Origin of the sequence: Pseudomonas sp. IT-P44 (assembly GCF_949768225.1) — a bacterium.
In the GTDB taxonomy this organism is placed as follows: Bacteria; Pseudomonadota; Gammaproteobacteria; order Pseudomonadales; family Pseudomonadaceae; genus Aquipseudomonas; species Aquipseudomonas migulae.
In genome coordinates this window covers 54,614-164,037 of sequence record NZ_CATKQM010000004.1, presented here as the reverse complement: position 1 = coordinate 164,037, position 109,424 = coordinate 54,614, and the positions used below count along the sequence as shown (strand labels likewise).

Annotated in this window: 101 protein-coding genes and 5 tRNA genes (1 of these 106 cut by a window edge); 52 read left to right on the top strand and 54 right to left on the bottom strand. The window is 60.8% G+C overall.

Annotation, left to right across the window (positions count from 1 at the left end; translation table 11 throughout):
• Positions 1-703: 703 nt before the first annotated feature.
• Positions 704-1,069 carry a hypothetical protein gene (locus tag ACM6IO_RS01675; RefSeq protein ID WP_008042817.1) on the bottom strand — a complete coding sequence of 122 codons (366 nt, stop codon included), beginning with the start codon at positions 1,067-1,069 and terminating at the stop codon, positions 704-706.
• Between the two features lie 245 nt (positions 1,070-1,314).
• Between ACM6IO_RS01675 and ACM6IO_RS01670 the strand changes: the two genes are divergently transcribed.
• Both ACM6IO_RS01670 and ACM6IO_RS01665 read left to right on the top strand, forming a co-directional pair.
• A complete protein-coding gene (locus ACM6IO_RS01670; RefSeq protein ID WP_192229171.1) occupies positions 1,315-2,133 on the top strand; it encodes a shikimate 5-dehydrogenase in 819 nt (272 codons plus the stop codon).
• 206 nt (positions 2,134-2,339) lie between these two features.
• Positions 2,340-2,858 carry a cupin domain-containing protein gene (locus ACM6IO_RS01665; RefSeq protein ID WP_008042813.1) on the top strand — a complete coding sequence of 173 codons (519 nt, stop codon included), beginning with the start codon at positions 2,340-2,342 and terminating at the stop codon, positions 2,856-2,858.
• A 130-nt stretch (positions 2,859-2,988) separates the two neighbouring features.
• Here ACM6IO_RS01665 and ACM6IO_RS01660 read toward each other — a convergent pair whose 3' ends face one another.
• Positions 2,989-3,636, bottom strand: a complete 648-nt coding sequence (locus ACM6IO_RS01660; protein WP_226299972.1) for a YceH family protein — start codon at positions 3,634-3,636, stop codon at positions 2,989-2,991.
• 309 nt (positions 3,637-3,945) lie between these two features.
• On the opposite strand from ACM6IO_RS01660, the gene ACM6IO_RS01655 reads away from it, so the two are divergent.
• Genes ACM6IO_RS01655 through ACM6IO_RS01635 form a run of 5 tightly spaced genes read left to right on the top strand, consistent with a single transcriptional unit; the run spans position 3,946 to position 8,058 of the window.
• Positions 3,946-4,923: an NAD-dependent epimerase gene (locus tag ACM6IO_RS01655; protein ID WP_192229172.1), complete on the top strand. Its 978-nt coding sequence runs from the start codon at positions 3,946-3,948 to the stop codon at positions 4,921-4,923.
• Between the two features lie 45 nt (positions 4,924-4,968).
• Positions 4,969-5,709, top strand: a complete 741-nt coding sequence (locus tag ACM6IO_RS01650) for a glycosyltransferase family 2 protein (RefSeq protein ID WP_223437868.1) — start codon at positions 4,969-4,971, stop codon at positions 5,707-5,709.
• The gene (locus ACM6IO_RS01645; RefSeq protein WP_008030764.1) at positions 5,706-5,984 is read left to right on the top strand and encodes a lipid-A-disaccharide synthase N-terminal domain-containing protein; all 279 of its coding nucleotides are present in this window, start codon (positions 5,706-5,708) and stop codon (positions 5,982-5,984) included. The genes ACM6IO_RS01650 and ACM6IO_RS01645 overlap by 4 nt, the downstream gene beginning before the upstream one ends.
• A 3-nt stretch (positions 5,985-5,987) precedes the next feature.
• Entirely contained in the window at positions 5,988-7,508 is a 1,521-nt protein-coding gene (locus ACM6IO_RS01640) for an ArnT family glycosyltransferase (protein WP_414910775.1), read from the top strand.
• 40 nt (positions 7,509-7,548) lie between these two features.
• On the top strand, positions 7,549-8,058 hold the full coding sequence (locus ACM6IO_RS01635) for a DUF1993 family protein (RefSeq protein ID WP_008030762.1): 510 nt from the start codon (positions 7,549-7,551) through the stop codon (positions 8,056-8,058).
• Positions 8,059-9,080: 1,022 nt separating this feature from the next.
• On the opposite strand, the gene sstT is transcribed toward ACM6IO_RS01635, so the two are convergent.
• Positions 9,081-10,313 (bottom strand): serine/threonine transporter SstT, encoded by a 1,233-nt coding sequence (gene sstT / locus ACM6IO_RS01630; RefSeq protein ID WP_414910774.1) that lies wholly within the window; start codon positions 10,311-10,313, stop codon positions 9,081-9,083.
• Positions 10,314-10,592: 279 nt separating this feature from the next.
• Here sstT and ACM6IO_RS01625 point away from each other — a divergent pair, with 279 nt between their 5' ends.
• Positions 10,593-11,747 (top strand): MFS transporter, encoded by a 1,155-nt coding sequence (locus ACM6IO_RS01625; RefSeq protein WP_008033699.1) that lies wholly within the window; start codon positions 10,593-10,595, stop codon positions 11,745-11,747.
• 3 nt (positions 11,748-11,750) lie between these two features.
• Here ACM6IO_RS01625 and nhaR read toward each other — a convergent pair whose 3' ends face one another.
• On the bottom strand, positions 11,751-12,650 hold the full coding sequence (gene nhaR, locus ACM6IO_RS01620) for a transcriptional activator NhaR (protein ID WP_192229174.1): 900 nt from the start codon (positions 12,648-12,650) through the stop codon (positions 11,751-11,753).
• A 135-nt stretch (positions 12,651-12,785) separates the two neighbouring features.
• On the opposite strand from nhaR, the gene ACM6IO_RS01615 reads away from it, so the two are divergent.
• The gene (locus tag ACM6IO_RS01615; RefSeq protein ID WP_192419893.1) at positions 12,786-13,028 is read left to right on the top strand and encodes a hypothetical protein; all 243 of its coding nucleotides are present in this window, start codon (positions 12,786-12,788) and stop codon (positions 13,026-13,028) included.
• A gap of 29 nt (positions 13,029-13,057) precedes the next feature.
• Positions 13,058-13,807 (top strand): TerC family protein, encoded by a 750-nt coding sequence (locus ACM6IO_RS01610; RefSeq protein WP_008044163.1) that lies wholly within the window; start codon positions 13,058-13,060, stop codon positions 13,805-13,807.
• A gap of 81 nt (positions 13,808-13,888) precedes the next feature.
• Here the strand turns inward: ACM6IO_RS01610 and ACM6IO_RS01605 are convergent, their stop codons facing one another.
• On the bottom strand, positions 13,889-14,059 hold the full coding sequence (locus tag ACM6IO_RS01605; RefSeq protein WP_223452702.1) for a hypothetical protein: 171 nt from the start codon (positions 14,057-14,059) through the stop codon (positions 13,889-13,891).
• A 167-nt stretch (positions 14,060-14,226) separates the two neighbouring features.
• On the opposite strand from ACM6IO_RS01605, the gene ACM6IO_RS01600 reads away from it, so the two are divergent.
• The 3 genes from ACM6IO_RS01600 to ACM6IO_RS01590 all read left to right on the top strand — a co-directional run bounded on the left by ACM6IO_RS01600 (position 14,227) and on the right by ACM6IO_RS01590 (position 15,472).
• A complete protein-coding gene (locus ACM6IO_RS01600; protein ID WP_223437873.1) occupies positions 14,227-14,955 on the top strand; it encodes a peptidase C39 family protein in 729 nt (242 codons plus the stop codon).
• 96 nt (positions 14,956-15,051) lie between these two features.
• Positions 15,052-15,258 (top strand): DUF6021 family protein, encoded by a 207-nt coding sequence (locus ACM6IO_RS01595; RefSeq protein WP_008033692.1) that lies wholly within the window; start codon positions 15,052-15,054, stop codon positions 15,256-15,258.
• Between the two features lie 19 nt (positions 15,259-15,277).
• Positions 15,278-15,472 (top strand): hypothetical protein, encoded by a 195-nt coding sequence (locus ACM6IO_RS01590; protein WP_008044165.1) that lies wholly within the window; start codon positions 15,278-15,280, stop codon positions 15,470-15,472.
• Between the two features lie 956 nt (positions 15,473-16,428).
• Here ACM6IO_RS01590 and pbpG read toward each other — a convergent pair.
• Together pbpG and folD are read right to left on the bottom strand one after the other, a co-directional pair.
• Positions 16,429-17,367 (bottom strand): D-alanyl-D-alanine endopeptidase, encoded by a 939-nt coding sequence (gene pbpG / locus ACM6IO_RS01585; protein ID WP_192229177.1) that lies wholly within the window; start codon positions 17,365-17,367, stop codon positions 16,429-16,431.
• Between the two features lie 240 nt (positions 17,368-17,607).
• The gene (gene folD / locus ACM6IO_RS01580) at positions 17,608-18,462 is read right to left on the bottom strand and encodes a bifunctional methylenetetrahydrofolate dehydrogenase/methenyltetrahydrofolate cyclohydrolase FolD (protein ID WP_008034109.1); all 855 of its coding nucleotides are present in this window, start codon (positions 18,460-18,462) and stop codon (positions 17,608-17,610) included.
• Between the two features lie 275 nt (positions 18,463-18,737).
• On the opposite strand from folD, the gene ACM6IO_RS01575 reads away from it, so the two are divergent.
• The 12 genes from ACM6IO_RS01575 (at position 18,738) to ACM6IO_RS01520 (ending at position 29,200) form a co-directional block, all read left to right on the top strand.
• A tRNA-Arg gene (locus ACM6IO_RS01575) sits at positions 18,738-18,814 on the top strand.
• Between the two features lie 32 nt (positions 18,815-18,846).
• A tRNA-His gene (locus ACM6IO_RS01570) sits at positions 18,847-18,922 on the top strand.
• 54 nt (positions 18,923-18,976) lie between these two features.
• Positions 18,977-19,061, top strand: a tRNA-Leu gene (locus ACM6IO_RS01565).
• 77 nt (positions 19,062-19,138) lie between these two features.
• A tRNA-His gene (locus tag ACM6IO_RS01560) sits at positions 19,139-19,214 on the top strand.
• A 402-nt stretch (positions 19,215-19,616) separates the two neighbouring features.
• The gene (gene tig, locus ACM6IO_RS01555; protein ID WP_032832734.1) at positions 19,617-20,927 is read left to right on the top strand and encodes a trigger factor; all 1,311 of its coding nucleotides are present in this window, start codon (positions 19,617-19,619) and stop codon (positions 20,925-20,927) included.
• 93 nt (positions 20,928-21,020) lie between these two features.
• A complete protein-coding gene (clpP, locus tag ACM6IO_RS01550; protein WP_008034105.1) occupies positions 21,021-21,656 on the top strand; it encodes an ATP-dependent Clp endopeptidase proteolytic subunit ClpP in 636 nt (211 codons plus the stop codon).
• A 112-nt stretch (positions 21,657-21,768) separates the two neighbouring features.
• Entirely contained in the window at positions 21,769-23,052 is a 1,284-nt protein-coding gene (clpX, locus tag ACM6IO_RS01545) for an ATP-dependent Clp protease ATP-binding subunit ClpX (protein ID WP_007946893.1), read from the top strand.
• Between the two features lie 162 nt (positions 23,053-23,214).
• Positions 23,215-25,611 (top strand): endopeptidase La, encoded by a 2,397-nt coding sequence (gene lon, locus ACM6IO_RS01540; RefSeq protein WP_008034103.1) that lies wholly within the window; start codon positions 23,215-23,217, stop codon positions 25,609-25,611.
• A 147-nt stretch (positions 25,612-25,758) separates the two neighbouring features.
• A complete protein-coding gene (locus tag ACM6IO_RS01535) occupies positions 25,759-26,031 on the top strand; it encodes an HU family DNA-binding protein (protein ID WP_002552737.1) in 273 nt (90 codons plus the stop codon).
• A gap of 53 nt (positions 26,032-26,084) precedes the next feature.
• Positions 26,085-26,162, top strand: a tRNA-Leu gene (locus ACM6IO_RS01530).
• A gap of 102 nt (positions 26,163-26,264) precedes the next feature.
• Positions 26,265-28,136: a SurA N-terminal domain-containing protein gene (locus tag ACM6IO_RS01525; RefSeq protein ID WP_192229178.1), complete on the top strand. Its 1,872-nt coding sequence runs from the start codon at positions 26,265-26,267 to the stop codon at positions 28,134-28,136.
• Between the two features lie 230 nt (positions 28,137-28,366).
• The gene (locus ACM6IO_RS01520) at positions 28,367-29,200 is read left to right on the top strand and encodes a DUF2242 domain-containing protein (RefSeq protein ID WP_207285965.1); all 834 of its coding nucleotides are present in this window, start codon (positions 28,367-28,369) and stop codon (positions 29,198-29,200) included.
• Positions 29,201-29,549: 349 nt separating this feature from the next.
• Here the strand turns inward: ACM6IO_RS01520 and ACM6IO_RS01515 are convergent, their stop codons facing one another.
• Both ACM6IO_RS01515 and ACM6IO_RS01510 read right to left on the bottom strand, forming a co-directional pair.
• A complete protein-coding gene (locus tag ACM6IO_RS01515) occupies positions 29,550-30,590 on the bottom strand; it encodes an AraC family transcriptional regulator (RefSeq protein ID WP_207285966.1) in 1,041 nt (346 codons plus the stop codon).
• Positions 30,591-30,593: 3 nt separating this feature from the next.
• Positions 30,594-31,724 carry a nitrilase-related carbon-nitrogen hydrolase gene (locus ACM6IO_RS01510; RefSeq protein WP_414910773.1) on the bottom strand — a complete coding sequence of 377 codons (1,131 nt, stop codon included), beginning with the start codon at positions 31,722-31,724 and terminating at the stop codon, positions 30,594-30,596.
• A 264-nt stretch (positions 31,725-31,988) separates the two neighbouring features.
• On the opposite strand from ACM6IO_RS01510, the gene ACM6IO_RS01505 reads away from it, so the two are divergent.
• The gene (locus tag ACM6IO_RS01505; RefSeq protein ID WP_192229182.1) at positions 31,989-32,996 is read left to right on the top strand and encodes an Ldh family oxidoreductase; all 1,008 of its coding nucleotides are present in this window, start codon (positions 31,989-31,991) and stop codon (positions 32,994-32,996) included.
• Between the two features lie 38 nt (positions 32,997-33,034).
• On the opposite strand, the gene ACM6IO_RS01500 is transcribed toward ACM6IO_RS01505, so the two are convergent.
• The 15 genes from ACM6IO_RS01500 to ACM6IO_RS01430 form a co-directional block, all read right to left on the bottom strand.
• On the bottom strand, positions 33,035-34,615 hold the full coding sequence (locus ACM6IO_RS01500) for an aldehyde dehydrogenase (NADP(+)) (protein WP_414910772.1): 1,581 nt from the start codon (positions 34,613-34,615) through the stop codon (positions 33,035-33,037).
• Positions 34,616-34,741: 126 nt separating this feature from the next.
• Positions 34,742-36,139 (bottom strand): fosfomycin efflux MFS transporter AbaF, encoded by a 1,398-nt coding sequence (gene abaF, locus ACM6IO_RS01495; RefSeq protein WP_223556986.1) that lies wholly within the window; start codon positions 36,137-36,139, stop codon positions 34,742-34,744.
• A gap of 70 nt (positions 36,140-36,209) precedes the next feature.
• Entirely contained in the window at positions 36,210-37,127 is a 918-nt protein-coding gene (locus ACM6IO_RS01490) for a dihydrodipicolinate synthase family protein (protein ID WP_008042630.1), read from the bottom strand.
• A 128-nt stretch (positions 37,128-37,255) separates the two neighbouring features.
• Positions 37,256-38,284 (bottom strand): trans-3-hydroxy-L-proline dehydratase, encoded by a 1,029-nt coding sequence (locus tag ACM6IO_RS01485; RefSeq protein ID WP_223436334.1) that lies wholly within the window; start codon positions 38,282-38,284, stop codon positions 37,256-37,258.
• Between the two features lie 107 nt (positions 38,285-38,391).
• Positions 38,392-39,114 carry an amino acid ABC transporter ATP-binding protein gene (locus ACM6IO_RS01480; RefSeq protein WP_008042626.1) on the bottom strand — a complete coding sequence of 241 codons (723 nt, stop codon included), beginning with the start codon at positions 39,112-39,114 and terminating at the stop codon, positions 38,392-38,394.
• Positions 39,107-39,757, bottom strand: coding sequence for an amino acid ABC transporter permease (locus ACM6IO_RS01475; protein ID WP_008024645.1), 651 nt, complete (start codon positions 39,755-39,757; stop codon positions 39,107-39,109). The genes ACM6IO_RS01480 and ACM6IO_RS01475 overlap by 8 nt, the downstream gene beginning before the upstream one ends.
• A gap of 10 nt (positions 39,758-39,767) precedes the next feature.
• Complete coding sequence (locus ACM6IO_RS01470; RefSeq protein WP_008024646.1) at positions 39,768-40,433, bottom strand: amino acid ABC transporter permease; 666 nt, start codon at positions 40,431-40,433, stop codon at positions 39,768-39,770.
• Positions 40,426-42,204, bottom strand: coding sequence for an aconitase X (locus ACM6IO_RS01465; RefSeq protein ID WP_414910771.1), 1,779 nt, complete (start codon positions 42,202-42,204; stop codon positions 40,426-40,428). Before ACM6IO_RS01465 ends, ACM6IO_RS01470 begins: the two co-directional genes overlap by 8 nt.
• Positions 42,205-42,214: 10 nt before the next feature.
• Positions 42,215-43,033, bottom strand: coding sequence for a transporter substrate-binding domain-containing protein (locus tag ACM6IO_RS01460; RefSeq protein ID WP_008024648.1), 819 nt, complete (start codon positions 43,031-43,033; stop codon positions 42,215-42,217).
• 229 nt (positions 43,034-43,262) lie between these two features.
• The gene (locus ACM6IO_RS01455; protein WP_192229187.1) at positions 43,263-44,012 is read right to left on the bottom strand and encodes an AraC family transcriptional regulator; all 750 of its coding nucleotides are present in this window, start codon (positions 44,010-44,012) and stop codon (positions 43,263-43,265) included.
• A gap of 74 nt (positions 44,013-44,086) precedes the next feature.
• Entirely contained in the window at positions 44,087-45,343 is a 1,257-nt protein-coding gene (locus ACM6IO_RS01450) for an FAD-dependent oxidoreductase (protein ID WP_414910770.1), read from the bottom strand.
• Positions 45,340-45,576: a 2Fe-2S iron-sulfur cluster-binding protein gene (locus ACM6IO_RS01445; protein ID WP_008042619.1), complete on the bottom strand. Its 237-nt coding sequence runs from the start codon at positions 45,574-45,576 to the stop codon at positions 45,340-45,342. Before ACM6IO_RS01445 ends, ACM6IO_RS01450 begins: the two co-directional genes overlap by 4 nt.
• Positions 45,569-46,684 (bottom strand): NAD(P)/FAD-dependent oxidoreductase, encoded by a 1,116-nt coding sequence (locus ACM6IO_RS01440; RefSeq protein WP_414910769.1) that lies wholly within the window; start codon positions 46,682-46,684, stop codon positions 45,569-45,571. Before ACM6IO_RS01440 ends, ACM6IO_RS01445 begins: the two co-directional genes overlap by 8 nt.
• Complete coding sequence (locus tag ACM6IO_RS01435; protein ID WP_008042617.1) at positions 46,681-47,613, bottom strand: 4-hydroxyproline epimerase; 933 nt, start codon at positions 47,611-47,613, stop codon at positions 46,681-46,683. The genes ACM6IO_RS01440 and ACM6IO_RS01435 overlap by 4 nt, the downstream gene beginning before the upstream one ends.
• 114 nt (positions 47,614-47,727) lie before the next feature.
• The gene (locus tag ACM6IO_RS01430; RefSeq protein ID WP_008029632.1) at positions 47,728-48,399 is read right to left on the bottom strand and encodes a GntR family transcriptional regulator; all 672 of its coding nucleotides are present in this window, start codon (positions 48,397-48,399) and stop codon (positions 47,728-47,730) included.
• Positions 48,400-48,681: 282 nt separating this feature from the next.
• On the opposite strand from ACM6IO_RS01430, the gene ACM6IO_RS01425 reads away from it, so the two are divergent.
• Both ACM6IO_RS01425 and ACM6IO_RS01420 read left to right on the top strand, forming a co-directional pair.
• The gene (locus ACM6IO_RS01425; RefSeq protein WP_192229190.1) at positions 48,682-50,721 is read left to right on the top strand and encodes an FAD-dependent oxidoreductase; all 2,040 of its coding nucleotides are present in this window, start codon (positions 48,682-48,684) and stop codon (positions 50,719-50,721) included.
• Positions 50,722-50,888: 167 nt separating this feature from the next.
• Complete coding sequence (locus tag ACM6IO_RS01420) at positions 50,889-51,824, top strand: 1-aminocyclopropane-1-carboxylate deaminase/D-cysteine desulfhydrase (protein WP_414910768.1); 936 nt, start codon at positions 50,889-50,891, stop codon at positions 51,822-51,824.
• Positions 51,825-51,928: 104 nt separating this feature from the next.
• Here the strand turns inward: ACM6IO_RS01420 and ACM6IO_RS01415 are convergent, their stop codons facing one another.
• From ACM6IO_RS01415 to ACM6IO_RS01405, 3 genes are all read right to left on the bottom strand, one after another.
• On the bottom strand, positions 51,929-52,489 hold the full coding sequence (locus ACM6IO_RS01415; protein WP_008040489.1) for a cytochrome b: 561 nt from the start codon (positions 52,487-52,489) through the stop codon (positions 51,929-51,931).
• Between the two features lie 262 nt (positions 52,490-52,751).
• Positions 52,752-53,579, bottom strand: a complete 828-nt coding sequence (gene phnX, locus ACM6IO_RS01410) for a phosphonoacetaldehyde hydrolase (RefSeq protein WP_008040487.1) — start codon at positions 53,577-53,579, stop codon at positions 52,752-52,754.
• Between the two features lie 122 nt (positions 53,580-53,701).
• Complete coding sequence (locus ACM6IO_RS01405; RefSeq protein ID WP_414910767.1) at positions 53,702-54,811, bottom strand: 2-aminoethylphosphonate--pyruvate transaminase; 1,110 nt, start codon at positions 54,809-54,811, stop codon at positions 53,702-53,704.
• Positions 54,812-54,920: 109 nt separating this feature from the next.
• Between ACM6IO_RS01405 and ACM6IO_RS01400 the strand changes: the two genes are divergently transcribed.
• Positions 54,921-55,784: a LysR substrate-binding domain-containing protein gene (locus ACM6IO_RS01400; RefSeq protein WP_008029619.1), complete on the top strand. Its 864-nt coding sequence runs from the start codon at positions 54,921-54,923 to the stop codon at positions 55,782-55,784.
• A gap of 93 nt (positions 55,785-55,877) precedes the next feature.
• Here the strand turns inward: ACM6IO_RS01400 and ACM6IO_RS01395 are convergent, their stop codons facing one another.
• The gene (locus ACM6IO_RS01395; RefSeq protein ID WP_192229194.1) at positions 55,878-56,750 is read right to left on the bottom strand and encodes a LysR family transcriptional regulator; all 873 of its coding nucleotides are present in this window, start codon (positions 56,748-56,750) and stop codon (positions 55,878-55,880) included.
• Between the two features lie 274 nt (positions 56,751-57,024).
• Here ACM6IO_RS01395 and ACM6IO_RS01390 point away from each other — a divergent pair, with 274 nt between their 5' ends.
• Together ACM6IO_RS01390 and ACM6IO_RS01385 are read left to right on the top strand one after the other, a co-directional pair.
• Positions 57,025-58,350 carry an MFS transporter gene (locus tag ACM6IO_RS01390; protein ID WP_008040481.1) on the top strand — a complete coding sequence of 442 codons (1,326 nt, stop codon included), beginning with the start codon at positions 57,025-57,027 and terminating at the stop codon, positions 58,348-58,350.
• Between the two features lie 4 nt (positions 58,351-58,354).
• On the top strand, positions 58,355-59,752 hold the full coding sequence (locus tag ACM6IO_RS01385) for an FAD-dependent oxidoreductase (protein ID WP_414910777.1): 1,398 nt from the start codon (positions 58,355-58,357) through the stop codon (positions 59,750-59,752).
• Here ACM6IO_RS01385 and ACM6IO_RS01380 read toward each other — a convergent pair whose 3' ends face one another.
• On the bottom strand, positions 59,753-61,081 hold the full coding sequence (locus tag ACM6IO_RS01380; RefSeq protein ID WP_414910766.1) for a type VI secretion system Vgr family protein: 1,329 nt from the start codon (positions 61,079-61,081) through the stop codon (positions 59,753-59,755).
• A gap of 219 nt (positions 61,082-61,300) precedes the next feature.
• Here ACM6IO_RS01380 and ACM6IO_RS01375 point away from each other — a divergent pair, with 219 nt between their 5' ends.
• Positions 61,301-62,005 (top strand): YebC/PmpR family DNA-binding transcriptional regulator, encoded by a 705-nt coding sequence (locus ACM6IO_RS01375; RefSeq protein ID WP_008029612.1) that lies wholly within the window; start codon positions 61,301-61,303, stop codon positions 62,003-62,005.
• A 108-nt stretch (positions 62,006-62,113) separates the two neighbouring features.
• Here ACM6IO_RS01375 and ACM6IO_RS01370 read toward each other — a convergent pair whose 3' ends face one another.
• Together ACM6IO_RS01370 and zapE are read right to left on the bottom strand one after the other, a co-directional pair.
• On the bottom strand, positions 62,114-63,415 hold the full coding sequence (locus ACM6IO_RS01370; protein ID WP_414910765.1) for a protein kinase: 1,302 nt from the start codon (positions 63,413-63,415) through the stop codon (positions 62,114-62,116).
• Positions 63,416-63,615: 200 nt separating this feature from the next.
• Positions 63,616-64,746, bottom strand: coding sequence for a cell division protein ZapE (gene zapE / locus ACM6IO_RS01365; protein ID WP_414910764.1), 1,131 nt, complete (start codon positions 64,744-64,746; stop codon positions 63,616-63,618).
• Between the two features lie 317 nt (positions 64,747-65,063).
• Here zapE and ACM6IO_RS01360 point away from each other — a divergent pair, with 317 nt between their 5' ends.
• The 7 genes from ACM6IO_RS01360 to ACM6IO_RS01330 all read left to right on the top strand — a co-directional run bounded on the left by ACM6IO_RS01360 (position 65,064) and on the right by ACM6IO_RS01330 (position 71,469).
• On the top strand, positions 65,064-65,552 hold the full coding sequence (locus ACM6IO_RS01360) for a spore coat U domain-containing protein (protein WP_414910776.1): 489 nt from the start codon (positions 65,064-65,066) through the stop codon (positions 65,550-65,552).
• A gap of 106 nt (positions 65,553-65,658) precedes the next feature.
• Positions 65,659-66,192 carry a spore coat U domain-containing protein gene (locus ACM6IO_RS01355; RefSeq protein WP_414910763.1) on the top strand — a complete coding sequence of 178 codons (534 nt, stop codon included), beginning with the start codon at positions 65,659-65,661 and terminating at the stop codon, positions 66,190-66,192.
• A 20-nt stretch (positions 66,193-66,212) separates the two neighbouring features.
• A complete protein-coding gene (locus tag ACM6IO_RS01350) occupies positions 66,213-66,746 on the top strand; it encodes a spore coat U domain-containing protein (RefSeq protein WP_008040468.1) in 534 nt (177 codons plus the stop codon).
• 4 nt (positions 66,747-66,750) lie between these two features.
• Positions 66,751-67,251 carry a spore coat U domain-containing protein gene (locus tag ACM6IO_RS01345; RefSeq protein WP_414910762.1) on the top strand — a complete coding sequence of 167 codons (501 nt, stop codon included), beginning with the start codon at positions 66,751-66,753 and terminating at the stop codon, positions 67,249-67,251.
• 44 nt (positions 67,252-67,295) lie between these two features.
• Positions 67,296-68,084, top strand: coding sequence for a molecular chaperone (locus ACM6IO_RS01340; RefSeq protein ID WP_414910761.1), 789 nt, complete (start codon positions 67,296-67,298; stop codon positions 68,082-68,084).
• 53 nt (positions 68,085-68,137) lie between these two features.
• Positions 68,138-70,498, top strand: a complete 2,361-nt coding sequence (locus ACM6IO_RS01335; protein ID WP_414910760.1) for a fimbria/pilus outer membrane usher protein — start codon at positions 68,138-68,140, stop codon at positions 70,496-70,498.
• Positions 70,495-71,469, top strand: a complete 975-nt coding sequence (locus tag ACM6IO_RS01330) for a spore coat protein U domain-containing protein (protein WP_192229201.1) — start codon at positions 70,495-70,497, stop codon at positions 71,467-71,469. The genes ACM6IO_RS01335 and ACM6IO_RS01330 overlap by 4 nt, the downstream gene beginning before the upstream one ends.
• A gap of 135 nt (positions 71,470-71,604) precedes the next feature.
• Here ACM6IO_RS01330 and ACM6IO_RS01325 read toward each other — a convergent pair whose 3' ends face one another.
• The 7 genes from ACM6IO_RS01325 to ACM6IO_RS01295 form a co-directional block, all read right to left on the bottom strand.
• Positions 71,605-72,651: an ABC transporter substrate-binding protein gene (locus ACM6IO_RS01325; protein WP_008029601.1), complete on the bottom strand. Its 1,047-nt coding sequence runs from the start codon at positions 72,649-72,651 to the stop codon at positions 71,605-71,607.
• A gap of 18 nt (positions 72,652-72,669) precedes the next feature.
• Positions 72,670-73,785, bottom strand: a complete 1,116-nt coding sequence (locus tag ACM6IO_RS01320) for an NAD(P)/FAD-dependent oxidoreductase (RefSeq protein ID WP_414910759.1) — start codon at positions 73,783-73,785, stop codon at positions 72,670-72,672.
• Positions 73,782-75,137 (bottom strand): FAD-dependent oxidoreductase, encoded by a 1,356-nt coding sequence (locus ACM6IO_RS01315; protein ID WP_414910758.1) that lies wholly within the window; start codon positions 75,135-75,137, stop codon positions 73,782-73,784. The genes ACM6IO_RS01320 and ACM6IO_RS01315 overlap by 4 nt, the downstream gene beginning before the upstream one ends.
• 673 nt (positions 75,138-75,810) lie before the next feature.
• Positions 75,811-76,101: a (2Fe-2S)-binding protein gene (locus tag ACM6IO_RS01310; RefSeq protein WP_008041223.1), complete on the bottom strand. Its 291-nt coding sequence runs from the start codon at positions 76,099-76,101 to the stop codon at positions 75,811-75,813.
• A 7-nt stretch (positions 76,102-76,108) separates the two neighbouring features.
• Entirely contained in the window at positions 76,109-76,903 is a 795-nt protein-coding gene (locus ACM6IO_RS01305) for an ABC transporter permease (RefSeq protein WP_192229204.1), read from the bottom strand.
• Between the two features lie 6 nt (positions 76,904-76,909).
• The gene (locus ACM6IO_RS01300) at positions 76,910-77,779 is read right to left on the bottom strand and encodes an ABC transporter permease (protein ID WP_008041222.1); all 870 of its coding nucleotides are present in this window, start codon (positions 77,777-77,779) and stop codon (positions 76,910-76,912) included.
• Positions 77,776-78,795 carry an ABC transporter ATP-binding protein gene (locus ACM6IO_RS01295; RefSeq protein WP_008041220.1) on the bottom strand — a complete coding sequence of 340 codons (1,020 nt, stop codon included), beginning with the start codon at positions 78,793-78,795 and terminating at the stop codon, positions 77,776-77,778. Before ACM6IO_RS01295 ends, ACM6IO_RS01300 begins: the two co-directional genes overlap by 4 nt.
• Positions 78,796-79,037: 242 nt before the next feature.
• On the opposite strand from ACM6IO_RS01295, the gene ACM6IO_RS01290 reads away from it, so the two are divergent.
• Positions 79,038-79,874, top strand: coding sequence for an IclR family transcriptional regulator (locus tag ACM6IO_RS01290; RefSeq protein ID WP_008031920.1), 837 nt, complete (start codon positions 79,038-79,040; stop codon positions 79,872-79,874).
• 114 nt (positions 79,875-79,988) lie between these two features.
• Here ACM6IO_RS01290 and ACM6IO_RS01285 read toward each other — a convergent pair whose 3' ends face one another.
• Positions 79,989-80,741 (bottom strand): anti-sigma factor family protein, encoded by a 753-nt coding sequence (locus ACM6IO_RS01285; protein ID WP_414910757.1) that lies wholly within the window; start codon positions 80,739-80,741, stop codon positions 79,989-79,991.
• On the bottom strand, positions 80,738-81,244 hold the full coding sequence (locus tag ACM6IO_RS01280; RefSeq protein WP_280161725.1) for a sigma-70 family RNA polymerase sigma factor: 507 nt from the start codon (positions 81,242-81,244) through the stop codon (positions 80,738-80,740). Before ACM6IO_RS01280 ends, ACM6IO_RS01285 begins: the two co-directional genes overlap by 4 nt.
• A 158-nt stretch (positions 81,245-81,402) precedes the next feature.
• On the opposite strand from ACM6IO_RS01280, the gene ACM6IO_RS01275 reads away from it, so the two are divergent.
• Together ACM6IO_RS01275 and ACM6IO_RS01270 are read left to right on the top strand one after the other, a co-directional pair.
• Positions 81,403-82,488 carry a catalase family peroxidase gene (locus ACM6IO_RS01275; protein ID WP_192229207.1) on the top strand — a complete coding sequence of 362 codons (1,086 nt, stop codon included), beginning with the start codon at positions 81,403-81,405 and terminating at the stop codon, positions 82,486-82,488.
• On the top strand, positions 82,485-83,033 hold the full coding sequence (locus ACM6IO_RS01270) for a cytochrome b (RefSeq protein WP_414910756.1): 549 nt from the start codon (positions 82,485-82,487) through the stop codon (positions 83,031-83,033). Before ACM6IO_RS01275 ends, ACM6IO_RS01270 begins: the two co-directional genes overlap by 4 nt.
• Here the strand turns inward: ACM6IO_RS01270 and ACM6IO_RS01265 are convergent.
• On the bottom strand, positions 83,030-84,235 hold the full coding sequence (locus tag ACM6IO_RS01265) for an MFS transporter (protein ID WP_223414398.1): 1,206 nt from the start codon (positions 84,233-84,235) through the stop codon (positions 83,030-83,032). The genes ACM6IO_RS01270 and ACM6IO_RS01265 overlap by 4 nt on opposite strands.
• A 94-nt stretch (positions 84,236-84,329) precedes the next feature.
• On the opposite strand from ACM6IO_RS01265, the gene ACM6IO_RS01260 reads away from it, so the two are divergent.
• Entirely contained in the window at positions 84,330-84,776 is a 447-nt protein-coding gene (locus ACM6IO_RS01260; RefSeq protein ID WP_008031907.1) for a winged helix-turn-helix transcriptional regulator, read from the top strand.
• A gap of 39 nt (positions 84,777-84,815) precedes the next feature.
• Here ACM6IO_RS01260 and ACM6IO_RS01255 read toward each other — a convergent pair whose 3' ends face one another.
• Both ACM6IO_RS01255 and ACM6IO_RS01250 read right to left on the bottom strand, forming a co-directional pair.
• On the bottom strand, positions 84,816-85,967 hold the full coding sequence (locus ACM6IO_RS01255) for a M14-type cytosolic carboxypeptidase (RefSeq protein ID WP_008031906.1): 1,152 nt from the start codon (positions 85,965-85,967) through the stop codon (positions 84,816-84,818).
• A 487-nt stretch (positions 85,968-86,454) separates the two neighbouring features.
• Positions 86,455-86,796, bottom strand: a complete 342-nt coding sequence (locus ACM6IO_RS01250; protein ID WP_008041212.1) for a DUF6124 family protein — start codon at positions 86,794-86,796, stop codon at positions 86,455-86,457.
• Between the two features lie 130 nt (positions 86,797-86,926).
• Here ACM6IO_RS01250 and ACM6IO_RS01245 point away from each other — a divergent pair, with 130 nt between their 5' ends.
• Positions 86,927-87,574 carry a LexA family protein gene (locus tag ACM6IO_RS01245; RefSeq protein WP_192229209.1) on the top strand — a complete coding sequence of 216 codons (648 nt, stop codon included), beginning with the start codon at positions 86,927-86,929 and terminating at the stop codon, positions 87,572-87,574.
• Between the two features lie 39 nt (positions 87,575-87,613).
• On the opposite strand, the gene ACM6IO_RS01240 is transcribed toward ACM6IO_RS01245, so the two are convergent.
• From ACM6IO_RS01240 to ACM6IO_RS01225, 4 genes are all read right to left on the bottom strand, one after another.
• Positions 87,614-89,563 (bottom strand): acetyl/propionyl/methylcrotonyl-CoA carboxylase subunit alpha, encoded by a 1,950-nt coding sequence (locus ACM6IO_RS01240; protein WP_414910755.1) that lies wholly within the window; start codon positions 89,561-89,563, stop codon positions 87,614-87,616.
• Positions 89,563-90,378: a gamma-carboxygeranoyl-CoA hydratase gene (locus tag ACM6IO_RS01235; RefSeq protein ID WP_008041207.1), complete on the bottom strand. Its 816-nt coding sequence runs from the start codon at positions 90,376-90,378 to the stop codon at positions 89,563-89,565. The genes ACM6IO_RS01240 and ACM6IO_RS01235 overlap by 1 nt, the downstream gene beginning before the upstream one ends.
• A gap of 135 nt (positions 90,379-90,513) precedes the next feature.
• Positions 90,514-92,121 (bottom strand): carboxyl transferase domain-containing protein, encoded by a 1,608-nt coding sequence (locus ACM6IO_RS01230; RefSeq protein WP_192229211.1) that lies wholly within the window; start codon positions 92,119-92,121, stop codon positions 90,514-90,516.
• Between the two features lie 12 nt (positions 92,122-92,133).
• Complete coding sequence (locus ACM6IO_RS01225) at positions 92,134-93,297, bottom strand: isovaleryl-CoA dehydrogenase (RefSeq protein WP_008031893.1); 1,164 nt, start codon at positions 93,295-93,297, stop codon at positions 92,134-92,136.
• A 295-nt stretch (positions 93,298-93,592) separates the two neighbouring features.
• Here ACM6IO_RS01225 and ACM6IO_RS01220 point away from each other — a divergent pair, with 295 nt between their 5' ends.
• Positions 93,593-95,290 carry an AMP-binding protein gene (locus ACM6IO_RS01220; RefSeq protein WP_414910754.1) on the top strand — a complete coding sequence of 566 codons (1,698 nt, stop codon included), beginning with the start codon at positions 93,593-93,595 and terminating at the stop codon, positions 95,288-95,290.
• A gap of 665 nt (positions 95,291-95,955) precedes the next feature.
• On the opposite strand, the gene ACM6IO_RS01215 is transcribed toward ACM6IO_RS01220, so the two are convergent.
• From ACM6IO_RS01215 to ACM6IO_RS01205, 3 genes are all read right to left on the bottom strand, one after another.
• Entirely contained in the window at positions 95,956-96,855 is a 900-nt protein-coding gene (locus ACM6IO_RS01215) for a hydroxymethylglutaryl-CoA lyase (protein WP_414910753.1), read from the bottom strand.
• A 143-nt stretch (positions 96,856-96,998) separates the two neighbouring features.
• The gene (locus ACM6IO_RS01210; protein ID WP_414910752.1) at positions 96,999-97,400 is read right to left on the bottom strand and encodes a MerR family transcriptional regulator; all 402 of its coding nucleotides are present in this window, start codon (positions 97,398-97,400) and stop codon (positions 96,999-97,001) included.
• A 196-nt stretch (positions 97,401-97,596) separates the two neighbouring features.
• Complete coding sequence (locus ACM6IO_RS01205) at positions 97,597-98,526, bottom strand: LysR family transcriptional regulator (protein ID WP_008031887.1); 930 nt, start codon at positions 98,524-98,526, stop codon at positions 97,597-97,599.
• A 152-nt stretch (positions 98,527-98,678) separates the two neighbouring features.
• Here ACM6IO_RS01205 and ACM6IO_RS01200 point away from each other — a divergent pair, with 152 nt between their 5' ends.
• Positions 98,679-99,905 (top strand): acyl-CoA dehydrogenase, encoded by a 1,227-nt coding sequence (locus ACM6IO_RS01200; RefSeq protein ID WP_192229216.1) that lies wholly within the window; start codon positions 98,679-98,681, stop codon positions 99,903-99,905.
• 113 nt (positions 99,906-100,018) lie between these two features.
• Here ACM6IO_RS01200 and ACM6IO_RS01195 read toward each other — a convergent pair whose 3' ends face one another.
• Complete coding sequence (locus ACM6IO_RS01195) at positions 100,019-100,825, bottom strand: TatD family hydrolase (RefSeq protein ID WP_414910751.1); 807 nt, start codon at positions 100,823-100,825, stop codon at positions 100,019-100,021.
• A gap of 235 nt (positions 100,826-101,060) precedes the next feature.
• On the opposite strand from ACM6IO_RS01195, the gene ACM6IO_RS01190 reads away from it, so the two are divergent.
• The 3 genes from ACM6IO_RS01190 to ACM6IO_RS01180 all read left to right on the top strand — a co-directional run bounded on the left by ACM6IO_RS01190 (position 101,061) and on the right by ACM6IO_RS01180 (position 103,578).
• Positions 101,061-102,482 carry a transglycosylase SLT domain-containing protein gene (locus tag ACM6IO_RS01190; protein WP_223437623.1) on the top strand — a complete coding sequence of 474 codons (1,422 nt, stop codon included), beginning with the start codon at positions 101,061-101,063 and terminating at the stop codon, positions 102,480-102,482.
• A gap of 105 nt (positions 102,483-102,587) precedes the next feature.
• Complete coding sequence (locus ACM6IO_RS01185) at positions 102,588-103,022, top strand: DoxX family protein (protein WP_008031879.1); 435 nt, start codon at positions 102,588-102,590, stop codon at positions 103,020-103,022.
• 247 nt (positions 103,023-103,269) lie between these two features.
• Positions 103,270-103,578: a hypothetical protein gene (locus ACM6IO_RS01180; protein WP_008031878.1), complete on the top strand. Its 309-nt coding sequence runs from the start codon at positions 103,270-103,272 to the stop codon at positions 103,576-103,578.
• Between the two features lie 3 nt (positions 103,579-103,581).
• On the opposite strand, the gene greB is transcribed toward ACM6IO_RS01180, so the two are convergent.
• The 3 genes from greB to ACM6IO_RS01165 are packed head-to-tail and all read right to left on the bottom strand — an operon-like array spanning position 103,582 to position 107,301.
• Entirely contained in the window at positions 103,582-104,079 is a 498-nt protein-coding gene (gene greB, locus ACM6IO_RS01175; RefSeq protein ID WP_008031876.1) for a transcription elongation factor GreB, read from the bottom strand.
• A 34-nt stretch (positions 104,080-104,113) separates the two neighbouring features.
• Complete coding sequence (locus ACM6IO_RS01170) at positions 104,114-106,618, bottom strand: ABC transporter permease (protein WP_414910750.1); 2,505 nt, start codon at positions 106,616-106,618, stop codon at positions 104,114-104,116.
• Positions 106,618-107,301: an ABC transporter ATP-binding protein gene (locus ACM6IO_RS01165; RefSeq protein WP_008031873.1), complete on the bottom strand. Its 684-nt coding sequence runs from the start codon at positions 107,299-107,301 to the stop codon at positions 106,618-106,620. The genes ACM6IO_RS01170 and ACM6IO_RS01165 overlap by 1 nt, the downstream gene beginning before the upstream one ends.
• A gap of 10 nt (positions 107,302-107,311) precedes the next feature.
• Between ACM6IO_RS01165 and ACM6IO_RS01160 the strand changes: the two genes are divergently transcribed.
• From ACM6IO_RS01160 to ACM6IO_RS01150, 3 genes are all read left to right on the top strand, one after another.
• Complete coding sequence (locus tag ACM6IO_RS01160) at positions 107,312-107,917, top strand: arylesterase (RefSeq protein WP_008041183.1); 606 nt, start codon at positions 107,312-107,314, stop codon at positions 107,915-107,917.
• A gap of 56 nt (positions 107,918-107,973) precedes the next feature.
• Positions 107,974-108,267 carry a hypothetical protein gene (locus ACM6IO_RS01155; protein ID WP_003226812.1) on the top strand — a complete coding sequence of 98 codons (294 nt, stop codon included), beginning with the start codon at positions 107,974-107,976 and terminating at the stop codon, positions 108,265-108,267.
• Between the two features lie 1,066 nt (positions 108,268-109,333).
• Positions 109,334-109,424: the start of a L,D-transpeptidase family protein gene (locus ACM6IO_RS01150; RefSeq protein ID WP_008031383.1), read on the top strand. The gene runs 881 nt beyond the window's last position; only the first 91 of its 972 coding nucleotides appear in the window; it begins with the start codon at positions 109,334-109,336; its stop codon lies beyond the right edge, outside the window.

Sequence of the window (109,424 nt, the reverse complement as noted above, 5' to 3'; positions counted from 1 at the left end):
TACCGCCACAGCAGCCGAGGCGGCCTGAAAGCCGACCTGGCTCTTTGGTCGTGTACACACTCCTGCACTGTGGTGACCGCACCAGTGTTGGATGTTTGCACATTCCCCTGTAGGAGCCGGCTTGCTGGCGATGGCGTCCGTCCAGCCAATACATACGCTGACTGATTCACCGCTATCGCCAGCAAGCCGGCTCCTACAGTTGATCGTATTTATCCAAATACATATGCATTTCCCTTGTAGGAGCCAGCCTGCTGGCGATGGACGTCAACGATAACGCGGGCTGTCTGAGTGAACGCGTTGTCCGGCCGTTTTTCGCGGGCAAGCCTCGCTCCTACAGAGAATCGCGTTAGCTTTTGATTTTCACCACTCATCAGGCCGAGCGTTAGCTCGCCTTCAGCTTTTGATCTTGAGGTACACGCCCCCTCGAGAGGCCGAGTGGAGGTTCTGCGCAGTGGGCACCGCGGCAAGGATGCCGCGGTAGCCGCCCCCGGCCATGGATGGCCGATGGCGGCGGGCCCACGGAGCAGGACCGGAGCGAGGGCATGCCGAGCCACAGCGAGGCACCGAACGAAAGGGGCAAGAGCGCTTTGGTTACTTTCGCGCTTTTCGAAAGTGACTCGCCGTAAGGGCGAAACCAATATCAGCCATCACCCAAATAATGGATATACACGCAGTCAAAACCCGCGGTTAGCGCCCGAGCCTGTTACCAGCGGCCATAACCATGCGCAGGCCCGTAATAGCCACGCGGCGGGCCGTAATAACCACGGGGAGGGCCGTAGTAGACCGGCGGCGGGCCGTAATAACCCGGTTGTTGCACATAAACCGGTGCCGGCTGGTAATAAACCGGTGGCGGTTGCTGCACGTAAACCGGCTGTGGCTGCACGTAAACCGGTTGCTGCACATAAACCGGCCGGCCGCTATTGATGATGGCCGAACCGACGATGGCCGAGCCAACGATCGCACCAAATACCGCTGGACCTTGCCACCCGCCACCGCCATGCGCTTCTGCCTGCCCTGCGATAGCAAGAGCACCGATCAGCAAGGCAACTGTGGGGATTTTACGGATCATGATAGTTCCTCGGTTCATCGACCCGGCGCTTGCGTCTGCAATAGACCCAAGGATTGTCGCGGGGATACTTCTAAGACAGCGTATTTCTGAAAATCAGCACAGCCGTTGGGTAAATTTTGTGTAAGGTCTGTACCGGCTTCCTTACCAACTTCGCTGCCACGAGCAGGTACGCGGATATGATCGATCAGAACGCGATGGCATGGCTAATCCCGTCCATCTGAAAGTGCAATTGAAGGAGATTTTTCATGCAGATGAACCCCAACAAAGACACCCAGCTGTGCATGTCCCTGTCGGGCCGCCCCGGGAACTTTGGCCTGCGATTTCACAATCATCTGTACGAACAACTTGGCCTGAATTTCTACTACAAGGCGTTCCGCAGCCAGGACCTGACCGGTGCCGTCGCAGGCATCCGCGCCCTGGGGATTCGCGGCTGCGGCGTGTCGATGCCGTTCAAGGAAGCCAGCATTGCGCTGGTCGATGAACTGGACGCATCGGCTGCCGCGATTCAATCGATCAACACCATCGTCAATACGGACGGCCACCTCAAGGCTTACAACACCGATTACATCGCCATCGCTCAGTTGCTGGAAACCCACCAGGTGCCCAAGGCGTCGACTTTTGCCCTGCGCGGCAGCGGCGGCATGGCCAAGGCTGTGGCCAGTGCATTGCGCGATGGTGGCTACCAGAACGGCCTGATTGTGGCGCGCAACGAGCACGCCGGACGTGCCCTGGCTGAATCGCTGGGCTATGAATGGCAAGCCGAACTGGGCAGCCAGCGCCCGCAAATGTTGATCAACGTGACACCGATCGGCATGACCGGCGGGCCTGAGGCCGATCACCTGGCGTTCGATGCGCAAACGATCGCAGCAGCGGAGACTGTCTTCGATGTGGTGGCGATCCCCTCGGAAACACCGCTGATCGTGCAGGGACGTGCCGAAGGCAAGCGGGTGATCACCGGACTGGAAGTGATCGCGATCCAGGCGCTGGAGCAGTTCGTGTTGTACACCGGCGTGCGTCCGACGCAGGAGCAGTTTCAGAAGGCGGTGGAATTCGCCCGCAGTTGAGGTTGCATTGTGCGGTGCTTGTGCTGGCCCTTTCGCGGGCAAGCCCGCTCCCACAGGATTTTGCGTCGATCACAAAGCTCGTGTTCGATACCGATCCCTGTGGGAGCGGGCTTGCTCGCGAAAGGGCCGGCACAGCCAACGAATAACTATACTGCCCGCGATCAAGCAATGACTTGCCACCCCATAAACCGTGCCCGAGGTTTCCCATGCATCCCCCCATCCTTAACCTGCATCAGGTCGAACTCGAACCGCTGCCCGAAGCCCTCGCGCCCACCGGTGAAACCGCCGGCCGTTATCAACAGCGGATGGCTCGCGTCGGTCAGCAACTGGGGGCGCAAAAGCTCGGTTATCGCTTGTACGTGCTGGAACCGGGCATGCGCGGCAGCCCGTTTCACAGTCATCGGGTCAACGAGGAGATGTTCTACGTCGTCGCGGGGGAAGGGGAGATTCGTCTTGGCGCCGAGCGTTTTCCGATCCGCGCCGGTGACGTGATCGCCTGCCCGCCGGGCGGTCCGGAAGCGGCGCACCAGATCATCAACACCAGCAAGGCTGAACTGCGCTATTTGGCGGTCAGCACCCAGCAATCGCCGGAAATCTGCGAATACCCGGACTCCGGCAAGTACGCGGTGATGGACGACTTCAAGGTCGATGCCGAAGGCAATGCCTCGGGCTTCGTTGCCATCGCCAGACAGGCTGACGGCGTGGATTACTGGGACGGCGAGTAGCACTTCCTTTGTGGGAGCGAGCGATGCGGCGATCCGACTTGCTCGCGAAAGCGATTTCCGATTCGACGATTATGTTGGCCGTTGAATCGCCTTCGCGGGCAAGCCTCGCTCCTACGGGAGATCGTGGCGGTTACTCGAGGCGTGCCAGGCGCTCTTCCAGCGCTGCAATCCGCGCTTCGAGCTCTTCGATGCGTTCTACCGACACGCCGCTGCCGCCACCACGCTCCACCGGATTGTGTCGCGCCGCGAGGATCGCTTCGATGTCCGCCGGATCACCCAGCGCATGCATGTAGCGGTCTTCACGCTGCCCCGCCTGGCGCGGAATCAGCAGCGCCAGACCGCGCGCAATCAGCCGTTCAAGCTGATGCACAACCTGTTCGGCATCTTCGAACTCATGCATGCGGCCGCTGCGGGTCAGCAGTTCGTTGACCGTTTGCGGACCACGCAAAAACAGCAGTCCCGTCAGAATCACCTGTGCCGGCACCAGTTCCAGTGCCTTGTCGACCTTGTGCTCCCAGCGGTCGGCACGACTGCCCATCACCAGTTTGGCAAAGCCGCGACCTTCGAGGGCGCGCAGGCTCTGGCCGACCTGGCCCTGGGTGAGGTTCATCACCGGTTCACGGCTGGTTTTCTGGTTGCAGGCAATCACCAGGGCATTGAGGGTCAGCGGATAGGTTTCCGGGCTGGTGGCCTGTTTCTCGATCAGCGAACCCAGAATGCGGATTTCCGTGCTGTTGAGCCGTGGCTCGTCGAAGGTTGTTTCTTGCTCAATGCTCATGATGCTGCGTCCTTACCTGATTCATATTCTTCTTCAGCTGGCATGCACTTTAGATGGGCGGGCGCCAATGGCAACTGAATTCGTCGCGTCCCCCGGCAATGGTCATAAAAGCTACATCAATCCATAACGCGATTTTTACAATTCGACGGGCACCGTATGCATGGCCGCGCGATGACGGTCGCGCCTGAGGGGCGCGGCGTCAGAGCGTATCGACGACGTCACTGGCCTTACTGACTGCAACCGGGAGCAAGGCATGACGCTGACGTTGGAATCGACTGGCAATAATGCGCTGATTGGCGCGCACCTGCCATGACTGTACTGGTCACCGGCGCCGCGGGTTTCATCGGTTTTCACACGGTCAAGCGCCTGTGTGAGCAAGGCCTTGAAGTGGTCGGCATTGATAACCTCAACGACTACTACAGCGTGGCGCTCAAACACGCTCGGCTCAAGGAGCTGCGAGCCTTGTCGGGCTTTCGTTTCCAGACGCTGGATATCGTCGACAAACCTGCCTTGATGGCGTTGTTCAAGGAACACCGCTTCACAGATGTCATCCATCTGGCGGCCCAGGCGGGTGTTCGCTACTCGCTGGACAACCCGGACGTGTACGCGCAGTCGAACCTGACAGGGTTTTTGAATGTGCTGGAGGCCTGCCGACACCATCGCCCGGACCATCTGATTTATGCCTCGAGCAGTTCGGTGTACGGCACCAACAGCAAGTTGCCATTCAGCGTCGAAGACGCCGTCGATCACCCGGTTTCGCTGTACGCGGCAAGCAAGCGCGCCAATGAGCTGATGGCCCACAGCTACTGCCATCTCTACGGGCTCCGGGCCAGCGGCCTGCGGTTTTTTACCGTGTACGGACCTTGGGGCCGCCCTGACATGGCGCTGTTCAAGTTCACCGAGGCGATCCTCAACGATCGCCCCATCGACCTCTACAACCAGGGCTTGATGTCGCGGGATTTCACCTACATCGACGACATCGTCGAAAGCATCGTCCGCCTGCGTCCACGTCCGCCGTTGCCGGAGAACGCCGGGGAGGGCGTCAACCGGATTTTCAACATCGGGCGCGGCACGCCGGTGGCGCTGCTGGATTTCGTCGAATGCCTGGAGGCGGCGCTGGGCCGGCCTGCCCGGCGCAACTTGATGCCGATGCAGGCGGGCGATGTGCACAGGACCTGGGCGGATGTGTCGGCATTGGCGCAGTGGGTCGATTTTCGTCCGCACGTGACGGTCGAGGCCGGCGTCGGGCAATTCGTGAAGTGGTATCGCCACTTTTATCAGCGCTGAAGCGTTGATCTTCGAACATAAAAATTCAGGAAAACAGGGGCCTCCATGAGCCAGGACTTATTTGTATCCGTGCTGATTCCGGCAAAGAACGAAGCGAGCAATCTCACCGCGCTGCTGGAAGAAATCCGCGTCGCGCTGGCGGATGAAGCGTATGAAGTCATCGTCGTCGACGATGGCAGCACTGACACCACGTTGCAGGCGTTGCGGCAGACCCGGCAAAACGGGCTGAACACGCTGCGCATCCTGCAACATGAACGTTCGCTGGGGCAGAGCACGTCGCTCTATCACGCCGCGCTCGCCGCCCGTGGCCAATGGCTGGCGACCCTCGATGGTGACGGGCAAAACGACCCTGCGGACATCCCCGGCATGCTGGCGCTGGTGCGCCGTGAGCCGGCAGCCGCCGACCTGCAATTGGTCGCCGGGCACCGGGTCAACCGCCGCGACACCGCCAGCAAGCGCTGGGCTTCGCGGTTTGCCAACGGGTTGCGCCGACGCATGCTCAAGGATCAGACGCCGGACACCGGCTGCGGGTTGAAACTGATCCAGCGCGCGGCGTTCCTGCGTTTGCCGTACTTCGACCATATGCACCGCTTCATCCCCGCGCTGATCCAGCGCCACAACGGCCGCATGCTCACCCACCCGGTCAATCATCGACCGCGCACGGCCGGCGTCTCCAAATACGGCAACATCGACCGCGCGCTGGTGGGGATTCTCGACCTGATCGGCGTCTGGTGGCTGATCCGGCGCACACGCCTGAACACCCGGCCGCAGGAGATCGAAGGATGAATCTGTCCCGCGAAACCCTGTGGCTGGTGGTCGGTTTCAGCGGCCAGATCGCCTTCACCGGGCGCTTTGTCCTGCAGTGGCTGTACAGCGAATACAAAAAACGCAGCGTGATACCGGTGAGCTTCTGGTACCTGAGCATCATTGGCAGCGCGCTGTTGTTCGCGTACGCCATCTATCGACAGGACCCGGTGTTCATCATCGGCCAGGCGTTCGGTTCCATCGTCTATTTGCGCAACCTGCAATTGATTGCCCGCAGCAAAACCTTGAAGGACTGACCCATGCGCCGAACCCTTTCACCGGGCGTCGAATGCCTGGGGCTGATGCTGCTTGCTCTGTTGCTGGTCGGCGCAGGGCTCGGGTTGCGCCAGCCGCAGAATGTGGACGAGGAGCGGTTCCTCGGCGTGGCGCTGGAAATGCTGCACAACGGGTCGTGGTTGATTCCCCATCGCGCCGCCGAGATTTACGGCGATAAACCACCGATATTCATGTGGGCCGTGGCGTTTTTCACCTGGATCACCGGGATGCCCGCCATTGCCCTTTACGTGCCGGGGCTGCTGTCTGCCACCTCGGTCACGGCGATGCTCTACGACTTGGGTCGCAGGCTTTGGAACCAGCGAGCCGGTCGGACGGCCGCGCTGCTGTACCTGGCGACCTATCAGACCTACAGCATTTTGCGCACCGGCCAGATCGACAGTTTTCTGATTCTGTTCACCTCGCTGGGCCTGTACGGTCTGGCCCGACACCTGCTGCTGGGGCCGGCCTGGCGCTGGTTTTACGTGGGCTGTGCGGCGATGGGGATCGGCGTGATCACCAAAGGGGTCGGCTTTGTGCCGGCGTTGATGCTGATCCCGTATGCCTACGCGGTGCGCAAAGGTTGGTCCGGCGTGGTGGCGATGCCGGGCGAAGCGCGCAAATGGTGCCTGGGTGTTGTGGTGCTGCTCGGTGCCGTGGGCATCTGGCTGCTGCCCTTGGCGCTGTCGATCGTGCTCAATGGCGGTGCTGAGGAAATTGCCTACGTGCGGGAAATCCTGCTGCGCCAGACGGCGGGGCGTTATGCGGCCGCCTGGGATCACCGGGAGCCGTTCTGGTACTTCTTCGTCAGCGTCATTCCGCAATATTGGTTGCCGCTGGTGCTCGCGCTGCCGTGGCTGATCCCCGCCTGGCGCCGGCAATTACGCAAGCATGATGGTCGCGTGTTGGTGCTGCTGGGGTGGGTGGTGCTGGTGGTGCTGTTTTTCTGCCTGAGCAGCGGCAAGCGCAAGTTGTACATTTATCCGGCGCTGCCGGGATTGGTGTTGGTTGCCGCGCCGCTGATGCCGTGGATGTTCAGGCGCTGGTTCCGTCAACGCCAACTGGGGTGGCGGATTTTTCAGGGGGTGGCGGTGGTCTGGTTCACGCTGTGGTTCGCCCGAGGGTTCATCGAGCCGGTCAAGGACGGCGCCAATCCCCACGAGGCGTTGATGGTGCAGGCGGCGACCATGACTCGGGGCGCAGACCTGGTGTTGGTCCACTGGCGCGAGGGCCATTGGTTGTTCGCAAGGCAGCCGATCGTGCATTTCGGCATGATCGGTTCAACGGTCGAGCAGGCGGCGCAGTGGTTGCGTGAACATCCGCAGGCGTATGCGTTGGTGCCGGATGAACAGCTCGGTCAGTGCTTCAATCCGCAGGCTGCCCGCGAGTTGGGCGAAACCTCCCGGGCGCAATGGTCGATCGTCGGTGCCGACGCCGACAACGGCAATTGCCATCCTGGTCCGCCGGCCCATATCTATCGCTTCACCTGGGACCGTGCATCGCTATAATCGACCCCACGTTTCACTCCTGTCACCACACGAGACTGCCATGACCATTTCCCTGTACGACGCTTCCGTCCCTGTTTTCAAACAAATGCTCAACGCCCTGAGCGACGTTCTGAACAAGGCCGAAGCCCACGCCACCGCCAAGAACATTGATCCGAACGCTTTCCTGCAAGCCCGTCTGTACCCGGACATGTTCCCGCTGGTGCGTCAGGTGCAGATCGCCGTTGATTTCGCCAAGGGTGTTTCTTCGCGTCTGGCCGAGATCGAAGTGCCGAAGTACGACGACACTGAAACCACCTTCGCGGAGCTGCAAGCGTTGCTGACCAAGGTTCTGGCCTACATCGGCGAGATCAAGCCTGAGCAGATCAATGGCAAGGAAGGCATCGAGATCATCACCCGTCAGGGCACGCCGAAAGAGAAGCGCTTCAGCGGCCAGGCTTACTTGCTGAGCTACGGTCTGCCGCAGTTCTTCTTCCACGTCACTACCGCTTACGCATTGCTGCGTCATAACGGTGTGGAAGTGGGCAAGCGCGATTACATGGGCGCGTTCTAAACCGCCCGGGTATAAAAAAGCCCGCCAAGGTTTGCGCCTTGGCGGGCTTTTTATTGTTCTTGTGGGAGTGGGGTTATGGTTTTTTGTCTGGGGACATATCCGTTTTTTCGGTTGCGGCGGCTATTGGTTTCGCCCTTACGGCGAGTCACTTTGGAAAAGCCCCAAAGTAACCAAAGGGCTCTTGCCCCTTTCGTTCGGTGCCTCGCTAAGGCTCGGCATGCCCTCGCTCCGGTCCTGCTCCGTGGGCCCGCCGCCATCGGCCATCCATGGCCGGGGGCGGCTAACCCGGCATCCATGCCGGGTTGCCCACTGCGCAGGACCTCCACTCGGCCTCTCGAGGGGGCGACCACCGCCACAGCCGCCGAGGCGGCCTGAAAGCCGACCTGGCTCTTTGGTCGTGCGCACACTTCCGCACGGTGGTGTCCGCACTAATTTTGGATGTTTACACATTCCCCTGTAGGAGCCGGCTTGCTGGCGATAGCGGTGGATCAGTCGACGCATTTATTGACTGGACGGACGCTATCGCCAGCAAGCCGGCTCCTACACGGGATTGGGTTCACACGGTTTGAAATTGTAGGAGCTGGCTTGCCAGCGATGGACGTCAACGATAACGCGTACTGTCTGAATGAACGCGTTGCCCCGACGCTTTTCGCCGGCAAGCCGGCTCCTACAGGGATCGGCGTACGCTTTTGATTTCCACCACTCATCAGGCCGAGCGTTAGCTCGCCTTCCGCTTTTGATCTGAGCGCCCCCTCGAGAGGCCGAGCGCAGGTTCTGCGTAGTGGGCAACCCGGCATGGATGCCGGGTTAGCCGCCCCCGGCCATGGATGGCCGATGGCGGCGGGCCCACGGAGCAGGACCGGAGCGAGGGCATGGCGAGCCTTAGCGAGGCACCGAACGAAAGGGGCAAGAGCCCTTGGTTACTTGGGGCTTTTCCAAGTGACCCGCCGTAAGGGCGGAACCAATAGAAGCCGTTACCGAAGAAACGGATATGCCCCCAAACCAAACCACCAAACCGCGCATCACGCCAAACGCTGAGCCTTCTCGTCCTCACCCAAACAAGCCGCCGCCGTAAACAACACATCAGTCGAAGAATTCAGCGCAGTCTCCGCCGAATCCTGCAACACACCAATAATGAAACCAACCGCCACCACCTGCATCGCGATCTCGCTCGGAATGCCGAACAGACTGCACGCCAGTGGAATCAGCAACAACGAACCGCCCGCCACACCCGAAGCGCCACAGGCACAAATCGCCGCAACGGCACTCAGCAGGATGGCCGTCGGAATATCCACGGCAATACCCAGCGTATGCACAGCCGCCAGGGTCAGCACAGTAATGGTGATCGCAGCCCCCGCCATGTTGATCGTCGCACCCAGCGGAATCGAAACCGAATAAGTGTCCTCATGCAGACCCAGGCGCTTGCTCAACTCCAGATTGACCGGAATATTCGCCGCCGAACTGCGGGTGAAAAACGCCGTAATGCCACTTTCACGCAAACACATGATCACCAGCGGATACGGGTTGCGACGCAGCTTCCAGAACACGATCACCGGGTTCATCACCAGCGCCACAAACAGCATGCAACCCAGCAACACCGCCAGCAGATGCGCGTAGCCGATCAAGGCACCGAAACCGGAAGTGGCGAGGGTCGAAGCCACCAGGCCGAAAATCCCCAGCGGCGCAAAACGGATCACCAGGCGCACGATCAGGGTCACGCCGTTGGACAAGTCGCCGAGCACTTCACGCGTGGTGTCACCGGCATGGCGAATGGCGATGCCCATGCCGATGGCCCACGCCAGAATGCCGATGAAATTGGCATTCATCAGCGCGCTGACCGGGTTATCCACCACGCTCAGCAGCAGACTTTGCAGCACTTCGCCGATACCGCCCGGCGCCGTCACCGCGACGTCGTGGGTGGACAGCACCAGGCTCGACGGGAACATCATGCTGGCCACGACCGCGACCACGGCCGCCGCAAACGTGCCCAGCAAGTACAGAAACAGAATTGGGCGAATGTGGGTTTCCTGGCCGTGCTTGTGGTTGGCGATCGACGCCATGACCAGCACGAACACCAGAATCGGCGCGACGGCTTTCAGCGCCGAGACGAACACTTTGCCAATGAACGCGGTGGACTTCGCCACGTCCGGCGCAACCAGCGCCAGGGCAATCCCGGCGAGCAGGCCGATGATGATTTGCGTAACCAGGCTCAAGCGTTTCAAGCGTTGCAATAGCGAAGGGGATGAAGCGGTCATAAAACGGCATCTCTGATTTTATTAGGTGCGGGGTGTCGCGACATCGCGGCCATTAAAGGGCGGATGAACAGGGTGTACGAATCGCAGGGCACGGACTTTATCACAGCGTCGTCCGCATCCCTCAGACCTGTGACGATCTGCCACCCGCCTGTTAAACGCGATGTGCAGGTTCGTGCAACCGCCTTTGGAAACACTCTGTTAAGATTGCGCATCCTCATTTTCATGTCTGCCAGTGAGCCTTCGGGCTATCGCTGGTGTTGTCGTTTTCTGGAGTTCTGCATGCTGTTGCCCATCCTTCTGTTGTCCGCCGCCGGTTTCACGGTGCTGACCACGGAATTCATCATCGTCGGCCTGTTGCCGGCAATCGCCCGGGATCTTGAAGTGACCATCCCCCAGGCCGGTTTGCTGGTGACGTTGTTCGCCTTCACTGTCGCCGCATTCGGGCCGTTCCTGACCGCGTACTTCGCCCGGTTCGAACGGCGCAAGCTGTTCATCTCGGTGTTGATCATGTTCGGTCTGGCCAACACCCTCGCGGCGTTTGCGCCGAACATCTGGGTGATGGCCGTTGCGCGGTTGATCCCCGCGCTCGGGCTGCCGGTGTTCTGGGCCCTGGCCAGTGAAACGGCGGTGGACATCGTCGGGCCGGATTACGCCGGACGCGCCATTGCCAAGATCGGTTTCGGCATCGTTTGCGCGACGGTGTTCGGCATTCCGGTGGGTACGTTGATTTCCGATGCGTTCGGCTGGCGCAGTGCCTTCGGCATTCTGGCGGTGATCGCGTTTGCCAAGGCGTTGCTGCTGTTTATCTACTTGCCGAAAACCAGCCTGCATCAACACCAGGTGAGCTTCCGTTCGCAGTTCAAGATCCTGCGCAGCCCGTTGATGATCGGGCACGTGTTGCTGTCGATCCTGGTGTTCAGCGGCATGTTCACCGCTTACACCTATCTGGCGGACATTCTTGAGCGGCTGGCCGGTTTCAACGGCACCGTGGTGGGTTGGTGCCTGATGGGCTTCGGCGCGGTAGGCCTGATCGGCAACTCGTTGGGCGGTCGCGCGGTGGATCGTCATCCGCTGATTGCTTCCGTGACGTTCTGCGCGTTCATGATCGCCGGCATGGTGACGCTGGTGCCGAATATCCATTCGCCGCTGGGGCTGGCGGCGGCAATGGGCATTTGGGGCGTGACACAAGCGGCGTTGTTCCTGGTCAGCCATGTGCGTTTGATGAAAGCCGCGCCCGAAGCGCCGGCCTTTGCCGCGTCGCTGAACATTGCCGGCGCCAACCTCGGTATCGGTCTGGGCGCGATGGTCGGTGGCCGGGTGATCGACAGCGTTGGCCTGGGTGGGCTGGGCTTTGCGGCGGCCGGTTTTATTCTGATCTCGATCCTGTTGGCCATGGCGCTGATGACCTTCAAGCCCCGCGAAGTCTGCGCCTGACCCTCACATCGCGGTGAACAGCTCGCGTCGGGCACCTTCGGTAATCGCAACGATGCCGGGGTGCTTGACCTTGCGCTCCACCGAAATGGCGTAGAACGACTCGGTCACGGCGTCGGTCTGGCCAATCAATTCCACGCCGCACTGACGCTTCACTTCATCGGCAATCACGCTCGGGCCAATGAAAATCCCGCTGCCAGACTGACCGAAGGCCTGCATCAACGCGCTGTCGTCGAACTCACCGACGATGCGCGGCTGAATCTGCTGCTCGGCAAACCAGCGTTGCAAGCGACTGCGCACCACGGTTTCCGGCCCCGGAATCAGTAGCGGTGCGCCGTGCAGGCTGCGCGGGAAATCCTGGCCGTACTGCGCCGCCAGTTCGGCGGTGGCGAAGAAGCTGATCCCGCATTCCCCGAGTTTCTGGCTGTAGCCCTTGATGTCCAGGTGCGATGGCATCGGGCTGTCGGAAATCACCAGATCGAGGCGTTGAATCGCCAGGTCGGCGAGCAAGCGTTCGAGTTTGTCTTCGCGACAGGTAATGCGCAGCGGTTCGCTCAGCTCCATGGTCGGCGCGATCAGGCGATAGACGATGGATTTGGGCACCACGTCAGCCACGCCAACCCGAAACAGAATCTGTTGCTCATTGGGTTGCGCCCGCAGCATCAGCTCCAATTCACCGCCGAGCTGAAACATCTGCTCGGCGTAGGGCAGGGTCTGGCGCCCGGCTTCGGTGAGTTCCAGCTGTCGGCCGACCCGACGAAACAACTCGATGCCGTAGGTTTGTTCGAGCAGGGAAATCTGCCCGCTGATGGTCTGCGGCGTCAGGTTCAGTTGCTCGCAGGCGCGCACGATGCTGCCGGTCTTGGCCACGACCCAGAAGTAATGCAGTTGTCGATAGTTGAGCATGGCGACCTACAGTTCGTGAAAACCGAAGTATAACCGCTAAAAATACGAATTTTCCTGAAGTGTTTGCCTCCCTAGAATACCTCGCTATCAACGGGCCATCGTTTCGGCCCGTTTTGTTCTATCGAGGAAAGCATCATGAAGCTTAAAACCACGGCGCTGCTGATTGCGTCTTTACTGGTGCTGGCCGGTTGCGACCAGGCCGAAAAAAGCGCTCAGCAACTGATGGGCAAGGCTGCCGAATCCGCCAAGCAAGCGATTGACGACACCCACAAAGCCGCCGAGCAAGCGCTCAGCGATGCCACCGGCGGGTTGATCAGCAAGAAAGAATCATCGGGCGACGACAAAGAGAAAACCGAATCGTCGTCCCAGGAAATCTAAACCGTCTTAAAACGAGTCAGGACTGACCCATGGAATACCTTTTAGAACTTGCTGCAAGCCCCACCGCCTGGGTCGCCCTGGCCACGCTGGTGGTGATGGAAATCGTGCTTGGCATCGATAACCTGATCTTCATCTCGATCCTGACCAACAAACTGCCGGAGCAGCATCGGCAGAAGGCGCGGCGCATCGGTATCGGCATGGCGCTGATCCTGCGACTGGCACTGCTGAGCACCATCGCGTTCATCGTCCAGTTGACTGAGCCGGTAATCGAGATCCTCGGCCACGCGTTCTCCTGGAAGGACATGATCCTGATCGCCGGCGGCCTGTTCCTGTTGTGGAAGGCGACCACCGAGATCCATCACAGCATGGACCCGGCGCCGGAAGATCCGAAGTCGGCGACCTCGACCGTGACCTTGGGCTTTGCCGCCGCGATCGGTCAGATCCTGATGCTGGACATGGTGTTCTCCATCGACAGCATCATTACCGCTGTCGGCATGACCGAGCATTTGCCGATCATGATCATCGCGGTGGTGGTGTCGGTGCTGGTGATGTTGTTGGCGGCTGACCCATTGGCCAAGTTCATCAACGACAACCCGACGGTGGTGATGCTGGCGCTGGGCTTCCTGATCATGATCGGCATGACGCTGATCGCCGAAGGCTTCGGCGCCCACGTACCGAAAGGCTACGTCTACGCAGCCATGGCGTTCTCGGCAACGATTGAAGGCTTGAACATGATGTCGCGACGGGCCAAGCAGAAGCGAATTGCCGCTGAAGCGTAACCTGGGCTGAAACGAAAACGGCCGCCTGCACTCGCAAGAGTCCAGGCGGCCGTTTGTATTCGGGGTAGTAAAAAGTGCCCGTCAGTGCGCGGTGGCGTGACGTGCACCTGGTTTATCGGTTTTCGTTACCCGAGCCGGCTGGGCGGGGTGGTGATGGTGTCGGCGGGCAATTCGCAGGACTCCCCACAACATGGCGGCGGCAACAGCCAGCCAACTGAAAATCAACATCACTATGGTCATTGTCAGGCTCATCAGTGCCTCCTCTTCGCCCTGCTTCGGGCACACACGCTTTGCAAGTGACAGTCTAGTCGCTGCCATGTTGCAGGCTATTGACCAAAGGTCGGTGCCGACCAATCAGTTCGCTCTATCGAACGCAATCAACTGCCGGTTAAGGCTATACCGCTGTCGCGCGGCGTCCTATGATCAACGGCCAAGCCGGGAGCACGGACACCTGGCGTCTGAACAAGAGAGTGATGATGGTGCGGGTATTTTCGCGAATTCGAACGGCAGCCCTGATTGCTGGCTGTGTTGCAGGTCTGGCTGGCTGCGCGGGCAGTGTGGCGCCGGAGGTCAAGCGTCTGCCGGAACGCGTGGAACTCAGCGGGACGTTCTACCGTGGGCAAAGCTTTCAAAGCGGGCCCCAGGTGCTGGCCAGTCTGTTGGCCCAGCAGGGCATCGTGATTACTCCGGGGTTGCTCGAAAAACCTTTGCACCTGCCGGGCGCCGAAGCGCAATTGCAGCAGAACATGCAGAACCTCGCCCGCGAGTACGGGATGGTCGTTTACCCACTCGACAGCCATTTGCCTGCGCTGCTGACCCAGGTTGCGGCGGGTTACCCGGTGATGGTGCGCTTCACTGAAGGCTCGGCGTTCTGGGCTGAACCGCGTTACGCCATTCTTGCCGGGTACAACCGTCAGAAGCGGACTGTGTTGCTGCGCTCGGGAATGAATCGTCGGGAGTTGATGAGCTTCAGCTCGTTTGAGTCGTCGTTCAAGGATGCGGGTGGCTGGGCGGTGCTGATCCAGAAACCGGAGCAGATTCCGGCTAACGTTGATCAGTCGCGTTGGTTGAAGGCGGCGAATGATCTGGCTCAGGCCGGCCAGGAGCAGGCCGCTGCCCGTGCGAAGAAGGCGCTGACTTCGCAGTAAATTTTCCGTTCGTCATCTGCCCGGCACTGCCACTTGCGATTGGCCTCTAAAGGATAAGGGCCCGGATGTTTCCGGGTCCGTTCCAAGGAGGCGTCCATGACACATCCCACTTCACCCTCCGGCCCGCACTCGTCCGAGCATTCATCAGGCAATGAGTTGGGTTTCGATCCGGATTCACCGGACCTTGCCGACCCTCAGGTCGACCCCATCGGACCTGCCAGGGCGCCAAGGGATGTAAAACCGGGCGAGGCGGGCAAGGCTCCCGCCAAACCTTACGACCCGCTCGCGAATTTGAAACCCTGACGTTTTGTGTGAGGTGCGTATGTCTACTGATTCGAGTTTTGACGACAAGCGTCCGGACAGTGTTCCAACCACTGTGGAGGATGATATTGATCCGGTGATGGATCCGGGCAGTCCGATGCGTGATCCATTGGTCAGGCCGGTGGTGAGGCCAAGGGATCCGAGTGCGGGGGATGGTATTCCGGATGATGATCAGATGCCGTTGCCGAATGATTGAGGTTTTCGGTTTGGCGTTCAGTGGATTGGGGGTATATCCGTTATTGCGGTAACGGCGGCTATTGGTTTCGCCCTTACGGCGAGTCACTTTGGAAAAGCCCCAAAGTAACCAAAGGGCTTTTGCCCCTTTCGTTCGGTGCCTCGCCTAGGCTCGGCATGCCCTCGCTCCGGTCCTGCTCCGTGGGCCCGCCGCCATCGGCCATCCCTGGCCGGGGGCGGCTAACCCGGCATTCATGCCGGGTTGCCCACTGCGCAGAACCTGCGCTCAGCCTCTCGAGGGGGCGACTACCGCCACAGCCGCCTAGGCGGCCTGAAAGCCGACCTGGCTCTTCAGTCGTCCGTGTTGCCCTTCTTTGATGCGTTCACTCATTCCGGACATGCACACCAACCCCCTGTAGGAGCCGGCTTGCTGGCGATAGCGGTGGGTCATCCAACATATTTATTAACTGGATGGACGCCATCGCCAGCAAGCCGGCTCCTACAATGGATTGGGTTCACACGATTCAAAATTGTAGGAGCTGGCTTGTCGGGTCACCGCATCGCAGCGATGGACGCCAACGATAACGCGGGCTGTCTGAATGAACGCGTTGTTCAAACGCTTTTCGCCGGCAAGCCGGCTCCTACAGGAAATCGCATACGCTTTTGATTTCCACCACTCATCAGGCCGAGCGTTAGCTCGCCTTCAGCTTTTGATCTGAGCGCCCCCTCGAGAGGCCGAGTGGAGGTTCTGCGCAGTGGGCAACCCGGCATGGATGCCGGGTTAGCCGCCCCCGGCCATGGATGGCCGATGGCGGCGGGCCCACGGAGCAGGACCGGAGCGAGGGCATGCCGAGCATTAGCGAGGCACCGAACGAAAGGGGCAAGAGCGCTTTGGTTACTTTCGCGCTTTTCGAAAGTGACTCGCCGTAAGGGCGAAACCATAAGCCGCCGTTACCGAAGAAACGGATATATACCCAACTACTTCGAAGCCTCAACCACACCACTCTGACGGTGCTTGAGGTTCTTCTCCGACTTGTACTGCAAGGCCTCAGACGGAACATTGGCGCCCTTGCCGGTCTCGACCCAGTTTCGAATACGACTGGCATCGGCGAAGTGTGTGTACTTGCCGTACGCATCGAGAATCACCAGCGCCACCGGACGATTACCCATGCTGGTCACCAGTACCAGGCAGTGGCCGGCTTCATTGGTAAAGCCGGTTTTGGTCAACTTGATGTCCCAGTTCGGCTTGCCGACCAGATGGTCGGTGTTGCGGAAACCCAGGCTGTAATTGGGTTTGCGAAACGAGACGGTTTTTTCCTTGGTGGTGCTCAACTCGGTCAATAACGGGTACTTGTGCGCCGCGATCAGCAATTTGCTCAGGTCGCGTGCGGTAGAAACGTTACGAGGGGAGAGGCCAGTCGGTTCGACGAAGTGGGTGCTGGTCATGCCCAACGCCTTGGCCTTGGCGTTCATCGCGGCAATGAATGCGACATAGCCGCCTGGATAGTGGTGGGCCAGGCTCGCGGCTGCGCGGTTTTCCGAGGACATCAGCGCGATCAGCAGCATTTCCCTGCGCGGCAATTCGCTTTTGAGTTTCACCCGGGAATACACGCCTTTCATTTCTGGCGTATCGCTGATGTTGATATTGATGTACTCGTCCATGTTCTGCCTGGCTTCGACCACGACAAGACCAGTCATCAATTTGCTGACGGAGGCGATAGGGACAACCACATCGGGGTTGCTGGCATAGATGACTTTGTTGGTCTGCATATCCAGCAGCAAAGAGCTGCCGGAAGCCAGCTTGAGTTGTTTCGTATCTCGAGGTGCCGCGGTGGTTTCAGCAGCATTGACCGTTGGCGTGATGAACGTCCCTGTAAATACAAAAAATAGGCTCAGGATGGAAAGACGGATTTTCACGCTGGCAGACTCATAAGGTGTGGATTAGCCGTTTTGTAACGGGCTGTTGCTTAAAAAAACGACGCATTTTAGGAGTATGGCTGAAGAACTGTCGATGGTTGTTCAATCAACAAGTCAAAGTCCTTGAAAAGCCCTACAAAACAGCAGGTTTCCGGCGAGTGGTAGGGGCTGTTCAGCGGGCAAAAAGAACCCCGCCATTGGCGGGGTTCTTTTGTTCGTTGCCTGGATCGAGGCGTGAACTCAGCTGTGCAGCGTTTCCGCTGCATACAGCGTATTTTCCAGCAGGCAGGCGCGGGTCATCGGGCCGACGCCGCCCGGTACTGGAGTGATCCAGCCAGCGCGGGGCAGGGCGGTTTCGTAGATCACGTCGCCGACCAGTTTGCCGTCTTCCTGACGGTTGATGCCGACGTCGATCACGATCGCGCCTTCCTTGATCCACTCACCCTTGACCAGGCCCGGCTTGCCGGCGGCGACCACCACCAGATCGGCGCGACCGACGTGGCCTGCCAGATCCTTGGTGAAGCGGTGGGTGACGGTCACGGTGCAACCGGCCAGCAGCAATTCCATCGCCATCGGTCGCCCGACAATGTTGGAGGCGCCGACGACCACTGCATCCATCCCGTAAAGATCGGCCCCGGTGCTTTCCAGCAGGGTCATGATCCCTTTGGGCGTGCAAGGGCGCAGCAGCGGAATGCGCTGGGCCAGACGACCGACGTTATAAGGATGGAAGCCGTCGACGTCTTTGTCCGGACGAATGCGTTCCAGCAATTTGGACGCGTCCAGGTGTTCAGGCAGCGGAAGTTGAAGCAGAACGCCGTCGATTGCCGGGTCGTCGTTCAGGCGATCGATCAGGGCGGTCAGCGCTTCTTGAGTGGTTTCGGAAGGCAGGTCGTAGGCTTGGGAAATGAAGCCGACCTCTTCACAGTCTTTACGCTTGTGCGAGACATAAACCTGAGAGGCAGGATCGCTGCCGACCAGGATCACCGCGAGACCGGGAGTGCGCAGGCCTTGCTGGCGACGCTCGGTGACGCGTTTGGCGATCTGCTGGCGCAGGCTGGCGGCGATCGATTTGCCGTCGATTAGTTGTGCAGTCATTGCGCGTGATTAACCATCGAGAGGGGAAAAAAAGAGAACGCATTCTCGCATGTCATGAGGTGAGGGCAAAGGCGCTTGGTCTGCAAATTCCTCTAACCCCTTTAATTAAATGAATTTTTTTTAAAAAGGATTTGACGCCCTACGGGGGGCTCTATACTATTCGTCGCACTTGTCGGGCACAGCCTAGCACTGGTTAAGAAGGTCGAGTGGAATTACGATTCTGCAAGGCTGGAAAGCACTTAGTTTGTAGTCCTTCAAGGGTACAGATTAACAAGGCGCCCGTAGCTCAGCTGGATAGAGCATCCGCCTTCTAAGCGGATGGTCGCAGGTTCGAGTCCTGCCGGGTGCGCCATTAGGCAGCTTTGGCACAAGTAACGCGATATGGTGGGCGTAGCTCAGTTGGTAGAGCACGGGATTGTGACTCCCGTTGTCGTGGGTTCGATCCCCATCGTCCACCCCATATTTCGAAAGGCGCCAGATTAACAGTCTGGCGCCTTTGCTTTAACGGCTACATGCGGATGTGGTGGAATTGGTAGACACACTGGATTTAGGTTCCAGCGCCGCGAGGCGTAAGAGTTCGAGTCTCTTCATCCGCACCAAATAAAGCTTCATTCAGGCCGCTGGCTTGGCTGGAGCTCAACGAAGAAGTTGTTTGGCTTCTTTGTTACGCAATATGGTGGGCGTAGCTCAGTTGGTAGAGCACGGGATTGTGACTCCCGTTGTCGTGGGTTCGATCCCCATCGTCCACCCCATATTCCGAAAGGCGCCAGATTTAACAGTCTGGCGCCTTTTTTGTTTTAGTGGTTTGAGTGTTTCGCGACTGCAGGTTCTGGGTCGCAGGCGCAGGGCGTTTCGTCGTATTTTTGTTTCTCGATGATGCCGTGCTGCTCGCCGGTCTTGCTCGCGAGATCGGCTGTCAGGGAGATGCCTGGCAATCGCTTCTATATATAGAAGGGTTGGCGCAGAGCCCTGGCATGATTGGCTGTATTTGCCACCGGGGCGAGATGCATTCATGCATTCGCACCTATAAATTGCCTGCTGCGTTGTTACCCGTTTTCAGTAGGGTGACTTCTTGAGTTTGACCTACTAGAATGCATGCCCTTGATTCTGGGGTCGGAAACGGCCGGCCAACGTCTGTGCAACGAGGAATATCCATGCAAGTTTCTGTTGAAAATACTTCTGCTCTTGAGCGCCGCATGAGCATCACCGTGCCGGCTGAGCGCATCGAGACTCAGGTCAACAAGCGTCTGCAGCAGACCGCCCAAAAGGCCAAGATCGCTGGTTTCCGTCCAGGCAAAGTGCCGATGAGCGAAATCAAGCGCCGTTTTGGTGCTGATGCACGTCAGGAAGCTGTCGGCGACGTCATCCAGTCCTCTTTCTACGAAGCCGTAGTTGAGCAAAAGCTGAACCCGGCTGGCGCTCCTTCGATCGAGCCGAAATCCCTGGAAGCTGGCAAAGACCTGGAATACGTCGCGATTTTCGAAGTGTTCCCAGAGTTCACCGTTGCCGGTTTCGAAGGCATCACCGTTGAGCGCCTGAGCGCTGACGTGGCTGACGCCGATCTGGACAAAATGCTGGACGTGCTGCGCAAGCAGAACACCCGTTTCGAAGTGGCCGATCGCGCCGCTCAGAACGACGACCAACTGAACATCGATTTCGTCGGCAAGGTTGACGGTGAAGTGTTCGCTGGCGGTTCCGCCAAAGGCACTCAGCTGGTTCTGGGTTCCGGCCGCATGATTCCGGGTTTCGAAGACGGTCTGGTTGGCGCTAAAGCCGGCGAAGAGCGCGTTCTGAACCTGACCTTCCCAGCTGACTATCAGAACCTGGACCTGGCGGGCAAAACCGCTGAGTTCACCGTGACTGTGAACACTGTTTCCGAGCCTAAACTGCCTGAGCTGAACGAAGAGTTCTTCGCTCAATTCGGCATCAAGGAAACCGGTCTGGAAGGCTTCCGCGCCGAAGTTCGCAAGAACATGGAGCGTGAACTGCGTCAGGCAATCAAATCCAAGGTCAAGAATCAGGTAATGGACGGTCTGCTGGCCACCAACCCGATCGAAGTGCCAAAGGCTCTGCTGTCCAACGAAGTTGACCGTCTGCGCGTGCAGGCTGTTCAGCAGTTCGGCGGCAACATCAAGCCTGACCAACTGCCGGCCGAGCTGTTCGAAGAGCAAGCCAAGCGTCGCGTTGTTCTGGGTCTGATCGTGGCTGAAGTGGTCAAGCAATTCGACCTCAAGCCTGACGAAGCCCGCGTTCGCGAAATGATCCAGGAAATGGCTTCGGCCTACCAAGAGCCTGAGCAGGTTGTGTCCTGGTACTACAAGAACGAGCAGCAACTGAACGAAGTCCGTTCGGTTGTGCTGGAAGAGCAAGTTGTGGATACTGTTCTGCAGAAAGCTAGCGTGACCGACAAATCGGTCTCTTACGAAGAAGCGGTCAAGCCGGTAGAAGCTCCACAAGCCGACTGATCTTTTCTGCGGTAAGAAGCACACACCATAAGCCAGCCTTCGTGCTGGCTTATGCGTATTCAAGACATAACTATTTGGGAGTGACTGCAGAGCATGTTCCGTAATTCGTATATTCAGCAGAACTCTGATATCCAGGCCGCAGGCGGCCTGGTCCCGATGGTTGTCGAGCAGTCTGCTCGTGGCGAGCGCGCCTACGACATTTACTCGCGTCTTCTCAAGGAGCGGGTGATCTTTCTGGTGGGTCCGGTAGAGGACTACATGGCCAACCTGATTTGTGCGCAGCTGCTGTTCCTTGAAGCGGAAAACCCGGACAAGGACATCCATCTCTATATCAACTCTCCGGGCGGTTCGGTGACGGCGGGCATGTCGATCTACGACACCATGCAGTTCATCAAGCCTAACGTGTCGACCACCTGTATCGGTCAGGCCTGCAGCATGGGCGCATTCCTGCTGACCGCCGGTGCTCCTGGCAAGCGTTACTGCCTGCCGAACTCACGCGTGATGATTCACCAGCCACTGGGCGGTTTCCAGGGGCAGGCTTCGGATATCGAAATCCATGCCAAGGAAATCCTCTTCATTCGTGAGCGTCTCAACACGCTGATGGCCAAGCATAGCGGGCGTACGCTTGAAGAGATCGAGCGCGATACCAACCGCGACAATTTCATGAGTGCAGAAGCCGCGCGTGAATACGGGTTGATCGATGAAGTGATCACCCAGCGCCCCGCTTAATATAAGCAGCTCAAAATAAGGCGGGTCGGCTGGTCCGATCACCAGCGGGCTTGAAAAAGCCCGCAATAGCCTTCATCTTGTGTTGCAAGCCTATCGGATTTGGATCGAACGAATGACTGACACCCGCAACGGCGAGGACAACGGCAAGCTGCTCTATTGCTCCTTCTGTGGCAAAAGCCAGCATGAAGTGCGCAAATTGATTGCCGGCCCCTCGGTCTTTATCTGCGACGAGTGCGTCGACCTGTGCAATGACATCATCCGAGAGGAGGTGCAGGAAGCCCAGGCGGAAAGCAGCGCGCATAAATTGCCTTCGCCTAAAGAAATCAGCGGCATCCTTGATCAGTACGTGATTGGTCAGGAGCGTGCAAAAAAGGTTCTGGCTGTAGCGGTGTACAACCACTACAAACGCCTGAACCAGCGTGACAAAAAGAATGACGACGTCGAACTCGGCAAGAGCAACATCTTGCTGATCGGCCCGACAGGCTCGGGTAAAACCCTGCTTGCCGAAACACTGGCCCGCTTGTTGAACGTTCCGTTCACCATCGCCGACGCAACCACCCTCACCGAGGCGGGTTATGTGGGTGAAGATGTCGAGAACATCATTCAGAAGCTGCTGCAGAAGTGCGATTACGACGTAGAAAAAGCCCAGATGGGCATTGTCTACATCGATGAGATCGACAAGATCTCGCGCAAGTCTGACAACCCGTCGATCACCCGGGACGTTTCCGGTGAAGGCGTGCAGCAGGCCCTGCTCAAGCTGATCGAAGGTACGGTCGCTTCCGTTCCGCCTCAAGGTGGTCGCAAGCATCCGCAGCAGGAATTCCTTCAGGTTGACACCCGTAACATCCTGTTCATCTGCGGCGGCGCATTCTCTGGTCTGGAAAAGGTTATTCAAAACCGTTCCACCAAGGGCGGCATCGGTTTCAACGCAGAAGTGCGCAGCAAGGAAGAAGGCAAGAAAGTCGGTGAATCCCTGCGTGAAGTCGAGCCTGACGATCTGGTCAAGTTCGGTCTGATCCCGGAGTTCGTCGGTCGTCTGCCGGTTCTTGCCACGCTGGACGAGCTTGATGAGGCTGCATTGATGCAGATCCTCACCGAGCCGAAAAATGCTCTGACCAAACAGTATGCCAAGCTGTTCGAGATGGAAGGCGTGGACCTGGAATTCCGGGCCGACGCACTCAAATCGGTCGCCAAGCGTGCCCTGGAACGCAAGACCGGTGCCCGTGGACTGCGCTCGATTCTCGAAGGCGTATTGCTCGACACTATGTATGAAATCCCCTCGCAGTCCGAGGTGAGTAAAGTAGTGATCGATGAAAGCGTTATAGAAGGCAAGTCCAAGCCACTGTATATCTACGAAAACAGTGAGCCGGCTGCCAAGGCCGCGCCAGACGCTTAAGCGTCACGCAGCTGGAATAAAGAAGGGGCCTTCGGGCCCCTTTTCTTTTAAAGCATTTTTAACGTCCTCTTTGCGCTTGTTTTTTTTCAAGGCAGCCCCCATCTTGGTTTCAAGCTTACTTCCATCTGTTTACGGCCTTATGGCCGCCGTAGAGGCGAAATCATGAAGACAACCATCGAATTGCCTCTCCTGCCATTGCGTGATGTCGTGGTTTATCCGCACATGGTTATCCCGCTGTTCGTGGGGCGCGAGAAATCCATCGAAGCCCTCGAGGCAGCGATGACGGGCGACAAGCAGATCCTTCTGCTGGCCCAGAGAAACCCTGCTGACGACGATCCCGGTGAAGAAGCACTTTATCGCGTAGGCACGATCGCTACCGTTCTGCAGTTGCTCAAGTTGCCTGACGGCACGGTCAAGGTTCTGGTCGAAGGTGAGCAGCGCGGCGCCGTGGAGCGCTTCAGCGAAGTGGACGGCCATTGCCGTGCCGAAGTCTCCTTGATCGATGAAGTCGATGCGCCTGAGCGCGAGTCGGAAGTGTTTGTCCGCAGCTTGCTGGCTCAGTTCGAACAATATGTGCAGCTGGGCAAGAAAGTCCCCGCTGAAGTCCTGTCGTCGCTCAACAGCATCGACGAGCCAGGCCGCCTGGTCGATACCATGGCCGCGCACATGGCCCTGAAGATCGAGCAGAAGCAGGAAATTCTCGAAATCATCGATTTGTCGGCCCGGGTCGAGCACGTCCTGGCGTTGCTGGATGCCGAGATTGATCTGCTGCAAGTCGAAAAACGCATTCGCGGTCGCGTCAAAAAACAAATGGAGCGCAGCCAGCGCGAGTACTACCTGAATGAGCAGATGAAGGCCATTCAGAAAGAGCTCGGCGACAGCGACGAAGGCCATAACGAAATCGAAGAGCTGAAAAAGCGCATCGATGCCGCCGGCCTGCCGAAAGACGCCTTGGCCAAGGCCCAGGCTGAACTGAACAAGCTGAAACAAATGTCGCCAATGTCCGCGGAAGCGACCGTGGTGCGTTCGTACATCGACTGGCTGGTTCAGGTGCCGTGGAAGGCTCAGAGCAAAGTGCGTCTGGACCTGGCGCGTGCAGAAGACATCCTCGACGCCGACCACTACGGTCTGGAAGAAGTCAAAGAACGCATCCTCGAATACCTCGCCGTGCAAAAGCGCGTGAAGAAGATTCGTGGCCCGGTGTTGTGCCTTGTCGGTCCTCCTGGTGTGGGTAAAACCTCGCTGGCGGAGTCGATTGCTCACGCCACCAACCGTAAATTCGTGCGCATGGCCCTCGGTGGTGTGCGCGATGAAGCGGAAATTCGTGGTCATCGCCGGACTTATATCGGTTCGATGCCAGGTAGATTGATTCAAAAGATGACAAAAGTGGGCGTCCGCAACCCGCTGTTCCTGCTCGATGAAATCGACAAAATGGGCAGCGACATGCGTGGCGATCCAGCATCGGCGTTGCTGGAAGTGCTCGATCCGGAGCAGAACCACAACTTCAACGATCACTATCTGGAAGTCGATTACGACCTGTCCGATGTGATGTTCCTGTGCACCTCGAACTCGATGAATATTCCACCGGCGCTGCTCGACCGGATGGAAGTGATTCGTCTGCCGGGTTACACCGAAGACGAGAAAATCAACATCGCCGTCAAATACCTTTCGCCGAAGCAGATCACGGCCAACGGTTTGAAGAAAGGCGAGCTGGAATTCGACGCCGAAGCGATCCGCGACATCATCCGCTACTACACCCGTGAAGCCGGTGTGCGTGGTCTGGAGCGCCAGATTGCCAAGGTTTGCCGCAAGGCGGTCAAGGAGCATGCACTGGAAAAACGCTTCTCGGTGAAGGTCACTGCCGACATGCTGGAGCACTTCCTGGGCGTGCGTAAATTCCGCTACGGCCTGGCTGAATCGCAGGATCAGATCGGTCAGGTGACCGGCCTGGCATGGACTCAGGTGGGCGGCGAATTGCTGACCATCGAAGCCGCTGTCGTACCGGGCAAAGGCCAGTTGATCAAGACCGGTTCGCTGGGTGACGTGATGGTCGAATCGATCACCGCTGCCTTGACCGTTGTCCGCAGCCGCGCGAAGAGCCTGGGCATTCCCCTGGACTTCCACGAGAAGCGCGACACGCACATCCACATGCCGGAAGGGGCGACCCCGAAGGACGGCCCTAGCGCCGGTGTAGGCATGTGCACGGCCCTGGTGTCGGCGTTGACCGGGATCCCGGTGCGCGCTGACGTGGCCATGACGGGTGAAATCACCTTGCGCGGCCAAGTGCTGGCGATTGGCGGTCTGAAAGAAAAACTGCTTGCTGCCCACCGTGGCGGGATCAAGACGGTGATCATTCCTGAAGAGAACGTACGCGATCTGAAGGAAATTCCTGACAATATCAAGCAAGATCTGCAGATTAAACCGGTTAAATGGATTGACGAGGTCCTGCAAATTGCGCTGCAATACGCGCCGGAGCCCTTGCCCGATGTAGCTCCGGAGATAGTTGCAAAGGATGAAAAACGCGAGTCTGACTCTAAGGAAAGAATTAGCACGCATTAGTACGCATTTGCCTGGAGGGCTTGTTGACAGCTTTTTAGAGCCCTTGTTATAAAGCGGCTCTTAAGTGTCTGTAGGCCATTCAGCACTCGTTTTTGCTTTCACCAAAAAACTTAGAATCATACTCAAATAGATATAAGGGGACTTAGAGTGAACAAGTCGGAACTGATTGATGCTATCGCTGCATCCGCTGATATCCCGAAAGCTGCTGCTGGCCGTGCGCTGGACGCTGTAATCGAATCCGTCACTGGCGCTCTCAAGGCTGGCGACTCTGTTGTTCTGGTTGGTTTCGGTACTTTCTCCGTGACTGATCGTCCAGCTCGCATTGGTCGTAACCCACAGACCGGTAAGACACTGGAAATCGCAGCAGCCAAAAAACCAGGTTTCAAAGCCGGTAAAGCACTGAAAGAAGCTGTCAACTAAGTTCGATTCAGGTTTTTGCCTATCCGGGTCGGGGTCATGCCTGACCTGGCAGCGGAGCGGTAGTCCAGTCGGCAAGTTGCCGGTCCGAGACACCGAGGGTCGCAAGTTCGAACCCTTGGTCCGCTCCGCCAGTTACGAGAAGGCGCATCCTCGGATGCGCCTTTCTTCTATCCGGATTCTACCCACGCTCCACGGTTGCCTAATTTTGAAGTTCAACCGTTTCTGGGGGACGCATGCTGCAGAATATCAGGGACAATTCACAAGGCTGGATTGCCAAGACCATTATCGGGGTCATCGTTGCACTGATGGCTTTGACCGGTTTCGACGCCATTTTTCAGGCCACCACCCATCGTAACGATGCGGCCAAGGTCAACGGCGAAGAAATCAGCCAGAACGAGCTGAGCCAGGCGGTCGATATGCAACGCCGTCAACTCATGCAACAGCTGGGCAAGGATTTCGATGCTTCCTTGCTCGACGAAAAAATGCTGCGCGAATCGGCCCTCAAAGGCTTGATCGACCGCAAGCTGCTGCTGCAAGGCGCAGAAAACTCGAAATTCGCTTTTTCCGAAGCGGCTTTGGACCAAGTGATCCTGCAAACCCCTGAGTTCCAGGTGGACGGCAAGTTCAGCTCCGAGCGTTTCGATCAGGTTATTCGTCAGCTCGGCTACAGCCGCATGCAATTCCGCCAGATGCTGGCTCAGGAAATGCTGATCGGCCAACTGCGCGCTGGCTTGGCTGGCAGCGGTTTCGTCACCGACGCACAGGTGCTGGCCTTCGCCCGTCTGGAAAAACAGACCCGCGATTTCGCTACCCTGAACGTCAAGGCTGACCCGGCGGCTGTGAAGCTGACCGACGATGAGGTCAAGGCCTACTACGACGAACACGCCAAGGAATTCATGACGCCGGATCAGGTGATCATCGATTACCTCGAATTGAAGAAGTCTTCCTTCTTTGATCAGGTCGCGGTGAAAGACGAAGACCTGCAAGCGGCGTATCAGAAAGAAATCGCCAACCTGTCCGAGCAACGTCGGGCGGCGCACATTCTGATCGAAGTGAACGGCAAGGTGACCGAGGCGCAAGCCAAGGCCAAGATCGAAGAAGTTCAGGCCCGTCTGGCCAAAGGCGAGAAGTTCGAGGCCCTGGCCAAGGAATTCTCCCAGGATCCAGGTTCGGCGAACAACGGTGGTGACCTCGGTTACGCAGGCCCTGGCGTCTACGATCCAGCGTTCGAAACCGCGCTGTATGCGTTGGCCAAGGACCAGGTTTCGGCCCCGGTTCGTACTGATTTCGGCTTCCACCTGATCAAGCTGTTGGGTGTCGAGGCGCCGGAAGTTCCGACCCTGGCCAGCCTGAAAGACAAGCTGACCCGCGAGCTGAAAACCCAGCAGGTCGAGCAGCGTTTCGTCGAGGCGACCAAGCAACTGGAAGACTCGTCGTTCGAATCTTCCGATCTGGCCCAGCCGGCACAGGACCTGAAACTGACCGTTCACACCTCCAAGCCGTTCGGCCGGGAAGGTGGCGACGGCGTTGCAGCCAACCGTGCGGTGATCGCTGCCGCGTTCAGTCCTGAAGTGCTGGATGAGGGTGCCAACAGCACCGCCATCGAACTCGATCCGGAAACCGTGATCGTGTTGCGTGCCAAGGAACACCTGAAGCCTGCGCAACTGCCGCTGGAAAGCGTGTCTGCCGCCATCCGTGGGCAATTGGCCAAGGAGCACGCCAGTGCTGCCGCCAAGACCAAGGCTGATGAGCTGATTGCCAACCTGCGCGAAGGCAAGACGCCGCTGGACAAGGCGATTGACGGTCAGAGCTGGAAAGTCACCGCTGCGGCGAATCGCGCTCAGGAAGGGATTGACCCGACTGTGCTGCAAGCGTTGTTCCGCATGCCGAAGCCGGTTGCCAAAGACAAGCCGACCTTCAGCAGCGTGACCCTGGCCGATGGTAGCCTGGTGATCGTGCGTCTGAACGGCGTCAACGAAGCCGCTGCGCCGACCGACGAAGAGAAGGCTCAATACCGTCGCTTCCTCGCCTCGCGCATTGGCCAGCAAGACTTTGCGGCCTACCGCAAGCAGTTGGAAGCCGAAGCGGACATCAAGCGTTTCTGATGCCTGACTGAGTTTCCCGCGACACAAAAACCCCGGCCAAACCGCCGGGGTTTTTTGTGGGCACAGAAAAAGCGGGCAGGGACTGTCCGTCGGCTGAGTTTTTTCCGGGCGACTTTTTCCTGTAAATGGCAGTCATTACACTTGTAACTGTTTCAAGACACTAATCGATGCGACGCTAAGCATCGATCTGTTGCACAATACGCCCCGGACCGTTTTTCTCAGGATGTTCAATGTTTAAATCATTTCCCGTGCGGGTTGTCGGGCTGGCGTTGGTGCTGGCCGTCGCGGCCGGTTGCTCTTCGAAAAAAGCCCCGATCTATGAGCATGAGAACTTCGACGACTCCGGAACCTTTTCGCGCAATTACCCGGTCACCGATGCGCAATCCTGCGAAGCCGCCCGTCGCGCGTTGCTCAGCCAGGGTTACATCATCACCAGCAACGACCCGAAGCTGATCAGTGGTCACAAGAGCTTCCAGCAGACCGGCGAGACCCACATGGAGATCAGCTTCAGTGTGGTCTGTGCCGATGATGGCAGCGAAGGCCATCACGCGACCATGTTCGCCAACGCCTTGCAGGATCGCTATGCGCTGAAGAAGACCAACAACTCCGCGAGCCTCGGTGTCGGTGTGTTGGGTTCGGTATCGATGCCGATCGGCTCGTCCGACGACTCGATGGTCAAGGTCGCCAGCGAAACCGTCTCGTCGGCTAAGTTCTACGAGCGTTTCTTCGCCCTGGTCGAATTGTTCCTGCCGCCGGAAGCGAAAAAAGCCGCGCACATCGTCGAAAAGCCGAAAACCGATCTGGGCGTGCCTGAAGCCAAGGCCGCTCCGGCGCCTGAGCCTGCCTCTGCCGCCCAATCAGCTCCAGCCCCAGCTCCGGCAGCCGAGCCTGCGCCGGCGCCTGCTGCGGAACCGGTTGCACCGCCACCTGAGCCCGCACCGGTCGCACCGGTCGAGAACGCTGAATCGGCGGCACCGTCGACGGAAAACGTCACGCCACCGGCGCAGTCGAATTTGCCTCCTCCGAGCGAACCGATTCCTGCCATGCCTGTGACCAGCCAATAATCGGTGACTGACGTTCCGGGATCGGCTCGCAGCCTGTCGATCCCGGAATCGTGTTCAAGTTTGATCCGCGTCAACCCAGGCCACATTCCGATGGCCTGTATCGAAAAATCCTGTGATAAATTCCTGACCACCTGCTACGTTTTATTCAGTAGCGACGAAGCGTCGTGCCTGCGTCATTTTTCTTTCACGCGGGCACTTTATGCTCAAGGTGCAGGTCATTTATTCAAGCTTTTTTTCAATGAGCGATGGGGGATTCAAAATGGACGATTATCAAGAAGAGCTGCTCGAGTTCCAGGCCTTTGAACTGGACCCGCTGGAACCGGCCGAAGACGCTACCGAGCTGTAAGCGTCAGGCCGACTGGCGGTGACTGCGGCGAAACTCGCCGGGTGTCTGACCGCTCCAGCGTTTGAAAGCACGTTGAAACGCTTCGGCTGAGGCAAAGCCCAGCAGGTAGGCGATTTCACCGAACGCCAGTTCGGTGTCACGAATGTAGGTCATGGCCAGGTCGCGACGAGTGTCGTTGAGAATTGCACGAAACTGCGTGCCTTCCTCGGTGAGTTTGCGGCGCAAGGTCCAGGTAGGCAGCTTCAGGCGTGCCGCCACTTCTTCCAGGTCGGGTTCCCGGCCACCATTGAGCAACGGCCCCAGTAACTGAGTGATGCGTTCACGCAGGCTGCGGGTGCGTGTCAGCTGTTCCAGTTCCCGTTCACACAATTGCAGCAGGTGTCGCCACGTACTCGGGCAGTGCAGCGGGTTGCGCTGAGCGAGGCTGGCCAGACTCAGGCGCAGTTGGTTCTGCTCGGCGCCAAACTGGATCGGGCAATCGCCCAGCACCGCATAAGCGTCCCGGTAATCCGGCTCGTCGAACTCGATCTCGATGCGCTCAGCGCTCAGGGGAACAGGGCTGACGCTGGACAATTGTTGCAACCAGCCGGCGATGATCGAATCCACCACGAAGCGGTTATAGGCGTTGTAAGGGCTGATGGAATAGAACCGCAGCCACGCGCCTTGGGCATCTTCGTGGAAGCTCGATTGACCGCGATAGTTGGAGCCGTACAAGGCTTCGAAACGAATCAGGCAACGTGCCGCTTCGCGAACGGTGGGTGCCTGCGCGGCGGTAACCCCGGCGAGGCCGGCCTGGCTCAGGCGGCTGAGCTGGCCCATGCGTAAACCCAGTGCCGGGTCGGCGGTCAGTTGGATGGCACCGTGGCCCAGGCGCATGTAGCGCGGGATCGACAGCCGGGCGCAGGCTTCGCCAAGCCGGGCGGGGTCCAGGCCATACTGGTCGAGCAGGGGCTGAGGATCGATGCCGTGACTGCGCACCGCGTCGGCCAGGCTGTGAACAAAGCCCACCGACAGATCGCCCAGACGCATCGGCAACGGTTTCATGGTTTACAACCAAAGGTTCAGCAAACGCGCGCCACGGAAGTTTCCACCGGCGAAATGCTGCCCGTTGCTGCTGAGAAAACTTTGCCCGGCGCTGCCCTGATCCCAGAACTGCCCGCGCAGGAACACGCTCATGCCGGCGATGGCCTGGCTGGCGGGCGGTTGAGCGGTCAGCGTCAGGCGGTGCCAGGCTTGACCCTCGCTCAGTTCGCCAGCCTTGAGGCTGACGGAATCGGGCGTCGATAAACCCTTGTAGCCGCGCCATGGCTTGTCCCAGGCGCCGCGACCGATGACGAACGCCGGGACCGCGACCAGCTGCGCGCCCTGATCGTCGAGTTGGCGGTAGTTGTCCGGGTACCAGCTGTCGCTGCCGATCAACACGCCCAGGCGTCCGGCCGGGGTGTCGACGACGTTGAGCGTGAGTTCGCCATTAGCCTGGATCACATCGTTTTCATCGACGATCGGGTGCATCTGGCGTTGTGGCTGGCCAATCGGCAGCCCGTCGCGGCCGAACACCACGCTGCTGTTGTACAGCGCACCGCGGCCGATTTTCAGGGTGCCTTCGATGATGCTCGGTTCGGGCAGCACGATGGAGCCCGCCACAAGCGTCACGTGAAATTCCTTTGCCAGCCCACCAAACAGGGCCTGGTAATCCTTGGCCATGCTCTTGGCTTTCATGCGCAGGTGCGCATCGTCGAGGCGGTTGTCACCCTTGGCGCCGATCAGCGCGCGGATGAACTTCAGCGGGTTGCTCACCGCCAGCCAGTTCATGGCTTCCTTGAGCGTGGTGGCTTGATACAACTCGTCTTTCTCGCCGCTGACCATCAGCCAGGTGCCGACATGTTCGGGCAGCACCACGATGGTTTTTTCATTCAGCAGCCCCTGTTCCTGGGCTTTCTGCAAATAAGCCGCGAGTTTGCGGTGCAAGCGGTCGGTGCTTTGGTAGTCGGTGGGAAACAGTTCGGGCTGGATACCCAGCAGGTTGCCACGATCGGCAGGCGTTCCCTGATCGATGGCGAGATCGATGCGCAAGTCCGACAGGTAATGACCCGCCGGACGATCCGCGGCCCACATGGCGTAGGTCGTCAGGGCGGCAATCAATGCCATGGAGAAAGTCAGGTACAGAAGTTTGCGCATGGGAAAACAGTTAGTGGCCGTGTGCAGGGTTCATGATTGGCGTTCAGGATGGGGGACGAGGCTACGGTAAAACAACGCGTTGAGGGGCGGTTTTTTTGATTTTTTTGCGGTTTTGCAGCGAATGATGGCCGACGCTGGCGAACCAATGCCAAGACGCATCGCAATGATCCATATGTGCCGAATTCGTCATGGCGTCGGCCTAAAGCGATCAAGCCGTGACGGCTGGAACGGGTCAGGCTGGACGGTCTGTTCAAGGAGATGATTATGATCCGTCTGTCCCTGGCCGAAGCTCGCGAGCTGGCCGAATCGATCTTGCTGCACAACGGTTTCAACCTTGCCCACGCTCAGGCGGTGACAGCCACAGTGATTGCCGGCGAGCGCGATGGCTGCGCCTCCCATGGTTTGTATCGGATCCTGGGCTGCGTCAACTCACTCAGGGCAGGCAAAGTGGTGGCCGATGCCGAGCCGCAGGTCATTGATCAAGCGCCTTCGATCGTGCGCGTGGACGCGGCGGGTGGTTTTTCACAATTGGCGTTCCAGGCGGGGCTGCCGTTGTTGGCGCAGAAAGCCCGGGCAAACGGTATCGCTGCGCTGGCAATCAATCGCTGCGTGCATTTCTCTGCGCTGTGGGTTGAGATCGAGCAACTGACGGCGGCCGGCCTCGTGGCATTGGCCTGCAATCCCAGTCATGCCTGGGTGGCGCCCGCGGGCGGCAGCCAGCCAGTGTTTGGCACCAATCCCATTGCGTTCGGCTGGCCACGCTCGGGCAAGGACCCGTTTGTGTTCGACTTCGCCACCAGCGCGATTGCCCGTGGCGATATCGAGTTGCACCGGCGCGCCGGCAAAGCGCTGCCCGAGGGCTGGGGTGTGGACGCGCAGGGGCAGCCAAGCACCGATGCCAACGTGGTGCTCGATGCGGGCGCGATGCTGACGTTCGGTGGGCACAAAGGCTCGGCGCTGGCGGCCATGGTGGAACTGATCGCCGGGCCGTTGATCGGCGACCTGACCAGCGCCGAGTCACTGGCTTACGACGCCGGCAGCAAGTCGTCGCCGTACCACGGCGAGTTGATCATTGCCCTTGATCCACGACGCTTTCTCGGTGAAGCCACCGAACAGCATCTGGCCCGTGCCGAGGTCTTGTTTGAGAGTATTGAAGGGCAAGGTGCACGGTTGCCCTCGCAACGGCGCTATGAGGCGCGAGCGCGTAGCCTGGTGGAGGGCGTCGAGATTCCCGAGGCGTTGTACAACGATCTGAAAGCGCTGCTGGGATGAGTGAGAGCGTGCGCCACCGGTAAACCGGTGGCGTTTTTTTACAGGGGCGCGCGTTGATTGCTGCCATCGACCAGACGAGCGATGCCCAGCGGGTTGGCATTTTTCAGCGGGTCGGGCAGAAGCGCGTCGGGACAATTCTGGTAGCACACCGGGCGCAGGAAACGCTCGATGGCCAGGCTGCCGACCGAGGTGCCGCGCGCATCTGAGGTGGCCGGATAAGGCCCGCCATGCACCATCGCATCGCAGACTTCGACGCCGGTCGGGTAACCGTTGAACAACACCCGGCCGACTTTTTGCTCCAGCAGCGGTAACAGCTCAGGGTGATTTTGCAGGTCGCCGGCTTCAGCAATCAGCGTGGCCGTGAGTTGCCCGTGCAAGTGCTGAAGTGCCCGTTGCAGTTCGGCTTTGTCGGCCACTTCCACCAACACTGTCGCCGGACCGAACACTTCTTCTTGCAACAGCGGGTCGCCATTGAGCAACAGACTCACGTCAGCCTTGAACAGTTGCGGCTGCGCCTGTGTGCCCTGTTGATCGCGACCGGCCAGGTGAGTGATGTTCGGGTGCGCGTGCAGCGCCTGCACACCGTTGGCGTAGCTGTCGAGCGTGCCGAAGTTGAGCATGGTCTGCTCCGGTTGCCCGGCCATCACGGCGCTCAGCGATTGGGTGAAGGCGCTGAACGCTGGCGAGCGAATACCGATCACCAGTCCCGGGTTTGTGCAGAACTGGCCACAGCCGAGCACCACGGAGGCGGCGAGTTCGCTGGCAATTTTCTCGCCCCGCAGTTGCAGTGCTTCGGGCAATACCAGCACTGGATTGATGCTGCTCATTTCGGCGAAAACGGGAATCGGCTGCGCTCGTGCCGCGGCCATGTCGCACAACGCGCGCCCACCCTTGAGTGACCCCGTGAAACCGACAGCCTGAATCGCCGGATGTTTGACCAGGGTTTCGCCCACACCAGAACCGTAGATCATGTTGAACACACCCTTGGGCATGTCAGTCTGCTCGGCGGCACGGATGATCGCGTCGGCCACGAGTTCGGCAGTCGCCATATGCCCACTGTGGGCCTTGAACACCACCGGACAACCGGCGGCCAGGGCGGCAGCGGTATCGCCACCGGCGGTTGAGAATGCCAGGGGGAAATTGCTCGCACCGAACACCGCGACCGGGCCGACGCCGATCCGGTATTGGCGCAAATCAGCTCGTGGCAGTGGCTGACGCTCGGGCAGGGCCCGGTCGATGCGTGCCGCATAAAAATCGCCACGGCGCAGGACTTGCGCAAACAGGCGCATCTGGCTGCTGGTGCGCGTGCGCTCACCCAGAATGCGTCCGTTCGGCAGCGCCGTCTCGCGGGTCACCAGAGCGATGAAATCATCGTCCAGTGCCTCCAGTTGCGTGGCGATGGCTTCGAGAAACTCAGCGCGGCGTATAGCCGACAACGTGCGAAAGGTCGGGTAGGCGGCTGCGGCGGCCTGGGCGGCAGCGTCGACTTCTTCGTTGGTGGCCTGCATGAACGCGTAGGGCAGCGCTTCACCGGTAGTGGCGTCGTGGCTGCGCACGGTGATCTTGCCGGCGGCACTGCGCGCACCGCCGATGTAGTTGTGGCCGATGATCTGGGGCATGAAAAGCTCCGTTTGGTATGTAGAGGACCTGTAGGAGCCGGCTTGCTGGCGATGGTGTGTCAGACGGCATCAATGTTGATTGATACACCGCCATCGCCAGCAAGCCGGCTCCTACAGGGGGCCGTGTCAGGCGAGTGAATCGCTGCGGCGTGCGGCCACCGGTTCGGCGTCGTTCAGGGCGGCGATCCGCGCAGCAGATTCGCTGTCCACCAGGTGCAACGACTTGCCACGCGTCTCACGGGTCAAGCCGACCGCGATGATGGAGATCAGCGACGCGCCGACCAGGTAAAACGCGATCGGTGTCGAGCTGTGGTACTTGTTGAGCAAGGTGATCGCAATCAACGGAGCGAGGGATCCGGCGAAGATCGGCGCCACCTGGTAGCACAGGGACAACGCGGTGTAGCGCACGTGGGTCGGGAACATTTCCGCCATCAGCGCCGAGTAGGGCGCATAGGTCATCGATTCGATGGCCAGGCCCAGGGTGATGGCCGCCATGATCAGCCAGTTGTTGCCGGTGTCCATCATCGGAAAGCCGATGAACCCCCAGAACGCCGTGAGGATCGCGCCGGTCAGGTACACCGGTTTGCGCCCGACCAGGTCAGACAGATAACCCATCAACGGAATCATGAAGAAGTGCAGCAGGTGCGCGCCGAACATCAGCAGCAGAATTTCGGACGTGTCCTTGTGCACCACCAGTTTCAGATAGGTAATCGAGAACGTCACGACGGTGTAGTAGAGGATGTTTTCGGCAAACCGCGCGCCAATACCAACCAGTACCGAACGCCAGTGGTGACGCAGCACTTCGACCACGCCCAGTTGCTGTTGCTTGGTCTGTGCCTGACGGGCCTGGGCTTCCTTGAAAATCGGCGCGTCATCGACGCTGGTGCGAATCCAGTAGCCGATCAGTACCACGAAGGCCGAGAACCAGAACGCCACGCGCCAGCCCCAGGCGAGGAATTGCTCCTCCGACAGGTTCGACGACAACAGCAGCAGCGCAACCGTCGCCACCAGGTTGCCGGCCGGCACACCGGCTTGCGGCCAACTGGCCCAGAAACCTCGGCGATTGTCCGGGCAATGCTCGGACACCAGCAGAATCGCGCCGCCCCATTCGCCGCCAAACGCGAAACCCTGGATCAGCCGCAGCAGCACCAGCAACACCGGTGCGGCATAGCCGATCTGGTTGAAACCGGGCAGGCAACCCATCAAGAAGGTGGTGATACCGACCACCACCAGGCTCAGTTGCAGCAGGCGTTTGCGGCCGTACTTGTCGCCGTAGTGACCGAACACCAGGCCACCCAACGGGCGGGCTAGAAAGCCCACGGCGTAAAGGGCGAAAGCGGCGATGATGCCGTCGATGGGACTGTCGGTCTGGCGGAAGAACAACTGGCCGAAGACCAGTGCCGACGCGGTGCCATAAAGGAAGAATTCATACCATTCGGCGACTGTGCCGGCCATGGCGGCGGCCACGACGCGCTTGAGTCCCGAAGGTGTGGTTGCGCGGTGAGTGTGTTGAGCGTTGGGCATGCTGGCGTTTCCTGTAGGGGCGCAAAAACAGGTAGCCGGGCCGGGCCGCAAAGGCCCGCCCGGCAATCACTCAGAGACCGACGTCCGGCAGGTGCGGACGGTTGGCCAGGGCCTTGGCCATGATCTGCTCGACGAAGAGCCGATCTTCTTCCGGCAGGGCCAGGCGTGGCGGACGGGTCAGCGCACTGCCGCGACCGGCGATGGCTTCGCACAACTTGATGCACTGCACCAGGTCGGCACGGGCGTCGAGGTGCAGGATCGGCATCAGCCATTCGTAGATCGGCATGGCTTCGGCATAACGTCCGGCCTTGGCCAGGCGGAAGATGGTTTCGCCTTCTTTCGGGAACACGTTGGACATGCCCGACACCCAGCCTTCCGCGCCCACGGCGAGGCTTTCCAGCACCACATCGTCGAGGCCGGCGAACAGCACAAAACGGTCACCCACTTCGTTGCGGATGTCGATGAAGCGGCGGGTGTCGCCAGAGGAATCCTTGAAGCACACCACGTTGTCGCAGTCGGCCAGGGCAATCAGGATGTCCGGGGTCACGTCGTTTTTGTAGATCGGCGGGTTGTTGTAGACCATCAACGGCACGTCGGCGTTTTTTGCCACGTAGCGGTAATGCTCGGCGGTTTCGAACGGCTTGGAACCGTAGACCAGCGCCGGCATCAGCATCACGCCATCGACACCGACCTTGCGCACGGCGTTGGCGACCTTGGCCGCTTGCACACTGGTGAATTCGGCCACACCGCAAATCACGGGCACACGGCCGCGCGAGGCATCGACCGCGACTTCGGTCACGGCGATTTTTTCTTCAGCGGTCAGCGAAGTGTTCTCGCCGACCGAGCCGCACACCACCAGGCCCGACACGCCGTCGCGGATCACGTTGGAAATCACCTGATGGGTTTTATCCAGGTTGATCGAGAAGTCATCGTTGAATTGAGTGGTCACCGCGGGGAAGACGCCACTCCAGTTAATTCGCTTGCTCATTGTTGCCTCCGGGTTGTTTATTGTATTTCGTATACGATATTTAAAATGAAAAAATTCGGCTAGTGCTTTTTTCAGGTTTGTGGGGTTTTTGTCAGCCGTCGGTCGGGGTGGTCAGTGCTTCAGAGTGTTCAGGCACCGGGCCAGGTGTCTGACAGTCGATAGCCTTGTGGCCACGGATCACTTGGATCGAGCAGCAATTGATGGGTGCCGGTAATCCAGGCCCGGCCGGAAATGCAGGGGTAGATAGCGGGGCGTCCGGCCACTTCGGTCAGTGAGTCAATCCGACAGTGGAATTCGGAGCCGATGATCGAGCGACCGATAAAGCGCTCGCCGACGCGCATCAAACCCTTGGCGTGCAACACCGCCATGCGCGCAGAGCAACCCGTGCCGGTCGGCGAGCGGTCGATCTTGCCCGGTTGAATCACCACCGCGTTGGCGCCGGTGGCGATGCCGTTCTCGTGGACGACGGGCGCGGCGATCTGGCAAAAGGAAATGTGCGACCACTCAGGGTTCAACGGATGCACAAAGCCCAATTGCTCGTTGGCGGCACGGGTGATTTTCAGCCCGACCGCCACCAGGTCGGCGGCTTCATCGGGGCGGATTGAAAAACCCAGTTCCCTGGCATCGGCGATCACAAAGCTGTCACCGCCATAGGCGGTATCGACCTTGAGGGAGCCGACACCTTCCACTTCGATCCACGCGTCGAGGCGATCGGCGAAGGACGGCACGTTTTTGATTTCCACCCGTTCGACCTTGCCATCACGGCAATCGGCTACGGCCTCGATCAGGCCGCCGGGGGCTTCGAGCACCAGCCGGGTTTGCGGTTCGGTCATTGGCACAATACCGGTGTCGAGCAATACGGTGGCCACGCACAGGGAATTGGAGCCGGACATCGGCGGGGTATCCGCCGGTTCCATGATGATCCAGGCCATGTGCGCCCGCGGGTCCTTGGCCGGCACCAGCAGGTTGACGTGGCGAAACACCCCGCCACGCGGCTCGTTGAGCACGAAGTTGCGCAGGGTTTCATCCCTGGCGATCCAGCGTGATTGTTCCCACACCGTGGCACCGGGCGGTGGTGCGACGCCGCCGACAATCACGTCGCCGACTTCGCCTTCGGCGTGGCAGCTGACTACATGAATCACTTTCGATGAGCGCATTGTCTCCTCCTTGTTTCGTCTGTTCGGGCCTCATCGCGAGCAAGCCCGCTCCCACAGTGATTGCGTACTCCCTGTGGGAGCGGGCTTGCTCGCGAAGGGGCCATCCGTTATTTCACCGACTTCAAAAACGCCGCGGTCTCGGCATGCACCGGATTACCAATCACCTGATCCGGCGAGCCGATCTCATGCACCAGGCCGTTGCGAAAGAACGCCACGCGGTCGGACACGTCACGGGCGAAGCGGATCTCGTGCGTCACCAGCACCATGGTCATGCCGTCTTCGGCGAGCATGCGCATGGTGTCCAGCACTTCGCCGACCAACTGTGGATCGAGGGCCGAGGTGGCTTCGTCGAACAGCATGTAGTCCGGTGACATTGCCAAGGCGCGGGCAATGGCCATGCGTTGTTGCTGGCCGCCCGAAAGCTTGCCGGGGAACACCTTGAGCTTGTCGCCCAGGCCAACGTGAGTCAGTTGCTGCACGGCCAGCGCCTCGGCTTCGGCCTTGCTTTTGCCCAGGACCTTGCGCGGTGCGAGCATCACGTTTTCCAGCACCGTCAGGTGCGGGAAGGCGTTCCATTGCTGGAACACGATGCCGATTTTTTGCCGCAGGTGATTGAGGTCGGTTGCGCGGTGATGCACCTCGACGCCATCCACGCGGATGTTGCCTTTCTGGATCGGTTCCAGGCCATTGATGCACATCAGCAGGGTCGATTTTCCCGAGCCGGAGCCGCCGATGATGGACACCACTTCGCCCTTGTTCACGGTCAGGCTGACACCCTTGACCACATCAAGGTCGCCGAAGGATTTGTGTACGTTGTCGATCTCAATCATTTTCTTGCCACCTTCTTTCCAGACGAGCGCCGAGGCGTGCGACCACCAGGCTCATGACGTAGTAGATAAGGCCCGCGATGCACAGCACCAGCAGCGGTTCCTGAATGCGGGTCACGATGGTTTGCGAGGCGCGCAGCAGTTCGACGATGCCGATCCACATCACCAGCGCGGTGTCTTTCATCACCCCGAGCACCAGGTTCAGCCAGCCGGGGAAGGCCACCCGCGAGGCCATCGGCAGGACGATCCAGCGCAGGTCCTGGAAGAAACTCAGGCCCAGCGAACGGCTGGCCCGGCGCAGGGTCAGCGGTACCGACAGCACGCCGCCGCGCACGATCTCGGTGAAGTACGCGGCGGCGTAAACCCCGAGCACGATGCAGCCCACGCTGAAAGCACTGATGTTCAGGCCGACGATGCTCTTGAGCGAGTTGAACAGCACGAACTGGATCAGCAGCGGCACGCTGCGAAACACGTCCAGCACCCACGCCAGTGGCAGGCTGGCCCGTGGCAACAGCGCACGCAGCAGGCCGAACACCAGCCCGGCGAACGTGCCGAGCAGGATCGCCCAGCAAGTCAGTTGCAGCGTGATCCAGGCGCCGTTAAGCAGGAACAGCAGGTCGTTCCAGGAAAAACCGGTGGAAAACATAATCACGTCCTCAGTAACGGAACAGCCGCCAGGCCATCAGCCGGGCCGTCGCGACGATCGCCTTGGCAATCAGGTAATACAGCACCGCGGCGATGGTGAAATATTCGAAGGTGCGGAACGTCTTGACGTTGTAGTCCTGGGTCACGCCGGTGAGGTCGTTGTTGAGCCCGACAATCACCCCCAGCGACGTCATCAACACCGCCCAGACCATCTGGTTGCTCAACGGGTAGAACACGATCCGCAACAGTTGCGGGACGATGATCATCCGGTAGGCCTGGAAGGCACTCATGCCCAGCGAGCGCGCAGCCCGCACTTGTGTGCCTGGCACTGCCTTGAGCCCGCCGCGAAAGTTTTCCGCGAGATAGCCGGCATTGTTGAAGGTGATCCCGGCCAACAGCGCGAGCCAGGAACTGACGTGCAGGCCCATTGAACCGAGGCCGAAGTACAGGATGTAGATCTGGAACAGCGACGGGGTATTACGGGCAATGGACACCCAGCCGTTGCCGATACCGCGTAGCAGCGGGTGTCTGGTTTCACGCATGACTGTCAGGGCCAGGGCGATCAATACGCCGAAAATCATCGACAGCGCGGCGGTCTCGAACGTGACCCAGGCGCCGGCGAGCATGTCCGGCAAGGCGCGCAGGGTGGCGCGCCATTGGAAGGTGTAATCAAACATGCGCGAGGCTCTCCATCGGCAAGGCAGGTTGCAACCAGCTCGGCAGTCGCCCGCTGGCGCTGCCAGTGCAAGCGGATTCAACGCACTCGGCGAGACTGGCGAAGTGCACTTTTCGCCCCACCAGACCGGGTGCGTAATGGGCGTATTTGCCCGAGTTGGTCATTAAGGTTGTGGCGGCTGGCGGGATCACCGGCTCGCCGAGCATGCACCAGCAGGTGTCCGTCACCAGGGTGGCGCCGAAGGCTTCAATGACGCCGATGTGTCCGGCGTCACGCGCCTGTTCCAGCACCGCACGACCGCACGTGATGGCGAGCACCACCTCGGGATGTTTGTGCCGGCCGTGACACAGCCGTGCGAGTCGGGCGAACTCGCTGAGCGAGAAGTGCGGGTTACCCAGCGAGACCACCTCCACGCGGTTGTCACGGGCACTGTTGAGCTCGCGCCAACTGCCCAGCAGATCCGCCAGGCGGATTGTTTCCACAGGCACCGGGACGTCGGCTTCCAGCGCTTGTGCAGGGTCGAGTGCTTCGGGTGTGACCCCGGCGATATGAAACAACGGCGCGGCCGACGTGGTGGCGAACGCCGCACCGAAGGCTTTCAGATCGTCGAGGTCTGGCTGGTACTGTTCCAGCCCGAACACCAGCGGGATCCGGCTGCCCGCGAGGGCACCGATGTGGTAGCCGAGCAAGGGGTAAAACGCATCGTCGAGTTCGCCCAGTTCCGGTAATTCAACGCGCAGGCGGGCTTTGCGTGGCGCATCCAGATGACAACCGATCAGGGGCGCGCGGCCGGTCAGGGCGATGCAGATATCCAGGTAATCCGGGTACTTCAATGTGCGCGCACCGAGCACGCTGTTGGCGTAGACCACCGCGTTGGATTCGGCCCAGACGATCTGCTCGCCGGCCTTCGGTGCGGTGTCGAGCAAGTAGGGGGCACAGGTGAAACTGAGCTGCGCACCCATCGCCATGTAGGCATCGCCCAAGGCACTGGCCGGTTCGCCGAGCAACGGGTCGATGCCCAACTCTCGCCAGCGGCGCTGGTCCACGGAAATTGAATTGAGGGTGGTGGGCACGCGAACCTTTGCGCCCCAGTGCACCAGTTGTTCGGCAAAACGCAGGCTCGCCGGTCCCGTGTAAATACAACCGTCGATGTGGGCCTGAGCGATATCCACCAGTTGGTGGGCGCCTTGCAGTTCGGCCATGCGCAGGACAATCTGCATGGCCATCTGCGCGGCTTTGCCATGCTCGCCGTCGAGCAGCGAACGGTCGAACCCGGTGAGCTCAATCGACTCGTTGGTTTCGCCTGTGTGCATCGGTGTTTCGGTTGGCTGCCAGCCATCGATGGGCACGTGATCGAACATCGCCAGCGAGGCGCCTTCGACTCGGGCAAAGGCTTTGCCGCGCAAGGTCGCGAAGGCCTCCCGGCCGATGCACAGCACCGGCAGGGAACGCTCGAAAATGGTCTGCGCCACCAGCACGCCCAAGGTCAGAATCTCATCGGCTTCGGCCAGGACCAAAGCGGCCGGTGCATGACCGTTGCTGATCAACTCCATCAGCACGCTGCTGCCGGTGCACGAACCGCGACCACTGGGAATGGCTAGCACACGACCGCGCAGATGTTCGCCGCTGAGCGGATGGTGACGGTCGATGACTTCACCCGTACAAGGGTCGACGCCGCCCCAGAAGCTCAGCCCGACATCGGCAAACAGCAGCGCGCCCTGGGCGGAGCCCGGGACCAGGTTACGACCGATGAGAGCAGTGGACCCAGGCATGCCGGACACCTTAGTAGTAGACCTTTGGCACGGTCAGGTCGGTCGGCGGGATTTCAGTGCCGACCCATTTGGTGAACAACTCGTTGTAGCGACCGCTGCGCACCTGCTGGTTGACGAACAGGTTGAGGTAGTTGAGCAGGCCGTACTCATTGCGCTTGGCACCCAGGGACACGTAGTCGATGGTGTAAGGCGCGTTGCCGGCGATTTTCAGGTTTTTGTATTTGCCCGACTTGATCGTCGCGGCGGCGACGGTATTGGTCACCACCGTGGCGTCGATGTGACCCTGGGCCACCGCCAGCAGCGTGTCGTTTTGTGACTGATAGGCGCGGAAGGTGCCGCTGCCCCATTTCTTCACATCGCCCTCCAGCGCGATGGCCTCAAAAGTGCCGCTGGTGTTGCCCAGCGCTTTGCCCTTGATGTCGTTGAAGCTGTTGATGCCGGTGTTGTCGCGGGTCAGCACGACCATCTGGAAGGCGAAGTACGGCACGGTCAGGCCAACGGTCTTGGCCCGTTCGAGGGTGTCGGAAGTCGAGGCGACGATCACGTCAGCCCGTCCGGAGATCAGCGCCGGGATGCGGTCCGGGAACGGCGTTTCCACCACTTCGGCCTCGACCCCGAGGATCTTCGCCAGGTCGTTGCAATAGTCCACGTCGAAACCGGCAGGAGCGTTGCTGGCATCGCGGAAACCCATGGGCGGGAAGTCCAGGGTCACGGCGCAGCGCAGCTTGCCGGAACCGATAATGTCGTCGAGCTTGTCAGCCTGCGCGGTGGCAATGAAGGAGGTACTGAGAACAGCGCTGAGGGCTACGGCAAATGCGGGGTTTTTCATAGAGGCCTCGTTCTGTGGAAGTGCTGTTGAATATCGTATTGGGGATTTCGTATACGATATTAACAATAGCAATGGCCGTGCCGTTTTTGCTTTTGCCGCCGAATTTTTGCCAACCCTTGAAGCAGGGCGGCTCAGCGCAAGCGAGCGGGGCAACGCTACGACGGTGTCGGTCGAGGAGGTGTTACGGAAGGGAGCACGCAGGGTGCGCAGCGCCCCTTAAAGGAACATTTTAACGACGGCTATCGCGGTACTGGCTGGGCGAAAGACTGGTGAGGGCGCGGAATTGGCGGCTGAACGCACTGTGGTCGGTGTAGCCGCAGCGCAGAGCGATTTCGGTGATCGGCAGGTCGGTGTCGAGCAACAGGCGCGAGCCTTCTTCCAGGCGGGACTTGTGGATCATCTGCCGTGGCGTGAGCTGGAACACCCGTTTGCAATGGCGTTCCAGTTGCGCCACAGAGAAACCGGCGATGGCCGTCAGTTCAGCCAGGCTGATCGGTCGGGCGAAATGTCGGCGGATATGTGCGTCCACCGCTGCCAGTTTCTGGAACGCCGGATGGTTGGACTGGGGCAGTTGCAGGTCGCGGGAAATGCCGGCGAGGCCGACGATCCGCCCTTGTTCGTCATGCAGGGCGAGTTTGTGGGTCAGGCACCAGACTGGCTGGTTGCCGAAATACAGGTGCAGTTCCAGTTGATCCGCCAGTTCACGGCCGGTGGACAGCACGCGCCGATCCTGCTCGGTGTACAGCGGGCCAAATCGTGCCGGGAAGACCTGGTCCGCCGTCAGCCCGAGCAGTTGCCCGCTGTGCTTGAAACCACACCGTCGAGCCAGGGTCTGGTTGACGAAGACATAGCGCGCCTCGCTGTCCTTGATGAAGAACACCACGTCCGCCAGGGTGTCGAGAAGCGTCGCGATGGGCTGCAGACTGCTCAGCAGCGTCGGCAAATCGCAGGGTTTGAACTGATTGAGTAAGGGGAACATAGCGCTGGGGGCCTGGTGGCAACTACCGGGATCATAAAGACTCGGCAGTGCCCCCGAAACCCCGGAGCGAGCGTTTACGCGGGCGGGGTGTCTTCCAGGCACATCAGGGTTTCGATACGTGCCGGGCTGAACGGCGGTCGCGGGGCCGAGGGTTGCCAGTCGAACAGGTACTGCAAGGCGCCGCCACACACTCGCCCCTGACAGGCGCCCATGCCGCAGCGGCTGGCCAGTTTTGCCCCGCGCCAGTCAGCGTGCCCGGCCAGTGCCGCGTAGGGCACGTCTTCGCAGCGACAGACCAGCGTGTCGGCCTGCGCCAGTGACTTGAGGTGTGGGTTGAGGCTGAACGCGTTGTTCAACGCCTTGGCGAAACCCTGCCAACGTGTCCGACGTGGCCACAATTGGCGTGCCGCTGAGGTGTTACCGACGGCGGCATGCCCGGCAATGGCACCTTCGACCAACGCCAGTTCACTGCCACCGAAACCGGTGCATTCACCTGCGGCGTAGTGATCGGCAAGGCTCGTGGCTTGCCAGGCATCGACCGCGAGCGCCGTGCCGTCGAGTGCGCAACCCAGCGCCTGACCGAGTTGAATATTGGGAATCAGGCCGAAACCACAGGCCAGGCGATCACAGGCCAGTTCGACGATTTTGCCCTGTTGCCGCAGACGCACACCTTCCAGCCGTTCATTACCCAAGGCTGCCACGACGTGGGAGCCGGTGCGGTAATGACGATCAAACAGGCTGAAGGATTGCACAAGCTTGCCCGGCCAGCGTGGCAGTTGCAGGGCGAACCCGGCGACCGCAACCGAGGAGGCTTGCTCGGCAATACTCAGCACGTGGGCGCCGTTGTGTTTCGCGGTGGCAGCACTGGCCAGTAACAACGGCCCGCTGCCGGCGATCACCACGCGTTCGTCCTGCACCGGCAGGCCGCCCTTGATCAACGCCTGGAGTCCTCCGGCCCCCGTCACACCCGGCAATGTCCAGCCGGGGAAGGGCAGCAGCAACTCACGGGCGCCGGTGCACAGAATCAGTTTGTCGTAGCCGATCAGCCATCCGTGATCGGCGTCTTCCACCAGCAATTGTTTGGGGCCGGAACAGGCGATCACACGAGTGCCGCTGTAGTGGCGAATATTGCTGTTGGCATGCAGGCGCTCGCGCATCTGCCGTGCCTGATTCGGCAGGCTGGCCTGAGGCCCGTCGCGCCAGATCTGGCCTCCCGACAACGGGTTGTCGTCGAGCACGATAATGCGGGCGCCACTGGGTGCGGCGGCGAGGGCGGCGCTCATGCCGGCGGGGCCGGCACCGATGATCAGCAAATCGGCGAATTCGTTCATGGTCGGGTCCGCACCTGCATGCCGTCATGACACAGCGTCTGGCAGGCCAGTCGACGGCGTCCGTCGATGGTCACCCGGCATTCCTGGCAGATGCCCATGCCGCACAGCGGTGCGCGCCGCTGACCGCTGACCGAGGTGCGAGTACACCCGTCGTCGGCCAAGGCTAATGCCGCGGCCACTGTTGTACCTTCGGCGACCCGCAGGGTGCGGCCGTCCAGGACCAGATCAGGCATACACGGCCTCCCCGAGAAAACGTTGCGGCAGATAGGCTTGCGCCGCCAATGGCGGCGTCTCATTGAACAGTTGCGCGACCAGAATATCGGCGGTGCCGGGGGCCGTGGTGACCCCCAGTCCCTCGTGACCGACTGCCAGCCACAAACCTTTGCGTGATGGGTGCTCACCAATCAGTGGCAGCCCGTCGGGGCTGGCAGCGCGAAAACCGGTCCAGGCGCGGATGCCGTTGAGTTGAGCCAGGCCCGGCATGTACTCGGCGGCGCGCTTGAGCATTTTCGCGAGCATCCAGCCTTCGACCTGCGGGTCGGTGGTACCGAATTGTCGCGAGGCGCCGATGAACAGTTGCCCGGTCGGCCGGGGCTGAATGTTGCAGGCGGTCGAGGGCCCTGTGGCGTTGTGGGCGCTGGTGACATAACCCAGTTCCACCAGCGTGTGGGTGACCTTGCCGGGGTAGCGGTCGGTGATCAGCAAGTGGCCTTTTTTCGGCTCGATCGGCAACTCGGGGCACAGGTCGTTGGCCTGGATGCCGTTGGCCAAAATGACTGCCTCAGCGCTCAACCATTGGCCGTCATCGAGTCGCACGCGATTGCCATCGACCTCGCTGACCCGCGCCCTGCGTTGCTCGATGTCGGCGGTGTCGAGCATCCAGTTGGCGGTCGCCGGAGCGTAGAGAATGCCGTCGCCGTTGATCAGCAAACCGCCTTCGAGGTCTTCGCGCAGTTCAGGTTCACGGGCGCGCAAGGCGTTACGAGCGATCAACTCGCAGGCAACGCCCTGGGTCTGAAGGTTCAGGTATTTGCTGTGGGCCACGGCCATTTCTTCGGCATTGGCTGCCAACCACAACGTCCCGTTGCTGCGGTAAGCGCAGCCTTGCGGCAAGTCCGGCGCCAGTTCGCGCCAGCGTTGCAGCGAGTATTGGCTCAGGGCCAGCTCGGCCGGGTTGTCGTCGAGCACCAGCAAGTGGCCCATACCGGCGGCCGTCGCGCTGTGCAAACCAGCGTCCAGCACCAGCACGCGCAAGCCGCGCCGGGCCAGCGCCTGGGCGCACGCGGCACCGATGATGCCGGCACCGATCACGATGACATCGGCCACCAGGCCTTGGCTCATGGGCGAATGCCCCAGGCGAACGGGTCGTCCTGTTCGATGATCAGGCTGGCCTCGGCGCTGATGAAGGCGCGGCCACGAATCGTCGGTACGATGCGCTCGCCGTGCTGTTCGTAGGAGCCTTCGAACTCGCTGCCGATGACGCTCGCCTGTCGCCAGATCTGGCCCGGCTGCAATTTGTCATCGGCCGCCAGGCACGCCAGTTTTGCACTGGTGCCGGTGCCGCAAGGCGAGCGGTCATAGGCCTTGCCGGGGCAGAGCACAAAGTTGCGGCTGTCGGCCTGCTCATCCTCGGCGAACAGTTCGACGTGGTCGATCAACCCGCCGTCTTCGCCGCGTATCCCCTGAACATCCAGTGCTTGCTGCACGGCGAAGGTGTAGGCGGTCAACGCATCAAGGTTGTCGCTGGCAACGCGCAGACCATGCTCGGCGATCAGGAAAAACCAGTTGCCACCCCAGGCAATATCACCGACCACTTCGCCAATTCCCGGCACCTGCAACGCCACGGCTTTGCGATAACGGTAGGCCGGCACGTTGCGCACGCTGACGGAGTGGTCGTCGTGCAAGGTTGCCTGCACCGTGCCGACCGGCGTTTCGATGCTGTGCACGCCCGGACCGATCTTGCCCAGGTGAGCAAGCGACGCCACCAGGCCGATGGTGCCGTGGCCGCACATGCCGAGGTAACCCGAGTTATTGAAGAAGATCACCCCGGCACAGGCCGCAGGGTCAACCGGTTCGCACAGCAGTGCGCCGACCAGCACATCACTGCCTCGCGGTTCGAGCACGCAGGCGGTGCGCCATTGGTCATGGTGTTCAGCCAGCCGTTGAAGACGTTCGGCCATGCTGCCGGTGCCCAGCTCGGGAAAACCGGAGGTCACCAGGCGGGTGGGTTCGCCGCCGGTGTGGGAGTCAATCACGGTGATACGTTTCATGAGTGGGCCACGTCCGTTCAGATGAGTGAACGCAAGAGTGGCCCGTGCGGGGGCTTGCAGGCTTGATGGTTTTACCCGGTGCCGATGACGAAATCGGCACAGTACCGCGGTCTGTCAGTGGTGGTGGGGCAGGTGCTCGAACAGGGTTTTGCAGACCCCGGCGATGTGTTCGTCCAGCAGCTTCACCGCCCGGTCGACGTCACCGGCGCGACAGGCTTCGAGGATCTCCCGGTGTTCGTGATCGGCGCGTTCCTTGCCTGCGGAAAGGCTCATTTGCATGCGCAGGTAACGTTCCAGTTTGTCGTTGACCGAACGGATCAGGCTCACCAGAAACGGACGTTGTGCCGGTTCATAGAGGCAGGCGTGCAGTTCCCAATTGAGCTCGGCCCAGCGTCCCACATCATCTTCGCCGACGAACTCCTGGCAGATGCGTTCGGCCCGGGCGAAGGTGTCTTCGGTCATGTTGGGAATGGCCAGGCGAAGCACCTTGTCTTCGAGCAACATGCGCACTTCGAACATCTGCGCCAGCTCGGCATCGGACACCCGTGTGACCATCGCCCCGCGATTGCGCTGGAACATCACCAGGCCTTCGGCTTCCAGGCGCTTGAGGGCCTCACGCACCGGGATCTTGCTGACGTTGAACTGCCGGGCGATGTCGTCCTGGCGAATCGGCTCGTCCTCGGCGAAATGCCCGGCGACGATGGCGTCACGCAGATGGCGGGTGATGATTTCAGATGTCGAAGGCGCATTGCCCAAGTCTGGAGCATTGAATTTGGGTAGGGTCACGGCGGCAGTCGTTCGGATTGAGTTGGAGATATGGTATACGAATTTTCATTGGGTTCAGTGCACTTGCGCTGCCTTTCGACAGCCGCACCCTGACTCCCTGCCGTTAATTGCAGAGGAGATGGTGCAAACGTCCGACACCCGAGCCGTTGCGCATTTGGATCATTAAGTTGTCAGTTTCGGTCATTGAGCGGCCGGGGGAGTGCTCATAGTCTGTTACACATGACAGAGGGGCGCCAAAGAGCGCCCACACTTTTTCCGTGAACGCTCGTTGTGGAGTTACCGATGACCGCCGCTCATTACCCGCACCTGTTGGCTCCGTTGGACCTGGGTTTTACCACGTTGCGCAACCGCACCCTGATGGGTTCGATGCACACCGGTCTTGAGGAAAAGCCCGGCGGCTTCGAACGCATGGCTGCTTTCTTCGCCGAGCGCGCCCGCGGCGGTGTCGGCCTGATGGTCACTGGCGGTATCGGCCCGAACGACGAAGGCGGTGTGTATTCCGGTGCGGCCAAACTGACCACCCTCGAAGAAGCGCTCAAGCATCAGATCGTGACCCGCGCGGTGCACGAGGCGGGCGGCAAGATCTGCATGCAGATCCTGCATGCCGGCCGTTATGCCTACAGCCCGAAGCAAGTTGCGCCGAGCGCCATTCAGGCGCCGATCAACCCGTTCAAGCCCAAAGAGCTGGACGAGGAAGGCATCGAGAAGCAGATCAGCGATTTCGTCACCTGTTCGACCCTGGCGCAAACAGCCGAGTACGACGGCGTCGAGATCATGGGCTCCGAAGGTTATTTCATTAACCAGTTCCTCGCGGCTCACACCAACCACCGCACGGACCGCTGGGGCGGCAGCTACGAAAACCGCATGCGCCTGCCGGTGGAAATCGTCCGCCGTGTACGCGAAGCCGTAGGCCCGAATTTCATCATTATCTTCCGCCTGTCGATGCTCGACCTGGTGGAAGGCGGCAGCAGCTGGGAAGAAATCGTGACCTTGGCCAAGGCCATCGAACAGGCCGGTGCAACCATCATCAACACCGGCATCGGCTGGCACGAAGCGCGTATTCCGACCATCGCCACCAAGGTGCCGCGTGCGGCGTTCAGCAAAGTCACCGCCAAGCTGCGCGGTTCGGTGAGCATTCCGCTGATCACCACCAACCGCATCAACACCCCGGAAATCGCCGAGCAGATTCTTGCCGAAGGCGATGCCGACATGGTTTCCATGGCGCGGCCGTTCCTCGCCGATGCCGACTTCGTCAACAAGGCCGCCGCGGGCCGTGCCGATGAAATCAACACCTGCATCGGTTGCAACCAGGCGTGCCTCGATCACACGTTTGGCGGCAAGTTGACCACTTGCCTGGTGAACCCGCGGGCCTGCCATGAAACCGAACTCAACTACCTGCCCGTGCAGCAGATCAAGAAAATCGCCGTGGTCGGTGCCGGCCCTGCGGGTCTGTCGGCCGCAACCGTGGCTGCCGAGCGTGGTCATCAGGTAACGCTGTTCGATTCGGCCAGTGAAATCGGCGGTCAGTTCAACATCGCCAAACGCGTGCCGGGCAAGGAAGAGTTCTTTGAAACCCTGCGCTACTTCAACCGCAAGTTGCAAACCACCAACGTCGAGGTCTGCCTGAACACTCGGGTCGATGTGGCGAAACTGGTTGAAGGCGGTTACGACGAGATCATCCTCGCCACCGGAATCGCGCCGCGTGTACCGGCGATTCCGGGCGTCGAAAACGCCAAGGTGTTGAGCTACCTGGACGTGATTCTTGAGCGTAAGCCGGTGGGCAAACGGGTCGCCGTGATCGGCGCGGGCGGAATTGGTTTCGACGTGTCCGAGTTCCTGGTGCATCAGGGCGTTGCCACCAGCCTGGACCGTGAAGCGTTCTGGAAAGAGTGGGGCATCGACACGCTTCTTCAGGCGCGCGGCGGTGTCGCCGGCATCAAGGCTGAGCCGCATGCACCGGCGCGTGAAGTGTTCCTGCTGCAACGCAAGAAATCCAAGGTCGGCGACGGCCTGGGCAAAACCACCGGCTGGATTCACCGCACCGGTCTGAAGAACAAGCAGGTGCAGATGCTCAACAGCGTCGAATACCTGAAGATCGACGACGAAGGTTTGCACATCCGCATCGGCGAAACCGGCGAGCCGCAAGTGCTGCCGGTGGACAACATCGTGATCTGCGCCGGGCAGGATCCGTTGCGCGAGTTGCAGGACGGGTTGGTTGCGGCAGGGCAGAACGTGCATTTGATTGGCGGCGCGGACGTGGCGGCGGAGCTGGATGCGAAGCGGGCCATCAATCAGGGTTCGCGGTTGGCTGCTGAGCTTTAACAGCAGGTCCAGCGTGCCAATGGCCTTCGCGGGCAAGCCTCGCTCCTACAGGTGCTGTGTCGTTTATCAATTTTGTGAACGACACAGCACCTGTAGGAGCGAGGCTTGCCCGCGAAGGCGTCCTCAAGGCTGCTAATATGCCGGCTCTTTACCCAGAGCCGGCACCAATGCTTCTCCCGCCCAACGACTGGCTCCCCAAAGCCCCGCTCGAACCCCTTCATCTCGACTGGCTCGAAAGCACCGGCATCAAAGTCGCCATCCTGCGCCTGGACCAGATCGACCCGCTGATCAGTGGCAACAAGTGGTTCAAGCTCATCGAACACCTCAAAGCGGCTGACCTTGGCGCAGCCAAAGGCATCATCAGCCTCGGCGGTGCTCACTCCAATCATCTTCACGCACTGGCTGCCGCCGGCAAGCGCTTCGGTTTCACGACCGTTGGTTTACTGCGCGGCCATCCGCAGGAAACGCCGACAGTGAACGACTTGCAAGCCTTCGGCATGCAGTTGCACTGGCTCGGTTATGGCGGCTATCGCGCGCGGCACGATGCGGGTTTCTGGGAACCCTGGCAGGCGCAATACCCTGAGCTGTTTGCGGTGCCGGAAGGTGGCGGCGGTTTGTCGGGTGCGAAGGGCTGCATGCAACTGAAGTCGATGGTCGGCGCGCAACTGAACGGTCTGGGCTGGAGCGACTACGACGGCTGGTGGCTGGCCTGCGGAACGGGCACCACGCTGGCCGGCCTGGCGTTGGCTGAAGCGGGGGATCATCCGGTTTATGGCGCGCTGGCGGTGCCCGATGACCATGGTGTTGCGCAGCAAGTCGAATCGATCGTGCAGGAGGCCGGCTTGCTTCATCCGGTCTACGAACTGTTCGATGCCAGCCGTGGTGGCTTCGCCAAAGTCGATCCGCTGTTACTCGAATTCATCGCGCAAACCGAACAGGCCAGCGGCATACCCCTTGAACCGCTTTACACCGGCAAAGCGCTGCTGGCGCTCAAGCAGCACGTCGAAGCTGGCAGATTCGCAAAGGGATCGCGACTGATCTTCATCCACACCGGCGGCTTGCAGGGCCGCCGCGGATTTTCGTCGCGACTCGTACCCTTGTAGGAGCGAGGCTTGCCCGCGAACACAGGCGACGCGGTCTGTCCGACAAACCTCGTCATCGTTCTTCGCGGGCAAGCCTCGCTCCTACAGGGGGGAGGGCATAGTTTTCAGGAATTGCGGTTTACGCGTTTGGGCATCATTCGCAGCAGGGTGTTGTCGCCCACCACATAGTGGTGATAAATCCCCGCCACGGCGTGCAGCCCGATCAGCCAGTAACCGATGGTGCCGCCGAGTACATGCCAGCCTTCGATTTGCTTGGCCAACTCCTTGTCCTCTGACAGCAGCATCGGCAGATCAATGCCATAGAACATCACCTGATGCCCCTTGGCGCTGGTGACCAGCCATCCCAGAATCGGCATGGCGATCATGAACAGGTACAGCGCCCAGTGCATCAATCTGGCCAGCACGGTCTGCCAGTGCGGCGAAGCGGGGAAGATCTGCGGCGCCGGGCCGAGGCTGCGCGCGAACAGCCGCAACCACACCAGCACAAACACCGTCAGACCGAGCATGAAATGCGCTTCAACGATCAGCGTTCGGCCACCACTGCCTTTGGGAAAGATTCCGCGAAATTCGATGCTGGCGTAAACCACCGCGAGTAACACCAGCATCAACCAATGCAGCGTGATCGACACGGTGCTGTAGCGTGAGTCGGAGTTCTTCCAGGGCATACGGCGTTCCTCACAGGTCGGGTCAGGCCACCGTTCTTGGTCGACGGTGTGCGTTAACTGTAAGCCTGTTTCGCACGGTTTGCCTCAAGCCATTGGCGGTTCAATGCTCTAAGTCAGGTGATTGAGCAAAAAAACACAATTCCCCCTGTAGGAGCGAGGCTTGCCCGCGAAGGGGTCCTATCAGCCGACATCCATGTTGAATGTTCAGACGCCTTCGCGGGCAAGCCTCGCTCCTACAGGGGAACGTGGTGCTTTGGGTGAATCAGTTGGTTTGCGGCATCTCGCCGTTGGCCAGGCGCTGGTTGATGTCGGCGATCACGGCCGGCAAATCGGTGATGGTGTCGATCATGTAGTGCGGGCGCGAGCCTTCGAACAGTGCGTGGATACGCTTGCGTTCGCTGTCCAGCTCGTCACTGCCGAGGGCGCGATAACCTTCGTAGTCCAGGCCCAGCGCGTTGCCCGAGCAGATCAGCGCCACGGTCCACATGCCGGCGCGACGACCTTCCAGAATGCCTGGCACGGTGTCGTCGATCTTCACGCACGCGGCGACATCGTCGATGCCCAGGGCGATCACGTTGGCCAGTGCCTGAGCCGGCCATGGACGGCCGTTGGGCACTTCGTCGGTGGCGACCACGTGATCGGCGACGTAGCCGTTGGTGGCGGCGAGTTCGACCACTTTGTCCATGACCTGTTTCGGGTAACCGGAGCAGGAACCGATCTTGATCCCTTGCGCACGCAGGTTGGCGATGGTCTCCAGCGCGCCGGGGATCAGCGCCGAGTGCTCGGCGATTTTTTCGATTTGCAGCGGCATGAAGCGTTGGTAAATCGCAGTGACGTCATCGTCGGTCGGCGTGCGGCCGAAGGCCTTGCGGTAACGTTCGGCGACGGCCGGCTGATCGCACAGGGTGCGGATGTGATCCCATTTGCCCATGCCCATCGGGCCACGGGCTTCTTCGATGGACACCTGGACGTCGAATTCGGCGAAGGCCTCGACAAAAATCTGGGTTGGGGCGAAGGAGCCGAAGTCGACCACGGTGCCGGCCCAGTCGAGGATGGCGGCTTGCAGTTTGGTTGGGTTTGCGTAGTTCATTTTTTTGATCCTGTAGGAGCGAGGCTTGCCCGCGAAGAACGATGACGAGGTTTGTCGGCGGTACCGCGTCGCCTGTGTTCGCGGGCTAGCCTCGCTCCTACAGGGACGGCGGTGTCTGTGGTTCAGATTTCGAGCACTTCCATCTCGCGCAGCACTTCGGCAATCGCCGCCACCGCCGCGTGCATCTCGGCCTGGTTGACGTGGCCGATGCAGCCGACGCGGAAGGTTTCGACCTGGGTCAATTTGCCGGGATAAAGGATGAAACCCTTGGCCTTGACGCGTTCGTAGAACTCCTTGAACTGGTAACGCGGGTCTTTCGGTGCGTGGAACGTGACGATGATCGGCGCCTGGATCTCGGCAGGCAGGAAGCTGCGCAAGCCGAGCCCGGCCATGTCATCGAGCAACACTTTGCAGTTGTCGGCGTAACGCTGATGCCGCGCCGGCAAACCGCCTTCTTCGTTGTATTGCAGCAGGGCTTCGTGCAGCGCCGCGACCACATGGGTTGGCGGGGTGAAGCGCCATTGGCCGGTCTTGGCCATGTAGGTGTGCTGGTCGAACAGGTCCATCGCCAGCGAATGCGAGTTGCCGGCGGCATTTGCCAGCGCGTCTTTGCGAGCGAAGACAAACCCCATCCCCGGTACGCCTTCCAGGCATTTGCCCGAGGCGGCGATCAACGCGTCGAACGGCACCTGTTGCGCATCCACCGGCAGCGCACCGAAGGAACTCATGGCGTCGATGATCAGGCGTTTGCCGTGTTGCGCAATGACCTGGGCGATTTCCGGCAGCGGGTTGAGGATGCCGGTGCTGGTTTCGCAGTGGATCAGCGCGACGTGGGTGATGCTGGCGTCGGCCCGCAGCAGACGGTCTACGTCGGCGGCGGTGGTCGGTTCGTCTTCGGCGGTTTCAAAGGTGCTGAAGGCGCGGCCGAGCACTTCGCAGATTTTCGCCAGGCGTTTGCCGTAGGCGCCGTTGATCAGCACCAGGACTTTGCCGTCGCGAGGCACCAGCGTGCCGATTGCCGCTTCGACGGCGAAGGTGCCGCTGCCTTGCAGGGGCACGCAGTGGTGACTGTCGCCGCCGTTGATGATCGCCAGCAGTTGCTCGCAGAGGCTGGCGGTCAGTTGATTGAAGCGGTCATCCCATGAACCCCAGTCGACCATCATCGCCTGACGGGTGCGGGCCGACGTCGTCAACGGGCCGGGGGTGAGCAGGATGGGTTCGGCAGTACTCATTCTCGTGTCCTCGCAATCGATGGGATGAAGCTACGGGGCTTAAATTGCAATTTGCCGTGCTATCAATCAAATTGTTTGTTGTTATGCCAGCCATCAGTGAGGGTTATTCATGAACCTGTTCCAGCTCCGCGCCTTCGATGCGGTGGCCCGCGAGGGCAGCTTCACCCGGGCCGCCGCACGGCTGTTCATCAGCCAACCGGCGGTCACCGGGCACATCAAGGCGTTGGAGGAGCACTACCAGATCACCTTGCTGCGGCGCACCGCGCGTCGGGTCGAGCTGACGGAGGAGGGCACCAAACTCGCCGCGATCACCCGGGCGATGTTTGGTCTGGCCGAAGAAGCGCAAGTGATGCTGGAGGCCAATCGGCAATTGCTCACCGGGCGTCTGGAAGTGGCGGCGGACGGGCCGCACATGGTCATGCCGATGCTCGCGAGCCTGCGCGCTCGGTATCCGGGGATCACTGTGAACCTGCGCCTGGGCAATGCGCAGGAAACCCTGGCGGCGCTGTTGTCGGAACATGCCGACGTGGCGGTGCTGACCGAGGTTGAGCCGCGCAAGGGTTTGCATTTGCAGGCGCTGAGCGAGTCGCGGATTTGTGCGCTGGTGCCTGAGGGACATGCTTGGGCGCAGCGTTCGAAAGGGGTGCCGCTGAAGGAACTGGATCAGGTCATCATGGTGTTGCGCGAACCGAGTTCGATTACCCGGCGCACGTTCGATGACGCATGTGCCCAGGCGAAGGTGAGCCCTCGGGTGTTGCTGGAACTGGACAGTCGCGAGGCGGTGACCGAGGCCGTCGCGGCGCAGTTGGGGGTTGGCGTGGTGTCGTCGGTGGAGGTCAGCCATGACCCGCGGGTGGCGGCGGTGCCGATTATTGGCGAGGGGTTGGTGAACCGGCACATGATCGGGTGCATGGAGCGGCGGCGGGATTTGCGGTTGATTCAGGCGTTTTTCGAGTTGGCGCCGGTCAGTTAGACCGCGTCGCGGCCTTCGCGGGCAAGCCTCGCTCCTACAGATTGCATGCGACCTTGTAGGAGCGAGGCTTGCCCGCGAAGGGGCCGGACCTGCCTACGCAAGACTCTCGCGCACCATCTCCAGAAACGTCGCCACCACCCGCCGCGAACTCTGCTCGCGCAAACACACCAGCGTTTCCGTCAGCCGCCGCTTGCAGTCGGTGATCGGCAGCGCACACACCCGCGAATCCGCACCAAACTCCGCCGCCGAGACCACCCCCACCCCGATCCCCACGACCACCGCCTCCCGCGCCGCCTCCCGGCCTTCGACCTGAATCGCCGGGCGAATCCGAAACCCGGCGCCGGCCATTTCCTCCTCCAGCGTCTGACGCGTCACCGAGCCGATTTCCCGCAGCACCAGCGGCGTGTCGTCGAGGTCCGCGAGGCAGATCGACTCGCGGTCGGCCCACGGATGATTGCGCGAAACAAACGCCACCATCGGGTCATTGCGCAGCGGCAGCGAGATCAATCGTTCATCGCTGACATCGCGCCCGAGCAACGCCAGGTCAGCCTGATAGTTGAACAGCCGAAACAGCGATTCATCAGTGTTGCCGGTTTCGATCTTCACGCTGATGCCGGGGTAGCGCTCGCAGAACCGCGCGATCTGCGGCAGCACGTGCACCGGGGCGTCCACCGCCAGAATCAGGCTGCCGGTCTGCAACGCCTGCGAGTCGTGAAGCAACTCCTGCGCCTCGGCTTCGATGACGAACAATCGCTGGGTAATGCTCAACAAGCGTTCACCCAGATCGGTCAGTCGCACCGACCGTTTGTTGCGGTGGAACAGCAATACCCCGAAGCGCTCTTCGAGCTTGCGCACCTGGTCGGAAATCGCCGGTTGCGTGAGAAAAAGCCGCTCGGCGGCTTTGGTGAAGCTTCCGTGAACAGCCACGGCATGGAAGGCTTTGAGCTGGGCGTGGGAAACCGACATCGAAACCTCCAATAACAAGCTGAGCTTATATTGGAAATACGATAAATCGATTTCACTTATTAATCAGTAATTGTTTTTATCGGCTCCAGTCGCGGTGACTGGTCAGTCGAACAGCCTCCGTGACCATGACCATGAGCCTGCGCGTGCAATTGCAGGACTCATCTGACCGGTATCGCCAAAGGGACGCAGCGATATCGCAGTGCTCAACAATAAAAAACACAGGCGTTTTCTTCCAATTCTGCCGGCACACTCACACCCTGAGGTCAGAACCACAATGAACAAGCACATCGGCACCATCAAGCGTTGGCGCGTGCAGATCTTCGCGATCACCTGGCTCGCCTACGCCGCTTTCTACTTCACCCGCAAAGCCTTTTCCGTGGCCAAACTGGGGATCGCCGAAGACCCCACCTTCATGCTCGACAAAATGGCCATGGCCAACCTCGACGCCATTTACCTCGCGGCCTACGCCATCGGCCAATTCACCTGGGGCATCCTCGCCGACCGCTTTGGCCCAAGGGTCGTGGTGCTCGGCGGCTTGCTGATTTCCGCTGCGGCTGCGCTGGTGATGGGCAGCTTCGCAACGTTACCGATTTTCGCCACCTGCATGCTGATTCAAGGGCTGGCCCAGTCCACCGGATGGTCGGGGCTGTGCAAGAACATCGGCAGTTTCTTCCCCGCCGAACAGCGCGGGCGAGTGCTGGGTTTATGGAGTTCCTGCTATGCCTTTGGCGGGCTCGTGGCATCGCCGTTTGCCGGTTGGTGGGCGTACACGCTCATCGGTAGCTGGCATGCGGCGTTCTTTTCCAGTGCGGCGGTGGTTGGGCTGGTCGCCGTGCTGTTTTTTATTTTGCAACGCAACAAACCGCAAGACGTTGGCTTGCCAGCGATCGAACCGGAACCAGAGATGACCGCCGAAGAGGCGCATGCGCAAAGCAAGATCAGCGTGCTGGAACCGCTGAAGGAAATCCTGCGCAACCGCACGGTGCTGGTTCTCGGGCTCGCGTACTTCCTGCTGAAACCGGCGCGCTACGCGATTCTGCTGTGGGGGCCGGTGATCGTTTTCGAGCAGATGCCGACCGTGGGCAAGGTCGGTGCGGCGATCATCCCGACGGCGTTCGAACTGGCCGGGTTGCTCGGACCGATCCTGCTCGGGCTGGCCTCGGACAAACTGTTCGGCGCCCGACGCATGCCGGCCTGCGTGATCAGTTTGCTTGCGTTGACCGTTTCGCTGGCGTTGTTCATGGGCGCCTTGCACACCGGCAGTGTGATGCTGGTGGTGGCGCTGCTGTTCGTGATGGGCCTGACCCTGTACGGACCGGACTCGATGATCAGCGGCGCGGCGGCCATCGATTTCGGCACCGCCAAGGCCGGCGCCACGTCGGCGGGCTTCGTCAACGGTTGCGGCTCGGTCGGGGCGATTCTCGGCGGTTTGCTGCCGGGCTACTTCGACTCGGTCACCGTGTTCATTATCTTCGCCGGTTGCGCCTTGTTTTCAGCGCTGGTGCTGATCCCCTACTGGAATAGCCGCCCGGCTGGTCTGCGTGGCGAAACTGCATTCGTGCCGAACCGGCCGATGAGCGTCAAACCCCTGCGTACCTGAGGAAATACCGATGAGACCTTTCTGGCTGGAACAGGCGCTGGCGGCTGAGTCGTGCGCGCCTTGCGAACCTTTGCCCGGCGACACCCGCGCCGATGTCTGCATCGTCGGCGGTGGCTACACCGGTTTGTGGACCGCGATCATGCTCAAGGAGCAGAACCCGGAACTGGATGTGTTGCTGATCGAAGCCGACATCTGCGGTGCCGGCGCCAGCGGCCGCAACGGCGGTTGTGCGCTGTCGTGGTCGGCCAAGTATTTCACCCTGGAAAGGTTGTTCGGTGTCGAAGAGGCGGTGCGGCTGGTCAAGGAATCCGAGCGCAGTATTCATGCGATCGGCACCTTCTGCGAACAGTACGGCGTGGACGCCGATTACCGCCTCGACGGCACGCTCTACACCGCGACCAACCGCGCCCAATGCGGCTCGACCGACGCGGTGATCGCTGCGCTCGAACGCCACGGCATCAACTCGTTCACGCAACGGCCGGTCGCGGATGTGCAGCGCATGGCCGGTTCCCGAAAACACCTGGAAGGCTGGTTCTCACCGGCCGCCGCCAGCGTGCAACCGGGCAAGCTGGTGCGCGGTTTGCGCCGGGTGGCGTTGCAGTTGGGCGTGAGGATTCATGAGAACACCGCAATGACCGGACTGGAGGAGGGCAAACCGGCAGGGATCCAGACCCCGCGCGGCACTGTCCGCGCGGACCGGGTGGTGCTGGCGATGAACGCGTGGATGGCCCGCGCGTTCCCGCAGTTCGAGCGCAGTGTGGCGATTGTCTCCAGCGACATGCTGATCACCGAACCACGGCCGGACCTGCTCGACCAGATCGGATTGACCAGCGGTGTCACGGTGCTCGATTCACGGATTTTCGTGCACTACTACCACAACACCCCGGACGGCCGGATCATGCTCGGCAAGGGCGGCAACACGTTTGCCTACGGTGGCCGAATGCTGCCGGTGTTCGATCAGCCGTCTCCCTATGCAGGCCTGTTGCAGCACAGCCTCGGCGAGTTTTTTCCGGCGTTTGCCGAGGTCAAAGTCGAAGCGACGTGGAACGGTCCGTCGGATCGCTCGGTCACCGGTTTACCGTTCTTCGGCCAGATGAGCGCCCACGGGAATGTGTTCTACGGCTTCGGTTATTCCGGCAGCGGGGTCGGGCCCTGTCACATGGGCGGGCAGATTCTCGCTTCGATGGTTCAGGGGCTCGACAATGCCTGGACCCGTTCACCGCTGGTCAACGGCCCCTTGGGCTTCTTTCCGCCGGAGCCGATTCGCTACCTCGGTTCGCTGATGGTGCGCAACGCCATCCGCCGCAAGGAGCGCGCCGAAGATCACGGGCGTCGGCCACGGCATCTGGACGTGCGCCTGGCAAAATTCGCGGCGGCAGCGGGCAAGGCGGACAAGGGCTGATCAGGCCTGACGGTTGATCAGCCAATCGAGCAGCAGCCGGTCATCGCCGCGTGGTTGGCGGGTGGTTCGAGGCGCTGTCGGATGGCTCGCCGTCGCGCACAACACCGGGCGGTCCGGATCGCTGTCGAGAAAACTGACGAGCACCTCGGTGCCGGCGACCGGCAGCTTCGACGGATCGATCCGACCGTCCGCTGTGGCGAGAGCCAGGGGCAGCCAAAGGCCGGGGGATTCATCGTCATCGGACTCCGGGGTGGGCCACAACCTGACCTGTATCCGGCCTTGTTCATCCAGCACCGCAGGCTGGCCGACCGGGCCGAGCACCCGCGCGGTCTGGAAGCCCGGAATGCCGGGCCTGGCGTGTGTCAGCGCAGGGCGGAACACCGTTGACCACGGGATTGCGGTGAACTGATTGCTGTAACGCCGGCTCATGTCGCTGGTGGCCGGGGCGAGAATCGACGGTTGCTGTCCCTGATGACGGAGCTCGGTCAGCAGCCATTGATCGTTGAAGTTCTGCAGCGGATGTTCCGACACTTGCACGATGCGTCCGCTGCGCAATTCGCTGTGATTGCTTTGACCCTGTATCTGCCGATGCAGACAGCGCAAACGCTCGAGTATTCGGCGGCTGAGCCGTTCGCGATCAAGCAGTGGCGGGGCGGGGTGCGCGCAGAGTGGCGGCGAGGTGTGCCGCTGGAACAGTTCGTTGATCACCGGCCCGTTCGCGTGCCCGGGTGTGTCGCCATGAAACGGCGTCAGCAGCGGTTCCTGGGGGAAACTCAGGCAATCATCCGCGAGCACCAGCACATGGCCGTCGCATTGATGTTCGAAGTGATAGTGGATGCCTTCTTCTTCGCACAGACGTTGCAGGAACGTCAGGTCGCTCTCGTCAAACTGAATGCAAAATGGCCTGGCGGGATAACGCCCGTTCGGCAGCTCAAAACGATAGCTGTCTTCGGGCACTGAGTTTTCTGCGAGTAACTGGCGCAGGATCGCTGGCACATTGAGTTGATGAAACACCCGGCGGCAATGCTGCCGGTCGAGGTTTTGCAGCCAGGGCACCACCACCAGTCTGTACCCGGCCCAGTGCGGGCCGCGATGTTCGTGGCTGACGCTGTGGACGACGCCATGAATGCCAAGGCCTTGCGTCAGGCTGAGGAACACCGGTTGTTGCAACAGGCGATCCGGGCTCATCGCCGGTGACAGGCCGATCACTTCGATATCGAATCGATAGGGCTGGTTGAGCGCTTCATGGCCACTGAACTGAACCACCTGCCAACTCAAATCGGCGTCCAGCAGTGTCAGGGTGAGGGGACTTTCCTTGTCGTTGTGCATCGATCGCGCTTCTGCCAGGGAGTACGGGCACAGAGGGTACGAAACCGTGGGCCTTTATGGTCACCGCAAATCGACGTTTCAGAATCGCCCTACAACCAGCGGTGAAGAAGTCGATTCGACAGGATGGATTTTTTGGTCGATTGCCAACTTTAGGCCGTATAAACTTGCGCAAAGCGTCGGCCAATAGATGTCTCGGCGCCATAGATAAGAGAGTGAGTAATGGGCGCACAGTGGAAGGTTAAACACAAAGAAGCGGCAGCCAACGCCAAGGGCAAGATCTTCGGCAAACTGGTGAAAGAAATCACCATTGCTGCGCGTAACGGTGCCGATACCGCCACCAACGCACACCTGCGTCTGGTGGTCGAACAGGCAAAAAAGGCGTCGATGCCCCGCGAAACCCTGGAACGTGCGATCAAGAAGGGCTCCGGCCAGCTCGGCGAAACCGTGCAATACCATCGCGTGACTTACGAAGGGTTCGCGCCGCACCAGGTGCCGCTGATCGTTGAATGCGTGACCGACAACATCAACCGCACCGTCGCTGAAATCCGCGTCGCGTTCCGCAAGGGCCAGCTCGGCGCCTCCGGTTCCGTTGCGTGGGACTTTGACCATGTGGGCATGATCGAGGCGTCCCCGGACAGCCCGGATGCCGATCCGGAAATGGCCGCTATCGAAGCCGGCGCGCAGGATTTCGAACCTGCCGATGACGGCGCTACTCTGTTCATCACCGAAGCGACCGATCTGGATTCGGTGCAGAAAGCCTTGCCTGAGCAGGGTTTCACCGTGTTGTCGGCGAAACTGGGCTACAAGCCGAAAAACCCGGTCAGCGGCCTGAGCGACGAGCAGATGGCTGAGGTTGAAGCGTTCCTGGAAGGCCTCGACAACCACGATGATGTGCAGGACATGTTTGTCGGTCTGGCTGGGTAATTTGCTTCTTCAGTGATACCGCTTTCGCTAGCAGGCTAGCTCCCACACTGGATTGTGAACACCGGTCAATTGTGGGAGCTAGCCTGCTAGCGATTGACCGCGCAGCGGTCACCGATTGTTCAATTCCCGAACAATCTCGCTGAACCCCGGCCGCGCCAGCACTTTCGGCTGGCAGCAACGCTGCTGCAAATCCTCCAGCTTCACCCGCGCCTGATCACTCAGCCCCGAGTCGATCCGCTCCAGCAACTCCCCCAACAGAACGCCAAACGCGCGCACCTCGATCCGCTGCAATGCACGGGTTTCAAGGCTGTCCTCGGTTGCGTGGAAAGACGCTGCGCCAAAGTCCCCCAACAGGCAATCGCCGTGCTCGTTCCATAGAATATTGTGGCCGTAGAGGTCGCCGTGGGTGATGCCCTGGCGGTGCAAATGCTCGGCCACCGACGCGATGCCACAGGCGATTCGCAAGGCCACGTCGGCGCTGAACCGGGTATCGCTGGCGTAGACATCGCGGCTACAGGATTCCAGGCTCGGCAACCCGGCGAGGTTGCGATAGCTCGGGTCGATCAACTCCATGACCAACCCGGCCTGGGCCTGCGGATGCTCGACAATCCGTCCTTCGACCCGGATCAGGTTGGGGTGAAGGCCGGCGGTGATGCAGGCGTTCATTTCATGCAGCGGCGAGCCATCGCTGGTCATTTCGCCCTTGTAGAGTTTGACCGCGACCGGCGTTGCCTGCTTCCACAACGCCTGATGAATGACGCCGGAAGCGCCTTCGCCCAGCTTCTGTTCAAGGCTCAGCTGAGACCAGGGAATCGTCGACGTGGCATCGAGCGCGGCGGCATCGGCTTCGGTTTCCAACGGATTGCCGGCATAGGCCAGCCAGGTCAGGCTCGGCAGGGTCAGCAACCAGGATGGCAACTCGGTCAACTGGTTGGCGGCGATGCGGGTCAGCTCGAGGCGATGGCAATTGCTCAGGCTCTGGGGCAAGCACCGCAGGCGGTTACCGGCCAGCATCAGTTTTTGCAGATACGGGCGTTCGCCCAGCTCGGTCGGCAATTCGCTGATGCGGTTGTCGGTCAGGATCAACCAGCGCAACAACGGCGGCAGCGCGGCGCCCGGTACGGTTTCGATGCGGTTGGCCTTGAAACCGACCATGGTCAGTGCGGGGCACTGGCCGAGGCAGGCGGGCAGTTCGCTGAACTGGTTGCGGTCGCAGAACAACACGCGCAAACGGGTCAGGCGATGAAAGTCGTCCGGCAGGCTGCGCAATGCATTGCCACTGAGGTTGAGCACCTCCAGCGAATCCGCCAGGTCGAGGATTTCCCGGGGGAACTCCGTCAGGTCGGCGGCCAGGTCCAGGCGAGTGGTGCCAGCCAGCAGGCCGGCGCGCAGTTGGGCAAGGGTATCCATGATCAGATTCGCTATTGATCGAAGGTAGGGCGCGAGGCCCGATAAAGGGCGACATGATAGCGGTAAAAGTGCTGGCTGTGAGGTCGTCTTCGCGAGCAAGCCCGCTCCCACAATAGACCGCGTTCGTCCAGACAACTCGGTCAACTGTGGGAGCGGGCTTGCTCGCGAAGACGGAGTTCGCTGCGCCGCAAGAACTGGGTTCAGGCCAGCTCCCTGACTTCCATCAACTGTCCCAATCGACTGCGGGTGCGCGCCAGGTCAATGGCATCGCCGCCCAGGCTTTCGCGCAACGAGCGGTGGCCGAGCAGGATCAGGTGCTTGTCCTGGTCGTACAGAACGTCCACCAGATTGATGAATCGCTGCTGCGCGGCAATCGAGCAGTCGGCGAGGTTGGGCAGTTTATCGATGATCCAGTGGTCGAAACGTCGGCACAGCTCCAGGTAATCCATGACCGCCGTAGGGTGGTCGCACAGATCGCCGAAGGTGAAACCGATGGTGCGTCCTGCGCAATATCGGGCTGGAAGATGCCGGTTGCCGACGGGCAAAGGAATGGACGGCGCATCGGGCTCGGGCAGGTTCAGTGCCTGACGTTGCGCCGACGTAGCCGGCCAGACGTAGTGACCCTGGGTAAACAACTGCTGGGCGTGGGTTCTCGCCTGACTGCGATAGTCGTGCGGGCCGCCGACTTCCATGACTTGCATGCGCGCATTGATCAGGTCGATCACCGGTTTGAAGCGCGCGTGGTAGAGCGGGTTTGGCAGCAAGCCCTCAGGCGGGTAATTGGAGGTCACCAGCAGCAGAATGCCTCGGCGAAACAGAGCCTTGAACAGCCGCGCGATGAGCATCGCGTCGCCAATGTCGTGGACGTGAAACTCGTCGAAACACAGCACCCGGCAATCGTTCAGCAAGTCGTCGAGCGTCGTCGCCAGCGCATCCGGGTGATCGCGATGACTGAACATGCCTTGGTGCAGTCGAGCGAAAAACTCGTGGAAGTGCAGGCGCTGTTTTTCCGCGATCGGCAGCGCCTGGAAAAAGCCGTCGAGCAACCAGCTCTTGCCACGCCCCACGGCGCCGTACAGATAAAGGCCCGGCAGCGTTTTTGCCGAAGTGCCGAGCAGTGTCGCGGCGTGCTGCGCCATGCAGTCGACCACGCGCTGCTGGCTGTGGCTGAGGGTGTAACCCTGTGCGTGGGCCTTGTGCCGGAAATAGTCGTGGATCACGCGCCCCGTCGCTGAATGAGCGGCTGAGGCCGTCGATGCCTTGCCGAAGAGGCGGCGCAGCGCGGGCCAGCGTGGTGTGAATCGCGAACGGTTGGGCGGTCGAACGGCCACTGTGTCACCCCGTAATCGTCAGGCAGGCTCCCCGAGCTGCGGCGGCCTAGTGTAACCAAATGGGGAAATTTGCTTCCAGTTGTGTCGACGGGCGTGGGGTGTAATTGGACAGAATTGTGCGGTGTGTACAGCTTGTAGGGCGTAGGGGTTGTGGGGTTTTGCCAGCAATTCGACATAAAAGCTCATTCCTTCGGCGGATCCAGTTTTTTCGGGCCACTGGAAAATCTTCGGGGCGTTGCTAACCTGAATTTCTAGACGCCCCCCCTCACAAGGAATCGGCCGTGAATGGAATCATTGCATGTGCAGTCTTGGGCGTGATGCTCAGTGCGCAAGTGTCGGCCGCAGAACTTCAGGTGCACGTGCGTGTCGACGTGCTGCGCGGTTGTCAGGTGGTTGGCCAGCAACGCATAGCGGGCGTCGAGCAACTGGGGGTGCTGGACTTCGGCAATACCGCGCGGCTGGACGACCCCGCCGGGCCTTTGGCGGCGGCGCTGATGAACGAGCGCCTGCCCCGTCTCGAATGCAATCCCGACACCCCTTATCAACTCCGGGTCGACGGCGGCCTGCACGGTGGCGTCGGTGACACGCGCTACATGGCCGGTTCCGCCGGCAGCAAACCCATTCCCTATCGGCTCTATCAGGACCCCGCGCGGTTGATCCCGCTGGCGGTGGACGTCCCGGTGAGCGGCCGTGTGCCGGATACCGGTTCAGTCGATTTACCGTTGTATGCACGCATCGAACCGCTGGCGGAAATTCCCCGGGTCAGTCGCTATTCCGACCTGTTGAAAGTGACCGTCACCTGGTAGCGGCAACTGTGTAACTGCCGCCAAAGGATTCGGCTGGCGCAGGGAAGGGGGCGCTCCTCGTTGTGCGCCTGGGTTCTGGAGTCCTGATGGAATTGGGATTGGCGTTATGACAAGCAAACTCTGGATATTGATGGCTGTGGGTGCAGGGGTATTGCTGACGGGGGGCGCGCAAGCGGCGATCAGCGGGCAGATCCATGCGCGACTGACCATCATCGCCGGTTGTGAAGTGACCAATGGCGGCAGCGCCGGCAGCCCGGTCAGTGATTTCGGCACGCTGGATTTCGGCCAGCAAGGCCCGACCTGGACCAGCCCGATCAAAGCCCGCCTCGGTGCTGACGGTCGCGGCAGATTGAACGTCGCCTGCACCCCTTCGGTCACCGGCTTCACCGTCACGATCGATGGCGGCACCCATGGTGACGGCACCACCCGGCGCCTGAGCAACGGCAGCCAGACCCTGCCTTATCAATTGTTCCTCGATGCATCCGGAAGCCAGAGCTACAGCATCGGGCAACAACACAACTTCGCCGTCACCAGCGGGGCCCAGATACCGATTCCGGTGTTTGGCTCGGTGGTGGCGAATACCCGCGCGATACCGGCCGGGGTCTATACCGACACCCTGACCGTGACGCTCGATTGGTAAACCCGTAGAGGACGGACACCATGCGCATGCTCGTATCAAGGATAGTTTTGTCACTGCTTGGCCTGACGCTGGTGTCCGGCGCGCAGGCGGCCACCACGGTCACCGGCCAGATCTCTGCCAGCCTGATTCTGATCAGCAGCTGTCAGGTAAATGGTGCGGGTGGCTCCAGCGGGCTGAACTTTGGTGCCTTGAACTTCGGCACCGACAACAGCCTGTTCACCACAAAAGATGCACAAGTCATGGGCGGTGGCGTGGCGCTGTCGATCCTCTGCTCCAGCGGCACCACGCCAACGGTCAAGGTGCGTGCCGGTGCCCATGACGGACTGTCGGCGGGCGGTTCTCGCGCGCTGTACGACGGTGTCGCCAACTACGTGCCGTACGACTTGTACACCGATTCCGGGCACTCGCAGCTTTTAGCCATTGACGGGGTGATCAACCTTGATCCCAGCACCGGCGTGGCGCAGACCGTGAACATCTACGGTCAGGCGAAGGGCAAGGCCGGGCTGCCGGCGGGTACTTACAGCGACACGATTTCCGTCGAACTGACGTTCTAGGGCGATGAACCACCATGGATGGGCAGCGATGGCGCTGTTGTGCGCGGCCGGTGTGCCGTTGCCGCTCGCAGCGGTGACCAGCCAGAGTTTCCTGGTCAGCGCCACGGTCACGGCGGGTTGTCTGGTGGTCGGCGGGGTGTCGAACTACGGCAGCCTGAATTACGGCAGCCAATCGGCGCTGGCCACCGGCACGGTGCAAGTGGCCCTGACGGGGGATGTACAGCTGCAATGCACACCGGGCGTGACCATGAACATGACCGTCGATGGCGGCCAGTACAACAGCAGCGGGCGACACCTGCAGCTGACCACCGGCAGCAACCGCGTTTCGTACCAGCTGTTTCGCGACGCGGCTTACAGCCAAAGCCTGGGGATCGGCCAGAGCGTCGCGGTGGCGTACACGGACGCAAACAACATCCGCCTGCCGATTTACGGTCAGGTGCTGTTACCGGGCAATCAGCCTGGGGGGACCTACAGCGATGTGCTGCAAGTGCAGCTGTCGTGGTAACGCGGCGTTTTTGATCGGGCCTGACAGGCACAAGGAGTAGGCAAATGGATTTACCCGCGCGGCGGCATTCTGTTGTGCGTCAGGCAGTGTTGGCGATGCTGCTGTTGGGGGCGGTCAAGGTGCAGGCGGCCAGTTCGGTGCTGATCTGGCCGATCGATCCCGTGCTGGAGGCCGATCAGCAGGCCAGTGCCTTATGGCTGGAAAACCGTGGCAACGAGACTGCGAATTTGCAGATCCGGGTGTTCGCCTGGAGCCAAAGCGGTTTCAACGATCAATACCAGAACCAGCGCGACGTGATTGGCAGCCCGCCGGTGGCGAAAATCGAACCGGGTCAGAAACAACTGGTGCGCCTGACCCGTACCCGGGAGATCCCACCGGGGCAGGAACGGGCTTATCGCATCATCATCGATGAAATCCCCTCGGCCACCCCGCCCGCCGGCGAAAGCGGCAAGACGGCGGCGGCGATTCGGTTCCAGATGCGTTATTCGGTGCCGCTGTTTGCTTACGGCGCGGGGCTGTGGAGCAAGGAAGACACCAGTCGCAAGCGTGATCCCAAAGGCGCGGGGCTGCCGGATTTGAGCTGGCGCACGGTGGCGGTGGACGGTCGCCCTTATGTGGAGGTGCGCAATCAGGGGGCGGTGCATGCGCGGTTGACGGACGTTGCGCTGAAGCAGGGAGGCCAGACAAAACCTCTGGTGGAAGGCCTGCTCGGTTATGTGCTGCCGGGCGCGATCATGCGCTGGCCGGCGCCCGGTCCGATGGCGCAAGACCCGGCGTTGCAGGTGCGGGTGAATGGTTCGCCGCAGGTACAAAGCATTACGCCCGCGCGCTGATCTGCAACTGACGGGAAAGGGAGGCAGGGTCCATCGACGGACGTAAAGCGGTAATGAGCCCGCATCGGGCCCGCAGTTTCCAGCGTCCGTTGATCTGCGCCATGAGCTGTGTGGGTTGCCTGGCGTTCGCTCACCCGTCCCAGGCCGGTGATTTGCCGCCGCCACCCGGCAGCATGGAGGCCGTGGCTGATGCGCAGTTGTTTCTGGAATTGGTGGTCAATCAGATGAATACCGGATACGTCGTGGCGGTGGAGCAACGCAACGGGCGGTTTTTCCTGTCGGCCAACGCGTTGCGTGACACCGGTATGAAACTGCCGGACACCCTCGGCACCGAAGTCGACCTCGACAGCCTGTCGGGCCTGCACAGCGAGTACGACAGCGCCGGTCAGCGCCTGCTGCTCGACGTACCGCCCAGCTGGCTGCCGGAGCAATTCGTCGGCAATCGCGACGCCTACCCGCGCACTCCGGCCCTGAGCAGTTTCGGTGCCTTGTTCAACTACGACCTGTACCTCAACGACACCGATGATGCCGGCACTTACCTCGCGGCCTGGAACGAAGTGCGACTGTTCGACAGCTGGGGCACGCTGTCCAACACCGGGCAATACCGGCGCACGTTGTCCGGCGATTCGGTCAGTACGCTGAACAATGGCTACCTGCGTTACGACACCACCTGGCGCTACTCCGATGACGAGCGATTGCTGACCTACGAGGCCGGTGACCTGGTCAGCGGCGCATTGCCCTGGAGCAGTTCGGTGCGCCTGGGCGGGGTTCAGCTGTCGCGGGATTTCGGCGTGCGCCCGGACCTGGTGACCTATCCGTTGCCGCAGTTTGCCGGGGAAGCGGCGGTGCCATCCTCGGTCGACCTGTTCATCAACGGCTACAAATCCAGCAGCGCCGACCTGCAACCCGGCCCCTACACGCTGACCAATATTCCGTTCATCAATGGCGCCGGCGAAGCCGTGGTGGTCACCACCGATGCCCTCGGTCGGCAGGTCTCGACCACCGTGCCGTTTTACGTCACCAGCAGTTTGCTGCAAAAGGGCCTGAGCGACTTTTCCGTGGCGGCCGGTACCTTGCGCCGCGATTACGGCATCAGCGATTTCGGTTACGGTCCCAGGGTCTCATCGGGCAGTCTGCGCTACGGCCTGAGCGACAACTTCACCCTGGAAAGCCACGCCGAAGCGTCGGACTCACTGACCCTCGGCGGTGTCGGCGGCAACCTGCGCCTGGGCAATTTCGGCGTGCTCAATACCGCACTCAGCCAAAGCCGGTTCGATGGCGACAGCGGTCAACAACTGAGCCTGGGTTATCAATACAGCAGCCAGCGCTACAGCTTCTCTTATCAACGCCTGCAACGTCGCGACCAATACGCCGATCTGACCGTGGTCGACAGTCCTTTCACTACCCTCAGCAAACGCAGCGAACAGGCGACCCTGAGCCTGAATCTCAATACCTGGGGCAGCTTCGGCGTCGGGTATTTCGACGTGCGCGCGGCGGATGATTCACGCACCCGTTTGCTCAACCTGACCTGGAGCAAACCGCTATGGCACAACAGCAGTTTCTACCTGTCGGCCAACCGCGAAATCGGCGACAGCAACTGGGCGGTGCAGGCGCAACTGGTGATCCCGTTCGACTTGCGCGGCAGCCTGGCACTCAGCAGTGAGCGCAGCAAGACCGGGCAGAGCCAGCAGCGGGTCAATTACAGTCGCGCCGTGCCGACTGAAGGCGGGGTGGGGTTCAACCTCGGTTACGCCCACGGCGACGGTCCGGCCTATCGTCAGGCCGACCTGACCTGGCGCCTGCAGTCGGTGCAACTGCAGGCCGGTGTGTACGGCAACAGCGACGCCGAAACCCGTTGGGCCGATGCCAGCGGATCGCTGGTGTGGATGGACCGCCAGGTGTTCGCCGCCAACCGCATCGACGATGCCTTTGTGGTGGTCAGCACCGATGGCTACGCCGACATTCCGGTGCGCTACGAAAACCAGCAGGTCGGCCAGACTGATCGCAATGGCCACCTGCTGGTGCCGTGGAGCAGCGCCTATTACCGCGGCAAGTACGAGATCGATCCACTGAACCTGCCGGCAAACGTGCGCAGCCCGAACGTCGAACAGCGGATTGCGGTGCGCCGTGGCAGCGGTTATTTGCTGACGTTTCCATTGAGCCGGGTGATCGCCGCGAGCATCGTCCTGGTGGATGCGCAGCAGCGAGAGCTGTCTCTGGGCAGTGGTGTCGTGCATGAGCAGAGCGGCACGCAAACAGTGGTCGGATGGGACGGTCTGGTGTACCTGGAAAATCTTCAGGCGCAGAACACATTGCAGGTGACGCTGGCCGACGGGAAAGCCTGCCGCGTCCAGTTCGCGGTGGACATGAATCAGGATCAGATTCCGCTGATCGGGCCGTTGGTGTGCCAATGAGTGCCGTGAAATGGCTGGTGCTGCTGGCGGTCTGGTTGCCAGGCTCGGCATGGGCGTTGTGTTCGGTGGTGGTCCCTGCCACGGCGGTGGCATTCGGTTCGGTGAGCTCGATTGCGCTGCGTACCGCCGTGCAGAACAGTTCAAGCCTCAACGCCGGTTTGAGTTGCACCGGCTCATTGGTCTCGTTGCTGACCAACAATGACCATTTCTACGCCACGATTACCTCGACTCAAACCGGACTGCTCGGGCCGACCGGAGACGTCATCGGTTACACGCTGTATGCCAACAACACCACCAGTTACCCGATCGAACGTGGCACGCCCTTCGACTTCGCGCGCAACGGGATCATTGATGCGCTGGGGCTACTGGGCAGCGTGGTGCCGAAAACCGCACCGATTTATCTGGGGACAATCACGGGCAGTAACGTGGCGGCCGGTATCTATACCGAGACCCTGAGCATTGCCTGGAGCTGGAATTATTGCTCCGGCATTGGCACCGGCAGTATTTGCCTGGGGCGCGATATCAGCAGCGGCACCACCAGCATGACCGTCACCCTGACGGTCGCCAATGACTGCACCATCACCGCCCCGAACATCAGTTTCGGCAGCGCACCGGTCGTCAGTGCCTTTGCGCCGGTTACCGGCCAGACCATCAGCCTCGCCTGCACCAAGGGCAGCGCTTACACCGTCGGCCTGGGCGACGGTCTGCAGGCAGCCAGTGTTGGCGGGCGACGACGGATGGCTTTCGGTGGCAATTACCTGGCGTATGACATCTTCAAAAGCGCCGGCACCACCCGCTGGGGCAGTGTCGGCAGTGCTCGCCGGGCCAGCTCCGATGCCGAGGTCAATCCCGGTAACGGTTTGGGCTCCGGGAGCCAGATCTTCAATTACAACGCGAAAATCTACACCGACCAGACCACGCCGCCGGCGGGCACGTATCAGGACAGTGTGATTCTGGATGTGGGGTTTTAACGATGCCAGTGAATCAGGCGCGGAACCCTGTGGGAGCGGGCTTGCCCGCGATAGCGTCGGAACAATCAACCATATGTTGAATGTACCGGCCTCATCGCGGGCAAGCCCGCTCCCACAGTTTTTTTGAGTTTATAACTACCGCTCGATACTACGATTCCACCGCGCATTCCACGCCGGGCGCTGTTCGTTGACCTGGTCCCAGTCGATGGCAATCGCCGTCGTCAGATACTGCTTCATCGCTTCGACCTGGCCCCGTGTCTTGTCCGTGGTCGGGGTGTTCGGGTTGGACGGGATCTGATCGCCATCTTCAAGTGCAGCGGCTTGCGCCTCGGGGGTCAGCAGAAACGCGGCGAGTTTCTGCGCCAGTTCCGGCTGGGTATTGTTGGCGATGGCGCATTCGGCAACGTTGAGCACCACTGCGCCTTCCTTCGGTTGCGCATATTCGACCGGCATGCCTTTGAGTTTCAGCGCGGTGACCTGGGTCGGCGTCAGCGGGAACAGCGCCGCTTCGTCGGTCTGGAGCATTTCGGAAATCTTCGCCGAGCTCGGAATGTATTCCAGCACGTTGCGCCCGACGGTGTTCGGCCATGCCTTGAAGCCCGGCTCGACGTCGGTTTCGCTGCCACCCTGAATCCGGTTGAACATCAGGAAACCGTGCAGGCCAAAGGTCGAAGAAGCCATCGACTGGAACACCAGTTTGTCCTTGAAGCGCGGGTCGGCCATGTCCATCCACGAGGTCGGCGTCGCCCAGCCTTTTTCCTTGAACAACCGCGTGTTGTACGCCAGCCCCGTGACACCGAGGCTGACCGCCACGGCCTGGTCCTTGATGCGGCCCTTGGCCGGAATCTGCGCCAGGGTCGGGCTGTCTTCGAGTTTGTCGCACAGGCCCATGGCGATGGCGCGGTACATGATGCCGTCGTCGAGGAACATCACGTGCATTTGCGGGTTGCCTTTGCTGGCCTGGACCTTGGCCAGAATATCGGCGGACGTGCCGGGCACGATCACCACTTTGACGTTGTTGGCCTTCTCGAAAACCGGCAGCACCTTGTCGGCGTAGAGCCGTTCCATGGTCCCGCCGTTCATGCCGAGGTAAAGCGTCGGTTCGGCCTGGGCCTGGGTGACCGTGAGCAGGGCGCTCAGGCACGAAAGTCCGAGCAGTGCAGTGCGTTTGACGTTATTCATTGGCGCGACCTTCCTCTATCAAGCAACGGAGATGGAGTGAAACCGGGTGATGGAAAACGCATCCAGCGACGTGGTTGAGGCGCCGCTGCAGATGATCTCGGTGAGCGCCTGGCCCACCGCTGGACCGATCTGGAAACCTGCGCCGGCAAAGCCGAACGCGTGCAACAGACCGGGTTGAGTGCCACTGTGCCCGATCACCGGTTGGCGATCGGGCAAGTAACCTTCGGTGCCGCTCCAGGTACGAATCGCCTGGGCGCCTTCAAGAAACGGATAAAGCTCTACGGCTTGGCGCAGGATTTCGATCACCGCGTGTTGACCGGGGCGGGCGCGCGCGCCGTCGAGGGCAAACCCCTGGCCGCCGCCCAACACGCAATTGCCGCGCGCGACCTGACGCGCATAAATACCGCCGCCCTCGACGCCGGTGCTGGCATCCATCACCCATGGCAAGGGTTCGGTGACCAACATCGCCGGGTGCCCGGCGTGCATCGGCACCGCTTCGTCGAACTGCGCGGCAAGGCTGCCGGCCCATGCGCCAGCGCAGTTCAACAGCCAAGGGGAGTGCAGCTCTAAACCGTTTTGCGTGCTGACGCGAAAGCGCTGACCGTCGTGCTCCACGGCGCTCACCGCGCATTGTTCGTGGACTTGCGCGCCGTGGCGCTGTGCTGCCCGGGCAAACGCGGGTGAAACCAGTCGTGGGTTGGCGTGACCATCATCCGGGCAAAACGAGGCGCCGACCGCGACGTCGCCGACCCACGGAAAACGCGTGCGTAATTCACCGCGATCAAGCACCTGCAAATCGAGGCCGAAACCCTGACTGCTGGCGGCATAGTCCTGCAATGCGCGCAGGTCGTTGAGGCTGCGCGCCAGTTTCAAGTGGCCGCTGCGCTGGTACTCACCGTCGATGCCGATCAACTGCGGCAACTGCCCCCAGATCTCGTGAGCCTGTTGCGACAGCGGCAGTTGCGACAACGGTCGGCCCTGTCGCCGCACGCCGCCGTAGTTCACGCCGCTGGAGTGCGAACCGCAAAAGTCGCGCTCCAGCAGCGCCACGCGACGGCCTGCCTTGCTCAGGAAGAGCGCGGCGGAAGCACCGACAATGCCGCCGCCAATGATCACTGCATCGACCTCGATCATGGCTCGACCTCCAGACCAAACGGCAACGGTTTGATCGGTGCCTGCGCCCGCAGGCGGCCGATGTCAGAGACGCTTCGCTGACTGGCGCAGGCAATGATTTCTGCGGCGGCAGCGCCACACATGCGCCCCTGACAGCGACCCATGCCGACCCGGCAATGGGCCTTGACCCGGTTGATTTCCCAATGGCCCTCGCGCACGACGTCGCGGATGTCACCGGCGCGCACTTCTTCGCAGCGGCAGATCATCACGTCGTCCGGCGTATCGGCCGCCCAGTTTTGTGGAAACACGAAAGCGCGTTCCAGGCCTTGGCGAAAGCTATCGATTCGTTCAAGTGCCTGCTCCAGTTGCACGCCACGCTTGGGCGCAACCCCGTGACCCATGTCTTCGAGCAAGGCGAGGGCGGCCCGTTCGCCGGCCATTTCCGCCGCGTCGGCGCCCATGATGCCGGCGCCGTCGCCGGCCAGATAAACCTCGGCGACACTGCTGCGACCGGCGCTGTCACGCTGCGGCAGCCAGGCGCGGTTGAGCGGGTTCCAGGCGAATGCGCAGCCGAGCAAGTCGGCGAGTTGGGTTTCACTGCGCAGGCCATGGGCGAATGCCACGGCGTCGCAGTTCAGTTGATGTTCACCGTTTGAGTTGGCCCAACTCAGCGACTGCACGCGGTGTTCGCCATCGACGCGTTTCAAGGTTGCACCCTGATGCACCGGGATGCCGTGAGCGGTCAGCCAGCTGCGGTAATAAATGCCTTTGGCCAATGTGGCCGGTTGCGCCAACAGATCGGGCAGGGCGCGGGCCTGGGCGCTGAACGGCGAGCTGTCGAGCACCGCGACCACGTTCGCGCCGGCCTTGGCGTATTGATACGCCACCAGATACAGCAATGGTCCGCTGCCGGCGAACACCACGCGCTCACCGATGGCGCAGCCCTGGAATTTCAGGGCGATCTGCGCAGCGCCGAGGCTGTAGACGCCCGGTAGCGTCCAGCCTTGCACCGGCAAAATCCGGTCGGTGGCGCCCGTGGCGACAATTACCCGAGAGAACTCCAAGCGTGCGGCGCGCCGCTCGTGCAAGGTGTCGAGCGCTCCGGCCTCGGCGTTCCACACCAGGGTTTCAGGGCGGTAATCGAGCTGCTCGCGCAACTCATCAATCGTCTGGTGCAAGGCTTTCGCCTTGCGCGCTTCGAAGCCATACAGCTTGACCGCCGAGCGCTTGAAGTTCGCTGGCTGCCGCCGATAAATCTGCCCGCCACCGCGCGCGGCTTCGTCCAGCAAAACCGGGCGCACACCATGCGCCACCAGCGTCTGCGCCGCACGAATCCCGGCCGGCCCGGCCCCCACAATAACCACCGACTTCATACCCAACCCCCTGTAGGAGCCGGCTTGCCGGCGATGGCGGCCTCACATCCAACACCCATGTCGGCTGACACACCGCCATCGCCAGCAAGCCGGCTCCTACAGTTGATGGGGGTTGGTCGCGAATTTTGTGCTCGACACAGCTCCCCTGTAGGAGCTGGCTTGCCAGCGATGGGGCCCTCACATCCAACATCGATGTCGGCTGATACACCGCCATCGCCAGCAAGCCGGCTCCTACAGTGGATTGGTGTTGGTCGCGAATTTTGTGCTCGACACAGCTCCCCTGTAGGAGCTGGCTTGCCGGCGATGAGGCCCTCACATTCAACATCCATGTCGGCTGATACACCGCGATCGCCAGCAAGCTGGCTCCTACAGTTGATTGGGGTTGGTCGCGAATTTTGTGCCCGGCACAGCTCCCTTGTAGGAGCTGGCTTGCTAGCGATGGGGGCCTCACATCCAACACCCATGTCGGCTGATACACCGCGATCGCCAGCAAGCCGGCTCCTACAGTTGATGGGGGTTGGTCGCGAATTTTGTGCTCGGCACAGCTCCCTTGTAGGAGCTGGCTTGCTAGCGATGGGGGCCTCACATCCAACATTCATGTCGGCTGATGCGCCGCCATCGCGAGCAGGCTCGCTCCTACAGGGGATCCGGGTTGGGGAGATGTAATGTGTGTTCATAGTGATCGCCCCGGTTCGCGGCTGATTTGTTCGCCGGCTTCTAGCAGCGTCGAGCACGCGCGTACTCGCCGGCCATCGCCCAGGCGAACCCAGCAGTCCTGGCACGCGCCCATCAAGCAAAACCCGGCGCGGGGCTGTGCGCTGAAATCGCTGCCGCGCAAGTGTTCGCTACAGGTCAGCACGGCGGTCAGCACGGTGTCGCCGAGCAGCCCGCTGGCCGGTGCGCCGTCGAGGGTAAAGTTCACGGCCGGGCGGTCGCCTTCGGCCAGTCGTTTCAGCAGAGCCATGGCGCCCTCATTGTTTACCCACCAGAACCCGATCCAGGCCGTAAACCCGATCAAGCAGAATCATCGTCAGCGCAGTCAGCGCGATCACCAGGGCCGACACCGCCGCCATCATCGGATCGATGGACTCAGTGGCGTACACGTACATACGCACCGGCAAGGTTTGCGTGGCCGGCGAGGTGACGAAGATCGACAGCGTGACCTCGTCAAAACTGTTGATGAACGCCAGCAGCCAGCCACCGGCGACCCCCGGAAGAATCATCGGCAAGGTGATTTGGCGAAACAGCGTGAAGCGCCCGGCACCCAGCGATTGCGCCGCGTGTTCGGCGCTGCGATCCAGGCCAATGGCCGAGGCCAGCACCAGTCGCAGCACATACGGCGTGATCACCAGCACGTGGGCGAAAATCAGCCAGGCGAAGCTGCCGTTGACGCCCATCAGCGCAAACAAGCGCAGCAGTGCCACGCCCAACACCAGATGCGGAATGATGATCGGCGACAGAAACAGGCCATTGAAAAAGTCCCGTCCGGGAAACTCGAAACGGGTGATTGCCAACGCTGCCGGCACCGCAATCAGCGTCGCCAGACTGGCCGCGCTAAACGCCAGGATCAGGCTGTTGTAAAACGCATCGACAAAGTCGGCACGCTCGAACACCGCACGGAACCAGCGCAGGGAAAACTCCGTGGTCGGCAGGCTCAGGGTGTTTTCCGGGGTGAACGCCACGAGGCAGACCACCACCAGCGGCGCCAGCATGAACACCACCACCAGGGTATGGAACAGCAGGGCGAAAGGACCGTTCTTGGACATGACGAGTTATCCCAATGACTTCTTGTAGCGGCCTTCGATCATCCGGTTCCACGACAGCATGATCAGCAGGTTGAGCAACAGCAGCGCGACGGCGATGGCGGCGCCCATCGGCCAGTTCAGCTCCGACAGGTACTGGTCGTAGATCAGCGTGGCGACCATCTTGATCCGCCGCCCGCCGAGCAGGCCGGGAATGGCAAAGGAGCTGGCCGCGAGGCCGAACACGATCAACGTGCCGGACAACACGCCGGGCATGATTTGCGGCAACACCACCTGGCGCATCACCGTGAAGTGACTGGCACCCAGCGACATCGCTGCTTGTTCGGCGGCCGGGTCGAGTTTTTGCAGCGAAGTCCAGACCGGAATGATCATGAACGGCAGCATCACGTGAACCAGTGCAATCACCACCGCGAACGGCGTGTACAACAGCTTCATCGGTGAGCCGCCGAAGGCTTGCAGGGTCTGGTTGACCAGGCCGTCGGCGCCGAGCAAGAGGCTCCAGCCGAAGGCGCGCACCACCACCGAAATCAGCAACGGCGTGAGGATCAGAATCAAGAAAATCGAACGCCATGGCGCGCCCATGCGGCTGAGGATGTAAGCCTCGGGCACGCCGATCACCACGCAGAGCAGGGTGGTCAGGGCGCTGATCCAGAACGTGCGCAAAAAGATTTCGTAGAAGTACGGATCACCCAGCAGGCTGCTGTAATGGTCGACGGTGTAGGCGTCGCCGTTGATGCCCGAGCTGTAGTCGAAGACGTTGAACGACAACACCAGCGTCAGCAGCAGCGGGATCACCAGCAGGCAGACGTACAACGCCAGCGCCGGTGCCGATAACAAATAACCCTGACGTCCCTGGCGAACAGCCACGAGCGTACTCATGCCGACACCTCGTCGACACTCAGCACCCGCAGCAGCGCCGCGTCCCAGTCGAGGCCGACCGGCGTGCCTTCGTTCAGCGGTGCCGAGCCGTCGTTGCGGCGCACCACGCTGAGTTCGCCGAGGCTGGTCGAAACGCCGTACAACCATTGGCTGCCGAGAAAGAAGCGGCTGACGATCCTGCCTGGCAGGCGGCCGTGATCTTTGTCCCGCAGATCGATTTTTTCCGGACGCAGGCTCAGGGTCAGTTCACCGCCGCTGCGCACCTGAACCACACCCGCACTGTCTCGTTCGCCGGGCAGCAGATTGGCCTTGCCGACGAAGCCGGAAATGAACTCGGTGCGCGGGTGTTCGTAAAGGGTGTAGGGCGCGTCGATCTGGGTGATGCGCCCGGCCTGCATCACCACCACGCGGTCGCTGATGGACAGCGCTTCGGACTGGTCGTGGGTGACCATCAACGTGGTGATCCCGACTTCGCGCTGGATGCGGCGGATCTCGAATTGCATCTCTTCACGCAGGTTGGCGTCGAGGTTGGACAGCGGCTCGTCGAGCAACAGCACCGGCGGCTCGATCACCAGGGCGCGGGCCAGCGCCACACGCTGGCGCTGGCCACCGGACAGTTCTCGTGGGTAACGTTCTGCGTGCTGGTCCAGACGCACCAGTTTCAACACCCGATCCACGCGCTGCTGCAACTCGCCGTTGGGCACTTTGCGCATGCGCAGGCCGAAGGCGACGTTGTCTTTGACGGTCATGTGCGGAAACAACGCGTAACTCTGGAACACCACGCCCAAGCCACGGCTGGCGGGTTTGGCGTGGGTGATGTCGCGACCGTCCAGCAGAATGCGCCCGCTGGTGACTTCGACGAAGCCGGCGATCATTTGCAGGGTGGTGGTTTTGCCACAGCCGGAAGGGCCGAGCAGGGACACGAACTCGCCTTTCTCGACCGAGAGGTGAGTGGCGACGACGGCATCGATGTCGCCGTAACGTTTGCCGAGTCCTTCAAGTTGCACAAAAGCCATAACTGCGCTCCACCTGAGATTGTTATGCGCGGCCTGAGGTCGCGCTTTTTTGTATGGGCAGATACGAAAGGGTGTTGCGGGGTGCGTTGGCGCTCGACTTGAGTCGGCTGCCGCTGTTGTTCGAATCGCCCCTGTGGACGCAGATTAGGACGAAGACTAGGATGGGCTCAATGGCCTATTTCACTGAAGCGATGACTATTTTCAGTTTCATTCGGTGAGTAAATTAATTGTCGAGAAATGGCATGACTGATTCCATTGAGCGGAATGAAAACAAAAATGAAGTCGGCGTCGGTGCGGTCTCCCGGCTGTTTGCGGTGCTGCGCAGTCTGGGTGACACCGTCGAGGGCGGGGAGCGCGTGACGCAACTGGCCCAGCGCATCGGTCTGTCGCAACCGACCACGCACCGTTTGCTGCGCAGCCTGATGGACGAGGGCATGGTCGAGCAGGACGTTCGAAGCAAACGCTATCGCCTGAGCCTGGATTTTTTTGCGCTGGCGGCGCGTGCCGGCAATACCGGAAACCTGCGCGAACTGGTGCGGCCGTCGTTGCTGCGGTTGTCGGCCTCGCTGGGGGATTCTTTGTTTCTACTGGCGCGCAGCGGGTTTGATGCGATCTGCCTGGACCGCAGTGAAGGGCCGTTTCCGATTCGCACCTTTACCGGCGACATCGGCGGGCGGGTGGCGCTGGGCGTGGGCCAGGGCAGTCTGGCGATTCTGGCGTTCCTGCCGGAAGAGGAGCGCGACACGGTGATCCATTACAACCTGCCGCGGCTGAAGGATTTTCACCTGTACGACGAGGTGTTCCTGCGTTCGGAAGTCGAGAACGTGCGCGCCCTCGGTTATGCCGGGCGCAACACCGGCGTGCTGCAAGGCATGGCCGGCGTGGCGGTGCCGATTCTGGATCGCGAGGGGCGTGCGGTGGCGGCGTTGAGTGTGGCCACCGTGAGTGACCGATTGGGCCCGGATCGCTTGCCGACAGTGGTGGAGATGCTCAAGCGCGAAGCAGCGCTGATCGGGCCGCGGATCAATCCGTTTGATCCGTTGTTGCGGCGGCCGTCCCAAGTCTTCGGCCAAAGCTGAACACACCGCAAATCCCTTGTAGGAGCCGGCTTGTTGGCGATGGCGGTGTGTCAGTCAAATCAATGGTGACTGATACACCGCCATCGCCAGCAAGCCGGCTCCTACAAGGGGTGGTCAGAATTGCACGGTTTGCTTGAGCATCTGCGCCGCAGGCGTATCGCTCGGGCTGACCATCGCGTAGTTGTAACCACTCCCCGACCAGTACTCAGCCTGCAACCCGCCGTCACTGCGACTGCCCCGCGGCAGCAGGAAGTTTTTCGGTCCTGGCGGGCGCACGTAGAAGCTGACTTTGTGCCCGCTGCGGTCTTCATAAACCACCATCGCCGCCGGCCCTTGCTCAGTGCTGAGCAAGCGCCCGCTGACCGGTTTGAACCCCGCGCCTGAAAGGTCCGGCAAGCGATGGGCCTGCGTGAAATAGCGGTCGAGCCAGCCCTGCATATCGCCGTCATCGCTGACCTTGTAATCCGCCGGCAGCATGCCTTGCTGGGCAAACAGCCGATAAGCCTGCATCGCATCGGCCATCGGCGCCGCCGCGCTGAGGAGGGTCATCTCCCGCGCCTTCCAACCGCTGAAGCCGCCGATGCTCACGGCAATCAGCAACACCGCGGCGCTGGCCAGATGGCGGCGTGATTGGCGTTTGAGGCGTTGGCGAATCAGTGCCGGGTCGAGGGCCGGGTTGGCGGGTTGCTGCAACGCACCGCTCAGGGCCGCGCGCAGTTGCTGGGCGTCCTGCTGCCAGGCGCGAACCTGTGCGGATATTTCCATGTTGCCGGCCAGAAAAGTCTCTACCAGACGTCGGTCGTCATCATTGAGCTGGTGGTCCACATACGCGTGCAGGTCACGCTCGCTCGGGGGCATGCTGATCATTTGAGTCTCCGCAGGGAAGGGCGGGTGATTTCGCCGTCGCTGAGTTGGCGCAAGGCCTGGCGGGCGCGGGACAGGCGCGACATGACGGTGCCGACGGGGACGTCGAGAATCTCGGCGACTTCCTTGTAGCTCAGGCCTTCGACCGACACCCAGAGCAGCAGCGCACGCTGTTCGGTGCCGAGCTGATCGAAGGCTTGCAGGGTCGATTGGGCGATCACGGTGCGCTCCACCGACGGTTGGGTATCGTCCCGTCCGGTAAAGAATTCGAGCATCCGCGCATAACGCCGGGAGCGCCGGTGAGCGTCGAGAAATTGCCGATACAGAATCGAAAACAGCCAGGCGCGCAAGTCGCCTTCGGGGCGTTTGTCGCCCCAACTCGACAACGCCCGCTCCAGACACGACTGCACCAGGTCGTCGGCGCTGCTGGGGTTGCGCGTCAACGACACGGCAAACCGGCGCAATCCGGGAATGATTTCTCTCAGTCGTTCGTCGATCTCGTTCATGAAGTTCTGGCTAGTCACTACGCTGTGGACTAGAGAGACGCCCGGCACTGAAGGTTATTCCACGCCTGAAAAAATAAATACCGCACGATGGAATAAACGTTCGCGGGGTTCGTCTGCTTGATCCTTCTCACTTGTGGCCGATGGCCCTGGAGTCTTTCATGGTAGATCGCTCATCACCGCCCACCCGGCCCCCCTTGAGTGCCGCGAGCCTGACGTTGCGTCTGGCCGGTATTGCCGTGGTGGTCGCTGCAGTGGCCGGGGCATTTGCCTACGTCAACGGCACCTTTGACCCACAGCGACTGACCCCGAAAAAGCTGATCAACGTGCTGGAAACCAACAACGGCGTGCACCCGGGCTTCCGGCGCAATCACTCCAAAGGCGTGTGCGTGATCGGGCATTTCGAGAGCAGTGGCGAGGCGCGCAGCTATTCCAGCGCTCAGGTGTTCAATGAGGCGCGGACCCCGGTGGTCGGGCGTTTTGCCTTGCCGGCCGGCAACCCTTATGCGCCGGACAGCGCCGTGCCGATCCGCAGCCTGGCGCTGCGCTTCACCCAGGCCAACGGCCAACAGTGGCGCACCGGGATGAACAGCATGCCGGTGTTCCCGGTGGGCACACCCGAGGCGTTCTATCAATTGCAGCAGGCCCAGTCGCCGGACCCGGCCACCGGCAAACCGAACCCGGCAGCGGTGCCGGCGTTCTTTGGTGCGCACCCGGAGGCCGGACCGTTCCTGGCCTGGATCAAAACCGCCAAGCCGTCCGCCAGTTACGTGACGGAAACCTATAACAGCGTCAATGCGTTTTACCTGGTCAACGCTGCCGGGCAAAAGCAAGCGGTGCGCTGGAGCATGGTGCCGTTGGTGCAGGACGCGGCAGGTGCCACGGCGCCGGAGGGTGGCGATTTTCTCGAGAAAGACCTGCTTCAACGGATTGCCTTGGGGCCGCTGCGTTGGCAGTTGAACATCACGCTGGCCAACCCCGGTGATCCGGTCAACGACGCCAGCAAGGCCTGGCCCGACGGTCGCAAAGTGGTGAACGCCGGCACGCTGGTGCTCGAAAGCACCCAGCCGCAGCTCAATGGCGAATGCCGGGACATCAACTACGACCCGCTGGTATTGCCCGCCGGTATCGAAGGTTCCGACGACCCGTTGCTCGCCGCTCGCTCCGCCGGTTACGCCAGTTCCTACTTGCGCCGCACCAGTGAAGTCAGTCAGTTGCCCGCCGCCAAACAGGAGGCACAACAATGAGCAACCAACCGAACCACTTCGCGCCGCTGGCGCGACTGCTGCACTGGCTGATGGCGCTGATGATCATTGCCATGCTGTTTATCGGCGCGGGCATGGTCGCTTCCGTCTCTGAGCGGCACGAGTGGCTGATCCATCTGCACAAACCGTTGGGCATCGCCATTCTGCTGCTGGTGATCGTGCGCATCGCTGTGCGCTTTTCCACCCGGCAACCTCCATTGCCGGCAGACTTGCCGGGCTGGCAAGCGCTGGCGGCCAAGGCTTCGCATGTCTTGCTGTACGCCTTGATGTTGATCCTGCCGCTGCTCGGCTGGGCGATGATTTCGGCGGCGGGCGACCCGGTGATGCTCAGCAGTTCGTTGCAGTTGCCGTCGATTGTGCCGGCGAATGCGCAGGTGTTTGCGTTCCTGCGCAAGGCGCACGGGTATCTGGCGTACCTGCTGTTTCTGACCGTGCTGCTACATCTGGCGGCGGCGTTGTTTCACGGTTGGGTACGGCGTGATGAGGTGCTCGACAGCATGCTGCGGGGCAACAAGGACCGCGGTTAACCGGCTTGCGTGGCGCATCGGGCGGATGCGCCACTTTTCAGCGTCAGCCACCAGTAACCCAATGCCACGGCGTTGATCCCCGCACCCAACAGGCATACCCCGAGCCACCCGGCCCAGGCGTACATCGCCGTCGAGCCGATCGACCCCAGCGCGCTGCCAATTGAATAAAACAACATGTACCCCGCAGTGAGGCGGCTTTGCGCTTCGGGGCGCACGCTGTAGATCATGCTTTGGCTGGTCACGTGCACGGCCTGCAAACCCAGATCCAGGGTGATCACCCCCAGTAACAAGGCCCACAAAGAGGATTGAGTCAGCGCGATCGGCAGCCAGGAGGCCAGCATCAACAACAATGACAAACCGCTGACCCACTGACCTAAACCACGATCAGCCAAATGCCCGGCACGCGCGGCGGCCAGTGCTCCGGCGGCGCCAGCCAGTCCGAACAAGCCGATTTGTGTGTGGGACAACGACAGCGGCGGGGCACTCAGCGGCAACACCATGGGCGTCCACAGCACCATGGCACTGGCGAAGGTCAGTAATGCGAGCACCGCCCGTTGACGCAACACCGGTTCTTCCGTGAACAACCTGAACACCGAGCCGAGCAATGCGCCATAGGAACTGGCCGGTTGCGTGTCCTCGTGTTTGGGCAGCACACGTAACAGCAGCAACGCCATCACCAGGGTCAACCCCGCCGACAACAGATAAATCGAGCGCCAGCCGGCCAGGTCGGCCATGCCGCCTGCCACCGTCCGAGCCAACAAAATGCCGACGACGATGCCGCTGGTGACCACGCCGACCACACGCCCGCGCTGCGCCGGGATGGCCAATGTCGCGGCGTAGGCCACCAACACTTGGGTGACCACCGCCAACAACCCGGTCAACGTCATCCCGAGCAACAGCCAGGTGCTGTTCGAGGCTAACGCGATCATCAACAACGCCAGCGCCGACAACAGGGTTTGCGTGACGATCAGGCGTCGTCGGTTCAGCAGATCGCCGAGCGGCACCAGCAACAACAATCCGACGCCGTAACCGATCTGGGTGAGCGTGACGACGATGCCGATGGTGGCGGGGTCCATGGCAAACGCCTCGGCCATCGCATCGAGCAAGGGTTGCGCGTAGTACACGTTGCCGACGGCCAGTCCGCAGGCGACGGCGAACAGCAACACGACGCCGCTGCTGAGTGTTGTGTGAGTGGGCTTCATGCCGGGCTCCAAAAGTGGTTTCTAAATAAAACCAGTTGTACGGTAAGCAAGCCGGTTTTATATTGCAACCACATTTGTTTTCGAGAGCGCAGGCATGGCCAAGCGTACAAGCATGGAGAGCGCCGAATGCCCGGTGGCCCGTTCACTGGATGCCATCGGCGATTGGTGGTCGTTGCTGATCGTGCGCGATGCGTTCGACGGCATTCGCCGGTTCGGTGAGTTCCAGCGCAATCTGGGCATGGCGAAGAACATTCTCTCGGCACGATTGCGCACGTTGGTGAGCCACGGGATTTTCGATCTGGTGCCGGCGTCGGATGGCAGCGCGTATCAGGAATACGTGCTGACGGAGAAGGGCAAAGGCCTGTTCCCGTTGATCATCGGCTTGCGGCAGTGGGGCGAGGCGTTTTTTTATGAGGACGGGGAGGCGCACTCGCGGGTGGTTGACCGCGACAACGGTCGACCGGTGCGGCCATTGGAATTGCGCGCCGAGGATGGGCGATTGCTGGGACCGGAGGATTGTGTGCGAGTGGCGGCCGAATGAGGCGTGGCTGCATGCCTGGCATGCAGCCATTGCGCAGGATCAGCGCAAGGTATCGACCATGTCCGCCACGGTCGTCAGCACATCCTTGCCCAGTTGCTTCGAGCGCTTGCCGGACCAGCCAGTCAACGGATCCGGTTTGTCGTTGTTGTCCTTGAACGGCATCTCCAGGGTCAACGACAGGCAGTCGAATTTCTGACCGACGCTGTTGCACGCCAGGGTCATGTTGGCTTTGCCTGGTTCGTCGCGGGTGTAGCCGTGCTTGGTCTGGAAGTCCTTGGTCAGGTGTTTCAGATGACTGCGGAAATGCTCTTCGAGTTTTTCGATCCGCGGCGTGTAGCCTGGGTTGCCTTCGCAACCGGCAGTGAACACGTAGGGGATTTCTTCATCGCCATGGATGTCGAGGAACAGGTCGACGCCGTACTTCTCCATCTGTTGCTGAGCGAACAGCACTTCCGGACTGATCTCCTGACTGGCGCTCTGCCAGGCGCGGTTGAGGTCCTGGCCCATGGCGTTGGTGCGCAGGTGACCGTGAAAGGCACCGTCCGGGTTCATGTTCGGCACCAGATACAGGTCGGCGCTGGCCAGCAGTTTGTTCAGCACTGGATCGTCGTGTCTTTCCAGGCGTTCGATCACACCTTCCATGAACCACTCGGCCATGTGTTCGCCGGGGTGTTGCTGGGCAATCATCCAGACCTTGCGCCGGCCTTCGGCGCCGGTGCCTTTGCGCAGCAACTGAATGTCACGACCTTCGACACTCTTGCCGGTGGCCAGCAGTTCAGTGCCGGCCTTGGTCAGCGCCTGTTCGATCAACCAGTCATGGCGGCCACGGCTGTAGGGTTCGAAGTAGGCAAACCAGGCGTGGGTGGCCGTGGCTTCGAGGCTGAAACGTAGGCAGTCGCCTTCGAAGATGGTCGGCACCCGGAACCAGTTGACGTGGTCGTAGGACGCCACTGCCTGATAGCCGTCCCAGGCTTTGTTGTACGAGGATTTGCTGGCATTGTTCAGACGAAACCAGTGTTCCTGTCCGACGTGCAAACCGCTGGCCTTGAAGTGAAACCACTGAAAATGCTGGCTGCGGGTGTCTGGCTTGATGGCCAGCAGGGCTTGCAACGGATTGCTGATGTCCAGCACTTCAATGTTGCCGCTGTCGAAGTTGGCGCTGATGTCGAAAGAAGATCTAGCCACGGTCATAATCGATTCCTGAATATGATTTTTTATGGCTGATACTTTACACGCTGGGAAGGGAAAAACCGGGGGAAATTGCGGGGGTAAAAGGGGGGCGTCCTCCTTGACGCCGTCGCAGCTTAGAGACTGTGCGATTGATTCTCAAGTGCTATTTTCCATTAGTTTGGCCCAATGTTGCCGGGCTTCTCTTGCCAACAGATATTCTTTTGATATTATCCGCGCCATCGAATTTGCAGCACCCAAAGACTTCATTAGCCTGAAGGTAAAGCCAGAATAACTGGCAAAAAAAAGACCCGGCAAAAAGCCGGGTCAAAAACCGTGATTAGCCTGATGAGGAGATAGTCCAGGAGACCGACCTAAGGTCACTTGGACAATCGACTGATCTCGCGATCAGCTGCATGCAATAATAATCATTCTCGTTTGCAAGTCAAACGATTTTATCTGCGCGATTGGAAAATTCTTTCCCGCGCCCCGCGAAATATCCCTGCCTGCCTTATGCGTGATGATCCCCGTCGAGGGATCGGTCCAGCAACGCCTTGGCCATATCGATCATATGCACCGTCGAAAACGCCAGGTCCCGGTGCACGCCCTGCAGATTGTTCGCCGACTCGTACGCCGTGGCGGCGGCGCAGCGCAACAGGTCTGAGGCTCGCACCAGTGCTTCTTCGCAGCTGACATTGCGGTTCACATCAAAAAAACGCTCCTCTTCCACCGCTTCGGACACAGCTGGTTTCAAGTAATAGTCCAGGGCGCGCTGCGCGGCGGCCGAGCCTTTTGGCGAGGTGAGGGAGGTGTCGATCTGCATGTCTGGCAAGTCATTGCTGGGGATGGTCATGGCGATGGCAAAGCTCCGTGTTAGATTCAAATCCGTGATCCAATCGTAGTACGAACTGTATTTGTGACGAGAATTTAAATACTACAAGTTGTGTTTTGCTGGCCGGAGGCGCCCACGTATCGTGCCGCACATGGATAAATGGATTGAATTGGTCAAGGCCAAGATGAGTGAACTCAAAGTCACTCAGGAAATACTCGCCGACCGCCTGGGGATGTCCCAGGGCGGCGTCGGTCATTGGCTGAACAAACGTCGCCAACCGGGCATCGATGACATGAACCGTGTGCTGCACGCACTGGGCATGGAGTTTCTCGAGGTGGCGCTGGTGATCCGCGAGCCGGACATTGCGAAGGAGGAAAGCCAGGATCTGGTGCGCAAGTACAACCCGTACTTCCGTTACCCGGTCAGTGACTGGCGCGAATCCTGCGAGGTGCGTGACGGTGAGCCGACGGTCTATGACACGGCGCGTTTCGAACTGACTGACTACCACGCTCAGGGCGCGGCGTTCTGGTTGACCGTGGTGGGCGATGCGATGACTGCACCGAGCGGCGTCAGTATCGCCGAGGGCATGATGATCCTGGTGGACCCGGCCATTGTGCCGGAGCCCGGGAAACTGGTGATCGCCCAATGGCCGGACAGCACTGAAGCGACGTTTCGCAAACTGATCGAAGAGGGCGGGCAGCGTTACCTGGTCCCGCTCAATCCGACGTATCCGAAAGCCCTTTACACCGAAGCCTGCCGAATCATCGGCGTAGTGGTTCAGGCAACGGCCAGGTTCTGATCAGATCGGTCCTCGCAATGCGTAGGACCGATCCGCATTTCAGGCTTCTTCCAGCTCGACCAATGCACTGCCTTCGCTGACCATCTCGCCTTCCTGGCAATACAGCGCCTTGATCACCCCAGCGTGTGGTGCACGAATGCTGTGCTCCATCTTCATCGCCTCCAGCACCACCAATTGCGCCCCGGCTTCGACCGTTTGCCCGGCCTCCACCAGCACTCGCACGATGCTGCCGTTCATGGGCGCAGTGAGCCCGCCGTGATGGCTGTGACTGGCTTCGACGGCGCTGATCGGGTCGTAGGACTCGATGCGGCGCAATTCACCATCCCATTGCAGATACACAACGCCGCCGCGACGGATTGCCCGATGCTGGCGGCGTACGCCGTTGTGTTCGGTCAGCAGTTGCTCACCCGCGAGTTGCGCCGATCGGGTAGCGCCCAACGTCAGCGCACGGTCCTGACCTTCGCAGCTCAAGTGCAGGGTGATTTCTGTCGGCAATCCGGCACGGAACCCAGTGCCGATCCCCCAAGGCGAACTCAGGTCATCAGTGCGGGTCGTGTCCGGTTGGCTTTGGGAAAATGCCTGCGCCGCGGCTTGCCAGAACTCATCACTGAGCGGCGAGGGCTCTGGCAGCAGTTGCTCCTGGTAACGCGGAATGAACCCGGTATCCAGCTCAGCCGCCGCAAACGCCGGATGACCAACAATTCGACGCAAGAAGTTGATGTTGGTCTTGAGCCCGCCAATCGCGAACTCATCGAGCATGCTTAGCAAGCGCAGGCGCGCCTGTTCGCGATCCTCGCCCCAGGCAATCAGCTTGCCGAGCATCGGGTCGTAGAACGGCGAAATCTCGTCGCCTTCTTCCACGCCGCTGTCGACCCGACGACCCGGACCTTCGGCCGATTCACGGTACAACTCCAGGCGCCCGGTAGCTGGCAGGAAATCATTGCCCGGGTCTTCGGCATACAGCCGCACTTCGATCGCATGGCCGATCAGTGGCACTTGATCCTGAGTCATCGGCAGCGCTTCGCCACGTGCCACGCGAATCTGCCAGGCCACCAGATCAAGGCCGGTGATGGCTTCGGTGACCGGGTGTTCGACCTGCAGGCGCGTGTTCATCTCCATGAAGAAGAACTCGCCGCGCGCATCCAGCAAGAATTCCACGGTGCCGGCGCCGACATAACCGATGGCCTGCGCCGAACGCACGGCCGCTTCGCCCATGGCGCGACGCAGTTCCGGGCTCAAGCCTGGTGCGGGCGCTTCTTCGACGACTTTCTGGTGCCGACGCTGAATCGAGCAGTCACGTTCATTGAGGTACAGGCAATTGCCGTGCTGGTCGGCGAAAACCTGGATTTCCACGTGGCGCGGCTTCAGCAGATATTTTTCGACCAGCATCCGCGAATCGCCGAACGAGGATTGCGCTTCACGCTGGGCCGAGGCGAGGGCTTCGGCCAGTTGGCTGATGTCCTCAACCACTTTCATGCCTTTGCCGCCACCGCCCGCCGTCGCCTTGAGCAGCACCGGATAACCGATGCGTTCGCAAGCGTCGCGGAAGGTGTCGAGGTCTTGAGCTTCGCCGTGATAACCGGGCACCAGTGGCACGCCAGCGGTTTCCATCAAGGCTTTGGCGGCGGATTTGCTGCCCATGGCATCGATGGCCGAGGCGGGCGGACCGAGGAAGATCAGGCCTGCTTGTTCGATGGCGCGGGCGAACCCGGCATTCTCGGACAGAAAACCATAACCCGGATGAATCGCCTGCGCGCCGCTGGCCTTGGCGGCGGCGATCAGCTTGTCGATTTGCAGGTAGCTGTCGGCGGCTTTGCTGCCACCGAGGTCAACGCGAATGTCCGCTTCGCGGCTGTGCCGCGCTTCGCGGTCGGTGGCGCTGTGCACGGCGACGGTGGTCAGGCCCAGGGCCTTGGCGGTGCGCATGACCCGGCACGCGATTTCGCCACGGTTGGCCACCAGCAGAGAGGTAATGACAGGTGCGCTCATCAACGCGGCTCCTTGGGGGTGGTTTCGGCCTGCCAGCTCGGCGGACGTTTTTGCAGAAAGGCGCGCAGGCCTTCCTGGCCTTCGGGGCTGACGCGGATGCGCGCGATGGCATTTTCGGTGTAGCGACGCAGCGCCGGGGTCAGCGCGCCGTTGCCGACTTCACGCAGCAAATCCTTGCTGACGCGCATGGCTGCGGGGCTGTTGAGCAGCAGGTTGTCGATCCATTGCTCGACTTTCTGCTCCAGCTCATTGCCCGGATAACTCTCCGACAACAAGCCGATTTCCCGAGCGCGTTGCCCACCGAAGCGCTCGGCGGTCAGTGCGTAACGGCGTGCAGCGCGTTCGCCGATGGCTTGCACCACGAACGGGCTGATCACCGCTGGCGCGAGGCCGATGCGTACTTCCGACAGGCAGAATTGAGCGTCATCGGCGCCGATGGCCATGTCGCAGCAACTGATCAGGCCCAGCGCGCCGCCGAAAGCCGCGCCTTGTACCACGGCCAGCGTCGGAACTTTCAGCTTGGCCAGGTTGTACATCAACTCCGCCAGTTCCCGGGCGTCGTCCAGATTGGTGTGGTAATCGAGCTCGGCCGATTGCTGCATCCACGCCAGGTCGGCGCCGGCGCTGAAATGCTTGCCACGTCCGCGCACCAGCAAAAAGCGCAGGCTGGCGTCGGTCGAGACCTTGTCCAGCGCGAGGATCAGTTCACGGATCATCTCGGCGTTGAACGCGTTGTTCTTTTCTTCCCGGCTGAGCCACAGAGTCGCGAAACCACGCGGGTCGGTCTGTAGTTCGAGGGTGTTGAAGTCGCTCATGTTCATCCGTCTCCACGGTACTTGTAGGAGCGAGGCTTGCCCGCGAAGGCGTCGGTACATCCAGCATCGATGTGACTGACAAACCGCTTTCGCGGGCAAGTCGGATCGCCGCCCGCTCGCTCCTACAAAGTCAAATCACATCCGGAACACGCCGAAGCGGCTCGGTTCGATTGGCGCGTTCAGCGACGCGGACAAGGCCAGGGCCAGCACATCGCGGGTCTGCGCCGGGTCAATGACGCCGTCGTCCCACAGCCGTGCGCTGGAGTAGTAAGGGTGGCCCTGTTCTTCGTATTGATCGAGGATCGGTTGCTTGATTTCGGCTTCCTGCTCGGCGCTGAAACCATGCCCGCCACGCTCGGCCTGCTCGCGCTTGACCTGCACCAACACGCCCGCCGCTTGTTCGGCGCCCATCACACCGATGCGTGCATTCGGCCACATCCACAGGAAACGTGGATCGTAGGCCCGCCCGCACATGCCGTAGTTACCGGCGCCGAAGCTGCCGCCGATGATCACGGTGAACTTCGGCACCTTGGCGCACGCCACGGCGGTCACCAGTTTTGCACCATGCTTGGCGATGCCGCCGGCCTCGTACTTCTGGCCAACCATGAAGCCGGTGATGTTTTGCAGGAACAGCAACGGAATGCCGCGTTGGCAGGCCAGTTCGATGAAGTGCGCGCCTTTCTGCGCGGCCTCGGCGAAGAGGATGCCGTTGTTGGCGAGGATCGCGATCGGGTAACCGTGCAAGTGAGCAAAACCGCACACCAAGGTGGTCCCGAACAGCGCCTTGAATTCGTCGAACACCGAACCGTCCACCAGCCGCGCGATCACTTCGCGCACATCGAACGGCTGCTTGGCGTCGGCCGAGACCACGCCATACAACTCGTCGCTGCTGTAGAGCGGGGCGATGGGCGTGCGTTGTTGCAGTTCGCCGAGCTTGCGCCAGTTGAGGTTGGCGATGCTGCGTCGGGCAATGGCCAGGGCGTGTTCATCGCTCTCGGCATAATGGTCGGCGACCCCGGAAATCTTGCAGTGCACGTCGGCACCGCCCAGATCTTCGGCGCTGACCACTTCACCGGTCGCGGCTTTCACCAGCGGTGGGCCGGCGAGGAAAATAGTCGCCTGCTCGCGAACCATGATCGCTTCGTCGGCCATCGCCGGCACGTAAGCGCCGCCGGCAGTGCACGAGCCCATGACCACCGCGATTTGCGGAATGCCCATGGCGCTCATGTTGGCCTGGTTGAAGAAGATCCGCCCGAAGTGCTCGCGGTCCGGGAACACTTCATCCTGACGCGGCAGGTTGGCGCCGCCGGAGTCCACCAGATAAATGCACGGCAAGCGGTTCTGCTGAGCGATGGTCTGGGCGCGCAGGTGTTTTTTCACGGTCAGCGGGTAATACGAGCCGCCTTTCACCGTGGCATCGTTGGCCACGATCATGCACTCGACGCCTTCCACTCGACCGATCCCGGCTATCACGCCCGCGGCCGGCACGTCTTCGCCATACACTTCGTAGGCCGCCAGTTGGCTGATTTCGAGAAACGGCGAGCCCGGATCGAGCAGGCGATTGATCCGCTCGCGGGGCAGCAATTTGCCCCGCGAAGTGTGGCGTTCTTGCGCCTTCGGACCACCACCTTGCTGCACTTGCGCGAGCAGAGTGTGCAAGGCGTCGACCTGGGTGAGCATCGCCGCGCTGTTCGCGGCAAACTCCGCGGAACGGGGGTTGAGCTGGGTATGCAGGATAGCCATGGACAGCTCCGTTTAGCGGGTTTCGTTGAACAGTTCGCGACCGATCAGCATGCGACGGATCTCACTGGTGCCGGCGCCGATTTCGTACAGCTTGGCGTCACGCAGCAGACGACCGGCCGGGAATTCGTTGATGTAACCGTTGCCGCCGAGAATCTGGATTGCGTCGAGGGCCATTTGCGTGGCGCGCTCGGCGCTGTAGAGGATCACGCCGGCGGCATCCTTGCGCGTGGTTTCGCCGCGCTCGCAGGCCTGGGCCACCGCATAAAGGTAGGCGCGGCTGGCGTTGAGTTGGGTGTACATGTCGGCGACTTTGCCTTGGATCAGCTGGAATTCGCCGATGCTTTGCCCGAACTGCTTGCGGTCGTGGATGTACGGCACGATCAGGTCCATGCAGGCCTGCATGATCCCGGTCGGGCCGCCGGACAGAACGACACGTTCGTAGTCGAGGCCGCTCATCAGCACTTTCACGCCGCCGTTGAGCACGCCGAGGATGTTTTCTTCCGGCACTTCGACGTCATCGAAGAACAGCTCGCAGGTGTTGGAGCCGCGCATGCCGAGCTTGTCGAACTTGTTGCTGCGGCTGAAGCCTTTCCAGTCGCGCTCGACGATGAACGCGGTGATGCCGTGCGGGCCTTTTTCCAGGTCGGTCTTGGCGTAGATCACGTAGGTGTTGGCGTCGGGACCGTTGGTGATCCAGGTTTTGCTGCCGTTGAGCACGTAGTGATCACCACGTTTGTCGGCGCGCAGTTTCATCGAGACCACGTCGGAACCGGCGTTCGGTTCACTCATGGCCAGGGCGCCAATGTGCTCGCCGCTGATCAGCTTCGGCAGGTATTTGCTTTTCTGTTCGTGATTGCCGTTGCGGTTGATCTGGTTCACGCAAAGGTTGGAGTGCGCGCCGTAGGACAGGGCGACCGACGCCGAACCGCGGCTGATTTCTTCCATGGCCACCACGTGCGCCAGGTAACCCAGGCCAGCACCGCCGTATTCTTCCGGGACGGTAATGCCGAGCAGGCCCATGTCGCCGAACTTGCGCCACAGGTCGGCGGGGAACAGGTTGTCGATGTCGATCTGAGCGGCGCGCGGGGCGATCTCTTTGGCGACGAAGGACTGGACCTGATCGCGCAGCATGTCGATGGTTTCACCGAGGGCAAAGTTCAGGGATGGATAGCTCATGGGTCACCTTTTGGCTTTTTTGTAGGGCGGGGAGGGTCGTGATTTGGCTCTCACCTTTACGTTAACGTAAGCCTGTGACGAATGGCTGTCAATCACCCTTTACGTTAACGTCAACTTGAGCGAGAGTAGAGCCAGTTCAAGATAGAAAGCGGACCCAACTTGTAGGAGCGATGCTTGCTCGCGAAAGCGTCAGATCAGTCGACATAAATGTTGAATGTAGAGGCCTCTTCGCGAGCAAGCATCGCTCCTGCAGGTATCCGTTGGTAGCCCATTAATAAAGACAATAGGGGTCGTCATGGATCAACCCAGTGCAAGCCCGCAGCGCAGCTATACCCGTGGTTCTCAGGACAAAGCCTTGTTGGCGATGACCATCGGTCAGGCATTTGATAACACCGTCGCGCAGTATCCGACGGGCGAGGCGCTGGTCGTGCGCCATCAACAGTTGCGCTACACCTGGCAGCAACTGTCCGACGCCGTGGACCTTCATGCCCGGGCGCTGCTCGCGCTGGGGTTGCAGACCGGTGATCGCCTCGGCATCTGGGCGCCGAATTGTGCGCAGTGGTGCATCAGCCAGTTCGCCAGCGCGAAGATCGGCGTGATCCTGGTCAACATCAATCCGGCGTATCGCAGCTCGGAACTCGAATACGTGCTGAAGCAGTCAGGCTGCAAATGGCTGGTCTGCGCGGGCGCGTTCAAGACCTCCAACTACCACGGCATGTTGCAAGGCCTGGTGCCCGAGCTGGCAGAACAATCCATCGGCCAGTTGCAGAGCGAGCGTCTGCCGGACTTGCGCGGCGTGATCAGCCTGGATGCGCAGCCGCCATCAGGTTTTCTGCCGTGGTCGCAACTGAGCGATCTCGCAGCGGGTGTATCCAGCGAGCAGTTACGCGAGCGGGGCGACAGCCTGCATTTCGACCAGGCCGTGAACATCCAGTACACCTCCGGCACCACCGGTTTTCCGAAGGGCGCGACCCTCAGCCACTACAACATTCTCAACAACGGTTACATGGTGGGCGAAAGCCTCGGCCTGACCGCCAATGATCGGCTGGTGATCCCGGTGCCGCTGTATCACTGCTTCGGCATGGTCATGGGCAACCTCGGCTGCATCACCCACGGCAGCACCATGATTTACCCCAACGATGCCTTCGATCCGCTACTGACCCTGACCACCGTCGCCGAAGAAAAGGCCACCGCACTGTATGGCGTGCCGACCATGTTCATCGCCATGCTCGATCAGCCGCAACGTGCGCAATTCGATCTGTCGAGCCTGCGTACCGGGATCATGGCCGGCGCGACCTGTCCGATCGAAGTGATGCGTCGCGTAATCAGCGAAATGCACATGAATGAAGTGCAGATTGCCTACGGCATGACGGAAACAAGTCCGGTGTCGTTGCAGACCGGTCCTTCAGACGAACTGGAATTGCGCGTCACCACGGTCGGTCGCACCCAACCGCAGCTTGAAAGCAAAATCATCGACGAGGCGGGCAACCTGGTACCTCGCGGCACCATCGGCGAACTCTGCACCCGTGGCTACAGCGTGATGCTCGGCTACTGGAACAACCCGCAAGGCACCGCCGAAGCCATCGATCAGGCCGGCTGGATGCACACCGGTGATCTGGCGAGCATGAATGATGAAGGCTACGTGTGCATTGCCGGACGCAACAAGGACATGATCATCCGTGGCGGTGAGAATATTTACCCGCGGGAGCTGGAAGAATTCTTCTTCACTCACCCGGCCGTGGCGGACGTGCAAGTGATCGGCATCCCGTGTTCGCGTTATGGCGAAGAGATCGTCGCCTGGATCAAATTCCACCCCGGTCACAGTGCCACCGAGCAAGAGCTGCAAACCTGGTGCAAGGAGCGCATCGCGCACTTCAAGACACCGCGCTACTTCAAGTTTGTGGAAGAGTTTCCGATGACGGTGACCGGCAAGATCCAGAAATTCCGGATGCGCGAGATCAGCATCGAGGAATTGCGCATCGGTAAAGATTAACCGTAGGAGCGAGGCTTGCCCGCGAAGAACGATTACGCGGTGTCCCTGTGAGGCCGCGGCGTTCCCTTCGCGGGCAAGCCTCGCTCCTACACAGATACCGTTTTGCTGAATCGCAGAAAGCACAAAGGGGAGCCGAAGCTCCCCTTTAATTTTTCGTTGCGCATGCTCTTTTTTTATTATTGAGGGGCGGTCTGTTTTTGTTTTTGGCAACCGTGACCCTTTACCGCTGTTTTTGTCGATCCCCATCCGGGATCAAGAGCAAACGTATTTTTTTGAGCGCTGATCTACTTTTTCGCTAAGCGATCCAACCAGTTCGGGAGCTACCTGAAGGTAGTTTTATTGTTCTCTGCCCGGTTGCGGGTTACTCCGAAAAGCACCCTGAAAAGCACACCTTCTCCAAAAAAATCTGTTAGCTGCGTCTCTGCCGTGTTGTTCTTGTTATGTCAGAGTCGTTACGTCTTATTTTTATTGGTTTGCTGCTTTTTATTCTTGTTATGCCATAGAGATAGCAGAAGCCGTGCCAACTTTTAAAAACCCTTTAAAATCAATGACTTGAGTTTTTGTAGGATTTTTCGCTCAGGTAAACCCCTACAATTTGTTTCCGTGTTACTCGCTTATCCCCCACGTTCCAGACGCAGCGGTAACACCTGGACACATCAGCACACTTACTGCGAGCTGCGAGCCTTGGCCACGCGCGAACCGGTGGGGCGCCCCAGCACCGTGCAAATCTGCTGACCGGCCAGAATCAAGGCGTCCAGGTCGATACCTGTTTCGATGCCGAGGCCATTGAGCAGGTAAACCACGTCTTCGGTGGCGACGTTACCGCTGGCGCCTTTGGCGTAGGGGCAGCCGCCGAGGCCGGCGATGGAGCTGTCAAACACCGAGATGCCTTCGAGCAGGCTGGCATAGATGTTGGCCATGGCCTGGCCGTAGGTGTCGTGGAAGTGCCCGGCCAGTTTCTCCCGAGGCACGTCGGCCGAAACCACTTCGAACATTTTGCGCGTCGCGCCTGCCGTGCCGGTGCCGATGGTGTCCCCCAGCGAGACTTCGTAGCAGCCCATGGCATAGAGCTCGCGGGCGACCAGGGCAACTTGCTCGGGTTTGACGTGACCTTCATAAGGACAGCCCAGCACACAGGACACGTAACCGCGCACGGTGACGCCGTGCTGCCTGGCGGCTTCCATGATCGGCTCAAAACGCTCCAGGCTTTCGCTGATCGAGCAATTGATGTTGCGCTGGGAAAACGCTTCGGACGCTGCGGCGAACACTGCGACTTCCTTGACCCCGGCGGCGATCGCATCTTCGAAGCCGCGCAGGTTGGGGGCGAGCGCGCCGTAGGTCACGCCTGGTTTGCGCTGGATTTGCGCGAAGACTTCGGCGGATCCGGCCATCTGCGGCACCCATTTGGGCGAAACGAAACTGCCGACTTCTATATAGCCGAGGCCAGCGGCCGTGAGTGCATCGACCAGTTGCACCTTATCGGCAACGCTGATCGGTTGAGCTTCGTTTTGCAGACCGTCGCGAGGGCCGACTTCGACCAGGCGTACGTGGGAAGGAAGGGACATGGAATTCACCTGTTTGAAAGGGTGAACGAAGATCTAATGTGGGAGCGGGCTTGCTCGCGAATACGGTGGGTCAGTCGACACCCATGTTGGATGAAATTCCGCATTCGCGAGCAAGCCCGCTCCCACACTGGATCTTCGTATGATTATTGAATTGCCGGCTGGCTTTTCATCGTTAGTTCCAGCGCCTGGGCGCAGCGCTCCTGTGCAGTGTCCAGTTCCAGCTTCATCTGCTCGATATCGAGCATTTGCTGCTCCAACTGCTCACGGCGTTCGGCGATTTTGCTCAGCATGGTTTGCAGCTGTTTCTGATTGCCGCCGGTGGGGTCGTAGAGTTCGATCAGCTCGCGGCATTCGGCGAGTGAGAAGCCAATGCGCTTGCCCCGCAGGATCAGTTTCAGGCTGACCTTGTCGCGAGGCGAATAGATGCGCTCCTGGCCGCGTCGTTCGGGGCTGAGCAAGCCTTGCTCTTCATAGAAGCGAATGGCCCGCGTGGTGATGTCGAGCTCGCGGGCGAGGTCGGAAATGCTATAGGTCTGGCTGCTCATGGAAGCGCTCAAAAAAAGGTCATGGCGCTAAGCTAATGGCAGGTTGACGTTTACGTCAAGGGGCGGGTTTTTTCGTCGTCATTGCGGGCCTCTTCGCGGGCAAGTCGGATCGCCGCACCGCTCGCTCCTACAGGTACTGTGTAAATCCTGTAGGAGCGAAGCTTGCTCGCGAAGAACGATAACCCGGTGTAATGCCCTACACCTTATCGAGCTTCTTCTCATGCGCCGTCACCTGCTGGCACAACTCGATCATCTGCTCGCGCATCCAGCGGTTGGCCGGGTCCTGGTCGGTGCTTTCATGCCAGTAAAGGTGAGTTTCCACCGGCGGCACATCGTTGACCGGCAGGTTCACCGAGTACAAATCATGGCGGCGGGCGAAGCGCTCCGGCACGGTCATGACCATATCGGTTTGCTGCAACACCTGCGACGCCATCAAGTAATGCTGGGAGCGCAGGGCAATCTTGCGCTGGATGCCCATCTTGCCCAGGGCCAGGTCAACATGGCCCAGACCACTGCGGCGGCTGGAAATATGGATATGCGTCAGTGACAGATAGTCATCGAGGGTGAATTTCTCCTTGGTCGCCAGCGGATGGCCCTTGCGCATGGCGCACACGTAACGGTCTTCCATCAACTTGACGTGACGCACTTGCGGGTCGGTGTTGAGCGGCGCGTCCACCGCAAAGTCGAGTCGCCCGGCCGCCAGTTCCTTGGTGGTCTCGCGGCGCTTGGACAGAAAGCTTTCGATGATCACCGTTGGCGCCAGGCGGCGCAGGCGCTGGAACAGTGGCGGCAGGATCACCGCTTCGGTGAGGTCGGTCATGCTGATGCGGTACGTCTTGACCGCCTGCAACGGGTTGAAGATGCGGCTTTCCTGCACCGACACCCGCAGCAGAGAGAGGGCGTTGCGCACCGGGCCGATGATGTTTTGCGCCATCGGCGTTGGCACCATGCCTTGGGCCGTACGCACGAACAAAGGATCGTTGAACGTCTCGCGCAGGCGGGCCAGAGCGTTCGAAACAGCCGGTTGAGTAATGCCGACAATCTGTCCGGCGCGGGTCAGGTTGGCTTCGGTGTAGATCGCGTCGAAGACGATGAAAAGGTTGAGGTCGACCTTGCTCAGATTCATTGCGCTGCACTCTTATTGTTGGTTCTCAATCAGCCGATCATATATCGGTGATGAATGTTAATACACGCCGAGAATAGGCTAGGTAAATTTTCGTAGCTGTTCTAGCATCGATTGCATGACCTAAACAACCTCCCCCCAGAAGGTAGCTGCTCATGGATTTCGCTTATTCGCCCAAGGTGCAAGAACTGCGTGAGCGCGTGACCGCGTTCATGGACACCTACGTTTATCCCGCCGAAGCCGTGTTCGAGCGCCAGGTTGCCGAGGGCGACCGCTGGCAGCCGACTGCGATCATGGAAGAACTGAAACTCAAGGCCAAGGCTGAAGGCCTGTGGAATTTGTTTCTGCCTGAGTCCGAACTCGGCGCCGGCCTGACCAACCTCGAATACGCACCATTGGCAGAGATCATGGGCCGCTCGCTGCTGGGGCCTGAGCCATTCAACTGCTCGGCGCCCGACACCGGCAACATGGAAGTGCTGGTGCGCTACGCCAACGAAGAACAGAAACAACGCTGGCTCGAACCGCTGCTACGCGGCGAGATCCGCTCGGCGTTCGCCATGACCGAACCGGATGTGGCTTCGTCCGACGCCACCAACATGGCCGCCCGCGCCGTGCGTGACGGTGATGAGTGGGTGATCAACGGCAAAAAGTGGTGGACCTCGGGTGCCTGCGATCCACGCTGCAAGATTCTGATCTTCATGGGCCTGAGCAATCCTGATGCGCCACGCCACGCCCAGCACTCGATGATTCTGGTGCCGGTGGATGCACCGGGCGTGAAGATCGTTCGTCCGCTACCGGTATTCGGTTACGACGACGCGCCTCACGGTCACGCCGAAGTGCTGTTCGAAAACGTCCGCGTGCCGTACGAAAACGTCCTGTTGGGCGAAGGACGCGGCTTCGAAATTGCTCAAGGTCGCCTTGGCCCGGGCCGGATTCACCACTGCATGCGTTCGATCGGCATGGCTGAGCGTGCGCTGGAACTGATGTGCAAGCGCTCGGTGAATCGCACCGCATTCGGCAAGCCCCTGGCGCGTTTGGGCGGTAACATCGACAAAATCGCCGACTCGCGGATGGAAATCGACATGGCACGCCTGCTGACTTTGAAAGCGGCGTACATGATGGACACCGTCGGCAACAAAGTGGCGAAGAGCGAAATCGCGCAGATCAAGGTGGTGGCACCGAACGTGGCGTTGCGCGTCATCGACCGGGCGATCCAGATCCATGGCGGGGCAGGGGTTTCCAACGATTTCCCGCTGGCCTACATGTATGCGATGCAGCGCACGCTGCGCCTGGCCGACGGCCCGGATGAAGTGCACCGCGCGGCGATCGGCAAGTTCGAGATCGGCAAGTATGTGCCGAAGGAAATGATGCGCAGCCATTAATTGTAGGAGCGAGCCTGCTCGCGATGGTCGCCAACGATAACGCGTGTTTATTGGATAAACACGGTGTTCATTAGTCCATCGCGAGCGGGCTCGCTCCTACAGTTGATTGCGTTTCAGTCGATCACTGGCAGTCCGTAAAAAGCCCGCGCACATGCGGTGCTGTGGGCGGCCAGCTCTTCCTCGCTTTCCCCGCGATGCAACGCCACTTCCCGCAACACTTCAGTCAGGTACGCCGGTTCGTTGCGACCATTTTTCGGCTTTGGTCGCAAGCTGCGCGGCAGCAGATACGGTGCATCGCTCTCCAGCATCAACCGCCCGCGTTTGATTTCTTTCACCAACGGATGCAAATGCGTGCCCCGACGCTCGTCGCAGATCCAGCCGGTGATGCCGATGTGCAAGTCCAGGTCGAGGTAGCTGAACAGCGCCTTCTTTTCGCCGGTGAAGCAATGCACCACGGCGGCCGGCAATTGGTCGCGGTAATCGCGCAGGATTTCCAGCAAGCGCTGACTGGCATCACGTTCGTGGAGAAACACCGGCAGTTGCAGATCGACCGCCATCGCCAAATGTTCTTCGAGGACTTTTTCCTGTTGCGGACGCGGCGAGAAATCGCGATTGAAATCCAGCCCGCATTCACCCACCGCCACTACGTTCGGCTCTTTGAGCAAACTGCGCAGACGCTGGGCGCTGTCGGCGTTCCAGTCGCTGGCTGCGTGAGGGTGAATGCCGGCGGTGGCGAACAGCCGTTGCGCCGTGTCATCCAATTGCCGGCACAGCTCCAGCGCCTGTTCGCTGCCTTCGACATTGGTGCCGGTGAGCACCAATTGGCAGACTCCGGCGGCATAGGCGCGGTCGAGTACAGCCTGGTGTTTGTCGGCAAAACTGGGGTTGGTCAGGTTGACGCCGATATCGATGAGTTGCATGGTGCTACCTCGGACCAAAGGCCGGAAAGCATATCAGAGCTGTAGATTTATAAGAAAAGCCAAGAACTACAACGAGTTAAAGCTGTCTTTTGATGCCGCGAGACAAGCTGGGGTGGTCAGCATGCCATCACTGTGCCAGTCTTTCGCACTTTGCCAGCGCTCAAGGCGCTCTGTTTCTGTCGTTCGATTTCAAACATTTTTTTGAAATTGGCCCAGTATTCTTTCCGGAGAGTGGATGACACGTCCCTCGATTTTGTTACTGCTGTGTGGTTCGTTGCTGCTGCCGATGCCGGCGGTTGCGCGGTTGGCCGGCCCACTGCAAGCCGTGCCGGCGGCCCAGGTGCGCGACCTGCAGGAAATCCGCAGCAGCCGTGTGTTGAAGGTGCTGGTCAACCAGAGCCGCAACAGCTCCGGCGAAGTCCAGGGCCAGGCCATCGGCGTCGAATACCATCGCTTGCGTGCCTTCGAGCAATACCTCAATGGTCATGCCCGTGACGGTCAGGAAGTGACGCTCAAGATCATTCCCAAAGCCAAGGATCAACTGCTCGGCGCGTTGCAGCGCGGGGAGGGGGATCTGGTTGCACCGGGCGAGTTGCTCGATCTGCAACCGGGCTACGCCGTCAGCACCAGCGAACCGATTGCCAGCGACATTCCTCTGGTCCTGGTCGGAATCAAGGGCGAGAAACGCTACACCCGCCTCGAACAACTGTCCGGTAAAACCCTGGCGCTCCCCACCGGCAGCGCCGCCGGGGAGGCGATCAATCAGATCAATCAAAAGCTTGCCTTGCACAAACTGGCACCGGTGAAGATCGAGTGGGTCGATCCGAGCCTGGCGGTCGAAGACGTGCTGGAAATGGTTCAGGGCGGGATTTTTCACCTGACCATCGTCGAGCAGCCGATTGCCGAACGCTGGGGCAAGATCCTGCCCAAGTTGCGTTTCGATCGGCAGGTGCTGATCAGCGAGCCGGGGGAAGAATTCTGGTTCGTGCGTCGCGATGCCTCGATGCTGCGGGCGAGCATCGATCGCTTCCTGATCGGGTACAAAAAGCCTTCGGATCAGGACGCGGCGTTCCTGCGCATCTATCGACGTCTCTATCAAGTGCATTACCCACTGGCCAAGACTGATCGCCAGCGCCTGGAAAAACTCAGACCGGTATTGCAGAAACACGCCGATGCCCAAGGCATGGATTGGTTGAATCTGGCGGCATTGGCCTTCAAGGAGTCCGCGTTGCAACCCCGCGCACGAAGCGGCGGTGGCCCCACTGGCCTGATGCAGATCACTCCGTCCGCGGCCCAGCGGGTAGGGGTCAACAACATTCAGGACCTCGATGCCAATGTGCAGGCCGGGGCCAAATACCTGGCGATGATCCGCCGCAAGTTTTTCGCCAGCCCCAAACTCAACGAGCGTGAGCGCATGGCGTTCGTGCTGGCGGCTTACAACATCGGGCCGGAGCGGGTTCAGGGCATGCGCGCCGAGGCGCGTCGGCGAGGCTTGAATCCCAATCAATGGTTCTTCCAGGTCGAGCGCATCGCCATGGAGCAGGTGGGAATGGGACCTGTCAGCTATGTTAATAGCGTGAACAAGTATTACTTGGCGTTCGATCGGGAGCGGGAGTCGTTGGAGCCCCAGGGGCAGAAAGTAGCCTTAAGGAAGTGATCGAATAAACTGATTGTTATGGCGAAAAATTTGCGCTTTTAGCATTTAATTTATTGATTAATATAGCGGCCAACCAACACACAAACACACAATGGATGACACAGCATGAGCTCACTGATCAACAAGGTACTGTTTACCCGCGCTGGCTACGGCCTGACTGTCCTGCGGATCTTCGTCGGCATCATCTTCGCGGCCCACGGCTCGCAGAAACTCTTCGGCGCTTTCGGCGGCTACGGTCTGGCGGGCACCGCGCAGTACATGGAAAGCATCGGCCTGGCACCGGGTTACCTGATGGCCACGTTGGCCGGTGGTACCGAGTTCTTCGCCGGTCTGGCCTTGATCATCGGCTTGCTGGTCCGCCCGGCGGCACTTGGCCTGACGTTCCTGTCGCTGGTCGCGATTTTCAGCGTGCATATCAGCAACGGTCTGTTCATGGCCAACAACGGTTATGAATTCGCCCTGGCCCTGCTGGGTGGCAGCATCGCGGTGCTGTTCGAAGGCGCCGGCAAGCTGTCGGTTGATCGCGCCATCGCTGGTTGATCGCTCTGGCTCAACGAAAAGGCCCGCATTGCGCGGGCCTTTTTTGTTGTGCGTCATTCTTGACACTGTCCGGTCAGCTTCTCTAGGATGCTGCCATGCGCCGATTTAAACAGCTACTTGCGGGGCGCCAGGTGACTCATTCAGTTGCCGATAGAAGCTTGAAACAGGCTTCGAAATACCGCTAAAGCGCTGGTTCGGTGTTGCCTCTCACCTGCCATGCAGACTTTTGAGGCAGAGACACGACACGATGAATGCACTAAACCCCGTTGTACGCCCCGCGCCGATCACGGCACATCTGACCCAGCGCAATCCAAAAATTCTGCTTGGCGGCAAACATCAGCCGACGCTCCTGCGTTACCTCGATGGTTGGCCACGTCGCACCGGTGGGCCCGCAGCTTTCCTGATCCAGTTTGTCGAAGACGGTGAGTCACTGGCGCGTTTTGCCAGCGACAGTTTCGACCTGGCGGTGATTCAGTCGCCCGCCCTTGAAGACGCGCCAGAGATGATCAGGCAACTGACCCGCGTCGCCCGGCAAGGGCTGATCACCCGCCGTTAAGGCTTATGGGTAATCAATCGCCACGATATACACGCACTGTTCGCCGGTAGGCGTCTGGACCCGAACTTCGGCGTCCAGTGCCTTGCCGATCAGGGCGCGTGCCAACGGTGAGTCGATGCTGATCAGGCCCAGTTTCAAGTCCAGCTCATCCGGCCCGACGATGCGGTAGCGCGACTCCTTGCCGTCCTCGTCTTCGATGGTGACCCAGGCCCCGAAGTAGACTTTGTTCGGATCGCTGGGCTTTTCGCTGACCACCTTGAGCGCTTCCAGCCGTTTGGTGAGAAAGCGCACGCGACTGTCGATTTCGCGCAGCATCTTTTTGCCGTAGGTGTATTCGGCGTTCTCGGAGCGATCACCCTGCGCCGCGGCCTCGCTGACCGATTGCGTGACCTGCGGTCGGCGCACATGCCAGAGTTCATGGAACTCGGCCCGCATCCGCGCTTCACCTTCAGGGGTGATCAGCGCGGTGCCAGCGGTGCGGGGAGGGCGATAACGGCTCATGGCAACTTCTTGTGGTTGAGAAGGGTTGAGTCTATCAACCCTCGCGCAAGACTGTCAGGGGGCTGGCGTTCAAGGCGCGCCGGGTGCCAAACACGCCGGCACCGCCGATCAGCACGGCGCCGATCAGTGGCAACACCAACAGCCACGGATGCGGGTGCCATGGCAAGTCGAAGGCGTAACGGTACAGCACCAGGCTCACCAGCTCCGAGCCCAGCGCTGCCAGCAATCCGCTGACCGCGCCAAGCAGGCCGAACTCGATCCGTCGGGCCTTGACCAGCAACTGGCGCTCGGCCCCCAGAGCTCGCAGCAATGCGCCTTGGCGAATGCGTTCATCCAGCGTGGCTTGCAGGCCCGAGAACAACACCGCCATCCCCGCCGCCAACACAAACAACAACACGTACTCCACCGCCAGGGTGACCTGGGCGAGAATGCTGCGCAGCTGCGCCAGCAAGGCTTCGACTTGCAGAATGGTCACCGCCGGGAAGGCGCGGGACAGGTCGACGATCTGCTGGTCGTGGCCCGCCGCCAGATAGAAACTGGTCAGGTAGGTCGCTGGCAGATCCTTCAATGTGCCGGGCTGGAAAATCATGAAGAAGTTCGGCTGGAAGTTGTCCCAGTTGATCTCACGCAGGCTGGTGACCTTCGCTTCGCGATTGACCCCGCCGACGGTGAAGACCATTTGATCGCCGAGCTTGAGCCTCAGGCTCTCGGCGACTTTGCCTTCCACCGACACGCCGGGAACGTCGTCCGGCGCCTGATCGCCCCACCAGTTGCCGGCGGTGAGTTTGTTGCCGGCCGGCAGGTCTGCCGCCCAGGTCAGGCTGAGGTCGCGCTGAATCGCCCGATCTCCGGCCGAGTCCTTGCTGACGATGTCCTGCACCGGTTCGCCATTGATGCTGATCAATCGCCCCGGCACCACCGGGTACAACGGTGCCGATTGTGCCGACAGTTCGATCAGGCGATCGGTGAATGCCTGTTTTTCCGCCGGCAGGATGTTCAGCGCGAAGTAATTCGGCGCGTTTTTCGGCAACTGGTTTTGCCAGGTGTCCAGTAATTCGCCGCGCAGCAAAGCGATCAACGCCATGGACAGCAGGATCAGACCGAAGGCCAGCGATTGGCCCGCTGCCGCCAGTGGATGACGCAGCAGTTGACCCAGGCCGAGACGCCACGGCAACGAAGCGCGCGCGAGCATTCGGCGCAGGCTCTTCAGTAGCAGCAACAGCAGGCCGCCCAGCACCAGCGCCGCGATCACGCCGCCGCCGAGCAGGGCGAAGGTCAGTACCAAATCCAGGCTCAGGCGCCACATGATCAGCCCGAGAGCGCCCAGTGCCGCGCCGTAGACCATCCAAGTGCTGGAAGGAATCGGCAGCATGTCGCGGCGCAATACACGCAATGGCGGGACCCGCCCCAATGCAGCCAGTGGCGGCAAGGCAAAACCGGCCAGCGCTACCAGTCCGGTGCCGATCCCGGCGATGGCTGGAAGCAGGCCGCCCGGTGGAACATCGGTCGGCAACAAATCATGCAGCAGCGCGAACAGCCCGAGTTGCGCCAGCCAGCCGAGCAAGGCGCCGCTGATGCTGGCCAACAGTCCGAGAACCGTCAGCTGCAAACTGAACAGCACCATGGTTTCCCGACGGGACAGCCCGAGACAACGTAAAAGTGCACTGGCATCGAAGCGGCGGGTGGCGAAACGCGTCGCCGACAGCGCCACCGCGACACCGGACAACAGCACCGCGACCAGACTCGCCATGTTCAAGTAGCGCTCGGCTTTGCCCAGTGCGCCGCCGATCTGACGGTTGCCATCGCGGGCGTCTTGAATGCGTTGATTGGCGGCGAGGCCGGGTTTGATCAATTGACGGTAGGTTTCCAGCGCTTCGGCCTTGCCGCGCCAGAGTTCGCGGTAGCTGACGCGGCTGCCGGGCTGTACCACGCCGGTCGCCGTGAGATCGCTGAGGTTGATCAGCACCCGTGGCGTCAGGCTGTAGAAGTTGCCGGCACGATCCGGTTCATAGGTCAGGACGCGCGCCAGTTTCAGGGTGCGCATGCCGACGTCGATGCTGTAGCCGATCTTCAAGTCCAGCGCGGTCAGTAGTCGCGCTTCAACCCAGGCTTCGCCGGGTTTCGGTCCGCCTCCGGATTCTTCCGCAGCGAAGGGCGCGGCGGCGCTTTTCAGCTCGCCGCGCAGTGGGTAGACGTCGTCGGCGGCCTTGATGCTGGACAGCTGAATGCCTTTGTCGGTGGCGATTACGCTGGAGAACTCCACCACCTGCGCATGTTCGAGGCCCAGATCCGTGCCGCTTTTGATCTGTTCGGGTCGCGCCGGCGAACTGCCTTCGAGCAGCAGGTCGGCGCCGAGAAACTCGGTGGCGCGCAGCATCATGGCGCCATTCAGGCGGGCGCCGAAGTAACCGATGGCGGTACTCGCCGCCACCGCCACCAGCAAAGCGAAGAACAACACCCGCAACTCACCGGCGCGGGCGTCGCGCAGCAGTTGGCGGATGGCGAGACTGAACAGGCGCAACAGCGGCAGGCGTGCCATCAAGGCTCCAGAGGGGCGACCAGCAGGCCGGCTTCAAGGCGGATCAGGCGCCGGCAACGATGTGCCAGGCGTTCATCGTGGGTCACCAGCACCAGGGTCGTGCCGCGTTCCTTGTTCAGTTCGAACAACAGATCGCTGATGCGCTCGCCGGTGTGGCTGTCGAGGTTGCCGGTGGGTTCGTCGGCGAACAGCACATCGGGCTCGGCGGCAAACGCACGGGCAATCGCCACACGTTGCTGCTCGCCACCGGAGAGCTGGCGGGGCGAGTGGGTCAGGCGCTGGCCCAAACCGACCCGTCGCAGCAATTCGGTGGCGCGCTCACGGGCGTCTTTGCGGCCATCGAGCTCCAGCGGCAACATGACGTTTTCCAGGGCGTTGAGGCTGTCGAGCAGCTGGAATGATTGAAAGACAAAACCGACGTGTTCGGCGCGAATGCGTGCGCGTTGGTCTTCATCAAGATTGCTCAGGCCCTGGCCTGCGAGGGTAACTTCACCGCTGCTCGGCAAGTCGAGGCCGGCGAGCAGGCCGAGGAGGGTGGATTTCCCCGAGCCGGACGCGCCAACGATGGCCAGGCTGTCGCCCTTGTTCAGTTCCAGGCTGAGTTCGTGCAGGATAGTCAGATCACCTTCCGCGCTGGGAACCACTTTGCTGAGGTCCTTCGCGGTGAGAATGCTTGCGCCCATGGAGAATCCGATGCGAGTGTGGTTTTTGAGTGCTGGCCTGGCCTTGATGTGCATGGCCCAGAACGCAGCGGCGGGTACTGTCCTGATCGTTGGCGATAGTATCAGCGCCGGTTTCGGACTGGATACCCGCGAGGGGTGGGTGTCGCTGCTTGAGCAACGGCTCAAGCGCGAAGGTTTCGACGATAAGGTGGTCAATGCGTCCATCAGCGGCGACACCAGCGCCGGAGGCCGGGCGCGCCTGCCTGCGCTGCTTGCAGAGCATAAACCGGAGTTGGTGATCCTCGAGTTGGGTGGCAATGACGGGCTGCGCGGAATGCTGCCAACACAATTGCAACAAAACCTTGCAGCGATGATCAACAGCTCCAAGGCCAGTGGCGCCAAAGTGCTACTACTCGGCATGCAACTGCCACCCAACTACGGTGCGCGCTACAACAAGGTCTTCGCTGAGGCTTTCAGCAACGTCGCCGCCGAGAAAAAAATCCCGCTGGTGCCGTTTTTCCTCGAGGGCGTGGGCGGGCATCCTGAGCTGATGCAGTCAGATGGCCTGCACCCGGCTGCGGGCGCTCAGGACAAGTTGCTGGAAAATGTCTGGCCGACACTGAAACCGCTGCTTTGACGCTTTTCTAGCGGCGGTGTTTCGGCTAAGGTGGCGCCCCCGATTTGGAGCCCCCGATGCCGCGTCCCGCCTGGTCACTTTTTGCCTATCAACTGATCGAGCCTGACGAACAGCTGGATCTGTTCGCCTGCCAGGAAGTGCGGGTACATCTGGTGACCCGTCAGCTGGAGCTGGGCGGCTCGGCCGATCGCACCCTGTGCGGAAGTCTGCTGCCCGCGCAACCGCGCTGGTCGAGCGTTGATCGACGGGTGTTCCAGGACCAGCGGCTGTGTTCGTTGTGCCGGGCCATTCTGGAGTCGCAAAAGCGCGGTACTTCGCCGATCTGGCCGGAGCTGCGGTTCGAGCTTTGATGGCTTGATGTGGGGTTGGGTTGGGTTGGGTTGGGGGCGTATCCGTTTTTGCGGTAACGGCCACTTATGGTTTCGCCCTTACGGCGAGTCACTTTGGAAAAGCCCCAAAGTAACCAAAGGGCTCTTGCCCCTTTCGTTCGGTGCCTCGCTAATGCTCGGCATACCCTCGCTCCGGTCCTGCTCCGTGGGCCCGCCGCGATCGGCCATCCTTGGCCGTGCGCGGCTAACCCGGCATCCATGCCGGGTTGCCCACTGCGCAGAACCTGCGCTCAGCCTCTCGAGGGGGCGACTACCGCCACAGCCGCCGAGGCGGCCTGAAAGCCGACCTGGCTCTTCAGTTGTCCGCTTTGTCCTTCTTTGCTGCGTTCACTCATTCCCGATTTGTACACCGCTCCCCTGTAGGAGCCGGCTTGCTGGCGATGGCGTCCGTCCAGTCAATAAATGTGTCGACTGACCCACCGCATCGCCAGCAAGCCGGCTCCTACAGTTGATCGTATCTATCCAAACACATACGCATTTCCCTTGTAGGAGCCAGCTTGCTGGCGATGGACGTCAACGATAACGCTGGGTGTCTGAATGAGCGCGTCGCCCCGACGATTTTCGCCGGCAAGCCGGCTCCTACAGGGAATCGCGTTTGCTTTCGCTTTTCACCACTCATCAGGCCGAGCGTTAGCTCGCCTTCAGCTTTTGATCTGAGCGCCCCCTCGAGAGGCCGAGTGGAGGTTCTGCGCAGTGGGCAACCCGGCATGGATGCCGGGTTAGCCGCCCCCGGCCATGGATGGCCGATGGCGGCGGGCCCACGGAGCAGGACCGGAGCGAGGGCATGCCGAGCATTAGCGAGGCACCGAACGAAAGGGGCAAGAGCGCTTTGGTTACTTTGGGGCTTTTCCAAAGTGACTCGCCGTAAGGGCGAAACCATTAGCGGCCGTTACCGCAGAAACGGATATGCCCCCTGAAAAAATACCGCAGCCAATTCACGCTCTATCGGTGTCTCTCCCCGAATACCAGAGCGCCAGTGTACAATTGCGTTCTTAAACCCCAGTCGATTATGCGAAGGATTTTCCGGATGTTGCCGCGCTTTCCTGCCGTCACCCGCTGCCTGACTCTTGCCGCCCTTTGTGTGGCTGGCCCCGTAGCAGCATTGGAGCTACCCCTGC

Coding starts and splice junctions, on each gene's coding strand:
- ACM6IO_RS01370 (WP_414910765.1), bottom strand. CDS start 63,415: ATGGATACCCTTGCCCAACTGCGCGCCGGCCTGCTGGCTGGCACCACT.
- ACM6IO_RS01200 (WP_192229216.1), top strand. CDS start 98,679: ATGGATTTCGCTTATTCGCCCAAGGTGCAAGAACTGCGTGAGCGCGTG.
- ACM6IO_RS01160 (WP_008041183.1), top strand. CDS start 107,312: ATGCGAGTGTGGTTTTTGAGTGCTGGCCTGGCCTTGATGTGCATGGCC.
- ACM6IO_RS01485 (WP_223436334.1), bottom strand. CDS start 38,284: ATGCGCTCATCGAAAGTGATTCATGTAGTCAGCTGCCACGCCGAAGGC.
- sstT (WP_414910774.1), bottom strand. CDS start 10,313: ATGACCGCTTCATCCCCTTCGCTATTGCAACGCTTGAAACGCTTGAGC.
- ACM6IO_RS01390 (WP_008040481.1), top strand. CDS start 57,025: ATGAACAAGCACATCGGCACCATCAAGCGTTGGCGCGTGCAGATCTTC.
- ACM6IO_RS01440 (WP_414910769.1), bottom strand. CDS start 46,684: ATGAGCCAAGGCCTGGTGGCCGATGTCATCGTGATCGGTGCCGGCATC.
- ACM6IO_RS01285 (WP_414910757.1), bottom strand. CDS start 80,741: ATGATCAGCATGCCCCCGAGCGAGCGTGACCTGCACGCGTATGTGGAC.
- ACM6IO_RS01270 (WP_414910756.1), top strand. CDS start 82,485: ATGAGCAACCAACCGAACCACTTCGCGCCGCTGGCGCGACTGCTGCAC.
- ACM6IO_RS01355 (WP_414910763.1), top strand. CDS start 65,659: ATGACAAGCAAACTCTGGATATTGATGGCTGTGGGTGCAGGGGTATTG.
- ACM6IO_RS01650 (WP_223437868.1), top strand. CDS start 4,969: ATGAGCCAGGACTTATTTGTATCCGTGCTGATTCCGGCAAAGAACGAA.
- ACM6IO_RS01185 (WP_008031879.1), top strand. CDS start 102,588: ATGAGCTCACTGATCAACAAGGTACTGTTTACCCGCGCTGGCTACGGC.
- ACM6IO_RS01635 (WP_008030762.1), top strand. CDS start 7,549: ATGACCATTTCCCTGTACGACGCTTCCGTCCCTGTTTTCAAACAAATG.
- ACM6IO_RS01375 (WP_008029612.1), top strand. CDS start 61,301: ATGGGCGCACAGTGGAAGGTTAAACACAAAGAAGCGGCAGCCAACGCC.
- folD (WP_008034109.1), bottom strand. CDS start 18,462: ATGACTGCACAACTAATCGACGGCAAATCGATCGCCGCCAGCCTGCGC.
- ACM6IO_RS01240 (WP_414910755.1), bottom strand. CDS start 89,563: ATGAGCGCACCTGTCATTACCTCTCTGCTGGTGGCCAACCGTGGCGAA.
- phnX (WP_008040487.1), bottom strand. CDS start 53,579: ATGAACTACGCAAACCCAACCAAACTGCAAGCCGCCATCCTCGACTGG.
- ACM6IO_RS01590 (WP_008044165.1), top strand. CDS start 15,278: ATGTCTACTGATTCGAGTTTTGACGACAAGCGTCCGGACAGTGTTCCA.
- ACM6IO_RS01600 (WP_223437873.1), top strand. CDS start 14,227: ATGATCAACGGCCAAGCCGGGAGCACGGACACCTGGCGTCTGAACAAG.
- ACM6IO_RS01470 (WP_008024646.1), bottom strand. CDS start 40,433: ATGTTTGATTACACCTTCCAATGGCGCGCCACCCTGCGCGCCTTGCCG.
- ACM6IO_RS01310 (WP_008041223.1), bottom strand. CDS start 76,101: ATGGCTCTGCTGAAACGACTGGCCGAAGGCGACCGCCCGGCCGTGAAC.
- ACM6IO_RS01640 (WP_414910775.1), top strand. CDS start 5,988: ATGCGCCGAACCCTTTCACCGGGCGTCGAATGCCTGGGGCTGATGCTG.
- ACM6IO_RS01415 (WP_008040489.1), bottom strand. CDS start 52,489: ATGCCCTGGAAGAACTCCGACTCACGCTACAGCACCGTGTCGATCACG.
- ACM6IO_RS01400 (WP_008029619.1), top strand. CDS start 54,921: ATGAACCTGTTCCAGCTCCGCGCCTTCGATGCGGTGGCCCGCGAGGGC.
- ACM6IO_RS01380 (WP_414910766.1), bottom strand. CDS start 61,081: ATGCACAACGACAAGGAAAGTCCCCTCACCCTGACACTGCTGGACGCC.
- ACM6IO_RS01325 (WP_008029601.1), bottom strand. CDS start 72,651: ATGAATAACGTCAAACGCACTGCACTGCTCGGACTTTCGTGCCTGAGC.
- ACM6IO_RS01350 (WP_008040468.1), top strand. CDS start 66,213: ATGCGCATGCTCGTATCAAGGATAGTTTTGTCACTGCTTGGCCTGACG.
- ACM6IO_RS01205 (WP_008031887.1), bottom strand. CDS start 98,526: ATGAATCTGAGCAAGGTCGACCTCAACCTTTTCATCGTCTTCGACGCG.
- ACM6IO_RS01280 (WP_280161725.1), bottom strand. CDS start 81,244: ATGAACGAGATCGACGAACGACTGAGAGAAATCATTCCCGGATTGCGC.
- ACM6IO_RS01170 (WP_414910750.1), bottom strand. CDS start 106,618: ATGGCACGCCTGCCGCTGTTGCGCCTGTTCAGTCTCGCCATCCGCCAA.
- ACM6IO_RS01360 (WP_414910776.1), top strand. CDS start 65,064: ATGCTCAGTGCGCAAGTGTCGGCCGCAGAACTTCAGGTGCACGTGCGT.
- ACM6IO_RS01510 (WP_414910773.1), bottom strand. CDS start 31,724: ATGCGCAAACTTCTGTACCTGACTTTCTCCATGGCATTGATTGCCGCC.
- ACM6IO_RS01330 (WP_192229201.1), top strand. CDS start 70,495: ATGAGTGCCGTGAAATGGCTGGTGCTGCTGGCGGTCTGGTTGCCAGGC.
- ACM6IO_RS01670 (WP_192229171.1), top strand. CDS start 1,315: ATGCAGATGAACCCCAACAAAGACACCCAGCTGTGCATGTCCCTGTCG.
- ACM6IO_RS01255 (WP_008031906.1), bottom strand. CDS start 85,967: ATGACCGTGGCTAGATCTTCTTTCGACATCAGCGCCAACTTCGACAGC.
- ACM6IO_RS01595 (WP_008033692.1), top strand. CDS start 15,052: ATGACACATCCCACTTCACCCTCCGGCCCGCACTCGTCCGAGCATTCA.
- ACM6IO_RS01435 (WP_008042617.1), bottom strand. CDS start 47,613: ATGAAACGTATCACCGTGATTGACTCCCACACCGGCGGCGAACCCACC.
- ACM6IO_RS01335 (WP_414910760.1), top strand. CDS start 68,138: ATGAGCCCGCATCGGGCCCGCAGTTTCCAGCGTCCGTTGATCTGCGCC.
- clpX (WP_007946893.1), top strand. CDS start 21,769: ATGACTGACACCCGCAACGGCGAGGACAACGGCAAGCTGCTCTATTGC.
- ACM6IO_RS01320 (WP_414910759.1), bottom strand. CDS start 73,785: ATGATCGAGGTCGATGCAGTGATCATTGGCGGCGGCATTGTCGGTGCT.
- ACM6IO_RS01500 (WP_414910772.1), bottom strand. CDS start 34,615: ATGCCCCAGATCATCGGCCACAACTACATCGGCGGTGCGCGCAGTGCC.
- ACM6IO_RS01520 (WP_207285965.1), top strand. CDS start 28,367: ATGTTTAAATCATTTCCCGTGCGGGTTGTCGGGCTGGCGTTGGTGCTG.
- ACM6IO_RS01480 (WP_008042626.1), bottom strand. CDS start 39,114: ATGATTGAGATCGACAACGTACACAAATCCTTCGGCGACCTTGATGTG.
- ACM6IO_RS01460 (WP_008024648.1), bottom strand. CDS start 43,033: ATGAAAAACCCCGCATTTGCCGTAGCCCTCAGCGCTGTTCTCAGTACC.
- ACM6IO_RS01225 (WP_008031893.1), bottom strand. CDS start 93,297: ATGAGCTATCCATCCCTGAACTTTGCCCTCGGTGAAACCATCGACATG.
- abaF (WP_223556986.1), bottom strand. CDS start 36,139: ATGCCCAACGCTCAACACACTCACCGCGCAACCACACCTTCGGGACTC.
- ACM6IO_RS01450 (WP_414910770.1), bottom strand. CDS start 45,343: ATGAACGAATTCGCCGATTTGCTGATCATCGGTGCCGGCCCCGCCGGC.
- ACM6IO_RS01605 (WP_223452702.1), bottom strand. CDS start 14,059: ATGAGCCTGACAATGACCATAGTGATGTTGATTTTCAGTTGGCTGGCT.
- ACM6IO_RS01165 (WP_008031873.1), bottom strand. CDS start 107,301: ATGGGCGCAAGCATTCTCACCGCGAAGGACCTCAGCAAAGTGGTTCCC.
- ACM6IO_RS01475 (WP_008024645.1), bottom strand. CDS start 39,757: ATGTTTTCCACCGGTTTTTCCTGGAACGACCTGCTGTTCCTGCTTAAC.
- ACM6IO_RS01260 (WP_008031907.1), top strand. CDS start 84,330: ATGGCCAAGCGTACAAGCATGGAGAGCGCCGAATGCCCGGTGGCCCGT.
- ACM6IO_RS01220 (WP_414910754.1), top strand. CDS start 93,593: ATGGATCAACCCAGTGCAAGCCCGCAGCGCAGCTATACCCGTGGTTCT.
- ACM6IO_RS01625 (WP_008033699.1), top strand. CDS start 10,593: ATGCTGTTGCCCATCCTTCTGTTGTCCGCCGCCGGTTTCACGGTGCTG.
- ACM6IO_RS01210 (WP_414910752.1), bottom strand. CDS start 97,400: ATGAGCAGCCAGACCTATAGCATTTCCGACCTCGCCCGCGAGCTCGAC.
- greB (WP_008031876.1), bottom strand. CDS start 104,079: ATGAGCCGTTATCGCCCTCCCCGCACCGCTGGCACCGCGCTGATCACC.
- ACM6IO_RS01515 (WP_207285966.1), bottom strand. CDS start 30,590: ATGAAACCGTTGCCGATGCGTCTGGGCGATCTGTCGGTGGGCTTTGTT.
- ACM6IO_RS01665 (WP_008042813.1), top strand. CDS start 2,340: ATGCATCCCCCCATCCTTAACCTGCATCAGGTCGAACTCGAACCGCTG.
- ACM6IO_RS01230 (WP_192229211.1), bottom strand. CDS start 92,121: ATGGCTATCCTGCATACCCAGCTCAACCCCCGTTCCGCGGAGTTTGCC.
- tig (WP_032832734.1), top strand. CDS start 19,617: ATGCAAGTTTCTGTTGAAAATACTTCTGCTCTTGAGCGCCGCATGAGC.
- ACM6IO_RS01195 (WP_414910751.1), bottom strand. CDS start 100,825: ATGCAACTCATCGATATCGGCGTCAACCTGACCAACCCCAGTTTTGCC.
- ACM6IO_RS01445 (WP_008042619.1), bottom strand. CDS start 45,576: ATGCCTGATCTGGTCCTGGACGGCCGCACCCTGCGGGTCGCCGAAGGT.
- ACM6IO_RS01655 (WP_192229172.1), top strand. CDS start 3,946: ATGACTGTACTGGTCACCGGCGCCGCGGGTTTCATCGGTTTTCACACG.
- ACM6IO_RS01455 (WP_192229187.1), bottom strand. CDS start 44,012: ATGTTCCCCTTACTCAATCAGTTCAAACCCTGCGATTTGCCGACGCTG.
- ACM6IO_RS01420 (WP_414910768.1), top strand. CDS start 50,889: ATGCTTCTCCCGCCCAACGACTGGCTCCCCAAAGCCCCGCTCGAACCC.
- ACM6IO_RS01315 (WP_414910758.1), bottom strand. CDS start 75,137: ATGAAGTCGGTGGTTATTGTGGGGGCCGGGCCGGCCGGGATTCGTGCG.
- ACM6IO_RS01295 (WP_008041220.1), bottom strand. CDS start 78,795: ATGGCTTTTGTGCAACTTGAAGGACTCGGCAAACGTTACGGCGACATC.
- ACM6IO_RS01405 (WP_414910767.1), bottom strand. CDS start 54,811: ATGAGTACTGCCGAACCCATCCTGCTCACCCCCGGCCCGTTGACGACG.
- ACM6IO_RS01660 (WP_226299972.1), bottom strand. CDS start 3,636: ATGAGCATTGAGCAAGAAACAACCTTCGACGAGCCACGGCTCAACAGC.
- ACM6IO_RS01290 (WP_008031920.1), top strand. CDS start 79,038: ATGACTGATTCCATTGAGCGGAATGAAAACAAAAATGAAGTCGGCGTC.
- ACM6IO_RS01340 (WP_414910761.1), top strand. CDS start 67,296: ATGGATTTACCCGCGCGGCGGCATTCTGTTGTGCGTCAGGCAGTGTTG.
- ACM6IO_RS01215 (WP_414910753.1), bottom strand. CDS start 96,855: ATGTCCCTTCCTTCCCACGTACGCCTGGTCGAAGTCGGCCCTCGCGAC.
- ACM6IO_RS01275 (WP_192229207.1), top strand. CDS start 81,403: ATGGTAGATCGCTCATCACCGCCCACCCGGCCCCCCTTGAGTGCCGCG.
- ACM6IO_RS01490 (WP_008042630.1), bottom strand. CDS start 37,127: ATGAGCAAGCGAATTAACTGGAGTGGCGTCTTCCCCGCGGTGACCACT.
- ACM6IO_RS01610 (WP_008044163.1), top strand. CDS start 13,058: ATGGAATACCTTTTAGAACTTGCTGCAAGCCCCACCGCCTGGGTCGCC.
- ACM6IO_RS01180 (WP_008031878.1), top strand. CDS start 103,270: ATGAATGCACTAAACCCCGTTGTACGCCCCGCGCCGATCACGGCACAT.
- ACM6IO_RS01525 (WP_192229178.1), top strand. CDS start 26,265: ATGCTGCAGAATATCAGGGACAATTCACAAGGCTGGATTGCCAAGACC.
- ACM6IO_RS01250 (WP_008041212.1), bottom strand. CDS start 86,796: ATGACCATCCCCAGCAATGACTTGCCAGACATGCAGATCGACACCTCC.
- nhaR (WP_192229174.1), bottom strand. CDS start 12,650: ATGCTCAACTATCGACAACTGCATTACTTCTGGGTCGTGGCCAAGACC.
- ACM6IO_RS01190 (WP_223437623.1), top strand. CDS start 101,061: ATGACACGTCCCTCGATTTTGTTACTGCTGTGTGGTTCGTTGCTGCTG.
- ACM6IO_RS01245 (WP_192229209.1), top strand. CDS start 86,927: ATGGATAAATGGATTGAATTGGTCAAGGCCAAGATGAGTGAACTCAAA.
- ACM6IO_RS01675 (WP_008042817.1), bottom strand. CDS start 1,069: ATGATCCGTAAAATCCCCACAGTTGCCTTGCTGATCGGTGCTCTTGCT.
- ACM6IO_RS01395 (WP_192229194.1), bottom strand. CDS start 56,750: ATGTCGGTTTCCCACGCCCAGCTCAAAGCCTTCCATGCCGTGGCTGTT.
- lon (WP_008034103.1), top strand. CDS start 23,215: ATGAAGACAACCATCGAATTGCCTCTCCTGCCATTGCGTGATGTCGTG.
- ACM6IO_RS01645 (WP_008030764.1), top strand. CDS start 5,706: ATGAATCTGTCCCGCGAAACCCTGTGGCTGGTGGTCGGTTTCAGCGGC.
- ACM6IO_RS01300 (WP_008041222.1), bottom strand. CDS start 77,779: ATGAGTACGCTCGTGGCTGTTCGCCAGGGACGTCAGGGTTATTTGTTA.
- ACM6IO_RS01265 (WP_223414398.1), bottom strand. CDS start 84,235: ATGAAGCCCACTCACACAACACTCAGCAGCGGCGTCGTGTTGCTGTTC.
- ACM6IO_RS01235 (WP_008041207.1), bottom strand. CDS start 90,378: ATGAGCGACTTCAACACCCTCGAACTACAGACCGACCCGCGTGGTTTC.
- ACM6IO_RS01425 (WP_192229190.1), top strand. CDS start 48,682: ATGACCGCCGCTCATTACCCGCACCTGTTGGCTCCGTTGGACCTGGGT.
- ACM6IO_RS01465 (WP_414910771.1), bottom strand. CDS start 42,204: ATGCCTGGGTCCACTGCTCTCATCGGTCGTAACCTGGTCCCGGGCTCC.
- ACM6IO_RS01505 (WP_192229182.1), top strand. CDS start 31,989: ATGATCCGTCTGTCCCTGGCCGAAGCTCGCGAGCTGGCCGAATCGATC.
- ACM6IO_RS01305 (WP_192229204.1), bottom strand. CDS start 76,903: ATGTCCAAGAACGGTCCTTTCGCCCTGCTGTTCCATACCCTGGTGGTG.
- ACM6IO_RS01345 (WP_414910762.1), top strand. CDS start 66,751: ATGAACCACCATGGATGGGCAGCGATGGCGCTGTTGTGCGCGGCCGGT.
- ACM6IO_RS01615 (WP_192419893.1), top strand. CDS start 12,786: ATGAAGCTTAAAACCACGGCGCTGCTGATTGCGTCTTTACTGGTGCTG.
- ACM6IO_RS01155 (WP_003226812.1), top strand. CDS start 107,974: ATGCCGCGTCCCGCCTGGTCACTTTTTGCCTATCAACTGATCGAGCCT.
- clpP (WP_008034105.1), top strand. CDS start 21,021: ATGTTCCGTAATTCGTATATTCAGCAGAACTCTGATATCCAGGCCGCA.